Source organism: Flavobacterium sp. P1_E4, from assembly GCF_056405915.1.
This window is the reverse complement of sequence record NZ_JBFUBE010000009.1, coordinates 1-115343: the sequence shown is the minus strand read 5'-3', so window position 1 is coordinate 115343 and position 115343 is coordinate 1. Positions and strand designations below refer to the sequence as shown.

99 protein-coding genes and 1 tRNA gene (1 of these 100 running past the window's edge) are annotated in these 115343 nt (G+C 34.8%); 37 read left to right on the top strand and 63 right to left on the bottom strand.

Features of this window, described 5'->3' with window-relative positions:
- The 14 genes from nuoL to aspS form a co-directional block, all read right to left on the bottom strand.
- Positions 1-13 carry the start of an NADH-quinone oxidoreductase subunit L gene (nuoL, locus tag AC1DY0_RS10850; RefSeq protein ID WP_477188615.1) on the bottom strand. The gene continues 1871 nt to the left of window position 1, outside the view, so 13 of the gene's 1884 nt are visible here — the first part of the coding sequence; its start codon is at positions 11-13; its stop codon lies off the left edge, out of view.
- Positions 14-19: 6 nt separating this feature from the next.
- Complete coding sequence (gene nuoK / locus AC1DY0_RS10845; RefSeq protein WP_077377981.1) at positions 20-340, bottom strand: NADH-quinone oxidoreductase subunit NuoK; 321 nt, start codon at positions 338-340, stop codon at positions 20-22.
- On the bottom strand, positions 340-849 hold the full coding sequence (locus AC1DY0_RS10840; RefSeq protein ID WP_116796387.1) for an NADH-quinone oxidoreductase subunit J family protein: 510 nt from the start codon (positions 847-849) through the stop codon (positions 340-342). Before AC1DY0_RS10840 ends, nuoK begins: the two co-directional genes overlap by 1 nt.
- Complete coding sequence (locus tag AC1DY0_RS10835) at positions 849-1394, bottom strand: NuoI/complex I 23 kDa subunit family protein (RefSeq protein ID WP_116796386.1); 546 nt, start codon at positions 1392-1394, stop codon at positions 849-851. The genes AC1DY0_RS10840 and AC1DY0_RS10835 overlap by 1 nt, the downstream gene beginning before the upstream one ends.
- A gap of 124 nt (positions 1395-1518) precedes the next feature.
- On the bottom strand, positions 1519-2571 hold the full coding sequence (gene nuoH, locus AC1DY0_RS10830; protein ID WP_477188614.1) for an NADH-quinone oxidoreductase subunit NuoH: 1053 nt from the start codon (positions 2569-2571) through the stop codon (positions 1519-1521).
- A 3-nt stretch (positions 2572-2574) separates the two neighbouring features.
- Positions 2575-3606, bottom strand: coding sequence for an NADH-quinone oxidoreductase subunit G (locus tag AC1DY0_RS10825; protein ID WP_477188613.1), 1032 nt, complete (start codon positions 3604-3606; stop codon positions 2575-2577).
- A 17-nt stretch (positions 3607-3623) separates the two neighbouring features.
- Positions 3624-4991, bottom strand: coding sequence for an NADH-quinone oxidoreductase subunit NuoF (gene nuoF, locus AC1DY0_RS10820; RefSeq protein WP_477188612.1), 1368 nt, complete (start codon positions 4989-4991; stop codon positions 3624-3626).
- A gap of 1 nt (position 4992) precedes the next feature.
- Positions 4993-5523 carry a complex I 24 kDa subunit family protein gene (locus tag AC1DY0_RS10815; RefSeq protein ID WP_477188611.1) on the bottom strand — a complete coding sequence of 177 codons (531 nt, stop codon included), beginning with the start codon at positions 5521-5523 and terminating at the stop codon, positions 4993-4995.
- Positions 5524-5526: 3 nt separating this feature from the next.
- Positions 5527-6765 (bottom strand): NADH-quinone oxidoreductase subunit D, encoded by a 1239-nt coding sequence (locus AC1DY0_RS10810; RefSeq protein ID WP_477188610.1) that lies wholly within the window; start codon positions 6763-6765, stop codon positions 5527-5529.
- A gap of 23 nt (positions 6766-6788) precedes the next feature.
- On the bottom strand, positions 6789-7322 hold the full coding sequence (locus tag AC1DY0_RS10805; RefSeq protein WP_477188609.1) for an NADH-quinone oxidoreductase subunit C: 534 nt from the start codon (positions 7320-7322) through the stop codon (positions 6789-6791).
- 5 nt (positions 7323-7327) lie between these two features.
- A complete protein-coding gene (locus tag AC1DY0_RS10800) occupies positions 7328-7876 on the bottom strand; it encodes an NADH-quinone oxidoreductase subunit B (RefSeq protein ID WP_116796379.1) in 549 nt (182 codons plus the stop codon).
- Between the two features lie 78 nt (positions 7877-7954).
- Positions 7955-8320, bottom strand: coding sequence for an NADH-quinone oxidoreductase subunit A (locus AC1DY0_RS10795; RefSeq protein WP_077378008.1), 366 nt, complete (start codon positions 8318-8320; stop codon positions 7955-7957).
- 234 nt (positions 8321-8554) lie between these two features.
- The gene (locus tag AC1DY0_RS10790) at positions 8555-8749 is read right to left on the bottom strand and encodes a cold-shock protein (RefSeq protein ID WP_077378011.1); all 195 of its coding nucleotides are present in this window, start codon (positions 8747-8749) and stop codon (positions 8555-8557) included.
- 109 nt (positions 8750-8858) lie between these two features.
- A complete protein-coding gene (aspS, locus tag AC1DY0_RS10785; protein WP_477188608.1) occupies positions 8859-10613 on the bottom strand; it encodes an aspartate--tRNA ligase in 1755 nt (584 codons plus the stop codon).
- A gap of 468 nt (positions 10614-11081) precedes the next feature.
- Here aspS and AC1DY0_RS10780 point away from each other — a divergent pair, with 468 nt between their 5' ends.
- Both AC1DY0_RS10780 and AC1DY0_RS10775 read left to right on the top strand, forming a co-directional pair.
- Positions 11082-11444 carry a toxin-antitoxin system YwqK family antitoxin gene (locus AC1DY0_RS10780; RefSeq protein ID WP_477188607.1) on the top strand — a complete coding sequence of 121 codons (363 nt, stop codon included), beginning with the start codon at positions 11082-11084 and terminating at the stop codon, positions 11442-11444.
- 425 nt (positions 11445-11869) lie between these two features.
- Entirely contained in the window at positions 11870-12142 is a 273-nt protein-coding gene (locus AC1DY0_RS10775; RefSeq protein WP_477188606.1) for a DUF4242 domain-containing protein, read from the top strand.
- A 183-nt stretch (positions 12143-12325) separates the two neighbouring features.
- On the opposite strand, the gene AC1DY0_RS10770 is transcribed toward AC1DY0_RS10775, so the two are convergent.
- The 11 genes from AC1DY0_RS10770 to AC1DY0_RS10720 form a co-directional block, all read right to left on the bottom strand.
- Complete coding sequence (locus AC1DY0_RS10770; RefSeq protein ID WP_477188605.1) at positions 12326-13564, bottom strand: TMEM143 family protein; 1239 nt, start codon at positions 13562-13564, stop codon at positions 12326-12328.
- A gap of 73 nt (positions 13565-13637) precedes the next feature.
- A complete protein-coding gene (locus tag AC1DY0_RS10765; RefSeq protein WP_477188604.1) occupies positions 13638-13799 on the bottom strand; it encodes a hypothetical protein in 162 nt (53 codons plus the stop codon).
- Between the two features lie 632 nt (positions 13800-14431).
- A complete protein-coding gene (locus AC1DY0_RS10760; RefSeq protein ID WP_477188603.1) occupies positions 14432-14737 on the bottom strand; it encodes a type II toxin-antitoxin system RelE/ParE family toxin in 306 nt (101 codons plus the stop codon).
- Positions 14738-14983, bottom strand: coding sequence for a type II toxin-antitoxin system ParD family antitoxin (locus tag AC1DY0_RS10755; protein ID WP_116796371.1), 246 nt, complete (start codon positions 14981-14983; stop codon positions 14738-14740).
- 159 nt (positions 14984-15142) lie between these two features.
- Positions 15143-18607, bottom strand: coding sequence for an efflux RND transporter permease subunit (locus AC1DY0_RS10750; protein WP_477188602.1), 3465 nt, complete (start codon positions 18605-18607; stop codon positions 15143-15145).
- A gap of 4 nt (positions 18608-18611) precedes the next feature.
- Positions 18612-19754, bottom strand: coding sequence for an efflux RND transporter periplasmic adaptor subunit (locus AC1DY0_RS10745; RefSeq protein ID WP_477188601.1), 1143 nt, complete (start codon positions 19752-19754; stop codon positions 18612-18614).
- 23 nt (positions 19755-19777) lie between these two features.
- Entirely contained in the window at positions 19778-21115 is a 1338-nt protein-coding gene (locus tag AC1DY0_RS10740; protein WP_477188600.1) for a TolC family protein, read from the bottom strand.
- Positions 21115-21711: a TetR/AcrR family transcriptional regulator gene (locus AC1DY0_RS10735; protein WP_477188599.1), complete on the bottom strand. Its 597-nt coding sequence runs from the start codon at positions 21709-21711 to the stop codon at positions 21115-21117. Before AC1DY0_RS10735 ends, AC1DY0_RS10740 begins: the two co-directional genes overlap by 1 nt.
- A gap of 85 nt (positions 21712-21796) precedes the next feature.
- A complete protein-coding gene (locus AC1DY0_RS10730) occupies positions 21797-22306 on the bottom strand; it encodes a YceI family protein (RefSeq protein WP_477188598.1) in 510 nt (169 codons plus the stop codon).
- A gap of 333 nt (positions 22307-22639) precedes the next feature.
- Positions 22640-23203, bottom strand: a complete 564-nt coding sequence (locus AC1DY0_RS10725; protein ID WP_173505503.1) for an RNA polymerase sigma factor — start codon at positions 23201-23203, stop codon at positions 22640-22642.
- Positions 23196-23591 (bottom strand): hypothetical protein, encoded by a 396-nt coding sequence (locus AC1DY0_RS10720; RefSeq protein ID WP_477188597.1) that lies wholly within the window; start codon positions 23589-23591, stop codon positions 23196-23198. Before AC1DY0_RS10720 ends, AC1DY0_RS10725 begins: the two co-directional genes overlap by 8 nt.
- A gap of 442 nt (positions 23592-24033) precedes the next feature.
- On the opposite strand from AC1DY0_RS10720, the gene AC1DY0_RS10715 reads away from it, so the two are divergent.
- From AC1DY0_RS10715 to AC1DY0_RS10700, 4 genes are all read left to right on the top strand, one after another.
- The gene (locus AC1DY0_RS10715) at positions 24034-24585 is read left to right on the top strand and encodes a dihydrofolate reductase family protein (protein ID WP_477188596.1); all 552 of its coding nucleotides are present in this window, start codon (positions 24034-24036) and stop codon (positions 24583-24585) included.
- Positions 24586-24742: 157 nt separating this feature from the next.
- Entirely contained in the window at positions 24743-25339 is a 597-nt protein-coding gene (locus AC1DY0_RS10710) for a dihydrofolate reductase family protein (protein ID WP_477188595.1), read from the top strand.
- Positions 25340-25449: 110 nt separating this feature from the next.
- Positions 25450-25875, top strand: a complete 426-nt coding sequence (locus AC1DY0_RS10705) for a VOC family protein (RefSeq protein WP_477188594.1) — start codon at positions 25450-25452, stop codon at positions 25873-25875.
- Between the two features lie 63 nt (positions 25876-25938).
- The gene (locus tag AC1DY0_RS10700; RefSeq protein ID WP_477188593.1) at positions 25939-26892 is read left to right on the top strand and encodes a CorA family divalent cation transporter; all 954 of its coding nucleotides are present in this window, start codon (positions 25939-25941) and stop codon (positions 26890-26892) included.
- Positions 26893-27208: 316 nt separating this feature from the next.
- Here AC1DY0_RS10700 and AC1DY0_RS10695 read toward each other — a convergent pair whose 3' ends face one another.
- Positions 27209-28579, bottom strand: a complete 1371-nt coding sequence (locus AC1DY0_RS10695) for an RCC1 domain-containing protein (protein WP_477188592.1) — start codon at positions 28577-28579, stop codon at positions 27209-27211.
- A gap of 722 nt (positions 28580-29301) precedes the next feature.
- Here AC1DY0_RS10695 and AC1DY0_RS10690 point away from each other — a divergent pair.
- On the top strand, positions 29302-30606 hold the full coding sequence (locus AC1DY0_RS10690; RefSeq protein ID WP_477188591.1) for an IPT/TIG domain-containing protein: 1305 nt from the start codon (positions 29302-29304) through the stop codon (positions 30604-30606).
- Positions 30607-30742: 136 nt separating this feature from the next.
- Here AC1DY0_RS10690 and AC1DY0_RS10685 read toward each other — a convergent pair whose 3' ends face one another.
- From AC1DY0_RS10685 to AC1DY0_RS10665, 5 genes are all read right to left on the bottom strand, one after another.
- A complete protein-coding gene (locus tag AC1DY0_RS10685; protein WP_477188590.1) occupies positions 30743-33919 on the bottom strand; it encodes an efflux RND transporter permease subunit in 3177 nt (1058 codons plus the stop codon).
- A gap of 71 nt (positions 33920-33990) precedes the next feature.
- Complete coding sequence (locus tag AC1DY0_RS10680; protein ID WP_477188589.1) at positions 33991-35055, bottom strand: efflux RND transporter periplasmic adaptor subunit; 1065 nt, start codon at positions 35053-35055, stop codon at positions 33991-33993.
- Positions 35056-35061: 6 nt separating this feature from the next.
- Positions 35062-36414 (bottom strand): TolC family protein, encoded by a 1353-nt coding sequence (locus AC1DY0_RS10675; RefSeq protein ID WP_477188588.1) that lies wholly within the window; start codon positions 36412-36414, stop codon positions 35062-35064.
- On the bottom strand, positions 36411-37010 hold the full coding sequence (locus AC1DY0_RS10670) for a TetR/AcrR family transcriptional regulator (protein ID WP_477188587.1): 600 nt from the start codon (positions 37008-37010) through the stop codon (positions 36411-36413). Before AC1DY0_RS10670 ends, AC1DY0_RS10675 begins: the two co-directional genes overlap by 4 nt.
- 95 nt (positions 37011-37105) lie before the next feature.
- Complete coding sequence (locus AC1DY0_RS10665; protein ID WP_477188586.1) at positions 37106-37627, bottom strand: YceI family protein; 522 nt, start codon at positions 37625-37627, stop codon at positions 37106-37108.
- A 290-nt stretch (positions 37628-37917) separates the two neighbouring features.
- Between AC1DY0_RS10665 and AC1DY0_RS10660 the strand changes: the two genes are divergently transcribed.
- Entirely contained in the window at positions 37918-38892 is a 975-nt protein-coding gene (locus AC1DY0_RS10660; RefSeq protein ID WP_477188585.1) for a polyprenyl synthetase family protein, read from the top strand.
- Positions 38893-38995: 103 nt separating this feature from the next.
- Positions 38996-39349 (top strand): hypothetical protein, encoded by a 354-nt coding sequence (locus AC1DY0_RS10655; RefSeq protein ID WP_477188584.1) that lies wholly within the window; start codon positions 38996-38998, stop codon positions 39347-39349.
- 178 nt (positions 39350-39527) lie between these two features.
- Here AC1DY0_RS10655 and AC1DY0_RS10650 read toward each other — a convergent pair whose 3' ends face one another.
- On the bottom strand, positions 39528-40079 hold the full coding sequence (locus tag AC1DY0_RS10650) for a hypothetical protein (RefSeq protein WP_477188583.1): 552 nt from the start codon (positions 40077-40079) through the stop codon (positions 39528-39530).
- A 119-nt stretch (positions 40080-40198) separates the two neighbouring features.
- Here AC1DY0_RS10650 and AC1DY0_RS10645 point away from each other — a divergent pair, with 119 nt between their 5' ends.
- Both AC1DY0_RS10645 and odhB read left to right on the top strand, forming a co-directional pair.
- On the top strand, positions 40199-42970 hold the full coding sequence (locus AC1DY0_RS10645) for a 2-oxoglutarate dehydrogenase E1 component (RefSeq protein WP_477188582.1): 2772 nt from the start codon (positions 40199-40201) through the stop codon (positions 42968-42970).
- An 87-nt stretch (positions 42971-43057) separates the two neighbouring features.
- Positions 43058-44284: a 2-oxoglutarate dehydrogenase complex dihydrolipoyllysine-residue succinyltransferase gene (gene odhB / locus AC1DY0_RS10640; RefSeq protein ID WP_477188581.1), complete on the top strand. Its 1227-nt coding sequence runs from the start codon at positions 43058-43060 to the stop codon at positions 44282-44284.
- Between the two features lie 75 nt (positions 44285-44359).
- Here odhB and AC1DY0_RS10635 read toward each other — a convergent pair whose 3' ends face one another.
- Both AC1DY0_RS10635 and AC1DY0_RS10630 read right to left on the bottom strand, forming a co-directional pair.
- Complete coding sequence (locus AC1DY0_RS10635; RefSeq protein ID WP_477188580.1) at positions 44360-47245, bottom strand: T9SS type A sorting domain-containing protein; 2886 nt, start codon at positions 47243-47245, stop codon at positions 44360-44362.
- 51 nt (positions 47246-47296) lie between these two features.
- Positions 47297-47734, bottom strand: a complete 438-nt coding sequence (locus tag AC1DY0_RS10630; protein WP_477188579.1) for a retropepsin-like aspartic protease — start codon at positions 47732-47734, stop codon at positions 47297-47299.
- Between the two features lie 150 nt (positions 47735-47884).
- Between AC1DY0_RS10630 and AC1DY0_RS10625 the strand changes: the two genes are divergently transcribed.
- The 4 genes from AC1DY0_RS10625 (at position 47885) to AC1DY0_RS10610 (ending at position 51029) form a co-directional block, all read left to right on the top strand.
- The gene (locus AC1DY0_RS10625; protein WP_477188578.1) at positions 47885-48664 is read left to right on the top strand and encodes a TatD family hydrolase; all 780 of its coding nucleotides are present in this window, start codon (positions 47885-47887) and stop codon (positions 48662-48664) included.
- Positions 48665-48727: 63 nt separating this feature from the next.
- Positions 48728-49864 carry a 1-acyl-sn-glycerol-3-phosphate acyltransferase gene (locus AC1DY0_RS10620; protein WP_477188577.1) on the top strand — a complete coding sequence of 379 codons (1137 nt, stop codon included), beginning with the start codon at positions 48728-48730 and terminating at the stop codon, positions 49862-49864.
- Positions 49854-50882, top strand: coding sequence for an asparaginase (locus tag AC1DY0_RS10615; RefSeq protein WP_477188576.1), 1029 nt, complete (start codon positions 49854-49856; stop codon positions 50880-50882). Before AC1DY0_RS10620 ends, AC1DY0_RS10615 begins: the two co-directional genes overlap by 11 nt.
- A gap of 60 nt (positions 50883-50942) precedes the next feature.
- A tRNA-Ser gene (locus AC1DY0_RS10610) sits at positions 50943-51029 on the top strand.
- A 62-nt stretch (positions 51030-51091) separates the two neighbouring features.
- On the opposite strand, the gene AC1DY0_RS10605 is transcribed toward AC1DY0_RS10610, so the two are convergent.
- The 3 genes from AC1DY0_RS10605 to gnd are packed head-to-tail and all read right to left on the bottom strand — an operon-like array spanning position 51092 to position 54782.
- Entirely contained in the window at positions 51092-52510 is a 1419-nt protein-coding gene (locus AC1DY0_RS10605; protein ID WP_477188575.1) for a gluconokinase, read from the bottom strand.
- A 3-nt stretch (positions 52511-52513) separates the two neighbouring features.
- Positions 52514-53836: a gluconate:H+ symporter gene (locus AC1DY0_RS10600; RefSeq protein WP_477188574.1), complete on the bottom strand. Its 1323-nt coding sequence runs from the start codon at positions 53834-53836 to the stop codon at positions 52514-52516.
- A gap of 46 nt (positions 53837-53882) precedes the next feature.
- Positions 53883-54782 (bottom strand): phosphogluconate dehydrogenase (NAD(+)-dependent, decarboxylating), encoded by a 900-nt coding sequence (gnd, locus tag AC1DY0_RS10595; RefSeq protein ID WP_477188573.1) that lies wholly within the window; start codon positions 54780-54782, stop codon positions 53883-53885.
- A 264-nt stretch (positions 54783-55046) separates the two neighbouring features.
- On the opposite strand from gnd, the gene AC1DY0_RS10590 reads away from it, so the two are divergent.
- Positions 55047-55754 (top strand): porin family protein, encoded by a 708-nt coding sequence (locus AC1DY0_RS10590; RefSeq protein WP_477188572.1) that lies wholly within the window; start codon positions 55047-55049, stop codon positions 55752-55754.
- Here AC1DY0_RS10590 and AC1DY0_RS10585 read toward each other — a convergent pair.
- From AC1DY0_RS10585 to AC1DY0_RS10570, 4 genes are all read right to left on the bottom strand, one after another.
- Positions 55749-56354, bottom strand: coding sequence for a hypothetical protein (locus AC1DY0_RS10585; protein ID WP_477188571.1), 606 nt, complete (start codon positions 56352-56354; stop codon positions 55749-55751). The two genes, AC1DY0_RS10590 and AC1DY0_RS10585, sit on opposite strands and share 6 nt — an antisense overlap.
- 44 nt (positions 56355-56398) lie before the next feature.
- Positions 56399-57865 (bottom strand): RNA polymerase factor sigma-54, encoded by a 1467-nt coding sequence (rpoN, locus tag AC1DY0_RS10580; protein ID WP_477188570.1) that lies wholly within the window; start codon positions 57863-57865, stop codon positions 56399-56401.
- 69 nt (positions 57866-57934) lie between these two features.
- Positions 57935-59368, bottom strand: coding sequence for an asparagine--tRNA ligase (gene asnS / locus AC1DY0_RS10575; protein ID WP_477188569.1), 1434 nt, complete (start codon positions 59366-59368; stop codon positions 57935-57937).
- A 309-nt stretch (positions 59369-59677) separates the two neighbouring features.
- The gene (locus AC1DY0_RS10570) at positions 59678-62098 is read right to left on the bottom strand and encodes an efflux RND transporter permease subunit (RefSeq protein WP_477188568.1); all 2421 of its coding nucleotides are present in this window, start codon (positions 62096-62098) and stop codon (positions 59678-59680) included.
- Between the two features lie 198 nt (positions 62099-62296).
- Between AC1DY0_RS10570 and AC1DY0_RS10565 the strand changes: the two genes are divergently transcribed.
- The 5 genes from AC1DY0_RS10565 (at position 62297) to AC1DY0_RS10545 (ending at position 68782) form a co-directional block, all read left to right on the top strand.
- A complete protein-coding gene (locus tag AC1DY0_RS10565; RefSeq protein ID WP_477188567.1) occupies positions 62297-64567 on the top strand; it encodes a cation:proton antiporter in 2271 nt (756 codons plus the stop codon).
- Positions 64568-64569: 2 nt separating this feature from the next.
- Positions 64570-64899, top strand: coding sequence for a DMT family transporter (locus AC1DY0_RS10560; protein WP_477188566.1), 330 nt, complete (start codon positions 64570-64572; stop codon positions 64897-64899).
- A gap of 41 nt (positions 64900-64940) precedes the next feature.
- A complete protein-coding gene (locus AC1DY0_RS10555) occupies positions 64941-65705 on the top strand; it encodes a sensor histidine kinase (protein WP_477188565.1) in 765 nt (254 codons plus the stop codon).
- Positions 65674-66393 carry a LytR/AlgR family response regulator transcription factor gene (locus tag AC1DY0_RS10550; RefSeq protein ID WP_477188564.1) on the top strand — a complete coding sequence of 240 codons (720 nt, stop codon included), beginning with the start codon at positions 65674-65676 and terminating at the stop codon, positions 66391-66393. The genes AC1DY0_RS10555 and AC1DY0_RS10550 overlap by 32 nt, the downstream gene beginning before the upstream one ends.
- A gap of 118 nt (positions 66394-66511) precedes the next feature.
- Positions 66512-68782 carry a cation:proton antiporter gene (locus AC1DY0_RS10545; RefSeq protein ID WP_477188563.1) on the top strand — a complete coding sequence of 757 codons (2271 nt, stop codon included), beginning with the start codon at positions 66512-66514 and terminating at the stop codon, positions 68780-68782.
- A gap of 53 nt (positions 68783-68835) precedes the next feature.
- Here the strand turns inward: AC1DY0_RS10545 and AC1DY0_RS10540 are convergent, their stop codons facing one another.
- The 6 genes from AC1DY0_RS10540 to AC1DY0_RS10515 form a co-directional block, all read right to left on the bottom strand.
- Complete coding sequence (locus AC1DY0_RS10540; RefSeq protein WP_477188562.1) at positions 68836-69282, bottom strand: response regulator; 447 nt, start codon at positions 69280-69282, stop codon at positions 68836-68838.
- A 24-nt stretch (positions 69283-69306) separates the two neighbouring features.
- Positions 69307-74058: a PAS domain S-box protein gene (locus tag AC1DY0_RS10535; RefSeq protein ID WP_477188561.1), complete on the bottom strand. Its 4752-nt coding sequence runs from the start codon at positions 74056-74058 to the stop codon at positions 69307-69309.
- A gap of 338 nt (positions 74059-74396) precedes the next feature.
- Positions 74397-76895, bottom strand: coding sequence for a DUF5686 family protein (locus tag AC1DY0_RS10530; protein WP_477188560.1), 2499 nt, complete (start codon positions 76893-76895; stop codon positions 74397-74399).
- Positions 76896-77012: 117 nt separating this feature from the next.
- A complete protein-coding gene (gene frr, locus AC1DY0_RS10525; protein WP_477188559.1) occupies positions 77013-77576 on the bottom strand; it encodes a ribosome recycling factor in 564 nt (187 codons plus the stop codon).
- Positions 77577-77673: 97 nt separating this feature from the next.
- Positions 77674-78381, bottom strand: a complete 708-nt coding sequence (gene pyrH, locus AC1DY0_RS10520) for a UMP kinase (protein WP_477188558.1) — start codon at positions 78379-78381, stop codon at positions 77674-77676.
- 190 nt (positions 78382-78571) lie between these two features.
- Complete coding sequence (locus AC1DY0_RS10515; RefSeq protein ID WP_477188557.1) at positions 78572-79360, bottom strand: patatin-like phospholipase family protein; 789 nt, start codon at positions 79358-79360, stop codon at positions 78572-78574.
- A gap of 174 nt (positions 79361-79534) precedes the next feature.
- Here AC1DY0_RS10515 and AC1DY0_RS10510 point away from each other — a divergent pair, with 174 nt between their 5' ends.
- Positions 79535-80152, top strand: a complete 618-nt coding sequence (locus AC1DY0_RS10510) for a thioredoxin family protein (protein ID WP_477188556.1) — start codon at positions 79535-79537, stop codon at positions 80150-80152.
- 348 nt (positions 80153-80500) lie between these two features.
- On the opposite strand, the gene truB is transcribed toward AC1DY0_RS10510, so the two are convergent.
- From truB to modA, 8 genes are all read right to left on the bottom strand, one after another.
- Positions 80501-81199: a tRNA pseudouridine(55) synthase TruB gene (gene truB / locus AC1DY0_RS10505; protein ID WP_477188555.1), complete on the bottom strand. Its 699-nt coding sequence runs from the start codon at positions 81197-81199 to the stop codon at positions 80501-80503.
- Entirely contained in the window at positions 81199-81996 is a 798-nt protein-coding gene (locus AC1DY0_RS10500; RefSeq protein WP_477188554.1) for an undecaprenyl-diphosphate phosphatase, read from the bottom strand. The genes truB and AC1DY0_RS10500 overlap by 1 nt, the downstream gene beginning before the upstream one ends.
- 78 nt (positions 81997-82074) lie before the next feature.
- Positions 82075-82314: a DUF3098 domain-containing protein gene (locus tag AC1DY0_RS10495; protein ID WP_477188553.1), complete on the bottom strand. Its 240-nt coding sequence runs from the start codon at positions 82312-82314 to the stop codon at positions 82075-82077.
- Positions 82315-82390: 76 nt separating this feature from the next.
- The gene (locus tag AC1DY0_RS10490) at positions 82391-83266 is read right to left on the bottom strand and encodes a cell division protein FtsX (RefSeq protein ID WP_477188552.1); all 876 of its coding nucleotides are present in this window, start codon (positions 83264-83266) and stop codon (positions 82391-82393) included.
- 353 nt (positions 83267-83619) lie between these two features.
- Entirely contained in the window at positions 83620-84495 is an 876-nt protein-coding gene (locus tag AC1DY0_RS10485; protein ID WP_477188551.1) for a sulfate/molybdate ABC transporter ATP-binding protein, read from the bottom strand.
- A gap of 164 nt (positions 84496-84659) precedes the next feature.
- Positions 84660-85334, bottom strand: coding sequence for a molybdate ABC transporter permease subunit (gene modB / locus AC1DY0_RS10480; protein ID WP_477188550.1), 675 nt, complete (start codon positions 85332-85334; stop codon positions 84660-84662).
- The gene (locus AC1DY0_RS10475) at positions 85327-85731 is read right to left on the bottom strand and encodes a TOBE domain-containing protein (RefSeq protein ID WP_477188549.1); all 405 of its coding nucleotides are present in this window, start codon (positions 85729-85731) and stop codon (positions 85327-85329) included. The genes modB and AC1DY0_RS10475 overlap by 8 nt, the downstream gene beginning before the upstream one ends.
- Positions 85732-86065: 334 nt before the next feature.
- Positions 86066-86833 carry a molybdate ABC transporter substrate-binding protein gene (modA, locus tag AC1DY0_RS10470; RefSeq protein WP_477188548.1) on the bottom strand — a complete coding sequence of 256 codons (768 nt, stop codon included), beginning with the start codon at positions 86831-86833 and terminating at the stop codon, positions 86066-86068.
- A gap of 870 nt (positions 86834-87703) precedes the next feature.
- Here modA and leuS point away from each other — a divergent pair.
- The 3 genes from leuS (at position 87704) to AC1DY0_RS10455 (ending at position 92149) form a co-directional block, all read left to right on the top strand.
- Positions 87704-91039: a leucine--tRNA ligase gene (gene leuS / locus AC1DY0_RS10465; protein ID WP_477188547.1), complete on the top strand. Its 3336-nt coding sequence runs from the start codon at positions 87704-87706 to the stop codon at positions 91037-91039.
- Between the two features lie 152 nt (positions 91040-91191).
- Positions 91192-91377, top strand: a complete 186-nt coding sequence (locus AC1DY0_RS10460; protein WP_477188546.1) for a hypothetical protein — start codon at positions 91192-91194, stop codon at positions 91375-91377.
- Positions 91378-91468: 91 nt separating this feature from the next.
- Positions 91469-92149: a zinc metallopeptidase gene (locus tag AC1DY0_RS10455; protein WP_326401513.1), complete on the top strand. Its 681-nt coding sequence runs from the start codon at positions 91469-91471 to the stop codon at positions 92147-92149.
- 75 nt (positions 92150-92224) lie between these two features.
- Here AC1DY0_RS10455 and AC1DY0_RS10450 read toward each other — a convergent pair whose 3' ends face one another.
- The 3 genes from AC1DY0_RS10450 to AC1DY0_RS10440 form a co-directional block, all read right to left on the bottom strand.
- Positions 92225-92581: a hypothetical protein gene (locus AC1DY0_RS10450; RefSeq protein WP_477188545.1), complete on the bottom strand. Its 357-nt coding sequence runs from the start codon at positions 92579-92581 to the stop codon at positions 92225-92227.
- Positions 92582-92780: 199 nt separating this feature from the next.
- A complete protein-coding gene (locus AC1DY0_RS10445; protein WP_477188544.1) occupies positions 92781-93530 on the bottom strand; it encodes a uroporphyrinogen-III synthase in 750 nt (249 codons plus the stop codon).
- A 13-nt stretch (positions 93531-93543) separates the two neighbouring features.
- Entirely contained in the window at positions 93544-94215 is a 672-nt protein-coding gene (locus AC1DY0_RS10440) for a DUF4271 domain-containing protein (protein ID WP_477188543.1), read from the bottom strand.
- Between the two features lie 101 nt (positions 94216-94316).
- Here AC1DY0_RS10440 and AC1DY0_RS10435 point away from each other — a divergent pair, with 101 nt between their 5' ends.
- The 3 genes from AC1DY0_RS10435 to AC1DY0_RS10425 all read left to right on the top strand — a co-directional run bounded on the left by AC1DY0_RS10435 (position 94317) and on the right by AC1DY0_RS10425 (position 96991).
- Positions 94317-95042: a polyprenol monophosphomannose synthase gene (locus AC1DY0_RS10435; protein WP_477188542.1), complete on the top strand. Its 726-nt coding sequence runs from the start codon at positions 94317-94319 to the stop codon at positions 95040-95042.
- Positions 95043-95054: 12 nt separating this feature from the next.
- A complete protein-coding gene (locus AC1DY0_RS10430; protein WP_477188541.1) occupies positions 95055-96395 on the top strand; it encodes a dihydroorotase in 1341 nt (446 codons plus the stop codon).
- A gap of 101 nt (positions 96396-96496) precedes the next feature.
- Positions 96497-96991: a DUF4296 domain-containing protein gene (locus AC1DY0_RS10425; protein WP_477188540.1), complete on the top strand. Its 495-nt coding sequence runs from the start codon at positions 96497-96499 to the stop codon at positions 96989-96991.
- A 6-nt stretch (positions 96992-96997) separates the two neighbouring features.
- Here the strand turns inward: AC1DY0_RS10425 and AC1DY0_RS10420 are convergent, their stop codons facing one another.
- The gene (locus AC1DY0_RS10420; RefSeq protein ID WP_477188539.1) at positions 96998-97987 is read right to left on the bottom strand and encodes an NAD-dependent epimerase/dehydratase family protein; all 990 of its coding nucleotides are present in this window, start codon (positions 97985-97987) and stop codon (positions 96998-97000) included.
- Between the two features lie 139 nt (positions 97988-98126).
- On the opposite strand from AC1DY0_RS10420, the gene tyrS reads away from it, so the two are divergent.
- Positions 98127-99425, top strand: coding sequence for a tyrosine--tRNA ligase (gene tyrS, locus AC1DY0_RS10415; protein WP_477188538.1), 1299 nt, complete (start codon positions 98127-98129; stop codon positions 99423-99425).
- A gap of 82 nt (positions 99426-99507) precedes the next feature.
- Here tyrS and AC1DY0_RS10410 read toward each other — a convergent pair whose 3' ends face one another.
- The 4 genes from AC1DY0_RS10410 to AC1DY0_RS10395 form a co-directional block, all read right to left on the bottom strand.
- Positions 99508-100509 carry a LuxE/PaaK family acyltransferase gene (locus AC1DY0_RS10410; RefSeq protein WP_477188537.1) on the bottom strand — a complete coding sequence of 334 codons (1002 nt, stop codon included), beginning with the start codon at positions 100507-100509 and terminating at the stop codon, positions 99508-99510.
- 112 nt (positions 100510-100621) lie between these two features.
- Positions 100622-100960: a T9SS type A sorting domain-containing protein gene (locus tag AC1DY0_RS10405; protein ID WP_477188536.1), complete on the bottom strand. Its 339-nt coding sequence runs from the start codon at positions 100958-100960 to the stop codon at positions 100622-100624.
- A 96-nt stretch (positions 100961-101056) separates the two neighbouring features.
- Positions 101057-102475: a hypothetical protein gene (locus AC1DY0_RS10400; RefSeq protein ID WP_477188535.1), complete on the bottom strand. Its 1419-nt coding sequence runs from the start codon at positions 102473-102475 to the stop codon at positions 101057-101059.
- A 190-nt stretch (positions 102476-102665) separates the two neighbouring features.
- Positions 102666-105458, bottom strand: coding sequence for a TonB-dependent receptor (locus tag AC1DY0_RS10395; RefSeq protein WP_477188534.1), 2793 nt, complete (start codon positions 105456-105458; stop codon positions 102666-102668).
- Positions 105459-105696: 238 nt separating this feature from the next.
- Here AC1DY0_RS10395 and AC1DY0_RS10390 point away from each other — a divergent pair, with 238 nt between their 5' ends.
- The 8 genes from AC1DY0_RS10390 (at position 105697) to phoU (ending at position 113777) form a co-directional block, all read left to right on the top strand.
- A complete protein-coding gene (locus AC1DY0_RS10390; RefSeq protein ID WP_477188533.1) occupies positions 105697-106380 on the top strand; it encodes a response regulator transcription factor in 684 nt (227 codons plus the stop codon).
- A gap of 68 nt (positions 106381-106448) precedes the next feature.
- Positions 106449-107540 carry a sensor histidine kinase gene (locus AC1DY0_RS10385; RefSeq protein ID WP_477188532.1) on the top strand — a complete coding sequence of 364 codons (1092 nt, stop codon included), beginning with the start codon at positions 106449-106451 and terminating at the stop codon, positions 107538-107540.
- Positions 107541-107739: 199 nt separating this feature from the next.
- Entirely contained in the window at positions 107740-109056 is a 1317-nt protein-coding gene (locus AC1DY0_RS10380) for a porin (protein ID WP_477188531.1), read from the top strand.
- 30 nt (positions 109057-109086) lie between these two features.
- On the top strand, positions 109087-109920 hold the full coding sequence (locus AC1DY0_RS10375) for a PstS family phosphate ABC transporter substrate-binding protein (RefSeq protein WP_477188530.1): 834 nt from the start codon (positions 109087-109089) through the stop codon (positions 109918-109920).
- An 80-nt stretch (positions 109921-110000) separates the two neighbouring features.
- Complete coding sequence (gene pstC, locus AC1DY0_RS10370; protein WP_477188529.1) at positions 110001-111242, top strand: phosphate ABC transporter permease subunit PstC; 1242 nt, start codon at positions 110001-110003, stop codon at positions 111240-111242.
- 2 nt (positions 111243-111244) lie between these two features.
- Positions 111245-112189 carry a phosphate ABC transporter permease PstA gene (pstA, locus tag AC1DY0_RS10365; protein ID WP_477188528.1) on the top strand — a complete coding sequence of 315 codons (945 nt, stop codon included), beginning with the start codon at positions 111245-111247 and terminating at the stop codon, positions 112187-112189.
- Between the two features lie 49 nt (positions 112190-112238).
- The gene (gene pstB / locus AC1DY0_RS10360) at positions 112239-112997 is read left to right on the top strand and encodes a phosphate ABC transporter ATP-binding protein PstB (protein ID WP_477188527.1); all 759 of its coding nucleotides are present in this window, start codon (positions 112239-112241) and stop codon (positions 112995-112997) included.
- 99 nt (positions 112998-113096) lie between these two features.
- A complete protein-coding gene (gene phoU, locus AC1DY0_RS10355; RefSeq protein WP_477188526.1) occupies positions 113097-113777 on the top strand; it encodes a phosphate signaling complex protein PhoU in 681 nt (226 codons plus the stop codon).
- Positions 113778-115343: the final 1566 nt, after the last annotated feature.

Below are 115343 nucleotides of genomic sequence, written 5' to 3'. Positions count from 1 at the left end.
AATTGGTATCCATTGCCATTTATCCTTTTAAGTTTTTTAAATTATCGATGCTAATTGATCCAATATTTCTAAATATCGAAACTAATATGGCCAGTCCTACTGCAACTTCCGCCGCTGCTACCGCCATGGAGAAAAATACGAATACTTGTCCTTGTGCGTCTTGGTGATAAGTGGAGAAAGCTACAAACAATAAGTTAACAGCATTCAACATGATTTCAATAGACATAAACACAATGATTGCATTTCGTCTGTATAAAACCCCAAAAATTCCAATACAAAATAGTGTTACACACAGGAAGATATAGTTCTCTATACCAATTTGAGTTAAAATATTGTTCATTATTTTTCTAATTTTTCTTTTTTAGACAATAATACAGATCCAATCATAGCCACCAATAACAAGATTGAAGCAAATTCAAAAGGCACCATGTATTCATTCAATAATGCTTTTCCAAGAACTTTTATCGATTGGTAATCCTCGCCCGTATAATCATATTCCACAATAGGTTTGGAGTTAATGAAGATTTTTATCAAAACCAAACAAACCAAACAAAAGGAAACAATAGCACCTAACCTCGTAAATCTCGGTTTGTGTACTTCATCTGCTTCATTAAGATTCATCAACATTATGGTAAATAGTAATAAAATCATAATCGCTCCAGAATAGACAATAATGTGTACAATGGCCAAAAACTGAGCGTTCAATAATAAATAATGTCCTGCTATAGAGAAAAAACAAATCACTAAGTAAATAGCACTGTGTATTGGATTTCTACTAAAAATAGTTAAAAATGCTGTTAGCAATGTGATTGCAGACAATACGCAAAATAGAATAAGTACTGTTGACATTAGTTAGCGTTTTTAAGTTGAGTATTTTTCATAGCCATTTCTAGTGGCATAACCAGTTTGTCTTTTCCAAAAATGAAAGATTCCCTGTCATAACTAGCAGGAACCAATTCTTTGGAGATAGTCAAGTAAATAGCATCTTTTGGACAAGCTTCTTCACAAAGTCCACAAAAAATACATCTCAACATATTGATTTCATATATCTCGGCATATTTTTCTTCTCTGTACAAATGCATTTCATTCGCCTTGCGCTCTCCTGCTTTCATTGTAATGGCTTCAGCAGGGCAAGACAAAGCGCATAATCCGCACGCAGTACAGTTTTCTCTGCCTTGCTCATCGCGTTTCAACATATGCTGTCCACGATATACAGGACTCATCTCACGAACTTGTTCAGGATATTGAATCGTTGCTTTTTTTCTGAATAAATGCTTCAGCGTAATGATCAAACCTTTTACAATCGCAACCAGATACATGCGTTCCAAAAAAGTCATCTCCTTGTTGGAGACCATTTTTTTTCTTCCTGATAAGGATATAGTTTCTATTGACATTTTATATTTTTTATTTGTAGCTAATCCTGCTATCCGTTGCAATCTTTTATGTTTTAAAGAAAAACATAAAAGGATTTCCACTTCTATCAGGGCTAGTCCCCGTTAACATCGTGTTTTGGTTCTATTAAAATCCGAAATAAACAGCTATTTCACTTCTCAAAAGCACAACTCCAGTAATCATAATATTGACAATCGCAAGCGGAATCAAAATTCTCCATCCCAAATGCATTAATTGGTCATATCTAAATCTTGGGATAGTCCAACGAACCCACATGATAAAGAAAATAAAACCACATAATTTTATGAAAAGCGCAGCCATTCCTAATACGTTGGCAATGTTTACTCCCCAGTTTTCCAATACCCATCCCATTCCAGGATAATTGTACCCACCAAAAAATAAAACAGCCAAAATTGTTGAAGAAATAAACATATTTGCATATTCAGCAAACAGATAGAATCCCATTTTCATAGAGGAATATTCAGTATGATATCCACCGATTAATTCCGATTCACATTCCGCCAAATCAAAAGGTGTTCTGTTCAATTCAGCAAAAGAACAAATCAGGAAAATCAAAAAAGTTAGTGGCTGATATAGCACATTCCAATGCCATTCCGATTGCTGTAATGAAATTTCTCTTAAGCTTAAAGTTCCTGTCATCATAATCAAAGCGATTATAGACAATCCCATCGCTACTTCATAAGAAACCATTTGCGAAGCAGCTCTAATAGCACTCATCAAAGAGAATTTGTTGTTAGATGCCCATCCACCAATCATGATGCCATAAACGCCCAATGAAACAACACCAAAAACATACAATATGGCAACGTTTACATCAGTTGCCTGCAATAAAATATCTCTTCCAAACAAGTGTAATCTGTCTCCCCATGGAATAACGGCACTTGTCATCAAGGCTGTAGCCATCGCGATACCAGGTCCTACAAAAAATAAAAATTTATTAGGTGTGTTTGGTTCAAATTCTTCTTTCGAGAATAATTTTAAACCATCAGCAAGAGGTTGAAATAAACCTAATGGACCTGCTCTGTTTGGTCCAATTCTGTCCTGTAGCCAAGCGGCAACTTTACGTTCTGCCCAAGTGGAGTACATGGCCATTAACATAGTAAGTGCAAAAACCACTACTATGACAACACTTTTTTCTATAATAAATGTACTTTCCATTTCTTAAGATTTTTGAGTGTTAGTGTCCAATGGATTTGAAGCCATGCTTATTTTTATTCTGTCTTGGTCTCTACCCAAAAGAATGTTTTTCTCAGTAGCAATTTCTACTTTTTCTAATTTTTGAGTGTAGTTATTTTGATTGATAACTGAATCTTTTTCAAATTCACGTGGTCCTTCAATTACCCAGTCAGAAACTTCTTTTTTATCAAAACGACAAGTGTTACAAATGAATTCTTCTACTTCGTGGAATTCATCTTTACGACCTGTAACACGTTGAATTTCGTTACCAAACATCCAAACCGTTGTTTTACCGCAACATCCTGGAGTCGTACATTCTCTGTGTGCGTTGTAAGGCTTGTTAAACCAAACTCTTGATTTGAATCTAAAAGTTTTATCAGTCAAAGCACCTACCGGACATACATCAATCATATTTCCAGAAAACTCATTAGTTATGGCTTTAGAAATACAAGTCGAAATATTAGCATGATCACCACGATCCATTACTCCATGAACACGATCGTCTGTCAATTGATCAGCTACTTGGACACATCTTTGACATAAAATACAACGATTCATATGTAATTGAATGTTCGGACCGATATCTTCTGGTTCAAATGTTCTTTTTTCTTCAATAAAACGAGATGCTGATTTTCCGTGTTCGAAGCTTAAGTTTTGCAAATCACATTCTCCAGCTTGATCACAAATTGGGCAATCTAATGGGTGATTAATTAACAAAAATTCTGTTACGGCTTTTCTGGCTTCTTCTACTCTTGGAGATGCTTTACTGGCGATTTCCATTCCGTCTTGACAGCCTGTTACGCAAGATGCCATTAATTTTGGCATAGGTCTTGGGTCAGCGTCACTACCTTTGGTTACATCCACTAAGCAACAACGGCATTTCCCACCGCTCCCTTTTAGTTTAGAATAATAGCACATCGCTGGCGGAACAACTTCTCCACCAATCATACGCGCAGCCTGCAAGATCGTTGTTCCTGCTTCTACTTCAATTTCTTGACCGTCTATGGTTACTTTCATTGTCTGAAATTCTTTCTTTATACTATTACTTTAGAAACTAGGTGCTTCACTTTTTCAAAAGGTTCTGCAACAAAATGGTCTCTGTTTTTTATTTTTTCTGGGAAACGAATATGGTATTCAAACTCATCTCTAAAGTGACGAATCGCTGCTGCTACTGGCCAAGCTGCTGCATCACCAAGAGGACAAATTGTGTTTCCTTCTATTTTGCTTTGAATACTCAATAACAAGTCGATATCTTCTTCGCGTCCGTGTCCGTTTTCGATTCTATGCAATACTTTTTCCATCCAACCTGTACCTTCTCTACATGGAGTACATTGTCCACAACTTTCATGGTGATAAAAACGGGAGAAATTCCAAGTATTACGAACTATACAAGAGGTGTCGTTGTAAACGATAAATCCTCCTGAACCCAACATTGATCCAGTGGCAAAACCACCGTCACTTAAGGATTCGTATGACATCAAACGATCTTCTCCTGCTGCAGTTTTATAAATTAAATTTGCCGGTAAAACAGGAACAGAACTTCCTCCAGGCACAAAAGCTTTTAGTGGACGGTCAGAACTCATTCCTCCAAGGTATTCATCAGAGTTCATGAATTCATAAACACTTAATCCCAATTCAATTTCATAAACACCAGGATTTTTAATGTGTCCTGAAGCAGAAATTAATTTGGTTCCTGTAGATCTACCGATACCGATTTTTGCATAATCAGCCCCCGAATTGTTTACAATCCACGGAACAGCTGCGATAGTTTCTACGTTATTTACTACGGTTGGATTTGCCCAAAGCCCAGAAACGGCAGGGAATGGTGGCTTAATACGAGGATTTCCTCTTTTTCCTTCCAATGATTCAATTAAAGCAGTTTCCTCACCACAGATGTAAGCTCCGGCACCACAATGAACATGTAATTCTAAATCATATCCAGAACCCAATATGTTTTTTCCTAAAAAGCCAGCTGCTTTTGCTTCAGCAATCGCTCTTTCCAATATTTTGAAAACCCACATATATTCTCCACGAATGTAGATATATGAAAGGTTGGCACCCAAAGCATAACTGGAAGTAATCATTCCCTCAATCAATAAGTGAGGAATAAATTCCATCAAATAACGATCTTTGAATGTTCCTGGCTCAGACTCATCGGCATTGCAAACCAAATGTCTTGGTTTTCCTGATTTTTTATCAATAAAACTCCATTTCATTCCGGCAGGGAAACCAGCACCACCACGACCACGTAATCCAGAAGTTTTTACTTCTTCTACAACTTCGTCAGGGGTTAAGGTTTTTAAAGCTTTTTCTACCGAAGCATAACCACCATTTTGACGGTAAACTTCATAGGTTTTAATCCCAGGAATATTGATTTTATCTAATAATATTTTTTGTGACATCTTATTTATCGTGTAATATTATTTTATCGTCTTTACAATCGGCAATTAGCTGGTCGATTTTTTCTTTGTTCAAATGTTCTTTGTAAAAATCTCCCAATTGCATCATCGGAGCATAACCACAAGCACCTAAACATTCAACTCCTCTTACTTCAAAAAGACCGTCAGCTGTAGGTTCTCCCACTTGAACGCCTAATTTTTCACAGGTATAATCCATTAAATCCTCAACACCGTTTAAACAACATGGTGAAGTTTGGCAAAACTCAAACATGTATTTGCCAATTGGTCTTTGATTATACATGGTGTAAAAAGTAACGACTTCATACACTTCTATAGGTTTGATTTGTAGAATTTCGGCAACTTTATCTTGTAATTCAATACTCAACCAATTGTCGTGAGCATCTTGAACTTCATGTAAAACGGGAAGTAAAGCTGATTTTCTTTTATCTTCAGGATAATGACTGATTAATTCATTGATGCGGGACATCAATGCTTCGGTCATGTTTATTTCTTGTTTGTAATGTGTGTGTACCATAATTTATGCGTCTAATTCTCCAGCAATAACATTTAAACTTGATAAAATAACAATGGCATCAGATAACATTGAACCTTTAATCATGTCTGGATAGGCTTGATAATAAATAAAACAAGGTCTTCTGAAGTGTAATCTATAAGGAGTTCTGCTTCCGTCTGTAACCAAATAAAATCCAATTTCTCCATTTCCACCTTCAACCGGATGGTAAATTTCAGCAACTGGAACAGGAACTTCACCCATCACAATTTTGAAATGGTATATCAAAGATTCCATATTGGTGTAAACATCTTCTTTTGGAGGAAGATAATATTCAGGAACATCAGCGTGGTATTCATTTCCTTCCGGCATTTTATCCAATGCTTGACGGATAATGCTTAAACTTTCCCAAACTTCAGCATTTCGAACGCAAAAACGGTCATAAGTATCTCCCGATTTTCCTACTGGAACGATGAAATCAAAATCTTCGTATGAACTGTATGGTTGTGCGACACGAACATCGTAATCAATTCCTGCAGCACGTAAATTTGGACCTGTAAAACCGTAAGCCATTGCTTTTTCTGCAGTTATGGCACCTACATTTACGGTACGGTCAATAAATATTCTATTTCTTTCGAACAAGTTTTCAAATTCTTTCCATGCAACTGGAAAATCTCTTAGGAAATCGTCTAGTTTTCTAAACGCTTCTGGTGACCAGTCTCTTTCGAAACCACCGATTCTTCCCATATTGGTTGTAAGACGCGCTCCACAAATTTCTTCGTAGATTTCGTATACTTTTTCTCTAAATTGGAATACATAAAGGAAACCAGTGTAAGCTCCAGTGTCAACTCCAAGAATTGAATTACAGATCAAGTGGTCTGTAATACGAGCCAACTCCATTACAATAACTCTTAGATAATCAACTCTTTTTGGAACTTTGATGTCCAGAAGTTTTTCAAGGGTCATCCACCATCCCATATTGTTGATAGGTGATGAACAATAGTTCATTCTGTCAGTAAGTGGGGTGATTTGGTAAAAAGGACGATTTTCGGCAATTTTTTCAAAAGCTCTGTGGATGTAACCAATGGTTGGTTCTGCATCAAGAATTTTTTCACCATCCATCAACAAGATATTTTGAAAAATACCGTGCGTAGCAGGATGTGTAGGACCTAAATTCAGAATAGAAAGCTCGCTTCCGTCTTCATTGTGTCTCTCTTGAATTATTTTAGCATAGCGATGCTCTGGTGGTAATAATAGTTCTGACATTTATCTAATGTGAAAAATTATATTTATTTTTTTAGCTCTTGGTTGATTGTTGTTCTTCCAAAATACCTGTCATCTTTATCTGTTCTTCCGCTGTCTTCCATTGGAAATTCTTTACGCATAGGGAAAGAAATCATCTCGTCCATATTTAAAATACGTTTTAATTGTGGATGCCCGATGAAATTGATTCCGAAGAAATCATAAGTTTCTCTTTCCATCCAATTGGCACACAAAAAGATATTTGAAATACTTTTAATTTCTGGATTTGTACCGTTTATGAATGCTTTAATTCGGATGCGTTTGTTTTCGTACCAATTATGCAAATGATAAACTACAGCGAACTGTTTGTTTTCTTCATTTTCAGGGTAATGTACTGCACATAAATCAGTCAAAAAGTGAAAACGTAAAGTAGGATCATTTTTTAAATAAAGAACTACAGCAGTAATAATGTCTGAATCCGCTTCAAATGCAAAAATGTCTCTATCTTGATTGAATCCTAAAACCTTTGAACCAAAAGTTTCTATTAATTTATCTTGAATTTCTGTTGTTTCTAAAGCCATTTTACTTATTGAATGTTATAAGATGCCAATAATTCTTGGTACTCTGGTGAACTTCTTCTCCTTACAGATTCGCTTTTTACTAAGTCTTGTAACCTCATAACCCCATCTACAATTTGTTCTGGGCGAGGAGGGCAACCAGGAACGTACACGTCTACAGGAATTACCTTGTCAATTCCTTGTAATACAGAATAAGTATCGAAAATTCCTCCTGAACAAGCACAAGCTCCAACAGCAATAACCCATCTAGGTTCTGCCATTTGCTCGTACACTTGACGTAAAATCGGAGCCATTTTTTTTGAAATTGTTCCCATTACCAATAGCATGTCGGCCTGACGAGGAGAAAAACTCACTCTTTCAGAACCAAAACGGGCCAAATCATAATGTGAAGCCATTGTTGCCATAAATTCGATTCCGCAACAAGAGGTTGCAAAAGGTAAAGGCCAAAGCGAATTGGCGCGAGCTAATCCTACGACGTCATTCAGTTTTGTAGCAAAGAATCCTTCACCAACAACACCTTCCGGAGGGGCTACCATATTTATTTTTGAATCGCTCATTTTAATTTTTTTTATTTTGAATGTTGAATTTTAAATATTCCAATTAATTTATATTCCAACATTTATAATTTAAAATTTTTATTCCCACTCTAAAGCTTTCTTCTTGATGATATAGAAAAAACCAACCAAAAGAAGCATCATAAAGATAATCATTTTTATCATTCCTTCAATACCTAACTCTTTGAAGTTCACTGCCCAAGGATATAGAAATATTACCTCGACATCAAAAAGAACAAACAAAATAGCAACTAAGAAATATTTTACTGAAAACGGAATTCTTGCATTTCCTACAGATTCAATACCGCATTCGAAGTTTTTGTCTTTATTTTCCGATGATCTTTTTGGTCCAAGCTTGCCTGAAATTATGATGATAGCTATGACAAATCCTACAGCTAAAACAAGCTGCATAAAGACTGGAATATAGTTTAATTGTTCAGATTGCATAATTGTCAATTTTTGCTTTAAATTAAGCCACAAAGATAGCTTTAGTGTATTTAAAACACAAGTTTTGCAACGAATTTAGTGAGGACATTAACTTAATATAATCCTAATTTTTAATGATTATAAATAAAGGTAATAACTGCTGTTTTTTGGGATAGGCACAAAAAAAAACGTTCCGAAACTAATCGGAACGTTTTTTAGACGCTTTTTGCAAAAAATATCTAACTATTTTTATGCTTAAAGAACTGCAACTTTAGCAGCAACTTTACCTTTTCTTCCTTCTTCTTCTTCATAGCTTACTCTGTCACCTTCGCGTAATTCTTCCGCGTTGATTCCTGATGCATGAACAAAAATGTCTTTTCCTGTTTCTTCGTCTGTAATGAATCCGTAACCTTTAGATTCATTGAAAAATTTAACTGTACCTGTACGCATTGTAATAGTAATAATAATTTATAATGAGGCAAATGTAATCTTTAATCTAATACGAAAATCATTCTCACAATATTTTTTTTCTAAAATTATTGATATTCAACCTTTTCACCTAATTTGTTAAATTTAATTTAATATGTAATTCCTTTAATTGTGATTCGTCAATAACAGACGGAGCGTCAATCATTACGTCTCTTCCAGAGTTGTTTTTTGGGAATGCAATAAAATCACGAATAGTCTCTTGTCCCCCTAAAATAGCGACTAGACGATCTAATCCAAAAGCTAATCCACCGTGAGGAGGTGCTCCAAACTGGAAAGCATCCATTAGGAAGCCAAATTGTGCTTTTGCTTCTTCTTCTGTAAAGCCTAAATATTTAAACATTAATTGTTGTGTCGCCTTGTCGTGAATACGAATTGAACCTCCACCAATTTCATTTCCGTTCAAAACCATATCGTAGGCATTGGCACGAACTTTTCCAGGGTCGGTTTCCAATAAGTGCATGTCTTCTGGTTTTGGGGAAGTAAATGGATGGTGCATTGCGTGGTAACGTCCGCTTTCTTCATCAAATTCCAATAATGGGAAATCTACAACCCAAAGAGGTGCAAACTCTGCTGGATTTCTTAATCCCAAGCGAGTTGCTAATTCCATTCTTAAAGCAGAAAGTTGTCCTCTTGTTTTATCGGCTGGTCCAGAAAGAACAAAAATCATATCTCCAGGTTTTGCTCCTGTAGTTTTTGCCCAATTGGTCAAGTCTTCTTGATCATAGAATTTATCTACAGAAGATTTAAAAGTTCCATCATCGTTACATTTTGCATATACCATTCCGCTGGCGCCTACTTGTGGACGTTTTACCCAGTCAATCAAGGCGTCAATTTCTTTACGAGTATAATTTCCGGCTCCAGGAACGGCGATTCCCACAACCAATTCGGCTGCGTTGAAAACTGGGAAATCTTTATGTTGTGCAAATTCGTTCAATTCACCAAATTCCATTCCGAAACGAATGTCCGGTTTGTCATTTCCGTATGTTTTCATAGCATACTCGTAGGTTATTCTAGGGAATTTATCTACTTCGATGCCTTTTATCTCTTTTAGTAGATGACGTGTCAAACCTTCAAATACATTCAAAATATCTTCTTGCTCCACAAAAGCCATTTCGCAATCGATTTGTGTAAACTCTGGTTGTCTGTCTGCACGTAAATCCTCGTCACGGAAACATTTTACGATTTGGAAATATTTGTCCATTCCACCTACCATCAATAATTGTTTGAAAGTTTGTGGAGATTGTGGCAACGCATAGAATTGTCCTTCATTCATACGGGATGGAACAACAAAATCTCTAGCTCCTTCTGGAGTGGATTTGATTAAGTAAGGAGTTTCCACTTCGCAGAAGTCTAGATCCGAAAGATATTTACGCACTTCCATTGCCACTTTGTGACGGAAAAGCAAACTGTTTTTTACCGGATTTCTTCGAATGTCCAAGTAACGGTATTTCATTCGGATGTCTTCACCACCATCAGTTTCATCTTCGATAGTAAACGGAGGAGTCAAAGCGGCATTTAATATGTTTAGTTCGGTTACTAAAATTTCAATTTCACCTGTAGGAATGTTTTTGTTTTTGGCTTCACGCTCAATAACTGTTCCTTTTACCTGAATCACATATTCGCGACCCAATGTTTTAGAAGCTTCAAAAACTTCTTTTATAGAACGACTTTCGTCAAAAATCAATTGTGTAATTCCATAACGGTCGCGTAAATCTACCCAATTCATAAATCCTTTATCTCTAGATTTTTGAACCCAACCGGCAAGTGTAACTTCTGTATTGATATGTGAGGCGTTTAATTCGCCACAATTATGACTTCTGTACATGATATAAATTTTAGTTTTGCTCTTTTTAGCGCGAGTGCAAATTTAGGATTAACTTATGAATTTTAGATTGTGAAAGTCGATTTTTTGCATTTTATCTTTTTTGGGGATAATCTCAAAAATGCAAAATGCCAACTTTTAGCCCCGATAGTAGTGAAAATCCTTATGTGCCGGTGTTCGGCACATAAGATTGTAACGGATAGCGGGACTGATGCTGACTGAAAAAGCCAAATATTTCTGCTCCAAATTAATAATCAAACTCCGATGGTTTTAAATTCGATGGTCGTATTATTTTTATCAAAATTCAATTTTTGGTTAAAATTGTTGCTTTTTGGAAAGAAATTTCCTTGTTTTTAGTTTCCAATGTTAAGCTTTCGTCTGTGTTACGAAATTGTTACCAAAATGTTTTTTTAATGTAAATTTTGTTTCTAATTTTGGTATATAAGATGTAAACAATTAAAAACTAACGATATGAAAAAGCTTGTAATTTTAGTAGCGGTATTATTCTCAGGGGTTATTTTTGCTCAAGATGCGAAACCCGTTTTGGAGCCATTCGGCAAAAAAATCAAAGCAACCTATTTTTATGAAAATGGGCAAGTGCAACAGGAAGGCTACTTTGAAAATGGTAAATTGGAAGGAATCTGGGTTGCCTATAATGAAGCCGGAGATAAAATTTCCTCAGGAGAATATGTTGCTGGCGTAAAAACAGGCAAATGGTTTTTCTGGTCTCAAATAGATGGAAAAAATAGTCTAAGCGAAGTAGATTTCTCCAATAACAAAGTTGAAAAAGTTAAAAATTGGAGACAAGATGCTTTTGCAACTTCAAACGAGTAGCAATACATAGTTAATTTAAGAAAAGGAGAAAGTCTTTATGGATTTTCTCCTTTTTTTATTGCTCTTTTGTGTGTTATAACTTTGTTAAGTTCGAACTCGTTTTATTGTATTTATTGTACCTTTATTATAGAAATTCAACATCTGGTTTAGAGTAAAATAGAGAATCAGTTAGTTTTAAATATCTATTTGTCAGAGCTCTAAATTATAAAGTTTGCGTTTGCCAAGAAATCGGCTTTTATGGGTTACTGTATTAGCCGATTTTGACTGTTCTAGTGCTTTTTAAAGTTTATTGAACCTGAAAAGCAATTGTTTGTATCGCCCCTTTCTGTATAAATCTCTTTATTCCTTTTACTTAATTTTCCAAAGCGGAATGAAAAAGAGATTTTCTTTAAATTATTTAATTCTAATTTTTTAATCTGATTAATATGCCAAAGTATGTTATTGAAAGGGAAATTCCAAACGCAGGGAATTTAACACCAGCACAATTAAAAGAGATATCAAATACATCTTGTGATGTCTTAAGAAAAATGGGGCCAGAAATACAGTGGAAACACAGTTACGTGACTGATAATAAAATTTATTGTGTTTACATTGCTCCAAACGCAGAAATGATTAAGGAACACGCCGATAAGGGTGGGTTTCCAGCCAATAAAATAAGTCTTGTTTCGGAAATTATCGACCCGGTTACTGCGGAGTAGCAAGTTATGGCTTATTTTGGAAAAGGAGAAATTCGTTCGATTTTCTCCTTTTTTTGTGTTTTTAACCAAGGTAATCCATAAGTAAAAAATCAACCGCAGATTCGCAGATTTTATAATTAGAAGTTCTGCTTTTAAAGAAAATAATCTGCGAATCTGCGGTAAAACAAACTCATCCGTTTGCCCTTAGTTTGTAATCAATTGATTGTACTCAAAAACCCCATCCCATATTTCGTCTATTCTAATAAGTGCCTTGTCTAGTGGAATAACTTTCCATTTGCCATTGGTTTCAGAACCAAGTCCTGTATTTTTTAATTTGAATAAAGCATCTTTCACATCAAAGTCAAGGTCTGTATTGTGTTTTGTTTTAAACCAAGATTCAATTTGGTGATCGAGTTCTTCTTCTGTTAAGGGAGTTTCGCTTCTGTTCAAAAAGGAATAGGCCAAGATAGTTTCCTTCAGTACTTCTTCTTCCGAAGAATTTAATAAAGAATAAAATGCACCGCTATTATTTCCTAGATTTTTGAAATAAAGACTATCCGAAAGCATTTTTGAATATTTTATCTTCTTGTTCACAAAGTTGTTGTATTGACGGAACAAGTACGCACCCAATATTCCAAGTGCAATCAAACCTTGGTTTAGCGACGTTTTGCTGTTTAGCAAATCTATCGTTTCCCCAGATTCAACGGCAGATTGCATTTTAATCAGTGCCGGAATTACTTTGGCACTCAATAACGAAATTCCACCCACAAGACCTGGAACCCATAACAATAGCTTGTCGGTTGTGGACATCATAGGTACTGCATTCGGGAATATCGTTTCAACATCGTTTTTGGGAACACGCTTGAAGATTTTTAATACGATAGCGCCAGGATCAATCGGCATTTTGTTCGAACGGCTTTTCTTTTCCTTATAGTAATCGGCCTCGTGGTAATTAAGGTAAATCATCACGCGATCATAGTATTCAATCTCTATTTCCTTCTTCCAAAAAAAGTATTTGGAGACCGTTTCTTTCGCTTTATGCTGGCCTCGTACATACAATCCGTATTCTTTATAATCGGCAATGTTAATGTCCAATTTCAAACCAATCAAATCCGAATCTTGGAAAGCCTTGTCCAAAGTTTCCTGATCCACACGGCTGTAATTGCCACGATCCAAAACTTTAAGCAGGGTTTCTTTGAAAAGTGAAAAATCACTTTTGCCAACAAATGCCTCGCGTTCTTTTGGATTTATGTCCGGATCAAACAAGGCGTAATTTTGTTTCAAATTACGGATTAGGTTAAAAGCTTCGTAATGGAAATAATGCTCAATGATATCAAACAGCTTTTTGAAATCCTCAGCCTGCTTTTCATCACCTTCGTATTCCGCCAGTTGTTCTTCGAGTAAGAATTCCTTATCAAATGGGATATAGTGTTCAAGTTTCATATTGAATTCAGGGCTTTAATGGGACTTTTTTAAGTCTGGCAAAGGTAAAACACAAAAGCCAAAGAATCAGTAACTATTGAGCCAATTCTAATTTAAAAAATATTGAATTGCCTCCAGCTTTAGCTGGAGGAATAAAATTGGAGACAGTATGAATTGGCTTTAGCCAAAACCGCCCCCTTTTGGCTAAAGCCATATTGATATTCATTCCTTTTCCTCCAGCTAAAGCTGGAGGCAATTCAAAGCTGTTTATGGATTGAATAGTTTTTTATTTTTCAATATCAATTCTTCCATAATTTCAATAATTATAATAAGAAGGAGCGAAACAATAGGCTTTATCGGGAGGCATCGTTCCTGCTGTCCGCTATATCTCGTCTCTTAGAAAAAAAGAGACGGGATGCCGCTTCCATCAGGGCTAAAGAGCTTGCAAAGGTGATTTTTTGGAAAAACTATGAGGATTGAAATCTGCGTCATCGGGGTTTTGGTAGCTTGTCTACCAAAACCAAAGGAGCACCTACCAAAACCATAGGCGCACCTATCTAAAACTATGGCTCGCATAAATAATTCAATATGCACGCCTATTAAAATCAAAGGGGATGCCTGCAAAATTGAGAGGCGCGCCTATCAAAATCAAAGGCGACACCTACAAAATCGATAGGCGCGCCTATTAAAAAGACAGGTGTGCCTATCAAAAATGAAGGTGACGCCTACAAAATCGAGAGGCACGCCTTAATATTATTATGACACCCGATTCTCAAGACACAGCGAAGGGACATAGGGAGACTTTTATCACGTTTATGATTTTTTGAGAGCTTAAAAAAAACGCAAAGTCAAGAGACTTTTCGGCGTGGGGTATTTATATATGAATCTTTAAAGTTGAATACTCAATTGGGTTTCAATATCCATTCTTTCATGTGAAATTCTGATGACCTCGATTTCATTAGATTCTATTTTCTTAAAAAAGACTAAATGAGATTTTACTTTTGAACATCTATAATTTTTTCTGACATTCCCAAAATCACGTGCCATTTCAAAATTGTCAACTATATATTCGATTTCGTCAAAAAGCAAATTATAGTAGCGGTCTGCTTGCTCAATAGACCAGTTTTCAGCGGTGTAAATCCAAATTTTGTTAATGTCGTCAAGTGCTTTCTCACTTATTATATATCTTGGCATCTATTTTCTGAAATTTGCTTTAAGTTGCTCAAGATTTTTTTTGCGGTCAAAATTTTTAATCTTAGCACTTTTTTCACCAATTTTAAGTTCGTTGATTAAAGATTTTGTCTTGTTCTCTTCTTGCTCAAAAACTCTCAAAGCAGTTCTTACAACCTCACTTACAGAACTATATTTTCCAGAGGAAATTTGCTCATTTATAAAATTTTCAAAATGATCGCCTAATAATATAGAAGTATTTCGTGCCATAATCTTTTTTATCAAAGATACCAAGTCTTGGTATTTTAGCAATGTGTTTTTACATTTTTTTTACATCATATCTTTCAAACATACTCATTCCATTCCTGCAAAAAAATAAAAACCACCCAAAATCAAATTTCAGGTGGTTTTTTATAAAGTTTTCAAAATCTATATTTCGATAGGTCCAGCTTTTCGTCTATCTCTCAACCAATATTTCATTCTTTTTACCAAATAGAACATTACGGGTACCATTACCAAGGTCAAAACAGTGGCATAAGTCAATCCAAAGATGATCGTCCAGGCCAAAGGTCCCCAGAAAATCACGTTGTCTCCTCCCATAAAGATGTGCGGATTCAAGTCGGTTATTAAGGAGAAGAAGTCAAAATTCAATCCAATAGCAAGAGGGATTAATCCCAATACTGCCGTCAAGGCGGTTAGCAATACAGGACGCAACCTTGATTTTCCAGACTCGATAATCACTTCCTTAATTTCTTCTATGGTCAGGTCGTCGTGGCTTGTCAAGTTTTTGTCGGCTACTTTTTTGTCCAATAATAAAACAAAGAAGTCCATTAATACGATTCCGTTCTTCACCACAATACCCGCCAGCGAAATGATTCCCATCATAGTCATCAGGATAACGAAATCCATATTCGCAATCACGTAACCATAAAATACCCCACTGAAACTCAGCAGTACCGTAAAGAGAATAACCATTGTTTTGGAAACCGAATTAAACTGTAATACGATGATGATGGTGATTCCGGACAGAGCCAAAAACAATGCATAGAATAAGAAGCTTTGGTTTTTGCCTTGCTCTTCCTGCACTCCCGAGAAGGAATAGGTAATTGTTTTTGGTAATTGGTATCCTTTTAAATCAGCAGCGATTTGTTTGGTAATTTCATCGGCATTGTAACCAGTCAAAACATTGGAATAAACCGTCATAATACGTTTTTGGTTTTTCCTTTTGATTTGGTTGTATGTGGTTGTTTTCTCTGTTTCAGAAACCGCAGAAATAGGCACTTGCATCATTTGTCCGTTGGTTTGGTTTCGGAACGTCAAGGACTGATTGAACAAGATGTTTTCGTTCTTGCGTTGGTCATCCTGCATACGCATAGTGATGTTGTAATCATCATCGCCTTCTTTGTAGGTAGAGATTTCCTGTCCATATACGGAACGACGCAAATTGAATCCCAATTGCCCTGTCGAAACCCCTAAACTTCCTGCGCTTACACGGTCTACTTTTACTTCAAGTTCCGGACTTTCTTTATTGACATCAATACTCAATCTTTCGATTCCGGGTATGTTTTTAGTATTGATAAAAGTGATCATCTTGTCAGCCTCTTTCAACATTTCATCATAATCAATTCCTGTCAGCTGAATACTGATTGGGTAACCGGCCGGTGGTCCATTGGCATCTTTTTCGACGGTTACGGTAGCTCCGGCAATTCCTTTTACTTTTCCTCTAATTTCTTCTAGGATATCGGCGGTATTGATTCCTCTTCTGAATTTGAACTCAGAGAAATTCACCGTCACTTTCCCTTTGAAAGGAGTTTCGGAAGCCGATCCAGCATCCACGTTTGGATTTCCAGCACCAACACCTACTTGGGACACGATTGATTCGGCCAAGTAGTTCTTGTTTGTTTTTGGATCTACATATTTGCTCAAAATAGAAATAACCTGTTTCTCCACAAATAGTGTAGCCTTATTGGTTTTCGTAATATCGGTTCCTTGCGGATATTCGATGTAGGCAATTACCTGATTCGGGATATTGTCCGGGAAGAACAATACTTTTCTTGGGAATATCCCCAAAAGGATGAAAGAGAAAAATAACATTCCGATAATTCCGACTAGGGCATACCAGGCTCTTCTTCTGGTTAGAATTTTGGCCAAAAAGGTTTTGTACTTGTCTTCCATTCTTGGAAAAAAACTGTGTTGGAAATCTTGCGTCCATTGGTACAGTCTCAATTTGTACAACCACATAAACACAAAAGACAGTATTGCCAAATGCCCAATGGCTCTTGCCAATTTAGAATCATAGATATTCCCCAGAAGAACAAAAATAACCGCTATAATCGTAAAAATGATCGAGTATATTTTTGCTGATTTTTTGGTCACATTTTTGTCTTCAATTTCCATCGATCCACCCGTCATAGCTGCATTGACAACCATCGCTACAAACAACGAAGCTGATAGTGTAACAGTTAATGTCATTGGGAAATACTTCATAAATTTACCCATTGTTCCTGGCCACAAGGCGAAAGGCAAGAATGCCATTAAGGTAGTTGCGGTCGAAGCGATAACAGGCCAAGCGATTTCACCAATACCTATTTTGGATGCCTGAACACGAGGCATTCCTTTTTTCATATTGGCAAATACGTTGTCCACTACCACGATACCGTCGTCCACCAACATTCCCAGTCCCATAACCAATCCGAAAAGTACCATAGTATTCAAGGTCAGCCCAAATGCCGAAAGAATACTAAACGCCATCAACATCGATAATGGAATGGCAGCTCCCACAAACAAAGAGTTTCTAAGCCCCATTGTAAACATCAATACGATCATTACCAACACAATCCCGAAGATGATGTGGTTAGATAATTCATCTACTTGATGTTCAACACGTGAAGATTGATCGTTTGTCAATTCAATTTTTAAGTTGGACGGCAAATACGATGCTTGTGCTTCTTTGATTTTTTCTTTTACCTGTTCAATAGCCGAGATCATATTTTGATTCGAACGTTTCTTCACGTTCAACATCACCACTTCTGATCCTTTCTCACGGGCATAAGTCGTTTTTTCTTTTTCTTTGAACTTAACAACTGCAATGTCTTTCAGGTAAACAGTTCCTCCATTGTGTTTTACAATGATGTTTTCCAGTTCTTTCGGGTCTTTGATTTCACCCACAATTCTGATGTTGTTTCTGGATCCTTGAGAAATTAAATTTCCTCCAGAAAGCGTCATATTTTCATATTTGACAGCATTTTGAATGTCGTCAAAAGAGACTTGGGCAGCCGTCATTTTGAAAATGTCAACGGCTATTTCAACTTCTTTATCATCAACACCCAGAATGTCTACTTTTTTCACCTCAGGAATTTCTTCAATATCGTCCTGAAGCAATTCTCCGTATTTTTTAAGTTGTTGAGTGGTGTAGTTCCCTTGTAAATTGATATTCAGAATTGGCACTTCCTCCGAAATGTTCAATTCAAATACACTTGGTTCTACTTTACTTCCATTGTCAAGATTAGGCCAGTCGGTATCTGCTTTTACAATATCTACTTTGTCTTTAATTTTTGTTTTGGCATCCAAGATGGTAACCTTATCTTCAAACTCGACGATAATCATTCCGTAATCCTGGAAAGAGCTAGAGGTAATTTTATCAACGCCGCTGATGTTCTTGATTTCCTTTTCAAGAGGTTTGATGATTAATTTCTCAACATCCTCAGCAGAGTTTCCTGGAAAAACAGAGGAGATGTAAACTTTATTTTCTATAATTTCCGGAAAATCCTCTCGAGGCATCGTAACATAGGCAATAACTCCCGTGATTACAATCAATAAAGTCAAGATATATACTGTAACGCGATTTTCGACAGCCCAACTTGATATTCCGAATTCTTTACTTTGGTGTGACATATTTTTAGAAGTTAAGTTTCATCCCATCAGAAATGGTGTTCATACCCTCAGTAACTATTATGGCGTCGGTATCTAAACCACTTAAAATTTCGGTTACATTGTCTGAGGATTGGCCAGTTTTAACAATCACTTTTTTGGCTATACCTGTTTTTCCGTTTGAGTTGGCTACCGTATAAACAAAACTGTTTTTCTTGCCGTCTTGCTGAATCACATTGGTTGGAACAACCACAGCATTGTTACTTACATAATCAATCACTTTCAGTTTAGCCACTTGGTTAGGGCGCAATAAATTCTCTGGATTAGGAACGCTAACTTCGATTCCGAAACTTCTGTTGTTCGGATTGATGAAGTTTCCAATTTGACGAACTTTTCCTTTATAGGTTTTGCCCAATGAAGATAAGTATACATCTACTTCAGTACCTATTTTTAGTTTTCCGATATACGTTTCCGGTATAGAAGTAGAAACATACATATTTCCTAGATTCACGATTCGCATTAATCCTTTTGGACTGGCTGAAACAACTTCTCCTTTTTCAACAAAAAGTTCATCAATAGTTCCTGAAAATGGTGCTTTGATTACGGTTTTTGCAATTTGGGCTTTGATTTGCGCTACTGATTTTTGCGCTGAAATCATTTGGGTTTGAGCCTGAAGATATTGAATTTCAGAACCAATTTTTTGACTCCATAGGTTTTTTTGACGCTCAAAAGTCGTTTTGGCAAGAGCATATTGATTTTCGGCACTAGCCAATTGTTGACTCATACCGCCATCATCGGTGCGTCCTAAAACTTGTCCTTTGGTAACTTTTTGTCCTGCTTTTACATTCAATTCCACTAAGTTTCCTGGAAATTCAGGTTGAATTAATACATTTTCATTGGTATTAATGTTTCCTTGTACTTCAAGATAATGGTTGAATAAAGTGTCTTTCAATTTTACGGCAGTAACCAACGCTTCCACTTCTTTGTTTACGTCCAAAGTAGCCAATGCTTCGTCTATTTGGGTAAGTTGGGATTGTAGCTCGGCTTTTTTTGCGGTTAATGCTTTTGCGTCTTTGGATGCAATAATACTCTCGACAGATTGGTTTTTCTCGGATGAGTTACAGGCAATCAATACAATTGAAAGGGTGATTAGGATTATTATCTTTTTCATATTTTTAGTTTTAATAGGAGTAGTTATTTAGTTGTGATTTTTTCTAAACTGGCTTTTTTGTTGATGATGTTAACCATCGTTTGCAGGTACTTTTGTTGAGCGCTGTACAACTGACGTTGTGCATCATTAAAATCAAAGCTGGTTGAGAGTCCTTCGGTAAATTTAATTTGTTGCTTTTTCTCAATTCTTTCTGCCAGATTCAAATTGCTTTTTGCTGTTTCATAATCGGCGATGCTGTATTCGTATTCGCTTTTTGCGGTAGCATATTGCAATTTTAATTTTTGTTCGGTTTCGCTCAAGACAGTTTTTGCTTGATCCAAGGCAATTTTTGCTTGTTGTGTTCTGGAACTTCTTGCCAAACTGCTGAAAATAGGAACATTCAAAGCAAGTCCTAAATTCGAATAGTTAAACCAGTTTTGGTGTTCGGTAAAAAATTGAAATTCATCTTTAAAAGCAGTGTATCCAAAATTAACATTAGCAGCCAAGGAGGGTAGGGCTTTACTTTTTTCCAGTTTGTATTCCAGTGTTCTTTGCTCTTCAAAATTGGTGGCTATTCTATAATCGATATTGTTGTTCACGTCAAATCCCGTATTTGAAAAGGAAAGATCCATATTTTGAATGGTCAAGACATCCAATTTGTCGGTCAAAGTGATTTGGTCATTAATGTCAATACCCAAATTAATTTTCAACATTTTGTAGGTGATGTCCAATAAACGCTTGTTGTAGTTTAAAGTGCTTTCCAATGAGGCCAATGTGATTTCCAGTTGCTCAACGCTTTCTTCTTCGATTAAACCGTTTTTGTAAATGGCTTTGGTATCGTTTAACGTTTTTTGTAGGGAAGCAATGTTTTTTTCTAGGATAATTATGTTTTCTTGGGCCAGTAACACGTTGCCATAAGAGTTGATCACCATTTCCTTGATGTCAATATTCGATCTTTTTTTGGCGTTTTCATAATAAGCCAAATAGGTTTTGGACGCTTGAAGTGCCACAATATAAGAGCCGTCAAAAATAAGCTGGCTTAAAGTGGAATGAGCCACCATATTGTATTTGGTTCCAAAAGCTACTTCTGCATAAGTTCCGGGTTCTCCGCCAAAGAATTCTGCCGGAACAACCGATTTTTGCAACACGAAATTATTGGTAAAATCAACACCGGCATTAATTTGTGGTAATCCCATTGCAGTAGTTTCCCATTTTTTTTCTTTGGCAGCTTCGATATCGCGACCAGAATTGATAGCCGAGTAATTATTTTCGAGCGCGTGGTCTATGGCTTGCTGTAATGTAAAGCTGTAACTCTTAGGCGAGTCCTGTGCATTGACGCTCAAAGCCAAAAAGGTAAGGGTTAGAATGAATATATTCTTCATTATATATTGGTTTTAAGTAATTGTTTTTCAAGCTCGACTATTCCTTCTGGCGTTGCCATTGCTCTGGTGTGGTATTCCAGTGCCTCTAGCTCCAGTTTAGTCGATTCTCTTTCGGAAATAGTGTTCTCCTTGATGCTAAAAATTAACGAGTAATAAAATTTTACGTAAACATCAATGTCCAAATCATTTCGGTATAAATCTTGTTGAATCCCTTTTTCTATATTTTGTTTGAAACACATATTACATTCGTCCAGTTCTCTGTTCATTACCTTTTGATAGATTTCGGGATAATGTTTTTTTAATTGATATAATGGAGAAGTATCTGTGGCTTGAAACATTTCTTTGAACATTTTTCGAATCTCAAAATTCTCTTCAATCGCATTGTAATCTTTGGCAACAATGGTATTTATAACTTCATGAACGGTCTTGTGAACCATTTCCGTGCTTTCTTCAATCAATATTTCTTTGTTGCAAAAATATTTATAAATCGTTTTTTTGGAAATGCACATTTCACCCGCGATATCATCCATAGTGACGCTTTTAAAACCAAGTTTTAAAAATAAATCACTTGCTTTGGATATGATTTTGTCTTTCATGTTTTGTCGTATGTGGTTGTTTATTAGTTGGTTATTGTAAAATTATAAAAGAAATGTATTTCGCCAAATGGGATTTCTATCGATTTTATTGATGAACGAATTCTAAATTGGCTATAAGTTTAATATCAGAACCAACTGCGTATCCTCCATTATTGAAATAGGTATTATAATTCAGGCCAAAATCCTTTCGGTTGATATTTCCCGTAATTTCAAATGATGCTTTTTGGACTCCATTGTAGTTGTTGTAACCAATGAATTCGGTGTCCAATTCCACTTCTTTTGTAATGTTTTTGATGGTCAAATGTCCTTTTAGGAAATTGATGTTTTTATTTATTTTTTGAAAAGAAGTCGATTTGAACTGAATAACTGGTGTTTCATTATAATCAAAAAAGTCTATTAATTTCAAATCTGAATTTTTGCTCTTGTCGTTCGCTTTCAATGAAAATTCAATAGAGGCATCTTCGACTTCGTTGTTTTGTATGGCAACGTGTCCTTTAAAATTATTTTTGGATCCAGACATGTAGTCAATCAATGAATGTCTCGTCTTTATCAATACGTCTGATTCGTTAGAATCAATTTCCCATTCGTTTTTCATGTTTTCTGATTTTTGTAATAATTTTGTAGTGCAAATATATATAAGGAAACTTTATAAACAAAATAAGTTTCCATGGTTTTGTTTAGATTGTATTGGAAATTAAGTGATTATGTTTTAGATATAGTCTGGTTAATATAACGTAGGGCTGTTATGCTCTATTTTATCATTTGTGTCTATACCTATAAGATTGAAGAAAAGCCTGAAGAAAAAAGAATAGAAAATTAACTAATTGAGCCCTATTAGAATTGTTGATCTCTATACGTTAAGTAAATTTTTCATGACTTTTCGGAACAGTAAAGTTTTCTCTATTTTTAAATGAATTAGTTGAAATAATCAGGAATAAATGATTTCTTCATACAACTCTGATAATCGCTTTCGCAAATGCAAAACAGCATACCGTTTTCGCGAAAGCAATGTGTTGACAGAGATACCAGTTTCTGTGGATATTTCTTTGAATGACAGACCGTCTAATTCCGTTTTTTCAAAGACTTCCCTTTGTTCCTGAGGCAATTCTGATAATGCGTCTTCTAGTTCAACCCACAACAAAGAGCGTAAGTACTCTGTTTCGGGAGATGGTGATGTTTGTTTACTGAATAGCATTTCGGAAATATCTTTCAGGACATCATCATAGTCATCGTTTTGGTACGAAGGTAATTCTTCTTCATGCTTCTTAATTTGTTTATTGATTATCATGTTGCGGGCTACCCGATACAACCAAGCTGCCACTTGCTCAATGGGATTCATCGCAGTATCCACTTTTGCCAGTTGGTAAAAAACGTCCTGCAAAATGTCTTCCGCGTCTTCCTTGTTTGAAACGCGTTTACGGATAAACGCGTTCAATCTAGGTTTATAGGTTGTTACCAGAGTTCCGACATCCTGCCGTTGGTTATTACTCATTATCTTTTTTGTCGAAATCAGTTCTTTCAAAATCAAAATCCCTATCATCAAAGAAATGTCTGCGACCAAATCTTCCTCCGCACATGTGCTCTTTACGTTTGTTTATGAATTCTTTACGTTCTTCGGGGGTCATACTCGTCCATTTTTCACGTAAACCTTTTCTATGATGCATTCCACCAAATCGGTGTCCTCCTGAGTGCCCGAAACCTCCGAACAAAAGACGTGAAAGCACAAGTAATCCCAATGCTTGCCAAAAACTGATAATTCCCAATCCGAATATGCTAGGAATAAGCGAATTCCACAACAGCATTACTGCAAAAGTAAATCCTACAGCTGCTCCGATGCCAAGCAATACCATTCCTGCTATTTTAAAACCTTTTCTTTTCATTTTATAATTTTTATTTGTTTTTAAATTCATTTCTAGAAGCCTTCTATTTATGTAGACAAATGAACAGGATAAATATTTTACAGAAATGCTATTTTTTTTTAATTTTTTTTGAAAGTACAAATAACATTGGATAAAATTACTGCAATGTGTCTGTTACAAAGGTTGTTCAAGAATGAAATTTTCTTTGACATGGAAATAATTTCAATTTCGTTGCGTATGTCCGATGGGATGGATAAAGTTTTGATTACTAGCGTACAAAATTTATTTGTGAATATTATTTATTAAATTTGAAAGGCAATACAGCTACCCTTTATCTCAGACCAAACTCCCCAGATTGAGGTCGATTAGAGTGATTTTGCAAGGCCTATAAATGAGTTAGTGGTCATTGTAAGATGTTCGCAAAACCAACAACGAATGATGAAATGATAATTAGAGACAAGATATGAGAAAGATAATTGCAGCAATCAATATGACACTTGATGGGGTTTTCGATCATACAGCAGGAATTCCCGATGAAGAAATTCATCAGCATTATACGGAACTATTAAGAGAAGGAGATGCAATTCTATACGGCAGAATAACCTATCAACTTATGCAATATTGGCAAACTTTGGTTAAAAATCCTTCAGGGGAAAAATCAATGGACGACTTTGCTATGGCTATTGACAAAATTTCAAAAATCGTCTTTTCACGTTCGCTGAAAAATACCGATTGGGACAGCGCTAAATTGTCAAATCAAACAATTGAAGAAGAAGTTTTAGAACTCAAACAACAATCGGGTGGAGCGATTTTAGTTGGCAGCCGGAGTTTAATCATACAGTTAATGAAACTTAATTTGATTGATGAATATCAATTTTGTGTTTATCCTGTTATAGCGGGAACAGGTTTGCCATTATTTGAAAATATAAACGAAAGGACTATTCTTAAACTCATAAAGACTAAAACTTTTGGTGGTGGTGCAGTAATCCTTTACTACGAACTGAAAAAAGAATAAAAAAAACGAATCGCTAACAGAGTTTTGGCGAAAAGGAGGATCAAGTACTACTATTAAAATAGGGTTAGGACAATAATAAATGTGCAGCTTTCATGATTGTCACATTCGCATACATTGACATTGTATTTACTTTTTTAAAACTCAAATTATAATAATCATGAGAAGAATAATTGTTTTGTCATTTATTTCATTAGATGGAGTAATGCAAGCCCCTGGCGGACCTGAGGAAGACCCATCAGAAGGTTTCAAGTATGGCGGTTGGAGCGCGCCTTTCGATGATGAGGTTGGTGGTGAGGCGGTGCAAGAAGAGCTGAAGCAACCTGCAGATTATCTTTTGGGCAGGAAAACATTTGATATTTGGGCCGCTTTCTGGCCTAATCACGCAGATATTTGGCCTGGTATCAATGAGGGCACAAAATACGTGATGTCCAATACCTTGAAAAAAACAGACTGGAAAAACACTGTATTTATAGAAAGTTTGGAAGATATAAAAAAGCTCAAAAATTCAGAGGGTTCAGATATTCAAGTTTGGGGCAGCAGTAAACTCGTTCAGCTGTTGCTTAAGAATGATTTTGTGGACGAACTCAGTCTCAAAATTCACCCATTGATTCTAGGTCAAGGGAAAAAGTTGTTTGACGACGGCTCGATTCCGGCAACCTATACTTTAACAAAGAGTTTGGTTACACCATCCGGAGTGATTATTGCCAAATACAAACGAGCAGGAGAAGTAGAGACAGGTACTATGGGAGCTTAGGAATCAGTAGGTTCTTGCTCAATGACATTAGGTTAAGGACTTCTTCTGAATTTGTGTTTTTTCACATCCTAAAAAAAATAACTAAAAAATAATTTTAAAAAATAGAAATTATGGCACTTATTAATCCTCACGTTAACTTCAACGGAAATGCCGAAGAAGCATTCAATTTTTATAAATCAGTATTTGGTGGAGAGTTCGAAAGAATTGTTCGTTTCAAAGATATATCAAACGCTGATTACCCGGTACCAGAAAATGAAGCCAATAAAATAATGCACATTGCTTTATCTATTGGTCAAAATTTTTTAATGGGCAATGATGTTCCGGAAATTATGGGTAAAGTAAATGAAAATGAAAACAGATCTAAAATATGTATTATGGCAGAAAGCCGTGAAGAAGCCGACAAGTTGTTTAACGGACTTTCAGCAGGCGGAAATATTGAAGTGCCTATTGAAGACAGTCCTTGGGGTTCTTATTTTGGGATGTTCAGGGACAAATACGGTATTGAATGGATGATAGATTTTGTTTACAAAACATAAGCACTGACATCGCACAAACTAATTAAATCCGTATTATCGGGACATTCTAAATAAAAGCAAATTATGATAGAAATTCTATTGAAGAACAAAGAAATTATCAAAGTAAATAGGCCTAGTGAAATTCTAGATCAGAATTTGGATTTTCATGTAATGCAATTCATCGATTACACAGATGAGGAAATAAACTGGGTTGAGGATAAGTTTGGAGTCGATTTTTCGGTAATGAAGCATTATGAGGATATCGAGATCAGTTCTCATTTTTTGTCAAATGATAATGAAGTGTCTTTTCATATTTCAATTCCTTACTACGACGAGGATAAAAAACTGATTGAATCACCTGTTTTCTTTATAATTTCTTCCAAAGGTCTTTTTTTCTTCTCCAACTCGGGAGTCGATCTTTTTTTCAATAAAACGTATTCATACAAATTTTCACAATTACAACAATCAATAGATACAAAGACTATTTTAAAATTTCAGATTGAATTCATTTCTGACTATTTTGCCGATATTACGGAGAGCGAAACCAAAAAAGTAAAGGCTCTCGCGAGTACCATCTTATTGGAAAAAAAATTCTCTGCAGAAGTTATGGATCTTATCACAAGATATAATTTCAACAACTTGCTCCTAAAAGAATGCTTACTTGAAACTACCCGAGTTTTCAACTTGTATAAGAAAAGTTCTTGGCAACAAAAAAATGATATAAAAGAAACCATTGAATCGGAACTGAATGACTTATCTGTAGTTTCGGATTACATCCAATTTAATTTTGACCGATTGGACGATCTAAAGGAAAATGTGTCGAATAAAATTGATTTGGAACAAAATCATATTTTCAAAATGCTTACCGTTGTTACGGTCTGTATCTCTCTGCCAACATTTATTGCGGGACTTTATGGGATGAACTTTGAAAATATGCCAGAACTTCAAGCGCCTTTGGGATATCCTTTGGCAATAATTGCAATGGTATTTGCGGCAGCCTTGCCTTATCTCTATTTTAAGAGAAAGAAATGGTTGTAAATCATTTTGAAAAGCTAATAAATAACACGAGTATTGATATTGTCAAACAAAATAGTCATTGTGTTAGCAAGAGTTATAATTACTGTCCCTTGAAAGCGTATTGTTATGAAAGAGCATTTTATTGTTTGAGAGGCACTTTTCATTGTTTGAACATGATCTGTCATTGTTTCTGCAAGGGACTCCATTGTTTTAATACGAACTGCCATTGCGACAATGGCAGTCCGTATTTATTTTAAATTTGAGGTGTCGAAACAAAATAATGTCTCATGATTCATAAAAAGGCAATTACATTTCACAACGACCTTAGCTAAGTTACTTATACTTTAATAAATTTTCTTTTGTAGAATCCTCCTTCAGCTTCAATTATAATAATATACATTCCTTGTTGAAATTTCCGGGCATTTATTTGATGAAAATTATCAGTTATCTCCAAAATTAATTTACCTGTAGAATCAATAATTTTTATATTATGAATAGGATTGTTTATATTGGTTTCAATGTTAATTGTTTCTTTTACAGGATTTGGAAAGATTGAAAAAGATTCATTCTCTGAAAAATCGGTAACTTTTAATGTCGAACAATTTACCATACTAGGATAATTGGTGTCAATTAAGGTTCCGTTTGCTAATGTTCCTGAAAGATTTGAGCCCCAATTCCATAAAGAACCATCACTTTTTATTGCCGCGCAAAAAACTCCTCCAGCAAAAATAGATTGCCAATCTTTATCAGTTCCAATTTGGATTGGATATAACTGATCTTGATTGGTTGAATTTCCCAATTCTCCTAATTCATTATATCCCCAACTCCAAATACTTCCATCTGATTTTATTGCTAAGGTATTAAGATCTCCACTTGCTAAAGCTTTCCAATTTGTTTCCAATCCAATCTGTATTGGTATATCACTATATATAGTGCTTCCGTTTCCAAATTGTCCATAATTATTATTTCCCCATGCCCACAATGTTCCATTGGTTTTTAATGCAATTGTTGTAGCAGTCTTTGCAGAAATAAAGTTCCAGTCGTTATCAATCCCAATTTGAATTAAAGTGTTTTTGTCAGGTAAATTCCAACCAATTCCTAGCTGACTACCATTATTGCTGCCACAAGACCATAAGGTTCCATTATTTTTTAAAGCAACTAAATAATCTGTTCCAGCCGATACAGATTTCCAATCCGTATCTGTCCCCACTTGCATTGGAAAGTTTCTGTCCGTATTTGTTCCATCACCTAATTGTCCGTTAGTATTCTTACCCCATGTCCATAGTGTACCATCAGTTTTTATTGCAATGGAAAATGTTCTGCCAGCAACTGCTAATTTCCAATTTTTATCATTACCTATTTGTGTTGGGGTATTTCTATTAATATTTGTACCATCTCCAATTTCTCCATGTCTATTGTACCCCCATCCCCATAATGTCCCATTCATTTTTATAGCCAATGTATGTACATTGCTTCCATTTGTGATAGTTTTCCAATCGGTATCAATACCAATTTGAACTAGTTGACTTTTATTAGTAAAGCTCCCATCACCCAGTTGTCCATATTGATTCCAACCGCAACCCCACAATGAGCTGTCTGTTTTTAAAGCAATTGTATGCGCTCCGCCTAGTGCTATATCTTGCCAGCATTGAGAATAAACTGAATTATTTAGTATTATGAATAGAAATAATAAAGATAATTTTTTCATGTTTTATTTAGTTTGATTTTTCAACATTGTCTACAAGTAGTACTTACTGCCTAAGTAATATATGGGCTTCCAAATATACTCGTTCTATTCCTACAAAAAAATAAGAAACCGACAAAAAATAAAATTTGCCCCGTTGCACAAAGCCCGAGCTTCACAAAGTCTCATGACTTTGCGGAGCGGGGGGTGTAGTTGTTGTGGATTATTATCGGGATCAGACTTCTATCAGCTCGTTTTTACCTAACAAAAAGGACAAAACCTTAGCTTTATACTACGCCAACGTGTCTTTATGCTAAGTCAGCGTGTCTTTATGCTAAGACAACGTAGGTTTAACCTAAGTCAACGTAGGTTAATACTAAGTCAGCGTAGGTTTAAGCTAAGCCAACGTAGGTTTATCCTAAGTTAACGTAGGTTTAAGCTAAGTCAGCTTAATAAAAATGAAAGTGAAGCTTGGTTCGAAGCTCATATTAGGGCATTATTTTTTCTTCGGATGCCCTATTTTGCTGGGCGAAGCATAAAAAGGGTTGAAATGAATAAAATTTATGCTTTGTAAGTTTGTGACTATTATTTTCTATATTTGGGAAAAGGTTCAACAGATATTCACAGAAATGATCGGCAGACTTTTATTTGGTTTACAATTGTCAAGAAACATCAAATAAAGCTAAAAGTTATGGGGCCTTGGGAAAAAAATAATTAGTTGAGTAAGAAATATAAAAAAAATGAAAATGAAAAAAAGAATTTTATTAGTAGCGACGTTGCAACTTTTTTTAACTTTGAATAGCTGTAGTTCAGATTCTGGAAATGATTTAGGGGCAACTCCAGAGCCACCAGTTCTAGTTATAAAAMCTGCAAAAGTAACATCGTATTCTAAAAATTCTGGAGAAACTGGAGAAACAGTTACCATATATGGTGAAAATTTTTCGGACAAAATAAGCGCTATAAAAATAACTTTTGATGGAGTTGCAGCAACAATTGTTTCAACTACCGCAGCAGAGATAACTTTTAAATTGCCAGCCACTGAAAAAGTATTGCCGAAAATGGTACTTACAGTAGATGGGAAAACAGTAAATAATGAAGTCAAAAATAATTACAGTGGAAATATAGGTATTCTTCCTGCCCGTTCTTTGACAGATTGGATAGCGCAGGAAAGAACTTTAGAAAGAGATGGATCAACAGACAATATTCAAATGATTAGTGATAAAATATTATATCTTGGGGGTGTTTCTAAGACCTTAGACGGAGGTATTACGTGGAGTAAATGGGCAAACGGCACAAGGTTTTATGCTACTACAAATGATGAAGGATGGAGTAGTTCATACGGGCTCCATAATCTTACTAAAATTACAGCTGGCGGGTATTTAGGTCAAGAGACATTTGCTAAAATAGAAAACACTACGGAAGATTATTATTGTATGTATGTAGATGCTAACATGAATGACGGAACAGTTGTTACACGAAACGGAAAGGTTTTTACAACTTCTAATGGGGTTGATTTTACAAAAGTTTATGAAATAGGAGATAATACGGCTGATCTTTTCCAATCAGCAGAAATTGATAACGATCATTTTTGGGCAATTGGCTATAAAACTATAAAGAATAATGAAGGCTTTACTGATAACCGACCTTTTATTTTATTCAAAAATAATAAAACAGATGGGTGGAAAGAGTATCCTTTTATTAATGAACCAGGGGGGTATTTTGCAAGAGAGATTTGCTTTGTAGATCTAGAAACAGGTTTTCTTTTAGTAAATCAATACTTCCAAACTTTATTAGATGTTAAGTTATTTAAAACAACCAATGGTGGAGATTCTTGGACGCCAATTTACAATGGAGAAAAGTTTACAAAATTTGCTTTTAAAGATGCCAATACCGGTTGGGCAATTTTAGAAAATAAAATTTATAAAACTACAAATGGCGGTACCGCTTGGACTTTAGACTATACCCATAACCAACCCATTAGGAATATTTCATATAAAAACAATGTTGTTTGGGCTTTTTCTACAGATAAAATACTCAAGCGTTATTTATAATTAAAAGAATTCAAAAACACTATCCTAATCTGTGTCATCTGTGGGTTTTATTGTGTAATTTGAGTTAAAAACACTTCATAAAAAAGGGCTTTCAAATATTTTGAAAGCCCTTTTTCAGTATTAATAAAAACCTATTTTAAACAGTATGTTTCGGATTGAAACCATCCTCGCTTAGTTCTTTGTGGTCATAATCGGCAACCATTTCGGCTTCATAATCCACTTTTTCTCCTTTAGATAATTTGGCTTTGATTTTCTCCATGATTTCATAAATAACAGGAACAATAATCAAGGTTAGGAATAACGATGAAATCAATCCACCAATAATTACCCAAGCCAAACCATTTTTCCATTCGGCACCAGCTCCAGAAGCCAATGCAATAGGGAACATACCGAAAACCATCGCAATTGTCGTCATCAAAATTGGACGAAGACGAGCGTGATTCGCTTGAATCAATGCCGTTCTGATGCTTTCGCCGGCAGCTCTTCGCTGGTTGGTGTAATCCACAAGCATAATCGCATTCTTACACACCAGACCTATCAACATAATGATACCCAAAATGGTAAATATATTCAATGTATTATTCGTTAACGCTAAAGCCAGCATCGCTCCAATAAACGAAAGCGGAATAGCAAACAATACCACAAACGGGTGCATAAAACTATCATACAAACCAACCATTACAAGGTAAACCAAGACAATAGCGGCCAATAAAGCGATTCCCAAAGTACCAAAACCTTCGCTTTGATTTTCTTGGTCTCCACCCCAAATGTAATTTACACCAACTGGTTTTTTAAGTTTGTCCAGTTTGGCTTGCCATTGTGTTACAATTGTTCCTGTTGGAACCCCAACGTTTTGACCTTGTACCGTTACCGAAGCCGATTTGTCACGACGTTCCAATTGGCTAGGTCCTGAACCTTCAGTAATAGCAGCAAATTGAGACAATTTGATTTGTTGACCCGCATTGTTGATGAAAATTAGATTACTTACGTCAGTAATATTTTTTCTGTCAAAAGCATTGTATTTAATGTTGATGTCATACTCGTATTCACCAGCTCTAAACTTTCCATCCGTGTTACCACTATAAGCAGTTTGCATAGTCATACCAACAGTTTGAAGTGTTAGTCCTAATGCAGCCATTTTATCACGGTCCACTTGTACATTGATTTCAGGATTTCCATCTTCAACGGTTAGTTTAATCTCGGTTGTTCCTGGAATGGTACGCAATTCAGCTTCGGCTAATTTGGCGAATGCCATAGCAGCTTCGGTAGAAGGTCCTGTTACAATCAGTCCAAGTTTTGCATTTTCGGCAGTACCTAAAATTCCAACTGGAACTGTTTTTACTTTGGCTCCAACCAATACTTTTTCCAATTTACGTTTGATTTTTGCAGCATATACCGATGCATCATCTGTACGTTCTGCTTGGTCAATCATTTTTACGTCAATCTCAGCTTTGTATGCAGTTGCTTGTGCGCCACCCATACCTTCACTGGTTTGTCCTACAGTCGTAATCTGGCTATGAACATACTCTTGATTTTTCAAAAAGGCTTCCGCTTTTTGAGTCATAAAGTTTGATTGTTCCAATGAAGCGTCTTTTGGCATTTCGATTTGAACCAAAAACTCCCCACTATCTGAAGAGGCAAAGAATTCTCCACCAATAAAACCACCACCCATTAATCCGATAGTCGAACCAAAGAACAAGACAAGTACAACAGCAATTGTTTTGAAATAATGATCCAAACACCATTTTAATAATTCGGTAACCCAGTTTGTAAAGCGAGTTAAATAGCTTTCGAATCCAAGAATAGTTTTCCCGAACAAGTTTTTCCCTTCAATGTGTTCCAATTTACCAAAACGAGAAGACAACCACGGAATAATTGTAAACGAAGCCAACAATGAAAACAATGTTGAAATAATTACGGTAACACAAAACTGCGTGATAATATTCGATACCAATCCAGAACTCATTGCAATTGGTAAAAACACCACCACAATTACCAATGTAATAGAAGTTACAGTTCCACCGATTTCGGCTGTTCCGTCAAAGGCGGCTCGAACTCGGCTTTTACCCATTTCCATATGCCTGTAGATATTTTCCAATACCACAATCGCATCATCGACGAGAATACCAACCACAAGTGAAAGCCCTAATAAACTCATCAAGTTCAACGTATATCCCATTAGGTAAATTCCAATGAAGGTTGCAATTAACGAAACAGGAATCGAAACCATTACAATCAATGAGTTTCTAATACTGTGCAAGAAGAACAACATTACAAAAGCAACCAATACTACCGCGATCATTAAATCGTGAATTACAGAATCTGCAGCTTCCAGGGTGTAAACCGTACTGTCTTTGGCTATTTCCAGTTTTAATTCGTTGGTTTTATAATCGCTTTCTAATTTACTAATGCTTTTGTGCAATAGTTCACTTACCGCTACGGCATTCGCATCTGATTGTTTAATTACCTGTAAAATAATCGCGCTTTTTTGATCGACACGAGAAATTTTCTCGGCAATTTTTTGCGCATCTTGTACATCGGCAATATCTCTCAAACGAATTTCAATTCCGCCTTTAGAAGAAACAACTAAGTTTCTTAGTTCTTCAACATTCTTGTATTTTCCAGCAAGACGGATTAATATTTTTTGATTACGGGTTTGGATGTTTCCAGTTGGGAAATCCAAGTTTGAAGTCAAAATAACTTGTTGTACTTGTGGAACCGAAAGTCCGTAACCTTGCATTTTTACTGCATCAAGATTCACTTGAATTTCTCTTTCCTGACCACCAATAATATTTACCTGTGCCACACCCGTTACACGAGATAATACGGGAGCAATTTTTTTATCAATCAAATCATAAAAAGCAGCTTCGTCCATTTTTCCGTTGGCACCAATAGTCATAATTGGTAAATCACTCAACGAGAATTTAGATAACGACGGTGTTTTGGCATCATCTGGTAAATCACTTATCAAAGCATTGATTTTTCGCTGTGCGTCATTCATCGAAACGTCAACTTTTGCTTGTGTTGTTAGTGTAACCGTAACTACAGACAAACTTTCGTATGATTTGGAATCAATTTTTTTGATGTTTTCCAAAGAGGCGATTCCGTCCTCAATTTTTTTGGTAACCGTGTTTTCAACCTCACTTGGAGAAGCTCCCGGATAAATGGTAGCAATGGTGATTACGTTTTGTTCGAATTTAGGAATCAATTCATAGCCCAATTGGCTATAGCTGAACAGTCCGCCAAGGGTAAGAATCGTAAACAATACAATTATTATCGACGGGCGTTTTATGGATATTTCTGCTAATTTCATGTTTTTGGCTTTAGGCTTTAGGCTTTAGGCAATAAGCTTAATGCTTATGGCGTATAGCTTAATGCTTTTGATTATTTAATAATTTCTACTGTATTACCGTCTTGCAAGTTAATTTGCCCTGTAACAATTACAGTTTCACCATCAGATAATCCGTCAACTATTTCTACTTGTTCTCCTATGATTCTTCCAGAAGTTACTTTTTTCAATTTAGCGATACCGTTTTCTACAACAAAAACTTCATTACTGCTTACACTTCCTACGAAAGCATTTCTAGGAACTACTTTTAATTGTAGTTTTTGTTTAGAACCAAAATTAGCAGTTCCATACATACCCGCTTTTAAGCTGTTATCAGCGTTGTTTGAGATTTCAAGTTCAACTGGAAAATTCAGGGTTTCATCTGCTTTTGCAGCAATAAAAGTAATTTTACCTGCAAATGTTTTATTAGGGAATACACTTGAAGTAACATTAATAGTGTTTCCTAATTTTAAACTGGCTACTTGACTTTCGTTTACGGTAACTTTTAATTTTAATTTAGAAACATTCACAATGTCAAACATTGCTGTAGCTGGCATTCCTGCTAAAATAGAACCTGGCTCAATGTATTTTTTATTGATGAATCCTTTAATTGGAGCTTTTACTTTGGTATCTCCAACATTGATGTTTGCTTGTTTCAAGTTGTTTGTAGCATTAGTCAAAGCCAATTTTGCCTGATCCAATTGTTGTTTGGTAACACCGCCTGAATTAAAAGCGTTTAGATAACGGTCATAATCCGATTTTGCATTGTCATAAGAAGCTTTTGCCGTTTGGGCATTTACATTTATAACGTCACTTCTAACGATTACCAATGTTTGTCCAACATTTACATAATCCCCTTCTTTTACCAAAACGCTAATTACTTTACCTGATTTTTCAGCAGAAAAAGTCAATTCTTGAATTGGTTCAAAATTTCCATTGGCTAAGAAATCCAATGAAACATCTTCTGTTTTTACCAGAGCTGTTTTTACAGATACAGCTGCATTTTTTTCGGCAACGATATCAGTTTTAGCTTTATTCTCTTTTTTGTTCTTATTTAAAGTAAAAGCAATAAGTCCTAATGCTCCTAGAATTACGATTATAGTTATTATATTCTTTTTCATCTTGTTTTAGTTTAATAGGGTTTTAAGTTCTCCTTTTGTTTTGATTAAAGTTATTTCTGCTATTTTGTAAGCTAATACTGCTCTGGTATAATTGTTCTGTGCTTCAAGCGATGCGTTTTCGGCATCCAATAAATCTGTTAATGAAGCTAATCCCTGTAGATAATTGTTTTTGGTATTTTTCAAAATCTCAGCGGCCAAACTCATATTTTCTTTTTGATTTGTAATGGTTATAATGTTGTTCTCGATTTGAGTTTTTGCATTTATGTATTCCAAATCAAGTGAAAGTTGCGTGTCTTTGATGTCTTCTTGTTGTATTCTGATGTCCACGTCAGCTTGTCTCACTTTTGCACGGGTTCCGAAACCAGTAAAAATTGGAACTTTTAAATTTAATCCAACAGAAGAGTAATCTGACCAATACACACCATCTGCAGGTTTTGCAAAAAGCGGTACTTCTGGACCTTGTCCTAAGTAGTTATAGCCAGCAACCAATGAAAGTGTTGGGTAATATCCAGCTTTTACTGCAGTCTTTTGGAATTCCAATAACTCTTCTTGTTTTTTCATAAGCAAAAATTCCGTTCTGTTTGCGGTATTTGGTGCTTCTGTCAAAACTTGTGGTGTTACTTCAAATTCGGTTCTTGGGATTTCAATTTTTGTTTCAATTGGCATTCCCATATAAAACTTCAAAGCATTTTCTTGTAACTGAACTTGATTTCTTACCTGCTCGCGGTCAGTATCGATATTCGACATTTTTACGATGATTCGATCCAAGTCAATTTTTTTGGCCAAACCATTATCAAATTGCCCTTTTACAATGTTGCGTACTTTTGTCGTATTAACATAATTGCTGTCCAATAAAGTTAATCTTTCACGTAGAACATAAACGGAATAGTAATTGTTTGCTACTCTTTCGATTATTTGCTCTTCTGTCAACTGATTGTTTATTTGGTAAAACTCACGCGTGGTTTGTGCTGCTCTTAAACCTGTAAAAACGGATTGGTCAAAAAGCGTTTGTGTTAATGAAACTCCAGCTCCCGAAGTCCATTTTTGCCCAAAAGCAACTTGGATCGATTGTCCAGGTTGTCCAAACATTGCTCCGTCAAGTACATTGGTCTGTAAAACGGGATTGTATATTAAGCTTCCGCTTGCAGAGATTTGTGGTAAAGCTCTAGAACGTATTTCTTCGATTTGGTAACCGTTATTTTCAATTTCTAATTTTGCTTTTTTAGCATCGGCTTTGTTCTCAAGTGCATAGCTAATTGCCGCTTTTAACGTAAGCGGATTTGTTGCTGTTGTGCTTACCCCTTGGGATTGTGCAGTGAGAGCAAAAGTCAAGAATGTTAATAAAAGTATTCTTTTCATGATAAGGTTGGATTTTGTAATTGTTTTTCTAGTTCTATAATTCCATTAGGCGTTGCCATTGCTCTAGTGTGATATTCTAATGCTTCTAATTCTAATTTCTGTGATTCTTTTTCAGAACTCGTCATTCCGTGGATGCTGAAAATAAGGTTGTAATAAAATTTAACATAGATGTCGATGTCTAAATGTTCTCGGTACAAACCCTGTTGAATCCCTTTTTCAATATTTTGTTTAAAGACCGTGTTGCATTCGTTTATTTCCCTAGACATTACTTTGTCATAGATTTCAGGGTAATGCTTTTTTAATTGATGAGCTGGTGAAGCTTCTCCAGATTTAAACATTTCTTTGAACATCTTTTTGATTTCAAAATTTTCTTTGATAGCATTATAATTTTTTGCTGCGATTGTATCGATGCTTTCATGAATTGTTTTGTGAACCATCTCAGTGCTTTCCGCGATCAGAATTTCTTTGTTGCAAAAAAATTTATAAATCGTTTTTTTTGAAATACACATTTCACAGGCAATATCATCCATAGTTACACTCTTAAAACCAAGTTTTAAGAAGAGTTCCGTTGCTTTTGAAATAATTTTTTCTTTCATTTTATGGGTAACTTGTTGTTATTGAATAATAAAGTAAAAGTTAGTTGTCAAATGAGTTTTAGTTTGTTGTTGTGCTTTATACGAACTGGTTATTCTTAATGTGAAAATTCTAAGTTGGCAATTAGCTTTATGTCTTTCCCTATCGGATGACCTCCATTTGACGAAAGGATATTGTAATTCAGTCCAAATTCTTTACGGTTGATGTTTCCAGTAATTTCAAAAGAAGCTTTTTGAACACCATTGTAATTATTGAATCCAACAAATTCAGTATCCAATTCAACAACTTTGGTTATGTTCTTGATAGTTAGAAAGCCTTTCAAGAAATTGATGTTTTTATTTATCTTCTGGAAAGAGGTCGATTTGAATTGTATCAATGGATTCTCTTCTTCGTCAAAAAGATCAATGAATTTTAAATCTTTATTTTTCTGTATCGAATTCGCTTCTTTGTCTTTTACATTCAATGAAAATTCAATCGAGGCATCTTCAACTTGGTCGTTTTCTATGGCAACATGTCCTTTGAAATTGTTTTTGTTTCCTGGCATATAGCCAATTAGAGAATGTCTAGATTTTATTAATACGTCTGATCCGTTTGAATCAATTGCCCATTCATTTTCCATGATCCTTATTTTTAGTAATGTTACTTCCTTGTGTTTTGTTTTTTGATGTTGTAAAATGCATTTAGGAAACTTTGAACACCATTAAAGTTTCTAATGTTTTTGCAAATGTAATAAGGAAACTTTAAATACCAATAAAGTTTCCAATGTTTTTTTTCGATGTATATCATAAGGAAAAACTATAGTTTCATTTTTACAATAATTTACAATCCAATAATTAATATTTGAATTGTATCTTTGGGCTTTAAAATCCAAGCMAAATCGACTCTGGAAAAGTAAACGAGACCTTATTTATGCACGCTATTTATCAGTATCAAGAATTTTTTATTACTTATTTAGAAAATCAAACGATTAATAAAGAACCCAATAATCTATACGGCCCCATAGATTATATTTTGGGTTTAGGTGGGAAAAGAATGCGGCCTGTATTGACTTTAATGGCTTCAGAAGTTTTTGATGCTGATTATAAAAAGGCGCTTCCAGCGGCGATGGCTGTTGAGGTTTTTCATAATTTTTCGCTGGTGCATGATGATATTATGGACGATGCGCCTTTAAGAAGAGGGGAGCAAACCGTTCATGAAAAATGGAATATTAACACCGGAATCTTGTCGGGTGATGCCATGCTTATTTTGGCATATCAATATTTTGAACAATATGAGCCAACTGTTTTTAGGGATTTGGCTAAGTTATTTAGCAAAACAGCTCTCGAAGTTTGTGAAGGCCAACAATGGGATGTTGATTTTGAAACCCGTAAGGATGTTAGTATTCCGGAATATCTGAAAATGATAGAATACAAAACGGCTGTTTTGGTAGCGGCTGCTATGAAAATGGGTGCTATTATTGCTAACACATCCGAAGAAAATGCCGATTTGATTTATGATTTTGGACTCAATTTAGGATTGGCTTTTCAACTACAGGATGATTATTTAGACGCTTTTGGTGATCCGGAAACTTTTGGAAAACAAGTAGGAGGGGACATTATTGAAAATAAAAAGACCTACTTATATTTGAAAGCATTAGAATTTTCGAGCACTGAAAAAGCTTCAGAATTAGAGAAACTATTTAGCTCGCAATTAGACGACAATACCAAGAAAATAGAAATTGCAAAAGCTATTTTTAATCAATCAGGCAGCTCAAAAGCTACACAAGAAGCGATAGAAATGTTTACATTCAAGGCATTTGAAACCTTAGATAAAATGGATATAGAACTTCCTAAAAAAGAAATGCTAAGAACATTTGGCGAAAACCTGATGGGAAGAAAAGTTTAGCAATATTAATATCAAAATTCAATTACAATTACAATATTAATTTTTTGAATTTTGCCATTGCCATTGAATTTTGCCATTGAAACTGAATTTTGAAATTGAAAATATGTTTGTAGCGCCAATAAATACCGATTTACTGCTCCAGGAAGCAACCAATGAAACACTTTATCTCAATTTGATTACTCAATTGAATAAGGATTTTAATTTGGCCAACGAAGCAATTGATTTTCCAAAAAGTATTACTCCAGATGAATTGAAAATTCAATTACACGAAAAAATATATAGACTCATTCAGTACAAATTTGCTGAGTACCTCAATTTGCTTTATATCATTGATGTTTCCGAAGACGAAATTAAAAAACTGGATGGTTCCGATTTAGTGATTCTTGCAGAACAAGTTGCTTTCTTAGTCTTAAAAAGAGAATGGCAAAAAGTGTGGTTCAGGAATAAATATAAATGATTTTAGAATGATGATTAACGATTTTTGATTGAGGATTGTAATCGTTTTAAAATATTATGGTTTTATTAAATTTTCTTTGTTGGTTGAATAAGCGATAAGTAGACTTGACCCTTTTTTTAATCTGAATTGCTTCGCCAGTTCGCTATCTCTTGGGTCTAAAATCGCTAATCAGAAATCTTTAAAAATAAGCTCTCACAAAAGGCATAAGCGCATCGCCATATACATTGTCATTTTCGTCATACAATACATTATAGGCAAGTCCCACGGTTACATTTCCTGTTCGATAACCCGCTCCAAGGAACAAAGCAGTATTCCAGAAATTATCGGTATAACCACTATAGCCATTATAGGCTTCGTAATGATTATTAACATAGGATTGATTTAAATTTATGGACAGCTGAATTTGTGGAATCGGATTAATGAAGGTGAGTATGCTGGCCCCGTAAATCCCTGAGTCGTAATAATTTTTTGAAGAAACATAGCTAGCTTGAAGACCTATACCAGTAGCAAGATAAGGGTTTATATTGTAAATTGCACTCGGGGCAACAGAGATTTCAGTGTATCCGCTGCCAAAACTTAATCCTAATCCGCCTCCAAATTGTACATTATTCCAAAACGGACTTCTCGATTGAGGAGTTTGCTGGTATTGAGCTATTACGTTTTCGTAAAAGAACAGGGTAAAAAAGATGAAAAGATACTTTGTTAGGGAAGAAAAGGTTGATTTTTTCATACTTCAGGCTTTTTTTAACAAATTTTTACGTAAAAGTACGTAAAAAAATAGATTTAAATAATTTGCTTTATTGTATTTTTGCCGAACTATTTAACAAAAGTATATTCAATAACAATATTATGGATAGGTTTTCATTTTTAAACGCAGCTCATACAGAATTTTTTGCTCAATTATACGATCAATATTTAGAAAATCCAGATAGCGTAGAACCAAGCTGGAGAAGTTTTTTCCAAGGTTTTGACTTTGGAATGACTACTTATAATGATGAAAATCCAGTTCAGCGAATTGTTGAGTATGTGGAGAGCAATACTGACTGCAGTTTGGTTTCGGATAAACTGCAAAAAGAATTCAATGTTTTAAAATTAATTGATGGATACCGCACACGTGGACATTTATTTACTAAAACAAATCCAGTTCGTGACCGTAGAACATATAGTCCGACTTTGGATATTGAAAACTTCGGATTAACAACTGCTGATCTTTCAACTGTTTTTGATGCAGCTAAGGTAATTGGTGTTCCTCCGTGTTCTTTGCAAGATATTGTAGCGCGCCTTGAAGCTATTTACTGTCAGTATATTGGGGTTGAATATATGTATATCAGGAATCCTGGTGTTGTAAAATGGATTCAAGACAAATTGGGCGTAAACAATAACCAGCCTAATTTCTCTGTTGAGGAAAAGAAAACAATCTTAAATAAATTAAATCAAGCAGTTTCTTTCGAGAACTTTTTGCATACCAAATATGTAGGGCAAAAACGTTTCTCATTAGAAGGAGGAGAATCTGTAATTCCAGCGCTTGATGCTTTGATTGAAAAAGCTGCGGAAAAAGGAGTAGAGCAGTTTGTGATGGGTATGGCTCACCGTGGACGTTTGAACGTTTTGGCTAACATTTTTGGAAAATCAACCCAAGATATCTTCGGTGAATTTGACGGAAAAGACTACGATCAGGAATACTTTGACGGAGATGTAAAATACCATTTAGGTCTTACTGCCGATAAAGTAACTAAATCGGGTAAAAAAATAAACATCAATTTGGCTCCAAATCCTTCGCATCTTGAAACAGTAGGTGCAGTAATCGAAGGAATTACAAGAGCAAAACAAGATAAGTATTTCGCAGATGATTTCTCTAAAGTCTTGCCTATTGCCGTTCACGGTGATGCTGCAATTGCAGGGCAGGGTATTTTGTATGAAATCATTCAAATGTCATTGCTAGACGGATACAAAACAGGCGGTACAATTCACATCGTAATCAATAACCAGGTTGGTTTTACCACTAATTACTTAGATGCTCGTTCTTCTACTTATTGTACAGATGTTGCCAAAGTAACACTTTCGCCAGTATTACACGTAAATGCAGATGATGCAGAGGCTGTTGTACATGCTATGTCTTTTGCGTTGGATTACAGAATGGAGTATGGACGTGACGTCTTTATCGATTTATTAGGATACAGAAAATACGGTCATAACGAAGGTGATGAACCTCGTTTTACACAACCTGTTTTATATAAAATCATTGCAAAACATCAAAATCCTAGAGATATTTATGCTGAAAAACTTTTGTCAGAAAGAGTTATTGATGCTAATTATGTAAATACAATTGAGAAAGAATACAAAAAAGATCTTGAAGAAAATTTAGAAGCCTCCCGCAAAAAAGGTCTGACAATCATTACTCCGTTTATGCAGAATGAATGGAAAGGATTCAACCAGGTTTCTGATGATGTGATGCTTCAAAAAGTAGATACCTCTTTTGCGAAAAAATCATTAGATTCTATTATCAAAACAGTATCGACTTTACCATCTGATAAAAAATTCATTAACAAAATAACCAAAATTGTTTCTGACAGAAAAGCAGGATATGATAATAATACAGTTGATTGGGGAACTGCCGAAACATTAGCTTACGGTTCTCTTTTGAGTGAAGGATTTGATGTTAGAATTTCAGGCCAGGACGTAGAGCGTGGTACATTCTCTCACCGGCATGCTGTAGTTAAAGTAGAAGATTCTGAAGAAGAAGTAATTTTATTGAACGCTATCGAAAACAAAAAAGGAAACTTTGGTATTTTCAATTCACATTTATCTGAGTATGGTGTTCTTGGCTTTGATTATGGTTATGCCTTAGCAAATCCAAATGCATTAACTATTTGGGAAGCACAATTTGGAGATTTCAGCAATGGAGCTCAAATTATGATTGACCAGTATATTTCTTGTGGTGAAGACAAATGGAACAATCAAAACGGTATTGTTTTATTATTGCCGCACGGATACGAAGGACAGGGAGCAGAGCATTCTTCTGCAAGAATGGAGCGTTACTTACAGCTTTGCGCCAGACATAATATGTATGTTGCCGACTGTACAACGCCAGCCAACTTCTTCCACTTGTTGAGAAGGCAAATGAAAACGACTTTCCGTAAGCCTTTAGTGGTATTCTCTCCAAAGAGTTTGTTGCGTGATCCAAGATGTGTTTCTACTGTAGAAGAATTAGCAAAAGGAAGTTTCCAGGAAACTATCGATGACGAAACAGTAAACAAAAAAGACATAAAAACATTGGTTTTCTGTACAGGTAAATTCTATTATGATATTGTTGCCGAAAGAGGAAACAATGGAAGAAATGATGTAGCGGTTGTTCGTATCGAGCAGTTATTCCCTTTCCCAGCTGAACAGATCAAAGCGATTATTGCTAAATATCCAAACGCTGACGATTATGTTTGGGCACAGGAAGAGCCTAAAAACATGGGAGCTTACAGCTTTATGCTGATGAATTTCGACTTTATCAAATGGAGATTGGCTTCATTAAAAGCGTATGCAGCACCAGCATCAGGAAGTTATACAAGAGCAAAACGTCGTCATGCAGATGCTATCAGGATGGTATTCGACAAAAATTTATTTAGATAATTAAGAATTGTTTCAAGTTTAAAGTTTCAGGTTTGTAAATGAACGACATGAAACTTTAAACAATTTAAACTTTAAACAAAGAATAAGATGATTTTAGAAATGAAAGTTCCATCACCAGGGGAATCAATCAAAGAAGTTGAAATTGCAACTTGGTTAGTAAAGGATGGAGATTATGTAGAAAAAGACCAAGCTATTGCTGAGGTTGATTCGGACAAAGCAACTCTTGAATTACCAGCAGAAGTAAGTGGAATTATCACGCTAAAAGCGGAAGAAGGAGATACTGTTGCTGTTGGAGCAGTAGTTTGTCTTATAGATACAGATGGGGCAAAACCATCTGGTTCAGCACCAGTTGCTGAAGTTGCTAAAACGGTAGAAGCTCCAAAAGCTGAAGTAAAAGTTGAGGCGCCAAAAGCGGCTCCTGTTGCTGCTTCTTATGCTGCAGGGACTCCGTCTCCAGCTGCTAAAAAAATATTGGAAGAGAAAAACATAGCTCCAGCTACTGTTACAGGAACTGGAAAAGCTGGAAGAATCACAAAGGATGATGCAGTAAATGCTGTGCCTTCTATGGGAACTCCAACTGGTGGTTCTCGTGGTACTGAAAGAACGAAATTATCTATGTTGCGTCGTAAAGTAGCTGAAAGATTGGTTGCTGCCAAAAACGAAACAGCAATGTTGACGACTTTCAACGAAGTAAACATGACGCCAATCAACTTGATTCGTAACGAATACAAAGATGCGTTCAAGGCAAAACATGGCGGACTTGGTTTAGGATATATGTCATTCTTTACTAAAGCTGTTACAAGAGCATTAGAATTGTATCCAGACGTAAACTCTATGATGGATGGTGATCATAAAATTGCTTTTGATTTTGCAGATATCTCTATTGCAGTTTCTGGACCAAAAGGATTAATGGTTCCTGTAGTTCGTAACGCTGAAAACTTGACTTTCCGTGGAGTTGAAGCTGAAATCAAAAGATTGGCTTTAAGAGCTCGTGATGGACAAATCACAGTTGATGATATGACTGGAGGAACGTTCACGATTACTAATGGTGGTGTTTTTGGAAGTATGTTATCTACGCCAATTATCAATCCTCCTCAATCTGGAATCCTTGGAATGCACAACATTATCGAGCGTCCAATTGCCGTAAACGGGAAAGTGGAAATTCACCCAATGATGTATGTGGCTCTTTCTTATGACCACAGAATTATCGACGGTCGTGAGTCTGTTGGTTTCTTGGTTGCTGTAAAAGAAGCTTTAGAAAACCCATTAGAATTGTTGATGGGTGGTAATGCTAAAAAAGCATTGGAATTGTAATTTAACAAATTCATAAAATAAAAAAAATCCGTCTCGTTCAAACGAGGCGGATTTTTTTGTTAATGGAATTTGAGATTAATCTTTTATCAGCTTCACTGTTTTTTCTGCTCCTTCAGATTTTATTTTTAGAAAATAAACACCTTTTGAGAAATTGGATAAGTCAATTTCGGAACGAAGACCGTTTATTTTTTTAGTCAGAAGTGTTTCTCCTTTAATGGAGATAAAGGTAACTTCATCGATATTCGAAGTATTCGAAATTGTCAAAACGTTTTTCACTGGATTTGGATAATAAGAGAAATTTTTGATAGTCAAATCGTCTGTGCCTAATGTGTTTGATTTTACAGTTACAGCCATTCTTTCTGTACTTTCAATTCCGTTTATGGTTTGGGAGGCATAATAGGTAGTTCCATCTACAATAACTGTTGTTAATGGCAAAGGAACTTCGCTTGTTTTACTCGTTTTTCCAGCCAAAGGGTCCTGATTGATGTACCATTTGATATTTTGACCATCAATGATAAGATCGGCTAGAGTTTGTCCAGGCTTAAATTCCAGAGTCAATTTGATTTGACCATTTATTAAAGGAGCCGGAGGATCAACTAAGGCATTCATCGTGATATAACATCCATTCACATCTGAAGTATTAACGATATAAGATCCCGGAGTTAATCCTGAGAAAATATTGTTCGTTGAAAATATATCTAAATTAGGTGATATTGCATATCTGTAATTACCAGCTCCGCCTGATGCATTGATAGTAATAGTTTGATTTTTTACCGTTGTGACAGTCATTAATGCAGTAGCTGGTTCTGAAATAATAACTTGAGTTGTTGTGAGGCACCCATTAGTGCTCTCCACAGTTATATTATGTGTACCAGCGTACAAATTAGTAAAAATCATACTGCTGTTGCCATTTATATATGGCCCGTTGTCTAGAGAATAAGTATATGGAGCGAGTCCACCTGTTACATTAGCTGTTATTGAGCCTGTATTGTCTCCTTTGCAAAGTACACTTGAATTAACCGTTGCTGAAACGGCAGGAGCATTCACAGGAGTTATTACTGCAACCATTGAAGTTGTATTGTTGTTAGTATCACGAACGTTTATGTTATAAATTCCAGATGTCAAACCAGTAAAAACATTTGAAGAAGTATAATTAATCCCATTGTCCAACGAATATTGATATGGGTCTATGCCTCCTGTAGCTTGAATAGTTATTATTCCAGTAGAATTATTACATGTTACTGGTGTAACATCAATGCTAACTACAAGTGAATTAGGGTTGTTAGCTGTAATAGTATTCGTTTGAAAGTAGATGCATCCGTTTGCATCTTTCACATAGACATCGTATGATCCTGCTTTTAAGCCTGTAAAAATTGTAGAATTTTGAAATGAAATAGGTGGTGTTCCGTTATTATATGTTATTGCATAAGTATAAGGAGCAACTCCTCCCGTAGCATTAAGTGTTATAGTTCCATCATCATCAGCACTTGTTGTTGAGTTTGTAGTGCTTACGGTCATTGATAAAATAGTAGGTTCTACAATGGCTGCAACCATAGTATATAGACATCCAATAGCATCTTTTACGCTTACATTATAATATCCGGCAGATAGATTATTAAAAAGATTACTTGAAACATAACCATTTCCTATTGAATATGTATAAGGCTCTGTTCCTCCAGTTGCTGTTAAAGTTATTTTTCCATCTTTGCTTTGTGAGCAGTATGGGTTCGTGGTCGTAAAAGTCGCAGACAAAGAAGAAGAAGGTGTAATAACAACAGATAAAGGAGCTAAACAGCCATTAGCGTCTTTAACAAATAAAGAATGATCCCCAGCAGTTAAACCAGTAGCAGTATTTACAGATGTAAAAGTGTTAGAGCCATCAAAAGAATAGAGGTAAGGTGTTTTTCCTGCAGTTGCACTAATAGTCACGGTGTCACTTTCTCCACAATTGGTAGCTTTAGTGATCACTGCGATTGCAGTTACAGATGTTGGTGGTGCTAATGTAATTGTGTTTGTTTGATTTATGGTATTAAGAGCATCTTTTACAGTGGTAGTATATGTTCCAGCAGTTAGATTGTTAAAAGTGTTATTCATTTGGTATGTTGCTCCTCCATTTATTGAATACATATATGGAGCTTTTCCACCAGTGCTAGTGATCATTACTGAGCCATTACTATCGCAATCTATTTCTTTGGTAATAGTTGCCACAGAAGTTAAAGCAGGTAAGATCGTTGCAGATAACATTGCTGTACAACCTTGGTAATCTTTTACTATAAAAGTATTGTCTCCTGGAGTTAAATTTGGAAAAATATTACTAGCTTGATAATTAATGCCGTCTAGGGAGTATTGATAAGGTATAGTTCCTCCAGTTGTAGTAATAATTGCCGTTTGAACATCAATCAATGCAGTTGTGTTTAAAGCCGTTGGTGTCGATATTGTATAGTTAATTGTACTTGCACAACCAGTAATAATATCTAAGACTTGTATAGTGTAAATTTCAGCGGGTAAATTATCGTAGTAATTGTTACTTGTATAAGCACTATTGTTTATTGAGTAAAGATATTGACGATTTTCGTCAGAGACATTAATTGTTAACGAAGTAGAGTCTCCTTTACATAGAATTGGTTTATTGGAAGCCGATACATTAATAGAGGGGAATACAGTGAGATCAAAATAATTCGTTGTTATATTTCCGTTATTATTAATTCTTCCATAAATTTTTGTTGTACCCGGAGCGCCAATATAATTGGTTGGGTTTACAATTACATTAGTATTATTTAATGCATCATCCAGGCTTAAATGATAACTTATAGTGGTTTCAGCAGGATTAAAATTGCCAATGAAATCTGCATTTAGCGAAGTCAGATTTAAAGGCTCGCCCGCGCAAATTGAAACATCGGTGACTTGAGCATGAAAAACAGTAGTAAGTAAGAATAGAAAACAAAGTAGAGTTTTTTTCATAGTAATAGATTTGTTAAAACTTGATCAGCAAATATAACTAAAAAAGTTTTCTTACTTTAAATAAAGACAATGATTGTAATAATCGATTATTCCTTTGCCTTTCATCAAAACATCTGCACCAATAATGCCATGTACAGGTTTTACTTTATAATGGGATAAGGCTTCATTGACATGTGATAAGTCGAAAATAACGAGATCTAGTTTGTTGTTTTTCCATTTGCCCAATTTTAGCTTGTTATCGGAGGATATTTGTGTTAACATGCCTGTTGCTCCTGCACCCGAAGCTTTGGTTTTGGAATTTTTGGCTTCCAATGCAAAATGCTCGATGCTTTCAAATCCCACACAGCTGTTGGAAGCGCCTGTATCCAGTATGAAATTTCCTTTTACGCCATTGATTTTTGCTTTAATCAAAAGGTGTTGTGTCTTGGTGACTTTAAATTTTATTTTTTTGTAATCTACCTTCTTTAACTTTTCGTGTAAATTCTTCATATTGGAAATGAATTGTTTGTAAAGTAAAAATAGTGTTATACTGGCTATGTTTCATTATTTGTTCCCTAAAAAATCAAATGGCTCTTTATGAAACTCCTTTTTTTGGAAAGCCCGCTTTTTAGAGTAATTTTGCAGCATTAAATTTTACACTTGGAAACAAAGGCAATACTTACCGATACCCATACCCATTTATATTCAGAAGAATTTGATTTGGACAGAAGCGAAATGATGCAACGAGCCATTGATAATGGTGTTACACGTTTTTTTGTTCCAGCGATAGATTCTACTTATACTCAGAGTATGTATGATTTGGAACGAGATTACCCTAATAATGTATTCTTGATGATGGGTTTGCATCCTACTTATGTTAAGGATAATTATCTAGAGGAATTAAGTCAGGTTGAAGCCGAATTGACTAAAAGAAAGTTTGTTGCAATTGGTGAAATAGGGATTGATTTATATTGGGATAAAACGCATTTGCCCGAACAACAAATCGCTTTTAGAAAACAAATTCAGCTGGCAAAACAATATAAACTTCCCATAGTGATTCATTGTCGTGAGGCTTTTGATGAAATATTCGAAATTTTGGAAGAGGAAAAATCACCTGAATTGTTTGGAATTTTTCATTGTTTCTCTGGAACTTATGAGCAGGCTTTACAAGCGATATCCTATAATATGAAATTGGGAATAGGTGGGGTTGTTACTTTTAAAAATGGAAAAATAGATCAATTTTTGAATAAAATCGATTTAAAACATATTGTTTTGGAAACAGATTCTCCTTATTTGGCTCCAATTCCTTATCGTGGCAAACGCAACGAAAGCAGCTATTTAATAAATGTTGTCGATAAATTAGCTCAAATATATGGCCTTTCGGCAAATGAGATAGCAGCCGTAACAACCGATAATTCTGCAGAAATATTCGGTATTTAATATCGATTTTCTGTAACTTTAATATTTTTTTTGTTCTTTTGTCCAACTAAATTGAAAACCAAAATGAATAAATTTGATGCGATTAGGTCTTTTTATGATTCCGAAATAAACGAAGGAATAATAAAAGTTATTGATCATCCGATGATGAAAGCTTTGATGAACTTTTGTTTTCCTGGAACAGAAGATGAAATTTGGAAAGAACAGCTTCGCAAAACTCATTCTATTCGTGATTTTCAATGCAACTTTATTTATTATGGAGTGCAACAGGTGTTGGAGAAAAGCTCGGAGGGTTTAACCACATCTGGTTTTGAAAAGTTAGAAAAAAACACTGCTTATCTTTTTATTTCAAATCATAGAGATATCGTTCTAGATACGACTTTGCTGAATTCTTCTTTGTTTGAGCATGGTTTGGATATGACTTCATCGGCTATTGGTGATAATTTGGTTAAAAAATCTTTTTTAAAAACATTAGCAAAACTAAACAGAAATTTTTTGGTTCAGCGTGGATTATCACCAAGAGAATTGCTGGTGAGTTCCAAATTGCTTTCTGAATATATGGCTCAGTTGTTGTTGCATGAAAATCGTTCGGTTTGGATTGCACAACGTGAGGGAAGAACCAAAGACGGAAATGACGAGACCAATCCTGGGGTTTTGAAAATGATTGCCATGGGATCTGATGAACCTAACATAATGGACTACTTTAAGAAAATTAAGATTGTTCCGGTTTCCATTTCATACGAATATGATCCAACAGATGCTTTAAAAATGCCACAGTTATTGGCTGAAGCAAATAATGAAATTTACAAGAAAGAAAAAAACGAAGATTTCAAGACTTTGTTAAGTGGAATCATTGGGCAAAAGAAAAGAATACATATACACGTAGGTGATGTTCTCGATACTGAGATAGATGATATTATTAAAAACGTAGATACTACAAACAAACAAGTGCAAGCATTGGCACAAGTGATTGACGATTCCATTTTGGCTAATTACAAATTGTGGACTACCAATTTTATTGCTTATGATATTTTGAACTGTTCGAATAGATTTTCTCATTTATATACCGAAAATGAAAAATTGCTTTTTGAGCGACGTTTAGAGATGAGAATTGATCATGAACATCCAGTTGCCAAACAAGGGTTTTTGGATATGTACGCGAATCCAGTTGTCAATAAATTGAAATATGTCGATGAACTCTAAGTCTAAAATTCTTTTGATTTATACCGGTGGAACGATTGGTATGAGAAAGGATTTTGAAACGGGAGCACTTAAGGCTTTCAATTTTAGCAAACTCCTTCATAATATTCCCGAATTAAAATTACTGGATTGCGAGATAGATACTTTTTCATTTGAAAATCCTATTGATTCTTCGAATATGAACCCTGAGCATTGGGCCGAAATTGCTCGTACAATTGAGAATAATTATACCAATTTTGATGGTTTTGTGGTACTTCATGGGTCTGATACCATGTCGTATTCAGCTTCGGCATTGAGTTTTATGCTCGAAAATCTTTCGAAACCTATCATTTTTACAGGCTCTCAATTACCTATTGGGGATTTGAGAACCGATGCTAAAGAAAATTTAATTACGGCGATTCAAATTGCTTCTTTACAAGAAAATGGGAAACCGTTAATTAAAGAGGTTTGCCTCTATTTTGAATACAAATTATACCGTGGAAATAGAACGGTCAAAATAAATGCTGAACATTTCAGGGCATTTATTTCTCCTAATTATCCTTTTTTGGTGGAGTCCGGAGTGCATTTAAAAATAAATTCGGAATTGTTTTTACCTTCAAATGATGGAGCTTCTTTAAAAGTTCATACGCATTTGGACAATAATGTAGCAATCATCAAAATGTTTCCGGGAATAAGTGGAACAGTACTCTCTGCAATTTTAAATATTGAAAGTTTAAAAGGAATTGTACTCGAAACATACGGAGCTGGAAATGCACCCACTGAAGATTGGTTTTTGGCGCTTTTGCAAAATGCAATAAATAGAGGTTTACATATTGTTAATGTTACACAATGTTCGATAGGCAGTGTTAGCATGGGACATTATGAAACGAGTACCACAATGAAAAAACTGGGAATTATTTCAGGAAAAGATATTACAACTGAAGCTGCAATTACCAAATTAATGTATTTATTGGGACAAAATATACCTTCGTCAGACTTCAAAAATGTATTCGAAACGTCGTTAAGGGGAGAAATGCAATAATATTGATTTTTTTATTTCCGAAATTCATTTTTTTTAATGTTCTTTGCACACCAAAATAATAGAGAGGTGTCCGAGTGGTTGAAGGAGCTAGCCTGGAAAGCTAGTATATGGGTAACTGTATCGAGGGTTCGAATCCCTTCCTCTCTGCAAGAAAAAAAGCGTTGTGTCAAATTAGATACAACGCTTTTTTAGTTTATGATATTTTGACTCTATATGTCTTTTAACAAAGGATAAATCTTTTTGAATTTCTCAAAGGCTTTTTCATAAATCAATCTGTGATTTGGATTGGGGTAAAAAGTAACTTCTGTTTTATTTTCGAAAGAATATGTATTCCCAATAGCTTTAAAGCCAATTAAAACTGCTCCCCAAGCAGCTCCTTCAATGGTTTCGGAAACAACGACCTTCATCTGGAAAATGTCGGCTACCATTTGCAACCATAATTCACTTTTTCCAAAACCGCCACTAACCATCACAGTAGTTTCTTTTCTTATTTTGGGATCTGGAAGTAAAATTTCGACAACACTGAACAATCCAAAAAGAATACCTTCGAGAGTCGCTCTGATAAAATGGCTTTTATGATGGGTAATTTTGATGCCCAGCAAAGTTCCTTGTGCCTCTGCATCCCAAATTGGAGCTCTTTCTCCAAGTAAATAGGGAACAAAAAGCAAACCATCAGAACCCGCTGGAATTTCTTTTGCCTGTTCTAGAAGGGTTTCGTACGATTCATTTGTTTTTAAAAGAGATTCTTTTAACCATTGCAAAATGACAGCTCCATTATTAACGGCACCCAATTTTAAGTATTGATTGTCTATTAAATGATAACATTGTGTTCGCATTTCAGAATCAATGTAAGGTTCTTCTACGGGAATCCGAACAGCTCCACTAGTGCCTATGGATAATGCAATCCGATTTTTTTCCATTGAACCAGTTCCTAAATTAGCCAATGGACCATCACCGCCTCCAAGGATATACAAAAAGCCATCACTAATTCCTTTGGATTTGTGTGTTGATGGTACAATTTTCGAAAGTTGGTCTTCCTTTATATTTAAATAACTAAGAATAGTTTCATCCCATTGCAAAGTGTAGATGTTCATCATTCCAGTACCTGAAGCCATCGAGGTATCTGTAACATATTCTCCTGTGAGTTTATGCCAAATATATTCCTTGAGGCTGATAAATTTAAAAGCATTGTTGAATAAATCAGTTTGGTTTTCTTTAAACCAAGCCAATTTTGTCATCGGCGAAAAAGGGTGGATGGGAATACCTGTTTTTTGATAAAAAAGAGTCCTAAGTTCAGACTCCTTTAATGCCGTAGCAATTGAAGTAGATCTGTTGTCTGCCCAAAGTAAAGCATCGCTTATTGGGAAGCCCTCTTTGTTTATGATAAGAATGCTTTGCATTGCAGCACTAAAACTAATGAATTCGGGTTGTATGTTTTTTGTTATTTCCTTAATACAGTCTAAAACAGAATCTAAAATTTCATTTGGTTTTTGAGTGCTCCAATTTTCTTCTGGATGATACATTGGGTATTCTTTGGTGATTTGATGCAATACGTTTCCGTTTTCGTCAAAACAAATTGCTTTTGTAGCCGTTGTGCCAATGTCGATTCCTATGTATTCTTTTCCCATTTTTTAAGTAGTCACAAATTGATTTAGAATTAAAACACCAATCAATCCCATAATTCCTATGATTGTTTCCATTACAGTCCATGTTTTAAAAGTGTCTTTTAGGCTAATGCCAAAATATTCTTTGAACATCCAAAATCCTGTGTCATTGACATGGGAACACATCAAACTTCCGGCTCCAATAGAAAGTACCATCAATTCTGGACTGATGCCTGAACTAGCCACCAAAGGTTGAACTATTCCTGCAGCTGTTAGTCCTGCTACTGTAGCCGAGCCGATTGCTACTCGAATAATTGTGGCAATTAACCATCCTAAAACTAAAGGTGAAAGTGTAGATTTTTCGAAAAATACTGCTAAATCAGTTCCAATGCCACTATCAATAAGCACTTGTTTGAAAGCACCTCCAGATGCGATGATTAAAATAATCATAGTTACAGATGCAAGTGCAGCGCTTGATTTATCCATAATGTCCTGCATTTTTTGACCTCTCTTTATTCCCAAAAACACAAATGCAAACAGAACGGCAATTAATAGGGCTATTGTTGGGTTTCCTATATATCCAAGAAGGATACGGATAGAATTGGTTTCGGCTAATGTTAATTCGGTTATGGTTGCCAAAGCCATTAGTAATATCGGAATCAATGCGGAAATGATACTTATGGTAAAAGAAGGAAGTTCGGATTCTTGGAATGTTTTACTTTCGAATAAACCTTTAGGTGGATTGGCGTTAATTTTTTTAATAAATTCTGGAAATAAGATTCCGGCAATGAGTAAAGCAGGAATCGCTACCATCAATCCATAAAGTAAGGTTTTGCCAATATTGGCTTTAAAAATTACAGCAATGGCTGTTGGCCCAGGATGCGGAGGCAAAAAGCCATGAGTGATAGACAGTGCCGATGCCATAGCAATACCCAAATAGATAAGTGGTTGTTTAGTATTTGTACTGACAGCAAACACCATTGGAATCAAAATGATAAAACCAGCATTATAAAACATGGAAATACCAACAGCAAAACCGGTTATAGCCATCGCCCATTTAATGTGTTTTGCCCCAAATAATTTAGTCATTACGGAGCTTATCCGCTGTGCTGCTCCACTAGTTGATAATAAATTACCAAGAATTACTCCAAAGGCTAGAATTAAAATTAAAGAACCGAGTGTGCTGCCAATGCCTTGTTGCAATGAGTTTATGATTTCGGGGAAAGGCATTCCTTTTGTAATTCCAACAAAAAGAGCGGTAATGATTAGTGCAATAAAAGCGTTGAGTTTGATTACGGAAATTAGAACCAGTAATAATACAATGCTTATAATTAAAATCAATATTGACATGTATTTCTTTTTAGATTAAAATTCAAATGGAATGATTCGATACAATTTATTCGTTTTTCTCTACAGCATGACCGCCGAACTCATTACGAAGTGCTGCCACTACTTTTCCGGAAAAAGTATCCTGCATTTGAGAACGGTATCGCATCATTATCGAAAGAGCAATTACTGGAGTAGGTACGCCAAGGTCTAAAGCTGTTTCTAATGTCCATTTTCCTTCGCCAGAAGAATGCATAATACCTTTTATGCTATCTAGTTTTGGGTCTTTAGAAAAGGCATTTTCTGTAAGTTCCATAAGCCAACTACGAACGACAGAACCGTGATTGAAAAGTTTGGCCGTTTTTTCAAAATTAATGTCGTACTCAGAGTGCTCAAATACTTCAAACCCTTCAGCTATAGATTGCATCATGCCATATTCTATTCCGTTATGAACCATTTTTGTAAAATGGCCGCTGCCTGCCTCACCGGTATAAAGGCATCCATTTGCAACTGAAATGGCCTGAAAGACATTGGAAACGTATTCAAAAACAACTGCATCTCCACCAATCATAGTACAAGCGCCATTTAAAGCTCCCGAGGTACCACCCGAAGTACCACAATCCAGAAAGTCAAAACCAAGTTCTTTGAGTTGTGTATATCTTCTTTTTGAGTCTTTATAATTAGAGTTTCCTCCATCAATGATAATATCATTTTTATTTAAAAAAGGAAGGAGGGAAGTGATTACTTCATCGACAATTTTACCAGCGGGAACCATTAGCCAGATTACTTTTCGATTTCGTAGTTGCTGGCATAATTCTTCGACAGTAGTTGCTGTTTTTATTCCTTCTTTTGCGATATTCTTGACGAAAGTTGAATTCACATCATGGGCAATAACTTCATATTGATTTCGATTTAGATTTAAAGCTAAATTAAATCCCATTTTTCCGAGTCCTATAATTCCTATTTGCATTTTTATCTGTTTTTTAAAGTGCTGTGTATGTTTGTTTTGGATTGTTTATTTATGTAAATAGTAAAAATATGTGTTTTAATTAATTAAGTAATACTATTTTTAGATAATTTGAATGATTTTTATTCGATTATTTCCGTCTAAGTTTAATTTATATTTTAAAAGTGCTATCAAACTTCCAAAATCTTATATTTGTAACAACAATTGGTTAGCAATAGTTTTTAGCAAGCTTTAAATGCTATAACTCTCAATTTAACTCACAAAATAATGATGCGATTATTTCTTGGCTGTTTTCTTTTTTTATCATTTTTCAGAGGATATTCTCAAGAGAATACGTTTTCAATTGATACTTTGCACGTTAAGATTGATAGTCTTTATAGAGAGGATCAGTTTTATGCCGGACTTAACTACAATTCGATTTTAAAGAAACCTTCAGGGGTGTCACAACAAAAAATATCTTTTGGCTTTTCAGCAGGATTTCTTAGGGATATGCCAATAAACAAAAAGAGAACTTTTGCAATAGCACCAGGAATTGGTCTTTCGTTCAATAACTATCTTCAAAATATGTCTATTACAGGAACGAACCAAAATCCTGTTTATGGTGTAATACCATCTGCTGTAAATTACAACAAAAATAGGTTCGAACAATTCCGGGTTGAACTTCCAATTGAGTTTAGGTGGCGTAATTCAACTCCTGTGGAATTTCAGTTTTTTAGGATTTATGGAGGGGTTAAGGTCAGTTATTTACTGGCAGATAAATCAGTTTATGATGATGGTACGGATAAAATTGTTATTAAAAACAATAAAGATTTTGAAGATTTTATTTATGGAGTGTATCTTTCAGTGGGATACAGTGCTTTTAATCTGCAAGTATATTATAGCATAAACTCACTTTTTAAATCGTCTGCTCAGATCGATTCTGTACCCGTCACAATGAATGCGTTGAGTATTGGGGTTGTTTTTTACATTTTATAACCATAAAAAAAGAAACATCAACTGAGGAATGCTGCCCAACAGTAATCCTATAATCAATTCGTTTGGAGAGTGTGCTTGCATTACCAAACGTGAAGAAGCCACAAATCCATTCATCAGTAGCAGAAAAGGAACTATGTATATATTTCCCATTTGTAAATGAATATTCAAACCGAAAACAAAAACCGTTAAAGCCGAAATAGCGAGCATGTGCAAACTTGCTTTGGTTTTGGAATATAATAATCCAAGGGCAAATAAAGTACTAAATAAAGCACCTAGGAAGAAAAAATGCAATTCAGGGTAATATTCCAACGAGATTGTTTTTCTTAGCAATAAGATAATTATAAAGCTTTGAAAGATTAACGGAATTTTGCGTTGTTCCATATCGGCAATCATTATGGAATCTACTTTGCCTGTAAATCGTAATAAATAATACAGTGCCATCGGAGTCACGATGGTTATGATTGAAATTTGCAAAAAAAACGCGCTAATCTGTTCTGTTTTGTAATCTGCAATATGGAATAAAAAAAAGAAAAAACAAGCTTGTATCGGTGTGAAAAGCGGATGGAATATATAGGAGAATATGGGGAGAATCTTTTTCAATTTCAAAAAGAGATTTGAGGGGTGTTAAGGTTGAGAAATGCTGCTTATAATTTTTTTCTCATACGGGCAACAGGAATTTCCAGTTGTTCGCGGTATTTTGCAATCGTTCTTCTAGCGATTGGATATCCTTTTTCTTTTAGAATTTCAGCCAAAAGATCATCTGGAAGTGGATTTTTTTTGTCTTCTTCTTCAATGGTATTTTGCAGAATTCTTTTGATTTCAATTGTAGACACTTCTTCTCCCTGATCATTTTTCATCGCTTCCGAAAAGAATTCTTTTATCAGTTTTGTGCCATAAGGAGTTTCTACATATTTACTGTTCGCCACTCTGGAAACTGTTGATATGTCAAGTCCGACCATATCGGCAATGTCTTTTAGAATCATCGGTTTCAATCGCGTTTCGTCACCATCAAGCAAATAATCTTTTTGATAATGCATTATAGCATTCATCGTTACATACAAAGTGTCTTGGCGCTGTTTGATTGCGTCTATAAACCATTTGGCCGAATCCAGTTTTTGCTTGATAAATTGCACAGCATCTTTTTGTGAATGCGATTTGTCTTTTGATTCTTTATAGGTCTGCATCATTTCCTGGTAATCTTTGGAAACGTGTAGGGAAGGGGCGTTTCTGCCATTCAATGTAAGCTCTAAATCTCCATCAACAATTCGAATAGTGAAATCGGGAACTACGTTTTCGGTAATTTTATTGTTTCCTGAAAAAGATCCTCCAGGTTTTGGATTTAACCTTTCAATTTCATGGATGGCGTTTCTAAGTTGTTCATTGGAAATGCTGAATTTCTGAATCAATTTGTCGTAATGCTTTCTCACGAAAGAATCAAATTGTTGTTCGATAATAGCCGTGGCTAAATCAACTGATTCAGTTGGGGTTTTATGTTTTAATTGCAGTAACAGACATTCCTGTAAATCACGTGCTCCAACGCCTGTTGGTTCAAGTTCGTGAATGATATTCAATATGGCTTCAACTTGTTTTTCAGTTGTATAAAGTCCTTGGGTAAAGGCCATGTCGTCTACCAAGTCAGAGACGCTTCTTCGGATATATCCCATATCGTCAATACTTCCCACCAAAAATTCGGCAATATCACGTTCTTCATCATTAAGAATGAACGTGTTTAGTTGATTGATGAGGTCCTGATGAAAACTTATTGTTGCGGCAAATGGTGTTTCTTTGGTTTCATCGTCATCGCTGTAATTGTTGGCCTGTGTTTTGTAATCGGGAGTGTCGTCACTGTTTAGGTATTCGTCTATGTTGATGTCTTCGGCTTCGACTCTGTCTGCTTCCGAATCGTCGTAGTCGTCATATTCTTCGTTGTCGAACTCGTCTTTTTCATAAATGTCCTCCTCTTTTCCAGATTCTAGAGCAGGATTCTCATTCATTTCTTCCAACAATCTTTGTTCAAATGCTTGCGTAGGCAACTGAATTAACTTCATCAACTGGATTTGTTGTGGAGATAATTTCTGTGATATTTTTAAATTTAAAAATTGCTTTAACATTTGTATTGTTTAATCGTTAATTTGTTCAATCGGTTAACCAAATTAACGATTAACCGATTAAACTATTTTTTAAAATTCAGCATTCTGTGGTGTTCTTGGAAAAGGAATTACGTCACGTATGTTAGTCATTCCAGTTACAAAAAGCACCAATCTTTCGAATCCAAGTCCAAAACCAGAGTGAACCGCAGAACCAAATCTTCTGGTATCCAAGTACCACCATAATTCTTCTTCGTCAATTCCCAAGGCTTTCATTTTTTCAACCAAAACATCAAAACGCTCTTCTCTTTGAGAACCTCCCACGATTTCTCCAATTCCAGGGAAAAGGATATCCATCGCACGAACTGTTTTTCCGTCTTCGTTCAAACGCATGTAGAAAGCTTTGATATTTGCAGGGTAATCAAACAAGATTACCGGACATTTAAAGTGTTTCTCTACCAAATAACGCTCGTGTTCCGATTGTAAATCAGCTCCCCATTCGTTAATGATATATTGAAATTTTTTCTTTTTGTTTGGAGTGGAATCTCTTAGGATATCAACTGCTTCAGTGTAGGAAACACGTTTGAAATCGTTATTCATAACAAAACCCAATTTTTCCAACAAAGGCATTTCGCTTCTGTCAGCCTGTGGTTTTGATTTTTCTTCTTCGATCAAACGACCTTCCAGGAATTTCAAATCATCACCGCAATTGTCAACCGCATATTTCACTACATATTTAATAAAATCTTCGGCAAGATCCATATTGTCATTCAAGTCATTGAAAGCAACCTCTGGTTCAATCATCCAAAATTCAGCCAAATGGCGTGAAGTATTGGAATTTTCGGCTCTAAAAGTTGGTCCAAAAGTATAAATCTGTCCTAAAGCCATTGCGAAAGTTTCTCCTTCCAATTGCCCAGAAACCGTTAAGTTTGTATGTTTTCCGAAGAAATCTTTTTTATAATCAATATTTCCTTCTTCGGTTTTTGGTAAATTGTCTAAAGGCAAAGAAGTCACTTGGAACATTTCTCCAGCTCCTTCAGCATCAGCTCCCGTAATGATTGGTGTATTTACATAAACAAAACCTTTTTGTTGAAAGTAACTATGAACTGCATAAGACAAAACTGAACGAACACGCATAATTGCTCCAAAAGCATTCGTACGTACACGCAAATGCGCATTTTCACGCAAGAATTCCAATGAATGTTTCTTAGGTTGCATTGGGAATTTCTCAGCATCTGAGTCTCCAAGAATTTCAAGCTTGTTTACCTGAATCTCATATTTTTGTCCGGCACCTTTGCTTTCTACCAAACTTCCAGTTACCGAAACCGCTGCTCCAGTAGTAATTCTCTTCAAAGTTTCGTCCGGAGTATTCTCAAAATCGACAACACACTGTATATTATTGATGGTAGAGCCATCATTTAAAGCAATAAACTGATTATTTCTAAAAGTTCTAACCCAACCTTTTGCATTAATTTCCTGTAACGTCGTTGTACTGTTTAGTAAGTCTTTAACTTTCGTGTGTCTCATTTTCATTTTTCATTTTAGAGTTCATTTTTTAGATTAAAACAAAAACCGGTGTTTAAATCTATATGCAAATATAAATCATTTGTTTGTAATTGCCATTGTGAGATATAGTGTAATAAGGAGCAATTTCCTGCTATCCGCTATATCTTTTACTTTTTAAAGAAAAAAGTAAAAGGATGCCGCTGCTATCAGGGCTAGGCTTTTGATGTGATTTGGGAATTTGGAGAATTAAAGTTGGTTTAAAACAAAAAGCTACATCGTTTTTAGGGATGTAGCTTTGATAGTTTAATAATATCGCTTTATAGCTTGGGTTTACTTTGATTTTTTCTCAAAATTATCAATCTCTTCGTCCGTGAATTCCAGAACCTCAATTTTAGGTTCTATAAATTCCTGTTCGTTGGCAATTGTTTTGTTTAATGTCAACACCAATGCTGGAAGTAACATCAAATTGGACAACATCCCGAATAATAAAGTCAATGAAATCAATCCTCCAAGGGCAATAGTTCCCCCAAAGCTCGAAAGCATAAATACCGAAAATCCGAAGAACAAAACGATCGAAGTGTAAAACATACTCAGTCCCGATTCGTTGAAGGTTGCATAAACAGATTTCTTTATTTTCCAGTCGTTTTTCTTTAACTCTTCCCGATATTGGGCCAAGAACCGAACCGTGTCATCGACCGAAAGACCAAAGGCTATACCAAAAACCAAAATCGTTGAAGGTTTTAACGGAATGTCCAAAAAGCCCATAATTCCTGCTGTAAGCAACAAAGGCAAGAGGTTTGGGATTATCGAAACCAACACCATTTTGAAAGAGCGAAACATAAACGCAATCAAAAGCGCTGTCAAGAAAAATGCAAACACCAACGAAGAAAGCAAGTTATCGAGCAGGTATCCAGTTCCTTTCTGGAAAACCAAAGCTTTTCCCGTAATAATTACATTGTATCTGTCTGGCGGAAAAAGGATGTCAGCTTTTCTGCGAATTTCGGCTTCAATTATAGGGATTCTTCCTCCGCTTTCATCACGCATAAATGTGGTGATTCTGGCCACTTGTCCCGTATTGTCAACATAGCTTTTCATTAAATTCTCTTTGGAATTCTTAGTAGCATTTTTCGCATAGGATAAAATGAAAGCCTGTTCCTGTGAAGTGGGTAACTCATAATAATCAGGATTACCGTTGTAATAAGCCTGCTTGGAATATTTAACAAGATTGACAATGGAAATCGGTTTTGAAAGTTCCGGAATTTCCTCTATCGTCTTTTGGAGTTCATCCATTTTTTTTAAAGTAGATAATTTCATTACCCCTTTTTTGTGCTTGGTGTCAATCATTATTTCCAATGGCATCACACCGTCAAATTCTTTTTCAAAAAAAACAATGTCCTTGAAGAACTCTTCTTTCTTGGGCATGTCTTCAATTAAACTTCCGGAAATGCGTAATTTGTTGATTCCTACGATGCTGATTACCAAAAGGCTGACAGATACAGCATAAATGGAGAAACGATTATACTTTACATTTCTCAAGATCCAATCCATGAAATTTTTAATGGAATTTCTGTCCAAATGTTCTAAATGTCTTTCTATCGGGGCTGGAACATAGCTGTGCAAAATTGGAATAGCAATGATGCATAGTATGAATAGCATCAAAATGTTGATGGAGGTTACATTTCCGAACTCGATAAGCAGTTTGTTATTGGAAGTGATGAAAGTGAAAAATCCAATTGCGGTGGTTACATTGGTCATCAGCATCGCCATTCCCACCTTGGTAGTTACTCGTTGTATGGCTTTGGCTTTGTTTCCGTGAATTTTGAATTCCTGATGGTATTTGTTTGTCAAGAAGATGCAGTTTGGAATTCCGATAACAATCATTAACGTTGGCACCATGGCAGTCAATACCGTAATCTCATAATTCAATAATCCCAAAATTCCAAAAGACCACATTACACTAATGATTACAATCAAAAGAGATATCATCGTAGCTCTAAAACTTCTGAAAAAGTAAAAGAACAATAGGGAAGTGACAAATAATGCTGCACCAATGAAAAGACTAATTTCGTTAAGAATGGTCTGCGCATTCAGCGTTCTGATATAAGGCATTCCTGAAACACGAAGCTTGATGTTTGTTTCCTTTTCGAAGGATTTTATGGCAGGAATCAGCTTGTTGAGAACATAGTTTTTTCTCTCGGGAGTGTTTACAATTTTTTTGTCGAGATAAACTGCCGAGCGTATGCTTCCTGATTTTTTATTAAAAAGTAATCCTTCGTAAAAAGGGAGTTTATTAAAAAGTTCATGCTTAATTTTCAGTAAGTAGTCTTTGTCCAAAGTTTTGCTTTGGTCAATAAACGGAACCAGTTCGAATTTTTGCTCGACTTCGTTTTTTTGCAGTTTTTTTAAATCATTTAATGAAATAACCAAATCGACGTCTTTGTTTGATTTGATAGTCCCCATTAGTTTTACCCAAGAGGCATAAACTTTTGGAGTGAATATTGCATTGTTTTTTACGCCAATGACAATCAGGTTACCCTCTTCTCCAAACTTGTTTAAAAAAGCATTGTATTCAATATTGACAATGTTGTCGGCAGGTAAAAGATTGGCTTCGGTATGGGTAAAATGGATGTTTTTCCATTGCATTGCCAGAAGTATCGTAATTAACGCAATTAACGATAGCATTAGTGCTTTGTTTCTGATTACAACTCTGGCAATTAATTCCCAAAATCCTAGGCTAAACCATTTTTTCATCTTAAAATTTTTAAAGGTGCAAATTTAGTAAACCTTTAGAAATAAAGCCTTCCTTATTGATAAAGTTATTTTTTTCTTTTTTGAGTTCAGATTATTGGTAGAATTAAATTTTAGTTACTATTTTTCTATGTTTTATAATTAATAGGTTAGATTTTCTCATCTTTGTTTTATAAAATTAATTTGCGCATTGCTATTAGTATGAAAAAGTACAAGAATACATTATTTTATTTAGGAGTTACAGGAGGTTTTACCGCTTTAATGTATTGGATAATAAAAGAAGGCAAACATCTTGAAGGAAATAAAACGATCATTCATCCAACGGTAAGTGTAAGTTCCTGGGACGATTTTCTCACTTCAATGATTCATAACGTACAAGATCCTTTGGCTATTTTATTGGCGCAAATTATAATGATTATACTTGTGGCTCGCCTTTTTGGATGGTTTTTCAAAAAAATTGGGCAGCCTTCGGTTATTGGGGAAATTATTGCAGGAATTGCACTTGGACCATCTTTATTGGGCTTGTATTTTCCTGATTTTTTTCATGCACTTTTCCCGGCTAATTCCTTAGAGAACTTAAAGTTTTTGAGCCAGATTGGGTTGATACTTTTTATGTTCGTAATAGGTATGGAGCTCGATATTAAAGTGTTGAAAAACAGAGCTAAAGAAGCTATCGTGATCAGTCATGCAAGTATTGTAATTCCATTTGCATTGGGAATTGGATTGGCTTATTTCGTATATAATCGTTTTGCTCCAGAAGGAGTTAAGTTTCTTTCTTTCAGTTTGTTTATGGGGATTGCTATGAGTATCACTGCCTTTCCTGTTTTGGCACGAATTGTACAGGAAAGAGGTATGCATAAAACCAAATTGGGTGCTATTGCAATCACCTGTGCCGCCGCCGATGATATTACGGCTTGGTGTCTATTGGCAGTAGTAATTGCCATTGTAAAAGCCGGAACTTTCGAAAGTTCGATGTACATAATTTCATTGGCTGCGCTCTATGTTGTAGTGATGATTTATCTGGTAAAGCCTTTCTTGAAACGAATTGGAGATTTGTATGGGTCCAAAGACAGTTTGAGTAAACCGGTTGTAGCCATTTTCTTTTTGATATTGATTATTTCTTCTTATGCTACAGAACTAGTTGGGATTCATGCTTTGTTTGGTGCTTTTATGATGGGTGCAATTATGCCGGATGTCCCTAAGTTCAGAACTGTTTTTATTTCAAAAGTTGAAGATGTATCAGTAATATTGTTACTTCCTTTATTCTTTGTATTTACGGGATTGCGTACTGAAATAGGATTGCTTAATGAACCCTATTTATGGAAAGTTACTGGTTTTATAATTCTTGTTGCAGTAGTGGGTAAGTTTTTCGGAAGCGCTTTGGCAGCAAAATTCGTTGGGCAAAGCTGGAGAAACAGTCTGGTAATTGGAGCCTTGATGAATACCAGAGGACTGATGGAGTTAATCGTGTTGAATATTGGACTGGCTCTTGGGGTTCTAACGACCGAAGTTTTTACGATGATGGTAATCATGGCTTTGGTGACCACTTTTATGACAGGACCTGCTTTGGATTTAATCAATTATATTTTCAAAACCAGTGATATCATCGATCATGACGAAGAAGTAAATCACAGCAAATACAGAATTTTAATTTCTTTTGGAAATAATGAGAAAGGGAAATCCTTGTTGCGATTGGCTAATAGTTTAGTAAAGAAGCAAAAAGAAGCCTGTACAGTTACTGCATTGCATTTGTCCTTGAGTGATGAAATGCATAGTTTCAATATGGAAGACAAAGAGCGAAGCAGCTTTAATCCTATAATGAAAGAAGCGGTTATTTTGAAACAAGAAATCACCACAATTTTCAAAGCAACAATTGATATTGATACAGAAATAATTGATATTGCCAATCAAGGGGATTATGATTTGTTATTGGTTGGACTTGGGAAATCCATATTTGAAGGAACTTTACTTGGCAAAGTAATTGGATTTACCTCGAGAATTATAAATCCCGAAAGATTATTGGATAAGTTTACGGGTAAGGAAGGGCTGTTTGTGAATTCACCATTTGATGAAAGAACAAGACAAATTGTTCTGAAAGTCAAAATGCCGTTGGGAGTTTTGATTGACAAAGATTTAAAAGAAGTGAACCAGGTTTTTGTTCCTATTTACGGGTCTGAAGACTCTTTTTTGATTGACTATGCCCAAAAAATAATTTTTAACAATAATGCTACTGTTGCCTTTTTGGATATCAATGGTCATATGCAATCCAATTTTGTAATAGCAAGTGCACTCAGTTCCTTAAAACAAAAATTTCCAAATAATGTGATTTTGAATAACGAATCAATTTTGACAGATGATTTCTTAATCAAACAGGATTTAATGATCGTAAGTTTGGAAAGCTGGAAAGATTTATTGGATTCTCGCCCTGTTTGGTTAATTGGAGTGCCTTCGGTATTGATTATTAAACCGTAATTATGAATTGGATTTTACTCATTATAGCTGGTTTTTTTGAAGTGGGTTTTGCTACCTGTTTGGGCAAAGCCAAAGAAACTTCTGGAATGACATCTACTTTGTGGATGGTTGGTTTTTTTATAGCGCTTTCTATTAGCATGGCTTTATTATACAAAGCGACCCAAACCTTGCCAATTGGAACCGCTTATGCAGTTTGGACAGGAATTGGAGCAGTTGGAACTGTTTTGGTCGGTATTTTTATATTCAAAGAACCAGCAACTTTTTGGAGACTTTTCTTCTTATTTACTTTGATATCTTCTATAATTGGGTTGAAATTTGTATCGGCTCATTAAAAACAAATAGCCCTTTTTAATTATTTCAAATTAAAACTAAAATGGATAACGCACAAGAAAACAATAGCATTGTATATGTGTTGCTGGTAATTATTTTGGCATTTATCGTGGTGCTTTGTTATCTTGTTTACCGATTGGTTCAATCTGGCAAAGCCAAAAAGAGTGTCGAAGAGAAATTTGATTTGCTTGAAATGAAAGTAAATAATCTGCAGTTGGAAACATTAGAATCCAAACTCAATCCGCACCTTTTCAAAAATATTCTGAACTCGATTCAATCGCATGCATACCAAACGTATTTTGCGTTGGATAAACTAGCAAATGTTTTGGATTATATTTTGTACGAAAGCCAGAAAAAATTTGTTTCTCCAAAAGAAGAAATCCAGTTTGCTTTAAACCTGATTGAAATTAATAAAATTAAAGTGAGTCCGCTTTTTGAATTGAAAGTGAAGACTAAGATTAATGAAGGAGAAAAGCTGTATGAACAAAATCTTCTGGCACCACTGATTTCTATTGATTTAATTGAAAATGCCTTTAAACATGCAGATCTGCAAAGTGCTGATGCCTTTATTTCGATACTATTTGAATTTAAGGACAATTGCTTCTATTTGACGGTTTCCAATAAAATTTCTGAGAAAAAAGCATTGAAAAAAGAACGAAGTGGAATTGGTGCAACGACATTGGAACAACGATTGAAAATTATATACAAAAATCAGTTCAAATTGGATAAATTTGTCGAGAACGACATCTATATTGCGCATTTAAAAATTAATCTGCTTGAATACAAAAATCAAATGTTTACTGCTTGATGATGAATTGCCAGGTTTGACTTACCTGAAAATGCTTTGTGAACAAATTCCTGAATTAGAAGTCATAAAGGCGTTTAATGACCCTCAAAAGTTACTGGAGGAGGTTCCTAAGCTCGATTTCGATTTGTGTATTTCCGATATTGAAATGCCGGGAATCGATGGGCTGACTTTGGCTAATTCGCTTCAAAATAAATTAGTAATTTTTACCACTGCATACAAAAATTACGCTGCCGAAGCTTTTGATATTGATGCAGTAGATTACATCACCAAACCAGTTACGAAAGAACGATTGGAGAAAGCAGTTGCAAAGGCTCTGGAAAGATTTCATAAACAGGATGTTTCTAAGAAATTCATTCATTTGAATACAGATAAGGGAAAATCATTGCTGTATTTTGATCAGATTCAATATATCAAAACGGCATTGGGAGATAGTAGGGATAAGGAAGTCCATCTTGCAGATGGCAGTCTTTTAATACTTAAAAATATCAATTTTGGCTCATTATTAAATCAGCTACCCAATACTGATTTTTGCAGAGTGAATAAAAAAGAGATTATCGCAATATCGGCGGTTCAGTTTTTCAATCATAATGAAATTTCGCTTGCTCTTCATGGAAAAAATGGTAAATCAATCGTATTAGTTCTGAGTGATACTTATCGAAATGATTTTTTGATGAAAGTGAAAATCTAACTTATTACAAAGTTTTGTCCTCTTGTTACATTCCCCTAAAATTTGATTGGAAATCGTTTTATCCCTCAAAAATCAGTTCTCATATTTGCATGAAAATTAAATTAATTAAGATTGCCGTATGAAGAATATTAAAAAATCTTTTTTTTATCTGACGATTATAGGTGGGTTTTCGGGATTAATCTATTGGATTATTCTAAAAGGGAAAATGCTGGAATCTGGAAGAAATATTGTTTCTCATCATGTAGAACATGGGCATTGGAATGATTTTCTGACAGCGATGGCGCAAAATTTGGAACATCCTTTAGCCATTCTTCTGGCACAAATTATAACAATTATTTTGGTCGCTCGTTTTTTTGGTTGGGTCTGCAGAAAAATTGGACAGCCAACTGTAATAGGCGAAATGATTGCTGGTATTGTTTTGGGGCCCTCTTTAATCGGAATGTATTTTCCTGAATTTTCGGCGATGCTGTTTCCAAAAGATTCATTAGGTAACTTGCAGTTTTTGAGTCAAATAGGATTAATTCTTTTCATGTTTGTAATAGGGATGGAACTCGATTTGAAAGCGCTCAGAAACAAAGCGCATGATGCTGTAGTTATCAGTCATGCCAGTATCATAATTCCTTTTGCCTTGGGGTTAGGTTTAGCCTATTTTATCTATCATTCTTTTGCTCCTCAAGGGGTTGAGTTTATTTCTTTTGGATTGTTCCTGGGAATTGCTATGAGTATTACTGCATTTCCTGTTCTGGCTGGAATTGTTCGGGAACGTGGGATTCACAAAACGAAATTAGGAGCGATTGTTATTACCTGTGCAGCGGCCGATGATATTACTGCATGGTGTATTTTGGCAGCCGTAATTGCTATTGTAAAAGCGGGTTCATTTACCAGTTCGTTATATGTTATTGTATTGGCGGTATTTTATGTATTGCTGATGTTGAAAGTGGTTCGCCCTTTTCTAAAAAAGGTTGGTGATTTGAGTTCAACAAGAGAAAGTCTAAGCAAACCTGTTGTCGCTATTTTCTTTTTGACTTTATTGCTTTCCTCTTATGTCTCTGAATTGATAGGTATTCATGCTTTGTTTGGAGCCTTTTTGGCTGGCGCAATCATGCCGGAGAATAATAAATTTCGTTCTATTTTTATCGAAAAAATAGAAGACGTTTCAGTGGTTGTGTTGCTTCCTTTGTTCTTTGTATTTACTGGTTTAAGAACTCAAATTGGATTGATTGATGACCCGCATTTGTGGAAAATTACAGGAGTCATTATTTTGGTTGCTGTAGCGGGAAAGTTTTTTGGTAGTGCGCTTGCTGCAAAATTTGTCGGTCATACTTGGAAAGATAGTTTGTCTATTGGAACCTTGATGAATACGAGAGGTTTGATGGAATTGGTAGTACTGAACATTGGATATGATCTTGGAGTTTTGTCTACCCAAATTTTTACGATGATGGTGATTATGGCTTTGGTGACCACGTTTATGACGGGGCCGGCGTTGGATTTAATAAATTATGTTTTTAGAGACAAACCTACTATTGTCCCAGAAGAAATAAGTAACAAAAGCAAATACAAAATTCTTATTTCTTTTGCTTCACCAGACAAAGGAAAAACGTTGCTAAAAGTTGCCAACAGTTTGGTTAAGAAACAAGGCGGGAATACAATTGTAACGGCAATGCATTTATCATTAAGTTCAGAGTTGCATTCTTTTGACGTTAAAGATTATGAAAAGGAAACTTTTTTGCCTGTTCTTTCTGAATCAGAAAAGCTAAATCAAAAAATAGTCACTCTTTTTAAAGTGTCCAATGATATAGATTCTGAAATTGCCGAGACGGCTAATCACGGTGAATATGATTTATTGTTGGTTGGTTTGGGACAATCTATTTTTGAAGGAACGTTGTTGGGGAAAGTGCTCGGCTTTACAACTCGAATTATTAATCCAGACCGTTTGATCGATAAAATTACGGGGAAAGAGGGCCTATTCGAAAATTCTCCTTTTGATGAAAGTACAAGACAAATTATTGCCAATAGCAAAATGGCAGTTGGAATTCTTGTCGATAAAGAGTTGGAAGAAATAAATCGTGTGTTTATGCCAATTTTCAGTAAAGAAGATGGGTTTTTAATGGAGTTTGCACAAAAGTTGATACACAATAATGGTTCTCAAATTACTGTTTTGGATACAGACGGGCAAGTAAGAAACAGTAGAGAAATTCAAGAAAATGTTCGCTCGATTGAACAAATTGCTCCCAATCATATCATGATGATGCAAGAAAGAACAATCAAGAAAGAATTTTTGGAACAACAAGATTTAATGATTATTAGTCTAGAAAGTTGGAAAAAACTAATTGATTCCCATAGTACTTGGCTCAATAATACGCCTTCGGTGCTAATTATTAAACCTTAAAATTAACCGCAAAACTCATAGAGTTTTGCGGTTAATAATTTAATAGCATTATTTTAGATAACTATTTCCTCAACTAGTTCTGGGAAATTAGTTGCTATAATTTGAAGTAGTGCTTCTTTGCTCATCGGCTTTTGTCTGAACTCTGAAATTTCTGGTATGGATTCGGCTTTGGCTTTGTCAGCAGGGTTGAAAGAACTACTGAGCATTACAATGACAATATTCTCTTTGTTTGCAATATTCAAATTTTGATAAGCTTCCATAAATTCCCATCCATCCATAACTGGCATATTAATATCTAATAATATCAATTGAGGTTGGGGATATTTGTTTTCTATAGATTCAAATTTACCTTGGTTACAAAGATAATCTAAAGCTTCCTTACCATTTAAAGCTACTTGAATATGTTCAATTATATTGGCTTTTTGTATGATTTTTTTGTTGATAAAGTTAGTGGCAATATCATCATCAACCAATAAGATACAGTTTAGTTTATTTTCCATTTTTTGTATTGTAATTTTTTTGATTTATATATATTGGTTTTGTTCTAAGGGAAAGGTCCATTTGAAGGTGCTTCCTTCATTAAATTTTGATTCGACCCAAATTTTTCCTCTATGATGTTCTATAATTTTTTTGCAATGAGATAATCCTATACCTGTTCCATGGTAGTCACTGCGATTATTTAAACGCTTAAAAATCACGAACACTTTATGCATATCTTGTTCTTCTATCCCAATTCCATTGTCTTCAATTGAAAATAGCCAGTTGTTTTCCTCTTTTACTGCCGCTATTTTTATTTTTGGCTGTCGGTCTTTTTTTTGAAATTTATTGGCGTTACTAATCATATTTTGAAATAATTGTCTCATTTCAGTAGTATTGCCTTCTATTACAGGCAGGTTCTCATATTCGATAATAGCATTGCTTTCCTTCAGGCTAACATCCATATCTGCAATGACATTAGCAACAATTTCATTACAGTTAATGCTGCTTGTTCTTCTTTCCTTTCCAATTCTGGAGTAGTCCAATAGCCCTTTTACTAATAATTGCATACGGGAGGTTGAGCTGTTAATGAATTGTAAATATTGTTTTTGGTCTTCATCCAAATTTTCACCTAATTCTTCTTTGAGCAATTGTATGAACTGAATTACAGTTATTAACGGCTCCTGTAAATCGTGTGATGCTATATAGGCAAATTGTTCCAATTCAATGTTTTGGAATTCGAGTTGTCGGTTTTTTGTCAGCATCTCCTTTTGATAGGCTATACGGTCATTAACATTTCTCATAGATTTTTCTATGAAGACTGGCTCACCATTTTCATCATATATTAAACGAGCATTTACAGAGAAAAATACAATGTTATCATTCCCATCTCTAAATCGGATATCACAATCCCTAACTTGTCCTTCCTCTTTCAGTTTTTTAAATAATGATTCCCTGTCTTGTTTGTTATAATAAAAATCAAAGACTGAGTTTTCCATTGCAAATGAGCAAGGTTTGTGAAAATGTTTTTCAAATGACGGACTCACATCAAGAATCGCCCCGTCCATAGTTGTTCTGAAATAGACGTCTTCAAAATTTTCATAGATGGATCGGAATTTTGCCTCGCTTATCTTTAGCTTTTGTTCCGCTTGAATACGGGCAGTAACATCTCGGAAAGATCCAATTAAGAATTCAGGTTCATTGTTTTCATCAAAAGCAATTTTACAGTTAATTGAAACATAGTGGGTTTTTGAATTCAACATAAATAGGACATCATAATTTTTTATTTCACCATTTTGCATTAGCTCTTTTAAAACTGCTTGTCTGTCTTCTGGATTATGACAGAATCCTATAATTGATTTTTCTATCAGTTCGTTAGGCATCATATCAAAATAAGCACATGATGGACTGATGTCTATTATTTTGTGATCTTTGGCTGAGGCTCTAAAAAATACGTCACGGACACTTTCGAAAATACCTCGATATTTTTTCTCATTTTCTTTGATTGCCTGATTTGCTACTTCTATTTTTAGCTCATTATTTTTTCGTTCACTAATATCTCTAATTGTGCCTTCAAGGTATAATGCATCGCCTTTGGAATCATATACAAAATGGCCATTAACGGACAAGTGTACAGGATTGTTGTCCTTGTCTTTGAAAATGGTCTCAAAATCATTAAGGTGTCCTTTTCCTTTAATGATTTCAACTGCTCTGATGCGGTCTTCCGGATGTAAATATAAATCAAGGGAATGTTTACCGATGATATCCTCCCTTTTGTATTTTAATATTTTTTCAACAGATGGGCTGACATTTTGAAAATATCCATCCAAAGTAGTACGGAAGTATACATCTTCAAAGGATTCAAATATGGCGCGAAATTCTTCTTCACTTTGTTTGATTTTTTCGGTTGCTTCCAGCAATTTGTTTTGATTAGTGATTCTATCGTTGATATTACGCATGGTACCTTCCACTAGGGTATGGTTGCCATTTTTGTCATTAATCAATTTTGAACTGACAGAGAAAAATACGGTTTCTCCAGTTGCTGTTAAGAATTGTACTTCTTGGTCGTTTATAGAATTGTCTTTAAGTATTAATGCTTTAAGCTCATCATATTTGGGAGGGACACAATAAAAACTTTGGACATTTTTGCCAATGAGATCTTCCCTTTTTGCCTGAAAGTCTTTTTCGACAGATGGACTTATATCTATTAGTGTACCATCGAGAGTATGCAGATAATATACATCCTGCATGTTTTCAAAAATGGAGCGGAATTTCTCTTCGCTTTCTTTGATTTTTTCTGAAGCTGCTACCAATTGTTGTTGATTGATGATTCTATCATTAATATTACGCATCGATCCCTCTATATGTGAAGGGACGTCATTTTGATCATAAATCATTTTGCAGTTGACTGAAAAATGCAATGGTTCTCCAGTTGCAGTTACAAATTGTACATGCTCGTCGTTTATATAACCGTCTTTGATAATTTTTTTTCTGAATTCACTCTGTTTTGAAGGGTCATAATAGAGGTCACCAGTATATTTACCAATCATTTCTTCTCTTGTGTACTTAAAATGTTTTTCGACAGATGGACTCACTTCAAATATTTCCCCGTCAAGGTTATGCATATAGTAAACATCCTGAGTGTTCTCAAATATGGTACGAAATTTTTCTTCGCTTATTTTTAGATTTTCCTCAGCTAATCTTCGCTCAGTAATGTCCCTTAATGAGCCTATTGCAAATTCTGGCTCTCCATTTGAATTAAAAATGATTTTTGCATTGATTGATACATAAAAAAGTTTTCCATTTATTGTAATCTCATTATTATGGTCAATAACTTTTTGTTCTGTTATTATTTTTTGAAACATCAATTGCATTTGATCCTTATCGGAATAAATAATTGACATGTTTTGACCCAGAAGTTCTTCTCTTGTTATTCCATTAAAAGTGCTGCAGGACGGACTGACATCCAATATCTCTCCTGTTATTATTGAAGTTTTGAAAAAGACGTCTTGTACATTATCAAATAAAACGCGATAGGTTTCTTCGCTTTTCAGAAGTTTATCTTCAGCTATTTTAGTTTCAATTGATTTAGAAATAATGTCAGCTAATGTTTCCAATAATTTTATTTCTTCATCTAAAAAAACATTTTCTTTTACCAGTTTTGCTGCATTAAAATAGCCTATTTCTATCCAACCGTATTCCTCTCCATTTACAGTAATCGTTTGATTGAGTTGCCAGTCATTTTTTTGATAATTATCTGAAATGAATTTTTTATCTCTTAATTGGATTCTGCAATTGGCAATTTCTGGGAATTGCAGCGCTTTTGGAATAATTTGAACGCAGGCTTCCAATTTTTCTGATTTAGAAAGTGTTTTGTTACTGATAATTTTTGAAATATCGAATAGGCAGCGCAGTTCTTTAATACGTTCATTAAGCGAAATGTTATTTTTTTCTAACTGTATTCCTTTTAATTTTAATTCAGTAATGTTAGTGACAATTGTGGTTACTCCAATAATTTTGCCTTCTTCATTTTTGATAGGAGATTTAGCAATGCTCCAGTATTTTCCAGTAGCGTCTTTTTCCTCTACAGAAAATGTATTACCTTTTAAAACCTTAAGAAATATGGAAAGGATTTCTTCTTTTCGGTTTTCGTTTGTAATTAAATCAATGTGAYTGTCSCCGATTTTTATATCGACTCCATRTTCATTTTTCATATACCTTTCATGGTTCGTATTGAAACTTAGATAGTTTAAGTCAATATCCATTGAGGAAATGCTGATTTCGTTTGGGCTTTCGATGGTTGCTTGTAATATGTTTGTCTCTAGATTGAGTGCTTGTTCACTAATTTTTAATTTGCGCTCCTCATCTTCTTTTTCTTCTAATATTGCCTTCAGAAATAGTACGGAGACCATATTTACAAATAGAAACAATTGCAACATTAAGAAGTCATTATTCCATCCGCTTAAAATAAAACCACCCATATGATGACCTGTGCAATATATGGCTATGATTGTTATGATTAAAGCCACTAGTGTAATCACTTTCATCCCAAATCGACAAGCTGCCCATATCAATAAAAAGAAGAGAATGGATTCGTTGTTGGCGTGTGATTCAAAAATATATAATGTTAGAAATAGGGTAGATATGATTAGGGTAATAACTTCTATTTTTTTTGTTGCTGTACATACAATGTTTTCTTTCGTATTATATAACCAAGAAAGTACGAATGGAGTGAATAAAATTGTGCCCAAAGCATTTCCTCTGAGCATGTTACTCCAAATAAGGATACAATTTTCAAAAGAAAAATAGGAAGTCATTGCAAGTGGAATAAAACCAACGCTAACACTTATGAAAGTTCCCAGTAAACCTGCAAAAGCAAAAAATATAACATTTTTTTCGCTGTCGAAAGGATACTTCGTTTTGCACCACAATTGGGTTAAATAAGAAACAAGAAACGTATTTAGACAGGCTATAATTGGTCTGATAAAACATAAAATCAGAGGTTTAACGAGTTCTTCAAATGTTGTTGCATCTTGGAAATCATTTTTATATAAACATATAGAAAATACTAAACAGCCTATTCCTACTCCAAGAATTGCTTTTCGTCCAAAAATTAAAGCTGCAGCTATTGCAAAACCTATTGCTGGGAAAAATGGGAGTATATTAATTTCAGTAACGAATATGAATAGGGATAATTTGGCAATTAAAAAATATAGTATTGCAGTACTGACAACAATTTTGGTTGTCGAATTTAGAAATGTTGGAATACTGTAATGTCCGATATTTGTATTTTCGCTCATTATTATCTATTTTGAAGACCCTTTTTATGAAATCTATTTGTTTTATTGATTTTGTATTTAATAAAAAAAAATATATTTTATAGGTAAAAGATTATATTTAAATTATAAACATGTATTTTGTCGATGTAATTTACTTTCTGGCGAAGCAAATTTGATGCCAAACTTTAGTTATTTGATGATTTTGACGTTTTGAGGCAAAAAAGCATGTGTTTTTTAACAATTATGTAGTCTTTTTTACAGATAATAAATTAATGATAGGTCGTGAGTGGTCGGTCCAAAAGAGATTTTGGAAATTGGGTTTCGACTTTGTTTATAAGGAATTAGATGAAGATTCTGAATTAAATCCCCAAGTCAAGAACAAAAGTTAGTTTTACAGCAACATTGTCTTTGATAGCACTAAGATGATTTGGGCCATAGCGGTAATAACCACCAAGTCCAAATCCGTTAAAGATTTTATTGAGTTCAATGCCAGATTCAAAAAATCCCTTGTTCAAGGTTTTAAAGTCAAGACCAATATGGTTTTCTGGATTTTTCATATTTCCCCAAGCCATTCGAGTTACAAAATCAAGAGAAGGCTTTAGTTTATCAAAAAAATAAATTCTGTTAAAACCATGTTTGAACTGAAAAGACATGTATTCACTTGAGAAAAATTCATTGAAATACATGGTTTCAAAACTGTTTCTACCTGCAAACGTAATTCTTTTAAAAATCGTTTCTTTGTTTAAATTATTCGGTGAGTTACTATATAATTGAGGAAGCGGGACATCACCAAAGGCTCGTCCAGCTTCAAATAATAAAAAAGTTCGCTGACCATTTAAATACTTGATTTGATAATCGGCTTTGAAGTCAATTTTGGTATAAGTAAAATCATTGTTCAAAACATCGGGAAGTGATTGAGTCAGCTGAAGAGTGAACTTTGGAAATCTTTTTTCGGTTTCAATTCTTCCTGTTGGAGTTTGCATATAATCACTGTAAGGACTCCATTTCAAAGAAATTGTTGCGGTAGTCATCGTATAAGTGTTATAGGACTTGCCGTTCAGGTTGTAAGTGTAATCGAACTGTGGGGTTACAAAAGTATTGGCAAGTGCAAAAACGCTTTCCACTTTTGGGATAATTTTGGATTCTAATGCAATTCGGTATTGCTCATATCTGTAAAAAGTGTTAAAATTGATAGAACGTGGATCATAGATTTTGAATGCTCTTTTTTCGACAACATAGTCAGTACTTGCAATGTCTCTAAGGTCATCAGTATAGCTTATTCCAACCCAAGTATTGGAGAATTTATCAACTCTGGCGCCTATTCCTAAATTATACTTGAAATTATAGTCCCTTAGACCATAAGCAGTGTAGCCTTCGATGCGGTATTTTTTGGAAAAAAAATCATTAGTTATGCCGCCAATTCCCAATCGCAAGCCTTCATAATTATTGTAGCTTAATATTTTTCGCAAATCAAAATCCCAAAGTTTAAAAGGGAGGTATCCAGTTAAGATTTTACGACCAAAATTCAGTCTGCTTTCAATTCTTTTTTTTATCGAAATACTGTCTAATGATAAATAGGTTTTCTCACTTCGGCTGTCCAAACTGTCTTTTCGATATTCGATCCAAAAGCTTTCGGGCTTGTTTATGGCATCCTCTTTAATCTCAACTTGAACTATTGGTTTTTTGATTGCTACTGGAGTGGAGTATTGAATGTCAAAATTTGTAGTTTGGGAGAGTAGATAAATATAATCGGATTCGACTCTTTTTCTTGGAGTTAAATCTTCTTTAATGTCACCGTCAAATTGAATCGTTCCACCCAGTATTTTTATATCATCATCATTGGTTCCTTTTACAATTTTGAATTTTGTTGCGATAGGGAACCATAAATATTTTTCTGGTATGAATTGAAATTCATGAATTCCAGTAATGTCCAATATTCCCTTGATGCGCATAATAGCTTTTGCAACTGCAAAATTAATTTCATCGATGTATAAAATACCCTCCAGACCGGCGGCTCTTTTTTCTTTTTTGTTTTTAAAGTAAACCATATAAGTGTTTCGACCATTTATGGCTACAGTATCCAGTAGTTTGTAGTTGTAATCGTTCAAGGCATCATTTGCAATTGGGCTTTTATATTTGGTTTCAAAAAGCTCATATTTTGAGTCGTATATGGAGTATGATTGAAGGTTAAAAGTAAGTATTTCGTAAACAGGCTTTTTGAATCCTGCCATTCTCGTTCCTAAAATAGTTTCTTTTAATCTTTTACCGTCGTATTGATATTTTGATACTTTCTCGGTTTGAAACAAATGCTGTTTCTTGATGAGTTGTTTGAATTTGTAATCAGTTGAATCTAATTTTTTTAGATAAGTTTCATACGAATTGGTTACAAACACGGAGTCTATAGTTCCATTAATGGAGTCTGGATTGGCAGTAACTATGAGTTTATTGTAGGATTTGAATTCAAAGCTTTTGAGTTTTTTCTGAGGATTGTTTTCTGCTTTGTTCTGAATGGCTTTTTTTATAATAGCCAATGCTGGATTTTCATTAGAAATCAAAACCTCTTTGAGCTGGTTTGCTTTTTCAATAAGGGCTATTTTATAAAAGATCTTATTGTTTTCTGTACTAATCGTGTTTTTTGAATAACCGATGTAAGAAACGGTTATAGTTGTTATTTTGTTTTTGGATGAAATGCTGAATTTTCCATCGACATCCGAAATAGTGTTGGAGCCGTCATTTGTAACGATAGAGGCAAATGCGAGTGTTTTTTGGGTTGAAGCGTCTTTGACAATTCCGTTTACTTGAAATTGCGCTTGAATTGAAAGCGTAAAAAGGAAGAACAATAGAAAAAAGTACTTCATAAAAACGATTTGTTGCAAAATGTGTTCAATTACATTTTGTTATGGCAAAAATAGCTATAAAAAAATCTGTCTTGTTCCTAAAAACGAGACAGATTTAATAATTGTTGAATCCAAAGATTAAACTTTCATGATTTCGGCTTCTTTTACCGCTAGAAGTTCATCAATTTTTTTGATAAATGAATTAGTTAAGTTTTGAACTTCTTCTTCTGCGCTTTTGCAAATGTCTTCTGAAGTTCCTTCTTTTTCTAATTTTTTGATATCTGTATTGGCATCTTTTCGAGCGTTTCTAACACCAATTTTGGCATCTTCAGCTTCAGACTTTGCTTGTTTGGCTAAGTCACGTCTGCGGTCTTCTGTAAGGGGTGGGACACTAATGATAATCATGTCTCCATTATTCATTGGGTTGAATCCAAGATTGGCAACCATAATTGCTTTTTCTATAGGATGCAACATGTTTTTTTCAAAAGGTTGAAGTGTGATGGTCCTAGCATCAGGTACACTAATTTTTGATACTTGAGACAGTGGAGATGCTGATCCATAATAATCAACAAAAACACTTCCCAACATAGCAGGTGATGCTTTTCCGGCACGAATATTTAAAAATGCTTTTTCTAAATGTTCAATAGAACCAGTCATCGATTCTTCTGTACTATCTAATATAAATTCAATTTCTTCAGTCATAATTTAGATTTTTAGATTTTTGGATTTTAGATTTTTGGATTTTTTTGACATTTTCTATTCTTATCTAATAATCCAACAATCTAATAATCCAGGATGTCTATATATTTACTACGGTTCCTATGTTTTGTCCTTCACAAATTTTCAATAGATTTCCTATTTTGTTCATGTCGAATACTACTATCGGTAATTTGTTTTCTTGGCTTAAAGTAAATGCAGTGGTATCCATTACATTTAATCCTTTTTTCAATACATCTTCAAAAGAGATGAAATCAAATTTTACTGCAGTAGCATTTTTCTCTGGATCACAGTCATAAACACCATCTACACGAGTTCCTTTTAAAATCACATCGGCATTGATTTCGATACCACGTAAAACGGCAGCTGTATCTGTTGTGAAATATGGATTTCCAGTTCCTGCTCCAAAAATAACGATTCTTCCTTTTTCCAAGTGACGATCTGCTCTTCTCTTGATATAAGGTTCTGCGATTGATTCCATTTTCAAGGCAGTTTGTAAACGGGTTTTCATGCCTTTGTCTTCAAGAGCGCCTTGTAATGCCATTCCATTGATAACTGTGGCCAACATTCCCATATAATCTCCTTGTACTCTGTCCATCCCAGAACTGGCTCCTGCAACACCTCTAAAAATGTTTCCTCCACCAATTACTATAGCGATTTCTACTCCTTTTTCATGAATTTGCTTAATTTCATCGGCATATTCGGCCAATCGTTTTGGGTCAATTCCGTATTGTAAATCACCCATTAAAGCTTCACCACTTAATTTCAGAAGGATTCTTTTGTATTTCATCAGTCAGTTTTTGTTTTTTAAGGTCTCCCTTCGTTTATCGAAAGTAAATTGCATCACTGATTGGGTTCAATGCTGTCAAATTTGTGCAAATATAGACATATTCTGTTTTTTTTGAAAATAGAGTTCCTTAAATATTTAAATTAAGTTTTTTAGGACTATTCAATAGCTTATAACCATTCATAATTTTTGATTATTCACTGAATTGCTTTAGTTTTTTATATGTTTTTTTCGCCGATTCATATCCAATATCAAAGATAGCTTCCATTTTGACTTTGCTTGTTTCGAAAGTGCTATAGAGTGATAGAGCTTCGGGCTCTATCAACCAGTCACAATGATCAAATTTGTGTATACTGGAATTGGCCGAGAATAAATCAAAAGCTCTAGCGGTTACCGATTTGATAGAGGTCAAATCTTTGGCTTCTATTTTTTGGATTGGACTAACATAAACGCCAATTAAAGTATCGCATTTATCTTTTAAAATATCTGTTGGAAAATGATTGAGAATGCCTCCGTCACTGTACAATTTACCGTTAAATTCATAAGGAGACATTACTCCCGGAAATGATGATGAGGCTAAGATTGCATCTATTGTTTTGGTTTCGGGACCAAATACTTTTGATTTTCCTTTAATCATATCTGTTGCGGTAATATGAACAGGAATTTTGAGCTCAGACAAAGTGGTGTCTTTGAATATTTCATAGAAATATTCTTTGAATGATTCCGAATCGATAAGACCCGCTTTGGAGAATGTAAAATGTTTCCAATGAAAAAAATAAATAGATTTAAAGAATTCCAAAATAGCCTCTGGTGATTTACCACTTCCATATAAAGCAGCAACAATTGAACCCGCACTTGAACCGGCAATTTGGGTAGGAACGATATTTTTTTCTTCCAAAAATTTTAAAACCCCAGCATGCGCGATACCTTTTGATCCACCGCCGGATAATATTAAACCGATTGATTTTGATTTGCTGTCCATTTTATAAAAATATGTATTTTGTTTGTTACAATGTGATTTTTATCACGTTTTTAAACAACTGATATTGTTAATTTTGTATCAAATAAACTTGTATGATGAAACTAGCATGTCGACATTGGGAGTATACACCAATGAAGATATGCTGTTTTATAACAAAAAGTAATAAATTTAGTTATGAAAAGTTCAGTAGCAAAGGCGTTGTTTAATAGTTACACTTATTTAGAATATAAAAAAATCGTATCCGATTTACTTTCAGAAGGAAAATCAACTGGGAATGAACAATCTGAAGATTTGTTGCAATACAGTACTTTAAACGAAATTCGTTTGAGACGTTTGGACAAAACGATTGTTGTTCCAGAGTTAATTAAAGATCAATTAAAGGAATTGGAGAAAGAGTACATTTGGTTGGTTATAGCTGAAGGTTGGTGTGGGGATGCTGCCCAGATTTTGCCAATATTAAATAAAATGGCTGCCGAATCTGATAATATTGATTTAAAAATTGTTTTCCGCGATTTGAATGATGATTTGATGAATCAATTTTTAACCAATGGTGGCAGAGCGATTCCGAAACTCCTTATTATTGATAAAGAATTAGGTAAAGTTTGCAAACATTGGGGACCAAGACCCAAAGGTGCTACCGATTTAATTAAAAACTATAAAGAACAATTTGGAATTATAGATGAAGAGGCGAAAACACAATTACAATTGTGGTATTTGCACGATAAAGGATTTTCTGTGCAAAATGAAGTTGTAGAGATGATGTATTCAATTAAAGAATATGCCTGTTTATAAGTAGAATATACCTGTTAATAACTACAGGGTATTTTTTTTTATTTTTTATTTTTTTATATCAAAAAAAATGTAAATTAGTGACTGCTAACCACATCTATTATTTTGATTTACTTTTTTTTATTGGTGTATTTAAATATTGTTCAACAATTAAAAAAAACATCATTATGAAAAATCTATTTGAAAAGGTTTACGATTATGTATCTCATTTTCTATTTGGAAATGAAAGTGCTACACATTATTAATTAATGACGTAAACAACTTAGAAAGAGAATGAGTTAACATTACTCCGATTTTAGTAAAAACACATCGCAAATTCAATTCTGTATCTGTCATGTGTTTTTTTTTTGATTATAATCGAGGGGTTAGAGTTTGTTCAAATAAAGTTACGTCAATAGCATCCTTCACATTGTAATCGCCAATTTTCGTGCGACGCAAAACCGTTAAATGCGATCCTGAATTCATTGCTTTTCCAAAATCATAAGCCAAGGAACGAATATAAGTTCCCTTGCTGCAAACTACCCTAAAATCAATTTCTGGAAGTGCAATTCTTGTGATTTCAAATTCGTGAATGGTGGTTTTTCTCGAAGCAATTTCTACCGTTTCACCAGCACGAGCATGTTCGTATAAACGTACACCATCTTTTTTTATGGCTGAAAAAATTGGTGGTTTTTGATCAATTTCTCCCAAAAACTGTTTTACGGTTTCGTGAATAAGGGCTTCGTTGATATGTTCTGTTGGGAAAGTTTGGTCGATTTCGGTTTCCAAATCATAGGATGGAGTTGTGGCTCCAATGTAGAATGTTCCAGTATATTCTTTGGGCTGACCTTGCAATTCGGTAATTCTTTTGGTAAATTTCCCTGTGCAAACCAATAATAATCCAGAAGCTAAAGGATCTAAAGTTCCTGCATGTCCAATTTTGAATTTTTTCGGTAATCCTGCTTTATTGATTAAGGCATACTTGAGCTTGTTTACCGCCTGGAAGGAAGTAAAATGCAAAGGCTTGTCAATTAAGAGAACTTGGCCGTTTAAAAAGTCTTCGGTTGTCATTAAAGTACTGTCAAAGGATGAATGAAAAAGTGTATTGCCAATAATATGATTCCGGCAATAATTCGGTAGTAACCAAAAACCTTAAATCCGTTTTTAGTCAAAAATCCAATGAAGCTTTTAATCGCCAAAAGAGCAACAATAAAAGCAACCACATTACCTATAACTAAGAAATTGATTTGATCATCAGACAATACAAATCCATCTTTATAATAATCGTAACATTTTTTTACCGTCGCACCTAGCATCGTTGGCACCGCAAGGAAAAATGAAAATTCTGCAGCAGATGTGCGAGATAGTTTCTGAGACATTCCCCCAACAATTGTCGCGCCACTTCTGGAAACTCCAGGAATCATGGCAAGACATTGGAATAATCCTATTTTTAAGGCTTGGAGATAAGTGATTTCTTGAGTCGTTTCGGAAGCTGTGGCACTGTTGAACCATTCATCTACTTTTAATAAAATGATTCCGCCTATCAATAGCGAAACAGCAACAGTTACTGGGTTTTCCAGCAAAGCATCAATTTTTTTACTGAAAAGCAATCCAAAAACAACAGCTGGTATAAATGCAACCAATAATTTGAAGTAAAAATCAAAAGATTGGAAAAAACGCTTGAAATACAAAACAACCACTGATAAAATGGCACCTAATTGAATTACAATGGTAAAAAGTTTGGTGAAATCATCATGGGCAATTCCAAAAAAAGAGGAGGCGATAATCATATGCCCTGTAGAAGAAATAGGTAAAAATTCAGTAATTCCTTCAATAATGGCAAGGATGATAGCTTGTAATGTATTCATTTTTGTAAAAGTTTTCAGTTTTCAGTTTCCAGTTTTCAGACTGTTACTAATTGAACACTGAATACTGACGACCGTTTACTATTTTTTAGGGTTTTTAAGAATGGCATAAATGGTAATTCCAAATCCAATTAATACTGTAGTTGGAGCCAAACGAATTCTTCGGAAATCAAAAACAGAATCATTAAAAACATTTGGGTCATCACTTCCTCCACCAGACATTAATAAAAAGCCCAATGCGATTACTCCAATTCCAATCAATAGAATTTTATAGTTTATTTTTTCAAAAAGGAATTCGTGTTTGTGTTCTTCGTTTTTCATTTCTATATTATTTTTTTAATGCTTAGCGAGCTCTTCTTTAGACTCGGTTCTGCAATCTTAAATCTGCATTCTAAAATTAATAAAGATCGTCTGTTCTTAAATTCAAGAAACGCTGTGTTGCAAAATAAGTACTCAGCCAAGTGATTAAAATTCCAAGTCCAAATACGGCAATCAATACAAGGCCTATCAATAACTTGTCATCTAAGATTCCAAGGTCTGGAAAACTGTTTTCCAGATAAACCAGAACACCTATTAAGGCAAGAATAGCAAGTCCAGCGCCAATCATTCCTAGTTTTATGCTACGCATTACAAATGGCTTTCTGATGAAGGCTTTGGTTGCACCCACCATTTGCATTGTTTTGATGATAAATCGGTTGGAATATATGGATAGTCGCAATGAACTGTTGATTAAAAGTACGGCGATAAAAGTCAAGAATGCACTGATAATCAAAATCCACATACTCACTTTTTTGATGTTGTCGTTTACTAAGTTCACCAATTGTTTGTCGTAAACAATATCCGAAACCATGGCATTTTTGCGTAAACGAGATTCGATTTTTGCGATGCTGTCTCTTTCGACATAATCCGCTTTTAAGTGAATGTCATATGAATTTTGCAAAGGATTTTCCCCCAAGAAGGTTACGAAATCTTCGCCAATAATATCAGTATGTTCTTTTGCTGCCTGCTCTTTGGAAACATATACAAAAGTTTTAGAAAACTTCGTGGTCTTTAGTTCCTGTCCAAAGGCCTTAAGAATTGTGTCATTGGCTTCATTTTTGAAAAAAACAGTCATTACTATTTTTTCTCTGAAATCATCTGCCAGTTTTTTGGAATTGATGATAAAAAATCCCAGTATTCCTAATAGGAACAATACTAAGAATATACTTAGCACTACTGAAAAATAAGAGGAAATTAACCTGCGCTTTTGAAACTTTTCAAAGGATGAACTCATAGTATGTCTAAATTATGGGGTAAAAATAATAAACATATTCTTTAATTTGAAGTTAATAAGTCCCAAAGTTTTAACTTTCGTGCAAATAACTCTCATTAGACGTTCAATAGGGGAGGACTCTTTGTCTTTATGGCATTCCACAGTTCATATCATCCGAGTTTAATTATTGATTTGGAGCAGAAAGATTTGGCATTTTTGTAAATATGGTTTCCCGCTATTCGTTTCAATTCCCGATAAATAAAAACTACGGCAAAAAAGCCTTGTTTTTCTAAATCGGGAGATTTCCACTGCTATCGGGGCTAAGGGGAGATATTTTGCTTTTTTAGGATCATCCAAAAAATGAGAATTGGAATTCACGAGATAACCTGAATGATTGGATTAAACGCTTTAGAAGCTACCAATACTTTTTGGCCAACTCTAAAGTTTTGTATTTCGTCTTCGGTGGCTATTACTTTTACGATGTTGTTTCCGGAAAGTACTTGAACAACATAAATAATATCGCTTTTGGTGATGGTAATTATTTCTCCCGTCAACTTGAATTTGCTGCTTATTTTTTCTTCCGAAAATACATTTCCCGGAGTTCCTTCTTTAATGATTTTTCCATTATCCAGAATAATGACTTTATCCGAAAGTTTGAATATTTCTGGAATGCTGTGGCTTATCATCAAAGTCGTTAATTGATATTTTTGATGAATTTTTAAGATATAATCTTGAAGTTTGAATCGCATTTCATCATCAAGTGCCGAAAGCGGCTCGTCGAGCAAAAGGATTTTTGGTTTGCGGACAATCGCCCTTGCCAAAGCCACGCGCTGTTTTTGCCCACCCGATAAATTTTGTGGTTTGCTGTTTTGTAAAGACTGCAATTCCATTAGTTCGATCAACTCGGAAACGATTTTGCTATTGTCATTTTTTTGCAATGCAAATTCCAAATTTTCTTTTACAGTCAAATTAGGAAACAATGCATAATCCTGAAAAACAAAACCGACGGAACGTTTTTGGATAGACAAATGAATTTTGTTTTTAGAGTTATCCCAAACGTCATTTGCTACTTCAATATTTGTTTTGTCGGCTTGGGTAAGTCCAGCCAATATTCTGAGTAATGTTGTTTTTCCCGCACCCGAATTTCCATAAATAGCCAAGAATTGTCCTTTCTCGATGGTAAAAGAAACATCCAAAGGCAATTCTCCTTCTGCCGTTTGCAACATTTTATAGGCATTAAACTGTATCATTATTGAGGAACTGTGTTTATTATTACTTTCTATTGATAAATGGTGAGTTGTATTTGCTGTTGGTAATCCTGCAAGGTTTTTTCGAACCTTGTAGGTATATTCTAGGGCTGCTAATACCTACAAGGTTAAAAAAAAACCTTGCAGGAAAATCAAAAAGTGTATCATCAATAAAGAGTTGTTTTTCTAGACTTGTTATTAATTAAATGAACGGCCAGCAAAATAGAAAAGGAAAACACAAACAATATTCCTGCATAAACATTGGCATTATCGTAATTCATCGATTCGACTTCTTCGTAGATTGCAATGGAAACTACCTTGGTTTCTTTTGGAATACTTCCCCCAACCATTAGGACAACACCAAATTCTCCAACCGTATGTGCAAAGGTCATTATGATCCCGGTGAGCAAGGATGGACGGATGTTGGGGAGAATGATTTTTAGGATGGTTGAGAACCTTGATTTTCCCAAAGTAAAAGAAGCTTCCTGTAAAGATGCAGGCAGATTTTTTAAGCCTGATAAAATAGGGTTCACCATAAACGGCAAACTGTATAAAACGGATGCTACAATCAATCCTTGAAAAGTGAAAACCAATCGCAAGTCAAAATAGTCGGATAAAAATTTGCCGAAAGTATTTTCTGGACTGAAAGCAACCAAAAGATAAAATCCCAAAACTGACGGAGGCAATACCAAAGGCAAGCTGATGATGGCTTCGATTATCGCTTTGAATCGGAAACGGCTATACGCTAGCCAATAACAAAGTGGAATTGCCAAAAGCAAGAGAATAAGCGTTGTGATAAACGCCAATTTTGCCGTGAGCCATAATGGGTCAAAATCAATCATTGGGAGATAAACTTATTTCGTTCGTTTTTACTAATGCGATTACTGTGTCGTTTTTTTCTAGTTGCAATTGCTCGCAAGCATTTGTCGTTATTATGGATTCTATAATTGTTTCGTCAAAATTTAGGTTGATTTGACTGAGCAGAACTCCTTTTTTGATGGATTCAATGGTGCATTGCAATCGGTTTTGAATGCTGATGTTTGGATTGGAATCTTTGGAAATAATAACTTCGGTTTCCTTAAAAATGATTTTTACAGAATGGCCTATTTCTAGATAAGAGGCCGTTTCGGGCGTGTCAAGAACAATTGAAGTGAAAATTGTGTCATTGGATTTGACTTTCACCAATGAAATTCCTTCGTGCGATTGAATTGCTGTTATGTTTCCGTTTAGCGTGTTCATTATTGTTGGGTATACATCTATTTAGCGTTCAGCTTGTGAAAATATTTTAGCCACAAATTACACAAATTTTCGCAAATTACTTTGGAGCGAATAAATAATGGCAGAGGCTTTACCGCAGATTCGCAGATTTTAATAAAAATTTCATCTGTAAATTAACCGCTTTCAGCGGAATTAGCGCGAATTAATTTTCCTAAAATTATTAAATTCAGTTTTCAGGAAGTAATCTGCGAATCTGTGGTTGTTTTTTAGTCAGGTGTTTGTCTGTAAATAAGTGCTGTTAGCTTGCAGACTTTCAATCGGCTAAAACAAAACGAAGATTTTTAGTCAACGGTATTTATTTAGTTGAATATCCGTAATATTTTAAGATAGCCGCCGCTTTTTTGGATGAAATGAAATTGTAAAATTTAGCAGCGTTTGAATTTCCTTGTGCGTGCTTCAAAATTACACAACCTTGTTGCAAAGGGGCGTGACTTTTTTCGGGGATGATGTAATATTTGCCGTTTTCTTTCAGCATGTTTGGAGTAAGAACGAGTGACAAAGCCACAATTCCGATATCGGCGGCTCCGGTTGTGGTAAATTGAGCGGCTTGGGTGATATTTTCGCCAAAAACCAATTTGCTTTTTACCTTATCATAGACTTTGTAGAACTTCAAACTTTCTACGGCTTTTTCGCCATAAGGTGCGGTTGTTGGATTGGCAATTGCAATTTTGACGATATTGGCATTTAACAGCGTGCTCATCTTTTTGATGTTGGGATCTGTTTTTTTGCTCCAAAGGGCCAATTTTCCTGTCGCGTACATTTTGACTTCTGATGCCGTTAGGCTTTTTTTCTTGAGTTCGTTGGGATAATCCATATCGGCGGAAAAGAATAAGTCGAAAGGAGCGCCATTGGAAATCTGCTCAAATAATTTCCCCGATGCGCCATAGGTAACTTGTGCGTCAATATTTGTGTTTTGAATTTTAAAGACCGTGGTTATCGAATCCAAGGCGACTTTTAGATTGGCGGCCGCAACAATGGTGATTTTTTGTTGGGCTTCGGCAACGCTAAATGACAATAGCATTATCAGGACTGTTGTATTGAAGAATAATTTTTTAATGTTCATTGTTGGTCGATTTCTATTTTGGTTTCTAATAGGTTAGATACACAAATGTAAGTATTCTTATTTTAGGGTAAATACATGAGTTTAAAAAACACATCATGCGCTTGCTTTGGGGAAAATAGGGAAGGAAAAAATAGTAATGGTAAATCAAAGCCGTTCAAAATCCATGATTTTAGGTGGTTAATGTTAATAAAATTAGCCTTTATCACTAAATATATTGGTGTTAAAGGCTAATTAGCTTAGTGATGAAGCATAGCTTAATCAATGATAAAGGATAAGTCAGTTGGTGATAAAGGCTAATAAAGTTGGTGTTAAAGCATAACTTAATTAGTGATAAAGGCTAATAGAGTTATGCTTAAAGCTTAACTTAGTTTTGTATAAAGCATAAGTAAATAAGCATGAAGGTTAACTTGCTTTAGTGTAATGCTTGATTTGTGCAGAAAGGCGATCTGTTTTTTTGATTTGTTTTTAATTGGAGCATGATTATTGGAGCCTCCAACGGTTGAAACCGTCGGCTATGGAATTGCAGTAAATATTTTGAGCTTCCATTATGCTATAGCCAACGGTTTCAACCGTTGGGGCAGTGTGATTAATTTAGATAATTTCAAAAAAGCACATTATTTCCTCTTTAGCCCCGATAGCAGTGGAAATCCTTGTGGCCCGGGGTTCGGGCCATAAGATTGTAATGGATAGCGGGACTGATGCCTCCTATAAATGCCAAATCTTTCTGCTCCAAAATCAATTAATTGAACACCTTTTTTAAATAAAAAATAGCTTTGGTAACAAGCGACAATAAACGTAAATTTGCCACTCAATTTTTTGTAACCCTATCAGGGTTCAAAACCCTGATAGGGTTAATTATAGATAAAAGAAATGAAATACAATCCGAACGAAATAGAAGCCAAATGGCAAAAATACTGGGCAGAGCATAAAACTTTTGCGGCCAAAAACGATTCAGACAAACCAAAACATTATGTGTTGGATATGTTTCCTTATCCGTCTGGAGCGGGATTGCACGTGGGGCATCCGCTGGGGTACATCGCATCGGATGTGTATTCGAGATACAAAAGGCACCAAGGTTTTAACGTACTGCACCCAATGGGATACGACAGTTTTGGTTTGCCTGCGGAGCAATATGCAATTCAGACTGGGCAACGTCCTGAGGACACGACTTCGGTAAATATTGATGGTGGCGTTGACAAAGAAGGAAAAGTGATTGCGGGGTACAGAAAGCAGTTGGATAAAATAGGATTTTCATTTGATTGGGATCGAGAAGTGCGTACTTCGAATCCCGATTATTACAAGCATACACAATGGATTTTTATCCAATTGTTTAATTCTTGGTACAATAAAAATACAGACAAGGCTGAGGATGTTGCGACTTTAGTTGCGATTTTTTCTGCGGAAGGAAATGCGAATGTAAATGCGGTTTGTGACGATAATATTGAATTGTTTTCGGCAGATGAATGGAACGCTTTCGCAAAAGAACAACAGGAGAAAATCTTGCTACAATACCGATTGACATATTTGGCAGAGACCGAAGTGAATTGGTGTCCTGGATTGGGAACGGTTTTGGCGAATGACGAAATCGTGAACGGTGTTTCGGAGCGTGGCGGTTATCCTGTGATTCGTAAAAAAATGACCCAATGGAGCATGCGAATTTCGGCTTATGCGGAACGTTTGTTACAAGGTTTGAATGATATTGACTGGAGCGAAAGTATTAAGGAAAGCCAAAGAAACTGGATTGGGAAATCTGTGGGTGCGATGGTTTCGTTTGCTGTAAAACCTCACCCCCAGCCCCTCTCCAGAGGAGAGGGGAGCCAAGGCGTTGAGAAGGGGTATATGACAGCTAACGCTGCAATTGCTTCCCAATTAGTTGGTAATGCTAGGGAAAATCGCAAGAACCCAACTGAGGCTGAGGATGTGCTTTGGCAAGAAGTTAGGAATTCGAATCTTGGATTTAAGATAAGAAGGCAACATTATATTGGAAATTTTATTGTTGATTTTGTTTGTTTGGACAAAAAGTTAATTATTGAGGTTGACGGTGGATATCATAATGCTAAGGAACAAATAGAGTTAGATGAACTAAGAACTTTAGAGTTAGAGCAAAAACATCTTTATAGAGTAATTCGTTTTACTAATGAAGAAGTTTTAAATGATATTAAATCTGTTTTAGAAAAAATTAAGGAAGAATTAAGCTTGCGAAATTCTACTAGTACGAACGTGGAGCTCGCTCCCCTCTCCTCTGGAGAGGGGTCGGGGGTGAGGTTTATAGATGTTTTCACTACAAGACCTGACACCATTTTCGGAGTTACATTCATGACTCTAGCACCAGAACACGAATTGGTGGCACAAATCACGACTGCTGAACAAAAAGCGGAAGTTGAAGCCTATATAGAAAAAACGGCCAAGCGTTCTGAAAGAGAACGTATGGCGGATGTGAAAACGATTTCGGGTGTATTTACTGGAGCTTTTGCTGAGCATCCTTTTACCAAAGAACCGATTCCGGTTTGGATAGGGGATTATGTTTTGGCTGGATATGGAACAGGCGCTGTAATGGCGGTTCCTTGCGGTGATGAAAGAGATTATGCTTTTGCGAATTTCTTTAAAGGGCAAAAAGGAATGCAGGAAATCAAAAACATTTTTGCGAATGTGGATATTTCTAAAGAAGCTTTTGGTTCTAAAGACAATGTGGAGATTGCTAATTCGGATTTCCTAAACGGACTGAATTACAAAGAAGCGACCAAAAAGATTATTGAAGAGTTAGAAAAAATAGGACAAGGAAAAGGGAAAATCAATTACCGTTTGCGTGATGCGGTTTTCTCCCGTCAAAGATATTGGGGAGAGCCTTTCCCTGTGTATTATGTGAATGGCTTGCCGCAGATGATTGATGCGCAACATTTGCCTATCATCTTGCCAGAAGTGGAGAAATACTTACCAACCGAAGACGGATTGCCTCCATTAGGAAATGCAACAGTTTGGGCTTGGGATAGTATCCAGAATGCAGTTGTCAGTACGCAGTTAATAGATAACGTAAAAATATTTCCTTTAGAATTGAACACAATGCCGGGTTGGGCAGGAAGTTCTTGGTATTGGATGCGTTACATGGATGCAAAAAATGAAGGAGAATTTGCTAGCAAAGAAGCATTGGCATATTGGGAAAGTGTGGATTTATACATTGGCGGAAGCGAACACGCTACAGGTCACTTATTGTATTCCCGTTTTTGGAATAAATTCTTAAAAGACAAAGGTTTTGCACCAACCGAAGAACCATTCAAGAAGCTGATTAATCAGGGGATGATTTTGGGGATGAGTGCGTTTGTATATAGATTGGAAGGGACAAATACTTTTGTTTCTAAAAATAAAATTAACGGACAAACTGTTCAGCCGATTCATACTGATGTTTCATTTGTAAATGCTTCGGAAGAATTGGATATTGAGAAATTCAAGCAGTTTAGAGAAGATTATAAAGATGCCGAATTCATTTGCGAAGAAAATGGTAAATACATAGTAGGTCGTGAGATCGAAAAGATGTCAAAATCCAAATACAATGTAGTAACTCCGGATGATATTTGTAATGAATATGGAGCCGATACTTTGCGTTTGTATGAAATGTTCTTGGGGCCTTTGGAACAAGCTAAACCTTGGAACACAGCAGGAATTTCGGGAGTTTTTGGTTTCTTGAAAAAACTATGTCGTTTGTATTTTGATGAACATACGATGATTGTTACTAATGATACACCAACAAAAGATAACCTAAAATCATTGCACAAAACTATCAAGAAAGTGGCGGAAGATATCGAGAATTTCTCTTTCAATACTTCGGTTTCTCAGTTTATGATTTGTGTGAATGAATTGTCAGCGCAAAATTGTCACTCTCGAGCGATTTTGGAGCCATTGGCAATTGTGATTTCGCCTTATGCACCACACATCGCTGAAGAATTGTGGTCGTTGCTAGGGAATTCAGGTTCTATTGCAATGGTAACTTTCCCGGTATTTGAACCGGCTCATTTGGTGGAAAGTGATAAAGAATATCCTGTTTCTTTCAATGGAAAAATGCGTTTCACTATCAATTTGCCTTTGGATTTAACCAAAGAACAAATCGAGGAAGTCGTTATGAAAGACGAAAGAACCATCAAACAACTGGATGGTAAAACACCTAACAAGGTGATTATTGTTCCGGGGAAAATTATCAATTTGGTGGGGTAAAAAAAGAGTCCAATATCAATTTCAATGGCAATATCAATGTCAATGAAAAAAATAAATTTTAAAAATCCCAAATTCCAATTTTACGATTGGGGTTTGGGATTTTTTTGTGTAACATTTTTCAAGTTTCTATAACCAATATAAAAAACATAAAAATGAAAAAACACGAAATTCACATTTTGAAAAAGAAGGCTGGTTTTTCCGGTATGAAAGAAGAATTATCAAAAGAGGTAGAGATTTTCTTGAATACTAAATCTTCTGAAGGGTATGAGGTTGTAAATGTTTCTTTTACATATTATGAAGGTGCAGAATTGATAGCTTTTATTACAATCTGCAAATAATTGGTAAAATGCCAAAATGACACAATTATAATTTGGTTCAGAATTTGATGTTTAATTATAGATTTTAAACACAAAATTAAAAAACAAAAATATGGGAATGAGTTATTTGATTCTTGCCGGTGGTATTATGCTGGCAAGTTGGTTAGTGAGTTCTACACTAAAGAGTAAATTTGAGTTTTATTCTAAAATACGTTTGCAAAACGGTATGTCCGGTGCCGAAATCGCCGAGAAAATGCTTGCCGACCACGGTATTCGTGACGTGCGCGTAATTTCGACTCCTGGACAATTGACAGACCATTACAATCCGGTGGACAAAACAGTCAATTTGAGCGAGGCTGTATATAATCAAAGAAACGCAGCTGCAGCTGCAGTTGCAGCACATGAATGCGGTCACGCTGTGCAGCACGCCACGGCTTATAGCATGTTGACTTTACGTTCTCAGTTGGTGCCTATTGTAAATGTAGCTTCGACTTATATGCAGTGGATTTTATTGGCGGGAATCTTGATGTTGCGTACTTTTCCGCAATTGCTATTGGTAGGGATTGTCATTTTTGCAGCGACTACCTTGTTTTCAATTGTTACTTTGCCAGTGGAATATGATGCGAGTAACAGGGCTTTGGCTTGGCTGGAGAATAAAAATATGTTAACGCGAGAAGAACATGCAGGAGCAAAAGATTCCTTGAAATGGGCAGCTAGGACGTATGTGGTTGCTGCATTGGGATCAATCGCTACTTTACTGTATTACATTTCGATTTTTAATAATAGAAGGTAATTTCATAGTTATCTAAAAAATATAATCCGCCTCAATTTAGTATTGAGGCGGATTTTTTTATACAAGTAATTAGTCTTATTCAGTCATGCCTTGTTCTTGCCATTTTACAAAAAGTGCAACTTGGTCAGTAGTTAATGCTGGCTTTTTGTTTACTGGAGGCATAAATTTACGATTGTCCTGCGGTAGTTGAATGCGTTCCAGTATAGCGCCGATATTTTCTTTTACGTGATCGTAGTTCTCTAGGGGTTCTTTTCTTCCTTGAGGCGGAATATGGCAAGGAGTGCAGCTATTTGCAATTATAGGTTCGATGTCTGTTTTGTAACTAATTTTTTTCTCTACTTTGGTGTATTCTGCCCCTTTTTTTGTGGAGTTGCAGTTCATTAAAACAAGAGAGAAAGGAAGAATGAGAAGGGTAAGTTTGAGTTTTTTCATAGAGTGGTTGTTTGATAATTTTCAATCTGGTTAGTTCTTTGACTATTTCCGTGGCATAAGGTTTAATTTTAAGTCAAAGAATGATTTTGGTTGTGAGTTTAAAACAAAAATAGTAGAAATGATATAAAATAAAAATTCCAAATTCCAACAGTTTAAAGTTGGGATTTGGAATTTTAAATATTTAGAATCTTGTATGTGTCTATTTTCCTTTATTGGCTTCAATAATGTATTTTTCCAAAGCCATTGTCATAGATGGGGTTCCAGGAGTTGGAGCCATAATGTCTATTCGCAATCCGTGATCTAAAGCTTCTTTTTGAGTGGTGCTTCCAAAAACGGCTATTCGAGTATTGTTTTGTTCAAAATCGGGAAAGTTTTTATATAATGATTTAATTCCAGTTGGGCTAAAGAAAGCCAATACATCGTAATAAACATCGGCCAAATCAGACAAGTCGCTCATAACAGTTTTGTAGAAAGTGGCTGGAGTCCAGTCTACTTTCAAAGCGTTTAATGTTACAGGAATGTCGGCGTTTAATTGGTCTGATGCCGGAAGCAAGAATTTTTCGTCTTTGTATTTTTTAATTAAAGGCGACAAATCAGCAAAATCTTTAGGACCTACATAGATTTTACGTTTTCTGTATACTACGTATTTTTGTAGGTAGAATGCGATTGCCTCAGATTGACAAAAGTATTTTAATCCTTCAGGGACTTTATAACGCATCTCATCTGCAACTCTAAAAAAATGATCCACACCATTTTTGCTTGTTAATATAATAGCAGTGTAGTTATTAAGATCGATTTTCTGAAGTCTAATCTCTTTTGCGCTTACCCCTTCTACATGAATAAAAGGTCTGAAATCAATTTTTACTTTATGCTTTTGTTGCAGCTCAAAGTATGGAGAATTTTCCACTTTAGGTTCTGGTTGTGAYACCAAAATTGTTTTCACTTTCATATTTAAATAATTTCTAAACGCTACCTTTTGTAAACCAATAATACATAAAATAATAGGGTGCTATTTCAAGAGTGCAAAGATATAAAATAAAATAAAACAACTTACTGAAAATTTCTTTTCTGTAATTTTTTATGGAGTACACATATAGTAAAACGTTCATAACTACGATACTATATAGAATCAGTAATGGGATATTTTTTAAGATGGATTCATAATAGAATAAAATGATGTCAATTGGCAGTAGTAATAAGCCTACATAAGTTCGATATGTAACTTTCTGTAAATTAAACTGTTCGACAAGTTCTTCTATTTTGAATGTGGTTGCAATGATTTTTTCGATTAAAAACTTCGATAAGATGAAGTAAATGACAAAAGTGAATATTTGGATGAATAAGATCCAATCTGTTTTTGAACCATAACCAAAATTGTTTAGTAAAATTTGGATAAAAAACGAAAAGGAAATAATTTGAACAACGAATAAGGAAATGGAAAACATTCCCATAAGGTGACTACTGTCTCTGTAAATCCGAACGTATTTGTCTGAAAACATCAATTTTGTGAAATCTTCAAAGCGGTTTTCATAGACGGATTTGGTTAGAGCAATGATGCCGAAAGCCATGATAAAAACCAGTGTTACCCAGTCGTTAGTGTCAGTTATTCTAGGATGAAGTACGTGTTCAGTCATAATTAGAGCAAAATTAGTGATTTTTATAACATTATTTATTATAATTTTATAATAATCAAATGGCATAAAAACGTTACTTTTGCACGGAAATTACGCGAAACATGAACAATTGCATTGTTATAATTCCCACCTATAACGAAATTGAAAACATAGAAAGCATTATTAGAGCAGTGCTCTCTCAACACAAACCTTTCCATGTCTTAATTATTGATGATAACTCTCCGGATCATACTGCGGATAAAGTGGTTATGCTTCAGTCAGAGTACAATGGTAGATTATTTTTGGAAAAAAGAACTAAGAAATCAGGATTGGGGACCGCTTATGTGCATGGTTTTAAATGGGCATTGCAAAAAAACTATGATTTTATTTTTGAAATGGATGCAGATTTTTCACACAATCCGAATGATTTGGAGAAATTGTATGATGCGTGTCATTTTGGTGATGCTGATTTGGCTATTGGATCTCGCTATGTAACTGGAGTAAATGTTGTAAATTGGCCTTTAAGTCGTGTTTTAATGTCGTATTTTGCATCGGTTTATGTTCGTATGATTACCGGAATGAAAATACACGATGCTACTGCTGGATTTGTTTGTTACAAAAGATCAGTACTCGAAGCTATAAAATTGGATAAAATTAGATTTGTTGGGTATGCTTTTCAGATTGAAATGAAATACCGAACATATTGTAAAAAATTCGCTATTTCGGAAGTGCCTATTATTTTTACCGATAGAACCAAAGGGCAGTCTAAAATGAGCAATTCCATTATTGTTGAAGCCGTATTCGGAGTTATTATGTTACGTTTAAAAAAGTTAGTTAACAGTTTGTAAAAAGAAGATACTATGAATAGATATTTGATTAAAAATGCTAAAATAGTAAATGAAGGAGTTATTTTTGAAGGGGATGTGCTGGTAGAGAATGACCTTATTGTAGAGGTTTCTGATAACATTAGTCTGAAATCTTCAGATTGTATGATTATTGATGCGGAAGGGAATTACCTTTTGCCAGGAGTTATCGATGATCAAGTACATTTTAGAGAGCCGGGTCTTACTCGTAAAGGAGATATTGAATCGGAATCTAGAGCTGCGGTTGCAGGAGGAATTACATCTTACATTGAGCAGCCAAATACTGTACCTAATGCAGTTACCCAGGAAATTCTAGAAGAAAAATACAAAATTGCAGCCGAAAAATCTTTTGCCAATTATTCTTTTATGATGGGCGCAACCAATGACAATCTTGAGGAAGTGTTGAAGACAAACCCAAAGAATGTTGCTGGGATCAAAATATTTTTAGGCTCTTCCACAGGAAATATGTTGGTTGACAATGAAGCAGTTTTGGAAAAAATATTTGCTTGTACCTCAATGCTGATTGCAGTTCATTGTGAAGATGAAATGACAATTAAGAACAATCTTGAAAAATATCAAGAAGAATTTGGAGAAGATGTGCCAGTAACTGCGCATCATCTTATCCGTAGTGAAGAAGCTTGTTATATTTCTTCATCAAAAGCAGTTGCTTTGGCGAAAAAAACCGGAGCAAGATTGCATGTTTTTCATCTTTCGACTGCCAAAGAAATGGAATTGTTTAGCAATAAAATTCCACTTGAAGATAAAAAGATTACTGCTGAAGTTTGTGTACACCATTTGTGGTTTACCAATGATGACTATGCAACAAAAGGAAATCTGATTAAATGGAACCCTGCCGTAAAAACAGCTAACGATAGAAAAGTATTGTGGGAAGCGCTAAATGATGGGCGTATTGATGTTATTGCTACGGATCACGCACCACATACATTGGACGAGAAAAAACAAAAATACCTACAAGCTCCTTCTGGTGGTCCATTAGTTCAACATGCTCTTGTGGCTATGTTTGAAGCGCATCATCAAGGAAAAATAAGCGTGGAAAAAATTGTCGAAAAAATGTGCCACAATCCAGCCAAGATTTTCAAAATTGAAAAAAGAGGTTTTATTAAAGAGGGTTATTTTGCCGATTTAGTTATAATCAATGCAGGATTGCCATGGAGTGTAAAGAAAGAAAATATACTTTCGAAATGCGGTTGGTCTCCTTTTGAAGGTTTTACTTTTAAATCTAGAATTACTCATACTTTTGTAAATGGTAAATTGGTTTATTCTGGTTTTAAAGTAAAAGATATCCGTGCCGGCCAAAGAATGTTGTTCGACAGATAAAAATTCATTTGATGAAATGAGCATGGCAGAAAATTGGTCGCAAATACCAATGAAGATATGCGAATTACATATGACCGATAAAAATCAATAAGTATCTCCATATGAAAAAAATAGTTTCTCTTTTTGCTTTAGTTGCCTTGGTTTTGAGTTGCAATAAGGATTTGGTTGAAAAACCGAATAATCTTATTGACAAAAAAGTGATGGGAGATATTTATTATGATATGTCAATTTTGGAAGCTTTAAAATATCAAAATCCCAATTCTTTGTATAAGAACGGGATCAATCCAAAGACTTATATTTATAAAAAATATAAAATTGACAGCCTTCAGTTTGCAAAAAGCAATGCTTATTATGCCGCTGATTATAGAGAATACAAAAAAATGTACGATGACCTTAATGATCGTTTAAAAAAGGAATCAACGGCAGTAAATTTGATAATCAAAAAAGAGGCAAAAAAAGTAGCTGCTCTAAAAAAAGCAAAAGCCAAAAAAGTACAGGATTCTATAAAAAAGGACAAAAAAATCAAGGATTTGAAGATCAAAAAAGAAAAGGATTCAATTGCTCAAAAGAAGCAAGAAATAAAAGCTAAAAAATAGAAGCAGTTACAGATTTGTAATCTCCTTTATATAATTATGAACGTCTTGAAATGTAATATTCAAGGCGTTTTTTATTTTTTCATTGGAATATAAATCGGTTGTGTAAGAAGACCTTGCAGAGGCTTTGCTTAGTTGTCTCTTTAGACCAAAAACATTGGAAGCAACCCAATCCAGTTTTGATAAAACATTCATCATAAATGGAGTTGCATGATATTTAGGTCTTTTAACTTTTAAGGCGTCAGCAATGGAATACAGGAAGTCCTGAAAAACAATATTCTGGCTTATTAACGTAAAACGTTCACCGTGAATGGGGCTTTTCATCAGTTGATGCATTATAGATACAACATCCGAAACTGCAACAAAACCAGTTAATCCTTTGGTGTAAAAGGCAAGTCCGTTTTTTACTTTTGTGAAAAGTTCACCACTTCCTTGGTTCCAAAATCCGGGGCCAATAATGACGCCAGGATTTACAATCACTACTTGAAGTCCTTCTTGTAGGCCTCGCCATATTTCCATTTCGGCGCCATATTTTGAAATCGCGTAATCGCTATGCGGTTTTTCAGGATTCCATTCGGTTTCTTCTGTAATAATGGATTCGTGTTCTGGCAAATCGCCAAGAGCTGCGATGGAGCTTACGTGACAAAGTTTAGTGACATTATTTGCCAAACAAAAATTGACAATGTTTGATGTTCCTTCAATATTGGTTTTTCGAACAAGATCTTCCTCTTTTGGATCAAAGGAAATCATCGCTGCACAATGGTATACTTGATCTATTCCCTGAAATGCGTTCTCTAATGTAGGAATGTCTAGAATGTCGCCTTGAATCCATTGGATAGAATCATAAAGGCTATTTTTTTGGTACAATGAAAAAAGAGCTTTTGTTTTCTGGGTATTGTCTAGATTTCTATAGATGGCACGGACATTTTCTCCCTTTTCTAATAGGTGAATTAAAAGATGTGCGCCTACTAAGCCTGTTCCTCCTGTGACTAATACCATATTTACAAATATATTATTTAATGTTGATTCGTTAAATCGTTTAAGTGTTTATTTGGTGATTTTTTTTCGATTAACCGATTAAACAAATAAGCAAATCAACATTAAATTTTATCTTTGCTCAAAATTGATTATTTATTAGATGAAAAATATTATTTCCGAATTACAATGGCGTGGTTTAGTACACGATATCATGCCAGGAACTGAAGAGCAACTTTTAAAAGAAATGACAACTACCTATATTGGATTTGATCCCACATCAGATTCATTGCATATTGGTAGTTTGGTGCCAATTATTTTATTGGTTCACCTTAAGAATTTTGGTCATAAACCAATTGCTTTGGTAGGTGGTGCGACTGGAATGATTGGAGATCCTTCCGGAAAATCAGATGAGAGAAATTTATTGGATGAAGCGACTTTAAATCATAATGTTGAAGGCATAAAAGGAGTATTGTCTCGTTTTTTAGATTTTAATGATACTGCTGCAAATGCTCCAGTTTTGGTAAATAACTACGATTGGATGAAAGGTTTGTCATTCATTAATTTTGCTCGTGATGTCGGTAAACGTATTACGGTAAATTATATGATGGCCAAAGATTCTGTGAAGAAAAGACTGTCTGGCGAAGGAGAAGGAATGTCATTTACTGAGTTTACTTATCAATTGATTCAAGGGTACGATTTTTATCATTTGCATAAAGAATACAATTGCTTGTTGCAAATGGGAGGTTCGGATCAATGGGGAAATATCACGACAGGAACTGAATTGGTTAGAAGAATGAACGTTGGTGAAGAGGCCAAAGCTTTTGCAATGACTTGTCCGTTAATTACTAAAGCGGATGGTTCTAAATTTGGAAAATCCGAAGGTGGAAACGTGTGGTTAACTGCTGATAAAACTTCGGTTTATAAATTTTACCAATTCTGGTTGAATACTACCGATGTGGATGCAGAGAAATATATCAAGATTTTTACGTTCCTAGGAAAAGAAGAAATCGATGCTTTAATCGAAGAGCATAAAGTAGCTCCACATTTAAGAGTGTTGCAAAAGAAATTAGCTGAAGAGTTAACTGTTTTTGTACACTCAAAAGAAGAGTTGGAAAAAGCAATTAAGGCTTCGAATATTCTTTTTGGAAATGCTACTGCTGATGATTTGAAGCAATTAGATGAAACTACTTTTTTAGAAGTTTTTGACGGTGTTCCTCAAGCTGAGATTTCAAAAAGCGATGTAGAAGCAGGATTGGATATTGTTCAAGTTCTGAATGAAAAAACAGGGTTCTTTAAATCGAATGGTGAGGCCAGACGAGCTTTGATTGCCAATTCTATTTCTGTTAATAAAGAAAAAGTGAACGAAACATTTGTGCTTTCTTCAAAAGATTTGATTAACAATCAGTTTGTACTTTTGCAAAGCGGTAAGAAAAATTATTTTGTAATTAGGGTTGTTTAAAAGTTTAACTGTTTAATCGGTTAATCGTTTATGCGGAATGTATAGCCGATTTAACGATTCAACAAATAACCGATTCAACAATCTAAACAACCATCAAATTACAACCTCGAATATCTGAATTATCAAAACGTCCCAATACTTCGAAAGTAGTGTTGGGATATTTTTTGCCCAAATCTTGCGTGGCTATGAATGAACAAGAGTTGATGTTGGCTAGGTCGATAACGTTGATTCCGCCCGTTTTCCCGTCGTTAATATATGTCAAGGCATCTTCGGTGTCGCGAATGTGTATTTGCATCCAGGAAGGGCATTCAAATACGCCATTTCCTAACGAATAAGCTTGTGATAGTAATTCGGTCATTCCATACTCAGAATGGATAGCAGAAACACTAAAACCGGTGCAAAGTTGTTCGTGCAATTCTTCTCGAATCATTTCTTTGCGTTTGCCTTTCATACCGCCCGTTTCCATAATAATGGTGTGCTGCAGTTGGAAGGTGTGTTTCTCGATTAAATCCAATAAAGCGTAGGTAACTCCAATCAGAATGACATTTTGCCCTGCGTGGTCTAAATCAACCAATTTTTGGATTAGTTCCTCATGGTTGTGTAGGTAAAAGCCACTTTCGCTGTTGTTGGTCAATTGTATTAAATCTTCAACCATATAAATCAATGAGGATCCTTCTCTTTCAAGATAGGAGGGAAGTAAGGCTAAGACAACATAATCTTCAATATTTCCATAAAATTGAGAAAAGCCTTTGCGATAGCTTTCTTCATAAATGGAAACATCGGTAACTAGATGTCTGCTAGTGATGGTTCCGGTTGTTCCACTGCTGGTAAAAGTTGCCTGAATTGGATTGTTGTTTGAGACAACATTATGGCTTTTGAAAAACTGAATAGGTAAAAAAGGAATTTGATGAAGCGATTTTACTTTTTGTGGATTTGTTTTTAGTAAATCACAAAATTCTTGGTAGACCAAATTGTTTTCATATTGAAATCGGAATACTTTTAAAGCTATTTTTTCAAATTGCTTCTGACTCGAAATGGTAAATATGTCGCTGGCTGTAATCAAGTTCTTTTTTTTTGAGGACAAAGGTATTATTATTTTGGAACCTTTTTTGGGTTTTTGATGTTTATGGCTTTGAAAAGTTCCAAAAAAAAAGTTCCAATGAAAATTGGAACTTTTATGATTATTTTAATAAAAATTATCTGATTATTAGTTTTCTACTACTAGTTGCATTTTCTTCAATGATTTTAATGATATAAATACCAGGAGAAAGATTAGAAACGTTTAGTTCTTTGGTACTAATATTAGTTTGCAATACTTTTTTGCCTAATACGTCGAAAATGATAATCTCTTTTTCTAAGTCGTTTTTTGAAGTAATGTAAACTTTACCATTAGTCACAGGGTTCGGGTACAAATTTAACCCTTCAATTGAAGCGTTATCTTGTACTTTTGGCGGTTGCTTACTATCTTGAGCAGCAGCTGTAATAGTAAAGAAAATAGCCAATAAAAGAGTAATATAAAAGTAGTTTTTTTTCATTAGCATTTTAAGTTGATAGTAAATATAACAATAATTTTTTATAAAAAAAAATACCTCTCAAGAAATGAGAGGTATTTTAACTAATTCAAAATTTTATTATTTTATCAAAGTATTTCCGTCTACAGTTGACCAAGCACCGTTTGTCAATGAAGCCCCTGTTGCAGTAGTACTTGTTACAAATTGTCCAGCAGGAAAATTAACAACAAGTGGTGTGCCAGAAACAGTTGCTCCTAAAATGTTTATTCCAGTGTTTGTAATAGTAACATTGGTCATTTTAATTTTAGATGTATTTACTTGATCTGTATTTGTAGCTGCATCTTGAATTTTACAAGCTGCTCCAGTATAGGTAGTAGTTCCTTCAGTATAGTTTGCATATCCATCAATGATGATGTTGCTATAATCTCCATTAGCTTCTTTTTTGAATTGGAAAGCATCAATTTGAATATCACCAGCAGTTTCTGGAGTAGTACCAGCAGCTCTTTTTAAAGTAATGTTTGTGATTTTTGGCCAGAATGCATTGTCGTTGTTTGAACATTCAATTTCCATACCGAAGTTTCCTTTTCCAGTTTGGTAAGCGTACCAGTTGCTATTTGCTTGACCTTGCCATCCATCTTGCCAGTCGAAAGCATCGTCAGTATTACCATAAGAAATTGCATTAGTCATACTTACAGTTCCTCCAAAAAATTCATATCCGTCATCAGCTCCTTTATAAGAAACTAAGTGATCCAAAGTTGTTCCTGAACCTACTGAGTAAAAAGTAAAACCGTTGTTTTCTTTTGATCCATCAGCCAATTTTGCACCGGCATATTCTACTCTAGCATATACTAATGATCCACCATTGTGAGTAGCATTTGTTCCTCCGTAAGGTAATGCATTTCCATCTTCAGAAGTTGAAGTTGTTACGCCACCAACAGCTTTGATAGGAGCATCACCATACATGATGATTCCTCCCCAAGAACCAGGAGTTTTAGAAGCTTCAGTAAATACTACTGGTTTGTCAGCGGTTCCTTTGATGATTAGTTTACCACCTTTCAAAACCACTAAGGCATTGTCACCTGTAGTTTTGTTACAAGTAATTGTAGAACCTGCTTCAAAAGTTACTGTTACACCTGTGCTTATTTTTACGATACCTTTCAAAGTGTAATTTCCATAAGCATAAGTTTTGTCAGCTGCAAAAGTCCCTGTTATTTCTCCTGTTGCTACTGGAACTGCAGTTACTGTTACTGTTTTTGTTACTGATGCCGCTGCTCCAGAAACTGTATAAGTAATTACAGATGTACCTACAGATACAGCTGTAATTACACCTGTATTAGCTTCAACTGTTGCTACCGATGGAGTAGCACTTGTAAAAGTACCTCCTGTAGTAGTACTTGAAAAAGTAGTAGTTGTTCCTACAACGATACTTTCTGTTCCTGTTAAAGGAGCTACTGTTAAAGGAGCTGGATCATCATTGTTACTACATGATGTGATAAATAAGCCTAAAGACATTGCTAAAGCTAAAAATTTTGTTTTCATAGTTTGAGTGTTATTTTTCATAATTTGATATGTCAAAAGTACTTTGTGAGTTCCGAATAGATGTTACCGAATAATTACAAAAAAGTTATCAAAATAGGTCTTAATTGTGATGTTAACGTTAAGAGATTCTGTTGTTTATAAATGACAAAGCCCCTAATGAATTAGAGGCTTTGTTTGAGCGGGATTGATTTTAGAATGTGTATCCTAAACTCATTGAGAATTCTATACCTTTCTTGTAGTTACGGATGGTTGCTTCATCTATCAAAGGAGCATCACCATCATTTCCTTGTTCGAATTTTATATTTGGATTTAAGATGTTTTGAGCCGAGAATTTTAAATCTATGTTTTTAGACACTTTACTTCCCCAAACAAAATCCAATTGATTAACTGGTAATTCATATATGTGGTCTAAACCTCCTGTACCAATTGCGTAAATTCTTTTTCCAAATACAGAGTATACTAAAGATAGCGTGTTGCTCCATTCTGAGCTAAAATTGAATTGGTATTTTAAATCAGAATTAATTAAATATTTTGAAGCTCCTTGTAGCTCTCTTTTTTGATGTGTTTCAATAGAGGTAGTAACATTTCCTTCTGAATCTGTGAAAGTAGGTTTTACATCTACTTGAGTGTGCATTAATGAAGTATTGAATCCCCAAGAGAAATCGGCTAAGTTTTCATTTATTCTTCCTAAATCATACAAGAAATCAAATTCAGCTCCAAATAGTACTGCTTGATCCGAATTTAAATAGGTCGTAATTGTCGTATTGGCTGCATTGGCAATGAAAGTACGTTCTATTGGATCCAAAATTTTCTTTCCAAATAAGCCTACAGAAAAAAGTTCTTTTGCAGAAGGGAATATTTCGTATTTCAAATCTACATTATAGTTTTCGCTATTTAATAGATAAGGATTTCCTTTTGTAGAAGTTCCATCGGCGTTGATGTATTCTATTGGGTAGGCTTCCATTATAATAGGCAAAGTATATGTTTTTGTGGCAGAAAAACGCATATTTGAAGTGTCTGTAACTTCATATTTTACATTCAATGAAGGTAAAAAGTATAAATTATCATATGATAATTTTATAAATGGATCATCGAAAGATCCTAGAGCTCTGTATTGAGTTTCTCTTAAAGTGCTTTCTACACGCAAACCTCCGTTAACTTCCCATTTATTGTCAAAATTGTACAATAGATTTGCATAACCAGCATTCGATGATTGAAATAATTTGGCTTGCCAAGTAGCATTAGAACTTTCTCTAAAAGCAAAAGTATTATTAGCTAAATAGCTGTTTAATTGGCTGTCGATAGTGTTAATAGGGCCTGTAAATGTTGGTCCAGTGGTAGGGATTACAAATCGATAAGAAGATTCCATGTTTGAGGCATAACCATTGTAACCTACAGAGAACTTTTTGTTTTTTTCTTCTTTTCCAAATTTATAATTGTACTCTGCTAACCCTGAATAATAATAATCACTGGTGATGTCTAGATATTGGCGAATAAAATTGTTTCCTGCAATTGAGGTAGTGATATCAGTATCTCCTGATTTTGGTCCAGAGAAAAATTTACGGTCTGGTTGTGAAAATTTTGTCAAAGCATAGGAAATTCCAGCTTTTATATTTTGATCGTTATTGTCAGTTAGAGCATATTCCCCTAATAATTGATTGTTCAGATATGCTGTTTCGTCCAATTGATTCGTTCTTATTAAAACATCATTGTTTGATGTACTAGTATTTGGAACACCAAATTGATCTTGTATTAAACTTTTAGTTGTCTTAATGTAGGTAGTGTTGTAAGACAGTTTTAGTTTTTTTGTATTGTAATTTAAACCAATCAATCCTGTAAAAGAAGTTTCATATGTGTAATCAGTAGTTATAAAATTACTGTTGTAAACATAACCCGATGGATTGTTATTGAAGTTTCTTTGTACTCCGTTTGTGATTTTATAATCATTATCGAATGAAAGAGACAATAGATATGAAAAGCTTTTTTCGTTTTCGAAATCAAATTTTTCTGAATTCAAGAAACCGATACTTGTGTTTAATGGACTTTTAGTATCAGCGACATTGAAACCACTGTCTTTGTATGCACTCAATGATTGCTCCGGCGTCATGGTTACAGATGCTGGTGAACTTCCTAAAGCTGAAGGAAGTTTTCTGTATTTTCCAGTTAATCCAAAAAAGCCTTCTGGAGAATCGGCGTTTTCAGCAATTAAAAAATCAGAAAAACTATTATTTGTGGTATAACCAATTCCGATGCTAAATTTAGTAATGCTTTTTGATGGTCTTGTTGTTTGGATATTAAAAGTACCTCCGGCAAAATCGCCGTAAATATTAGTATTAAACGTTTTGTACACGTCAATTACACCAACAATGTCTGTTGGGAATAAATCCAAAGCAATGTATTTGTTGTATGGATTGTTTGAAGGTACAGCCAAATCATTAATCAATAAATTATTGTAACGGTCTTCCAGTCCACGAACGAATAAACCTCTTGAGCCTACTTTTGTGATTCCGGTTATTTTGGTTAAACCTTCCTCGACATCGCTAACTCCTTTTCTGGACATTTCTTGTGCGCCTATACTTTGCTTGATGACAACTGCATTTTTTTGTTCCAATAATAATGCTGTTTCTTTTTCACGTCCGCCACTTGATTTGACAACAACGTCTTTTAGTTTATAACCACCAGAACCCAAAGAACTATTTGCAGTTACAGTTTCGTTGGCTACTACAGTTACGGGAACCTCAGTAGTTTCATAACCTACAAAACTAAATTGGACAGTGTAATTTCCTGGAGCTAGAGTAATTGTATATTTTCCTTCTACGTCAGTGTTGGTGCCAATTTTTGTTCCTTTTATCAGCACATTGGCAAATGGTAAGGATTGATTATTGGAATCTTTGTCTAATAAAACACCAGTTATTGTTCCTTTGTTTTGTGAGAAACCAATAACACAAATAAACAGTGTAAAGAATAGAAATTTTAATTTCATTTTAAGTAGTATTTAATTTTCTGCAAATAAATGGCGGGATTCTAGTCTTTGTGTTAACATCAAGTTATGAATGGATATCATAATTATTATGAAATCGTTAACATATTAAATTAAGGTTAAGTCCGCTTTTTTCGTATTGATACTTACCGTTTATTATTACTTTTACATTGCAATAAAAAGTCATTGTGTTTAATTAAGAGATGAATACAATAGAAAGCTTAATTTTTTGCTATTAAATATGAAGAAAAGAAACACCAAGATTCTTCTGGTTGATGATGAACCAGATATTTTAGAAATTGTAGGCTATAACCTAGCTCAAGAAGGATATCAGATTGTTACGGCTGTCAATGGTAAAGATGCTATTGAAAAAGCAAAAAAAGAACTTCCAAGCCTTATCATAATGGATGTTATGATGCCCGAAATGGACGGAATGGAAGCTTGTGAACATATTAGAAGAATACCTGAGTTGAATAATGTTATCATAACGTTTTTGACAGCAAGAAGTGAAGATTATTCTCAAGTGGCTGGATTTGATGCCGGTGCCGATGATTATATTACCAAACCAATAAAACCAAAATTATTGGTTAGTAAAGTGAAAGCATTGTTGCGAAGATTAAAAGAACAAGATCAAAACAGTGAAACTCTCAATGTGGGCGGAATCGAAATAAACCGTGAAGAGTATAAAATTGTAAAGGATAATCTAGAAATTGCCTTGCCAAGAAAAGAATTCGAGTTGTTTTATTTATTGGCTTCAAAACCCGGAAAAGTTTTCAAACGAGAAGAAATACTGGATAAGGTTTGGGGAAATGATGTAGTTGTAGGTGGTAGAACAATTGATGTCCACATTAGAAAACTTCGTGAAAAGATAGGAGATGATCTTTTTAAGACCATAAAAGGAGTAGGGTATAAATTTGAAGTTTAAATAAATGGTACTTTTGATAGATTTTAAAAGTCTTTTCAAATAACCATAATGCGTGTACTAAATCAATAATGAAAATCAATTTCAAAAAAAGTTACAAGTTTGCTATAAAATCAGCTTTGTATATCAGTCTATTTGTGTCAGGATTTTGCATGATTCTATCTGTAATACTGTTCAAATCTTCTTTTGTAAATATGTTAATGTTTGGTTTTATAAGCCTATTTTTTGTTTATGTCTTTTCATTTTTTGTTTTGCAATACCGAGTGGAACGATTTATATATAGAAGAGTAAAGAAAATTTACGATGATGTATCGCTATTGGAATCTAGTACTTTTATCAATCAACCGATTACCACAGATATGGAAACGTTGACACGAGAAGTAAAGAAGTTTGCAACTGATAAAAAGTTGGAAATTGAAATGCTTCAAATACGTGAAGAATATAGAAGAGAGTTTCTAGGTAATGTTTCCCATGAACTCAAGACCCCATTATTTACGGTTCAAGGTTATTTGTCAACTCTTATTGATGGCGCTATGGATGATAAATCCATTAGAAAGAAATACTTGAAGCGAGCAGAAAAAGGAGTAGAGCGATTGATTTATATCGTGGAAGATTTGGATATGATTACCAAATTGGAATCGGGGGATTTGAATCTTGATTTTACAAAATTTGATATTGTAAAGCTGATTAAAAATGTTTTCGATTTGTTGGAAATGAAAGCCGAAAAAAAGAATATCACTTTGGCATTCGAAAATGATAATGTTCTCCCCATTTTTGTAAATGGGGACAAAGACAAAATTCAGCAAGTTGTCGAGAACTTACTTGTGAACTCTATAAAATATGGAAAAGAAGGTGGTTTGACCGAAATTTCTATTGTGAATTTGACCAATAAAAAAGTATTGGTTCGAGTTACCGATAACGGTGAAGGTATAGAAATACAAAATATACCTAGACTTTTTGAGCGATTTTATAGAGTGGACAAAAGTGGTTCTCGTACCGAAGGAGGTTCAGGTTTAGGGCTTTCCATTGTGAAACACATTATTGAAGCTCATAAAGAAAAAATTTATGTCGAAAGTGAGTTTGGAATTGGCTCTGAGTTTTCTTTTACACTCGAAAAGACATACATAACTGATCAATTTGGCTTAAAAAAGAAATTAAATTAAACATTTGGTAACTTTAAAAAATTTCTCATAAGTGCCTTATTGTCAACTATATTTGTGTTTAAGGCAAGAAAATTACACTTAAATTTTTCTAAGAAAAAACCGATTAACATTAAATTATCATCTAAATAACATTGTGTTAACTTTAACTTAACATTGCGGTATCACCTTTGCGGCAAATTAACATTCATATTAAAAGAAAATGAAAAAAGTTATAGTTGCAATAATGATATCAATTTGTGGTATAGTTAATGCTCAGGAAGTTGAAAATGATACAATTAAGAAAGTTAACCTAGATTCATTGGCAGCAACTGTCAATCAGCATTCAGAGAAGTTAGCTGGTTATGAAGAAAAGTTTTCTGGTTTGGAATCAATTGTTAATGAGTTGAACAAGATTAAAGTTTCAGGTTATATTCAGGCTCAATATGAAGCTTATGATACCTGGTCATCAGACGGGACTATACACGGAGTTCCTGTAAGCGGTACTACTTCATATGAAGATAATTCATTTTACATTAGAAGAGCAAGGATTAAATTTACTTATAAGCCTATCGACGGTGTAAATTTTGTTTTGCAGCCTAACTTTGAAGTACATCAAGTTACTTTGAAAGATGCTTATGTACAGTTGAATGACCGTTGGCTTAACACTTTCTCTTTATGGGTTGGTCAGTTTAACAGACCTACTTATGAAATAGAATATTCTTCAGCATCAAGAGAATTTGCAGAAAGGACTTTGATGACAAGAACACTTTATCCAACAGAAAGGGATCAGGGAGTTAAATTGGAGGCTGATTTTGTTACTCAATACAACTTCCCTTTAAAATTACAATTCGCTATACTTAACGGAAACTTTGGAGAAGGACCGTTGGCAAGTCAAGCAAAAGATGTTGACAATGCAAAAGATTTCATGGCTAGAGGTGTTTACTCTTTGAAAATGATGAACAACTCATTGGGAATAGATTTTGGAGGGCATACTTATCTGGGAAAAACTACCGTAATTGCTCAAACAACTCCTCCTACAGTATTTTCAGATGTGAACAATAATCCATTTACTCCTAAAGTAGGTGATAAATTTAATAAAGAATTATTTGGTGCTGAGGCGCAAGTTTATTATGACTTCCTTGGGGGAATGTCTTTAAAAGGCGAATATATCAGAGGAACTTATTCAGGAACAACAAATACTGCTCAAGTTAATTCATTATTTAACGCTAATAAAGTAAGAAACGTAGAAGGTTATTACATTTCATTTGTTAAAAATGTTGGTAAAGTAAATATAGCTTCTATTAGATATGATGTTTTTGATCCTAATACTAAAATGTCTGGAGATGCAGTTACAAATGCTGGTGATTTGAGATACAATACTTGGACATATGCATGGCAATATTTCTTCAATGACAATATTAAAATAATGGCTTGTTACTTAATGCCAATAAATGAAAAATCTCAAAATGCCGGTGCAGATTTTAAAAATGACAAACACGATAATACATTCACTCTTAGAGTACAAGCTAGATTCTAAATTTAAAACGCGATTTAAATAAATTAAAATATGAAAACTACTAAATTAAAAACTGCAGGGATTTTATTAGTCATAATGACAATAGGATTTTCTTTTACAATGGTAAATAAAGTTACTATTAAAGGTTCTGATACAATGGTTATTTTGTCCCAAAAATGGGCGGAAGTGTATATGAAAAAAAATCCGGGAGCATCTATTCAGGTTACTGGAGGAGGATCTGGAGTAGGACTGGCGGCATTAATAAACGGTTCTACGGATATAGCCAATTCAAGTCGTCCGATCAAACCTTCTGAGGTAGAAAAATTGAAAGCAAGATATAATACACTTGGAGTTGAGATTCCTTGTGCCAAAGACGGTTTGTCTGTTTATTTGAATAAAGCTAATCCAGTTAGTGCTCTTACTTTGAAACAAATTGGACAAATTTTTGCTGGAAAAATTATGAACTGGAAAGAAGTTGGTGGTCCAGATGCTCCAATTAAATTATACGGAAGAGAAAGCAGCTCAGGAACTTTTGGATTCTTTAAAGACAATGTTGTAAAAACTGATTTTTCTCCATCTTGTCAAACATTGCCAGGAACTGCTGCAATCGTAAATGCTGTTAAAAAAGATAAATTCTCTATTGGTTACGGTGGTGCAGCTTATGCTGAGGGAGTAAAAGATTGCGGTGTTAAAAAAGATGACAAAAGCCCTGCAATTTTGCCTACTGCGGCAACAATTAAAAATCATACCTATCCTATCACAAGATATTTGTATATGTATTTAAAATCAAGGCCAACTGGTGAGACTAAAGCTTTTATTGATTGGATTTTAAGTTCCGAAGGTCAGGCTATTATTGCTGAAGTAGGTTATTATCCTTTAAAGTAATTTGAAGTAAAATATCCCTCATTTTAAATCAAAGTGAGGGATATTTATGTTTATTCTATACGAATTCCTAAATAAATAAAATGGATTCCCAAATACCAATCAAACAAACTTTTACCAAGGAAAGTTTAAAGAAGCAATTCAGGCTTTCTGAGTTTCTGGCCGAAAAAATTATTTCGTCGATTGCTTTTCTATCAATAGCAATTATTTTTCTGATTTTCATTTTTGTATTCAAAGAATCATTGCCGTTATTTAGTTTAGGAAGTGATGCTAAAGCAAAAATAGAAGCTCAAGCAACAGCTGCAAATAAACCTGAATCTTACGATACATCTTCAGAAGAGTTGAAGCCTGAAGCATATGGAACAGAAACCGCAGAAGATTTAAAACCGGAATCTTACGGTACCGAAGCAACAGAAGAATTAAAACCAGAAACGTATGGTTCTGAGCCTGTAACGCAAGATGATTTAAAACCGGAAAGCTACGGAGACACTCCAAAAGAAGACTTAAGTGTTGCGCCGGCAGATGAAATGATGAATGCAGAATCCCAAAATCAAGAGGGATCGGATAAAACCTGGAGTACTTTTTTCAGTACTGAGTGGGTACCCGTTTCCGATAATCCTAGATTTGGATTAATTGGTTTGTTAATAGGAACTTTGAAAGTGACTATTATTGCTATGCTAATTGCTGGTCCACTGGCAGTATTGGCGGCTTTATTTACCTCTTGTTTTGCTTCCAAAAGAGTAAAAGAAATCATAAAACCTATTATCGAAATGCTAGCTGCTTTTCCATCAGTGGTTATTGGTTTTTTTGCATTGATGGTATTGGCAAGTTTTTTTCAGAATGTGTTTGGATATGATTCCAGATTAAATGCTTTCATCGGTGGGGTGGCAATGGCTTTGGCCGCTATTCCAATTATTTATACAATTTCAGAAGATGCATTGGCGTCGGTTCCAAAAACTTATACCGAAGCGAGTCTGGCATTGGGTGCCAGTAAGTGGCAAACTGCTTTTTTTGTGGTTTTACCAGCAGCAACGCCAGGTATTTTTGCAGCATTATTGCTAGGAGTTGGAAGGGTTTTTGGTGAAACAATGATTGCGTTGATGGCAACCGGAAATGCAGCTTTACTTTCTGCTAATCCTTTTGAAAGTGTACGTACGTTTGCTGCGACAATTGGTTCTGAAATGGCCGAAACTGTATTTGGAGAGACTCATTACAGTGTTTTGTTCTTTATTGGATCATTACTTTTCATTTTTTCTTTTGCCTTAAATGCGGTGGCTGAGTTTTATGTAAAAGGTAAATTATTGAAAAAATTCCAAGGAAAATAATTATGGAAAAAGTTATAAATGAATCAGAAAATCACTTTTTTTCCAGTAAAAAAAGTACTTCGGAAATAAAAGGAAAGATTTTCGTTGGTATTACTCAATTGGCCGTAATCCTTATTATTGCTATTCTTTTTATCATTTTGGGAATCATCGTTTATGAAGGAAGAACCAAATTCTCTTGGGAATTTATATCTACTTTCCCAACAAATGGTATGACTGAAGGTGGGATTTTCCCAGCCTTGATTGGTACTTTTATTTTAGTGATTGTTATGTCTATAGCGGCGGTTCCTTTTGGGACAATTACAGCACTTTACTTAACGGAATATGCCAGTGAAAATTCCAAATTTGCGGCAGCTGTACGATTCTCAGTTCGTACCTTGGCGGTAGTACCATCAATTATATTTGGTCTTTTTGGTCTTGGATTTTTTATCCAATTCTTGGGAGCTGGTGCAGATACTGTTTTTAATGATGGTCAATTGCGATGGGGACAACCCAATATTCTTTGGGCGAGTTTAACGATGTCTTTATTGACTTTGCCTGTTATCATTGTTTCTGTTGAAGAATCCTTGAAAACAATTCCTCGTGAATTAAGAGAAGCTAGTTTGGCTCTTGGTGCAACCAAATGGCAGACTATCCGAAAAGTGGTGCTTCCAGAATCAGTGTCTGGGATTATGACAGGAACTATTCTTGCGGTGAGTAGAGGAGCCGGTGAGGTTGCTCCAATATTATTCACGGGTGCTGCCTATTATTTGGCAACACTGCCAGGTTCTTTGAGCGACCAGTTTATGAATTTGGGTTACCATGTTTATATTATGTCGACTCAATCTTCGGATGTGGAGAAAACGATGCCAATACAGTTTGCCACAACTTTAGTGTTGTTGATTTTGACACTGTCACTAAACGTTGTTGCCGTAATTATTAGATCAAGAATTAGAAGAAGAGCAAAATAAGACTTAGTTCAACTAAATAGAGTTTTCTTTTAGATATAAAAAATATACAATGAAAGACATAAAAATAAAAGTTAATGATTTATCATTATACTATGGTGAAAAAAAGGCATTGAATGAAATCACAATGGATATTCCAGCTAACAAAGTGACTGCCTTGATTGGGCCTTCAGGTTGTGGGAAATCTACTTTTTTGAGATGTATCAACAGAATGAATGACTTGATTCCAAGTGTTTCCATTACAGGACAAATGCTGGTGGAAGATGTTGATATCTATGATAAAAATGTCGATGTAGTTAATATCCGCAAAAAGATTGGGATGGTTTTCCAAAAGTCAAATCCTTTTCCTAAATCTATTTATGAAAATATTGCTTACGGACCTCGTATTAACGGGATAAACAATAAAGCAGAATTGGATGAGATTGTCGAAAAGTCACTGCGTCAAGCGGCGATTTGGGATGAGTTGAAAGATCGTTTGGAAGATTCAGCATTAGGACTTTCTGGTGGGCAACAACAACGTTTGTGTATCGGAAGAACATTGGCGGTAAGCCCAGATATTATTTTGATGGATGAACCTGCAAGTGCCTTGGATCCTATTTCTACTTCAAAAATTGAAGAGTTGATACATGAGTTAAAAGAACAATACACGATCATTATCGTGACTCATAATATGCAACAAGCGGCAAGAACGAGTGATCACACAGCCTTCTTTTACATGGGGAATTTAATAGAAATGGGAAAAACAAATTCTATTTTTACTAAACCAGTGCAAAAACAAACAGAAGATTATATAACAGGAAGATTTGGTTAATGGTTTTAAGTATATTAGTTTTGGTATGATAGTTGATTCTAAACTATCGAATCTTTAGACTATTAAATATAAAACTTCTACAATTTTAAATAAAATAAAATGGCAACACATTTCGAAATGGAACTAGATAATTTAAAAAGTATTATTAAAAAAATCGGAAAATTGGCTGAAGGCCAAGTGAGCGAGGCAGTCAAAATACTTTTACAAGAACCGGAAGCCGCTGAAGGAAAAATTATAAAAAAAACCGAAAATAAAATTGATAAATTAGATGTCAAAATAGATGAGATTTGTCAAAGCATTTTTGCTTTGAAACAGCCTGTTGCTTCTGATTTGCGTTTTATTATGTCGGCAATGCAAATCAGTAATGAGATTGAGCGAATAGGTGATTTGTCTATTAGCATCATGAAAAAATCCAAAAACATAAAGGAAAAACACGATTTGATTGTAAAGTTCGATATTGGTGATATTTGCAGGCAAGTTGAATTAATTACGATTAAAACCAATAAGTGTTTTGAGGAACAAAATGGTAAAGCTACTGGGGAAATATTTGTTTTAAACAAAGATATCAGAAACAGTTGTGAAGATGCCATTCATGATATTATCAATGAAATGAAGGTGAATTCCAAAGCTGTTGTTTCAGGAACAAATTTGGTGATTGTTTTAAAACATTTGGAACGCATATCTGAGCATTGTACGAATATCGCAGAGTATGTTTATTTTACGGTCAATGCTAAAATTATTAAACATGATAAATTTGATGATTTAAGATCTGAAGAATAGTTTTCTTTTAGAATTAGAAACATATAAATTGTAAAAAGTCGGAACATTTGTTTGTTCCGACTTTTTTTATTTTTAGGCTATTGGAAGTATACAGTAACTCGTTCGAAGATTGTAGCAGGCGTTCAGAAGTATGTTTCAGGGAGATGGAAGATCTCAGCAGGCACACGGAAGCTCGCATCAGGGCATTGTTTTTTCTTCGAATGTCTAATTTTACTGAGCGGAGCATAACAACAGTTGCAAGAAGTGAAAATTATACTTTTTAGCTTTGTAGGTATTATTTTCTATATTTGAAATAAAATAAAAGAAACAAACTTTCACCAATCTACCCAATTAAGGATGTATATACGAAGGTTTATATCGCATATATACTAGTTACTGGAGACTTGTGCCGAAATTACGCAGATAAAAATAATTAGAAAATAAGCATTCGTTCCGTAAGAAGTTTAAAAGCAGAAGCGTGAAAATTGGAACTTGCCAGCAGAAACTTGAAAAGTTGAAACCTGAAAATCCGAAGCGTTAAAATTGGAATTTGCCAACAGAAACTTGAAAAGTTGAAACTTGAAAAGTTGAAACTTGAAAATTGGAATCTGCCAACAGAAACCTGAAAAGCAGAAACGTGAAAATTGAGATTTGCCAGCAGAAGCTTGAAATTCTTTGCGCAGAATTTATAAATAGAAAGTAAATAATTGAAAATAATACGTTGAAAATTCCGAACCGAAAATCAGAAACGTGAAAGTTGGGTTTTGCCAATAGAAACGTGAAAATTTGCGGTTTAATCGTAATTTCGACAAAAACAAGCCTCCAGTAACACACGCTACAAGCAATTTGGGTATTAGGCTTAATGGAAAAATTAGTTTGTATTTGGAAGATTTGGCAAATCCGAAAGTTAAGGCTAATTTAATCCCAAACTGCTTGTAGCGCGAGAACGTTAGGCTCGATTGCTCCGTTAACGAGACGCAACCGATTTTAATCAGGCATTTAAGCGAAGAAAAGGATTTAATGAAGTAGAAATCAAGCCGACCGAAATCGGAGCCGTAAAACGAAGTTTAATTGTTGCGGACAAACAAACGTGAACCGCTTTTCTGAAAACCGAAAGCGGAATTTTTTTGTCGATTTTTTCGAGGTTTATTTTAAGATTTTCAAGCTTTCTTTGAAAGATGGAACTAATTGAAACGGAATTCGAAAGGCGGAGAATCTTTCGCAATTGGAATCGATAATTGAAATCGAAATTCGTTCGTGCTCAGCGTGCGTGTCGCAACCCAGCCTAACAGCTACTACAACGGATTTGGGCATTAGGCTTAATGGGAAATTGGTTTTGTATTAGGGATGATTTGGCAAATCCGAAAATAGGGCTTAATTTAGTCCCAAACCCGCTGTAGTACCAAGACGTCAGGCTGTGAAAAAACCTCTTTTTTTTCTCAAAATCTTCAAATTTTACAATCCTACAATTCAAATAAAGCCTTCTGAGAAGGCTCTTTTTTTAAGCTACTAATTTTATCGGATAAAAAATGTGCCTTGCATTTAGCTTTAAATAGATCACTTTTATTAAAAACAAGACTTTTGCCT

Coding starts and splice junctions, on each gene's coding strand:
- AC1DY0_RS10390 (WP_477188533.1), top strand. CDS start 105,697: ATGAAGAAAAGAAACACCAAGATTCTTCTGGTTGATGATGAACCAGAT.
- AC1DY0_RS10460 (WP_477188546.1), top strand. CDS start 91,192: ATGAAAAAACACGAAATTCACATTTTGAAAAAGAAGGCTGGTTTTTCC.
- AC1DY0_RS10475 (WP_477188549.1), bottom strand. CDS start 85,731: ATGAACACGCTAAACGGAAACATAACAGCAATTCAATCGCACGAAGGA.
- AC1DY0_RS10375 (WP_477188530.1), top strand. CDS start 109,087: ATGAAAACTACTAAATTAAAAACTGCAGGGATTTTATTAGTCATAATG.
- AC1DY0_RS10380 (WP_477188531.1), top strand. CDS start 107,740: ATGAAAAAAGTTATAGTTGCAATAATGATATCAATTTGTGGTATAGTT.
- AC1DY0_RS10810 (WP_477188610.1), bottom strand. CDS start 6,765: ATGTCAGAACTATTATTACCACCAGAGCATCGCTATGCTAAAATAATT.
- AC1DY0_RS10565 (WP_477188567.1), top strand. CDS start 62,297: ATGAAAAAGTACAAGAATACATTATTTTATTTAGGAGTTACAGGAGGT.
- AC1DY0_RS10530 (WP_477188560.1), bottom strand. CDS start 76,895: ATGAAGTACTTTTTTCTATTGTTCTTCCTTTTTACGCTTTCAATTCAA.
- AC1DY0_RS10540 (WP_477188562.1), bottom strand. CDS start 69,282: ATGGAAAATAAACTAAACTGTATCTTATTGGTTGATGATGATATTGCC.
- AC1DY0_RS10490 (WP_477188552.1), bottom strand. CDS start 83,266: ATGAGTTCATCCTTTGAAAAGTTTCAAAAGCGCAGGTTAATTTCCTCT.
- AC1DY0_RS10600 (WP_477188574.1), bottom strand. CDS start 53,836: ATGTCAATATTGATTTTAATTATAAGCATTGTATTATTACTGGTTCTA.
- AC1DY0_RS10795 (WP_077378008.1), bottom strand. CDS start 8,320: ATGCAATCTGAACAATTAAACTATATTCCAGTCTTTATGCAGCTTGTT.
- AC1DY0_RS10790 (WP_077378011.1), bottom strand. CDS start 8,749: ATGCGTACAGGTACAGTTAAATTTTTCAATGAATCTAAAGGTTACGGA.
- AC1DY0_RS10825 (WP_477188613.1), bottom strand. CDS start 3,606: ATGAAAGTAACCATAGACGGTCAAGAAATTGAAGTAGAAGCAGGAACA.
- AC1DY0_RS10655 (WP_477188584.1), top strand. CDS start 38,996: ATGTTTGTAGCGCCAATAAATACCGATTTACTGCTCCAGGAAGCAACC.
- odhB (WP_477188581.1), top strand. CDS start 43,058: ATGATTTTAGAAATGAAAGTTCCATCACCAGGGGAATCAATCAAAGAA.
- pyrH (WP_477188558.1), bottom strand. CDS start 78,381: ATGAAATACAAAAGAATCCTTCTGAAATTAAGTGGTGAAGCTTTAATG.
- frr (WP_477188559.1), bottom strand. CDS start 77,576: ATGACTGAAGAAATTGAATTTATATTAGATAGTACAGAAGAATCGATG.
- AC1DY0_RS10620 (WP_477188577.1), top strand. CDS start 48,728: ATGAATAAATTTGATGCGATTAGGTCTTTTTATGATTCCGAAATAAAC.
- AC1DY0_RS10680 (WP_477188589.1), bottom strand. CDS start 35,055: ATGAAAAAGAATATAATAACTATAATCGTAATTCTAGGAGCATTAGGA.
- AC1DY0_RS10630 (WP_477188579.1), bottom strand. CDS start 47,734: ATGAAGAATTTACACGAAAAGTTAAAGAAGGTAGATTACAAAAAAATA.
- leuS (WP_477188547.1), top strand. CDS start 87,704: ATGAAATACAATCCGAACGAAATAGAAGCCAAATGGCAAAAATACTGG.
- rpoN (WP_477188570.1), bottom strand. CDS start 57,865: ATGTTAAAGCAATTTTTAAATTTAAAAATATCACAGAAATTATCTCCA.
- AC1DY0_RS10775 (WP_477188606.1), top strand. CDS start 11,870: ATGCCAAAGTATGTTATTGAAAGGGAAATTCCAAACGCAGGGAATTTA.
- AC1DY0_RS10715 (WP_477188596.1), top strand. CDS start 24,034: ATGAGAAAGATAATTGCAGCAATCAATATGACACTTGATGGGGTTTTC.
- AC1DY0_RS10560 (WP_477188566.1), top strand. CDS start 64,570: ATGAATTGGATTTTACTCATTATAGCTGGTTTTTTTGAAGTGGGTTTT.
- AC1DY0_RS10400 (WP_477188535.1), bottom strand. CDS start 102,475: ATGAAAACAAAATTTTTAGCTTTAGCAATGTCTTTAGGCTTATTTATC.
- AC1DY0_RS10570 (WP_477188568.1), bottom strand. CDS start 62,098: ATGAAAAAATGGTTTAGCCTAGGATTTTGGGAATTAATTGCCAGAGTT.
- pstA (WP_477188528.1), top strand. CDS start 111,245: ATGGAAAAAGTTATAAATGAATCAGAAAATCACTTTTTTTCCAGTAAA.
- AC1DY0_RS10745 (WP_477188601.1), bottom strand. CDS start 19,754: ATGAAAAAGATAATAATCCTAATCACCCTTTCAATTGTATTGATTGCC.
- nuoK (WP_077377981.1), bottom strand. CDS start 340: ATGAACAATATTTTAACTCAAATTGGTATAGAGAACTATATCTTCCTG.
- AC1DY0_RS10670 (WP_477188587.1), bottom strand. CDS start 37,010: ATGAAAGAAAAAATTATTTCAAAAGCAACGGAACTCTTCTTAAAACTT.
- AC1DY0_RS10700 (WP_477188593.1), top strand. CDS start 25,939: ATGATAGAAATTCTATTGAAGAACAAAGAAATTATCAAAGTAAATAGG.
- AC1DY0_RS10760 (WP_477188603.1), bottom strand. CDS start 14,737: ATGCCAAGATATATAATAAGTGAGAAAGCACTTGACGACATTAACAAA.
- AC1DY0_RS10645 (WP_477188582.1), top strand. CDS start 40,199: ATGGATAGGTTTTCATTTTTAAACGCAGCTCATACAGAATTTTTTGCT.
- phoU (WP_477188526.1), top strand. CDS start 113,097: ATGGCAACACATTTCGAAATGGAACTAGATAATTTAAAAAGTATTATT.
- truB (WP_477188555.1), bottom strand. CDS start 81,199: ATGACAACCGAAGACTTTTTAAACGGCCAAGTTCTCTTAATTGACAAG.
- AC1DY0_RS10635 (WP_477188580.1), bottom strand. CDS start 47,245: ATGAAAAAAACTCTACTTTGTTTTCTATTCTTACTTACTACTGTTTTT.
- AC1DY0_RS10450 (WP_477188545.1), bottom strand. CDS start 92,581: ATGAAAAAACTCAAACTTACCCTTCTCATTCTTCCTTTCTCTCTTGTT.
- AC1DY0_RS10395 (WP_477188534.1), bottom strand. CDS start 105,458: ATGAAATTAAAATTTCTATTCTTTACACTGTTTATTTGTGTTATTGGT.
- AC1DY0_RS10685 (WP_477188590.1), bottom strand. CDS start 33,919: ATGAAATTAGCAGAAATATCCATAAAACGCCCGTCGATAATAATTGTA.
- asnS (WP_477188569.1), bottom strand. CDS start 59,368: ATGAGACACACGAAAGTTAAAGACTTACTAAACAGTACAACGACGTTA.
- AC1DY0_RS10815 (WP_477188611.1), bottom strand. CDS start 5,523: ATGGTACACACACATTACAAACAAGAAATAAACATGACCGAAGCATTG.
- AC1DY0_RS10780 (WP_477188607.1), top strand. CDS start 11,082: ATGAAAAAGCTTGTAATTTTAGTAGCGGTATTATTCTCAGGGGTTATT.
- AC1DY0_RS10425 (WP_477188540.1), top strand. CDS start 96,497: ATGAAAAAAATAGTTTCTCTTTTTGCTTTAGTTGCCTTGGTTTTGAGT.
- AC1DY0_RS10740 (WP_477188600.1), bottom strand. CDS start 21,115: ATGAAGAATATATTCATTCTAACCCTTACCTTTTTGGCTTTGAGCGTC.
- AC1DY0_RS10675 (WP_477188588.1), bottom strand. CDS start 36,414: ATGAAAAGAATACTTTTATTAACATTCTTGACTTTTGCTCTCACTGCA.
- AC1DY0_RS10755 (WP_116796371.1), bottom strand. CDS start 14,983: ATGGCACGAAATACTTCTATATTATTAGGCGATCATTTTGAAAATTTT.
- AC1DY0_RS10435 (WP_477188542.1), top strand. CDS start 94,317: ATGAACAATTGCATTGTTATAATTCCCACCTATAACGAAATTGAAAAC.
- AC1DY0_RS10545 (WP_477188563.1), top strand. CDS start 66,512: ATGAAGAATATTAAAAAATCTTTTTTTTATCTGACGATTATAGGTGGG.
- AC1DY0_RS10605 (WP_477188575.1), bottom strand. CDS start 52,510: ATGGGAAAAGAATACATAGGAATCGACATTGGCACAACGGCTACAAAA.
- AC1DY0_RS10485 (WP_477188551.1), bottom strand. CDS start 84,495: ATGATACAGTTTAATGCCTATAAAATGTTGCAAACGGCAGAAGGAGAA.
- tyrS (WP_477188538.1), top strand. CDS start 98,127: ATGAAAAATATTATTTCCGAATTACAATGGCGTGGTTTAGTACACGAT.
- aspS (WP_477188608.1), bottom strand. CDS start 10,613: ATGTACAGAAGTCATAATTGTGGCGAATTAAACGCCTCACATATCAAT.
- AC1DY0_RS10720 (WP_477188597.1), bottom strand. CDS start 23,591: ATGAAAAGAAAAGGTTTTAAAATAGCAGGAATGGTATTGCTTGGCATC.
- AC1DY0_RS10705 (WP_477188594.1), top strand. CDS start 25,450: ATGGCACTTATTAATCCTCACGTTAACTTCAACGGAAATGCCGAAGAA.
- modB (WP_477188550.1), bottom strand. CDS start 85,334: ATGATTGATTTTGACCCATTATGGCTCACGGCAAAATTGGCGTTTATC.
- pstB (WP_477188527.1), top strand. CDS start 112,239: ATGAAAGACATAAAAATAAAAGTTAATGATTTATCATTATACTATGGT.
- AC1DY0_RS10650 (WP_477188583.1), bottom strand. CDS start 40,079: ATGAAAAAATCAACCTTTTCTTCCCTAACAAAGTATCTTTTCATCTTT.
- AC1DY0_RS10455 (WP_326401513.1), top strand. CDS start 91,469: ATGGGAATGAGTTATTTGATTCTTGCCGGTGGTATTATGCTGGCAAGT.
- nuoF (WP_477188612.1), bottom strand. CDS start 4,991: ATGTCACAAAAAATATTATTAGATAAAATCAATATTCCTGGGATTAAA.
- AC1DY0_RS10710 (WP_477188595.1), top strand. CDS start 24,743: ATGAGAAGAATAATTGTTTTGTCATTTATTTCATTAGATGGAGTAATG.
- AC1DY0_RS10590 (WP_477188572.1), top strand. CDS start 55,047: ATGATGCGATTATTTCTTGGCTGTTTTCTTTTTTTATCATTTTTCAGA.
- AC1DY0_RS10515 (WP_477188557.1), bottom strand. CDS start 79,360: ATGGACAGCAAATCAAAATCAATCGGTTTAATATTATCCGGCGGTGGA.
- AC1DY0_RS10665 (WP_477188586.1), bottom strand. CDS start 37,627: ATGGAAAATGAATGGGCAATTGATTCAAACGGATCAGACGTATTAATA.
- AC1DY0_RS10440 (WP_477188543.1), bottom strand. CDS start 94,215: ATGACTGAACACGTACTTCATCCTAGAATAACTGACACTAACGACTGG.
- AC1DY0_RS10405 (WP_477188536.1), bottom strand. CDS start 100,960: ATGAAAAAAAACTACTTTTATATTACTCTTTTATTGGCTATTTTCTTT.
- AC1DY0_RS10730 (WP_477188598.1), bottom strand. CDS start 22,306: ATGAAAAACGAATGGGAAATTGATTCTAACGAATCAGACGTATTGATA.
- AC1DY0_RS10495 (WP_477188553.1), bottom strand. CDS start 82,314: ATGAAAAACGAAGAACACAAACACGAATTCCTTTTTGAAAAAATAAAC.
- AC1DY0_RS10420 (WP_477188539.1), bottom strand. CDS start 97,987: ATGGTATTAGTCACAGGAGGAACAGGCTTAGTAGGCGCACATCTTTTA.
- AC1DY0_RS10660 (WP_477188585.1), top strand. CDS start 37,918: ATGCACGCTATTTATCAGTATCAAGAATTTTTTATTACTTATTTAGAA.
- AC1DY0_RS10800 (WP_116796379.1), bottom strand. CDS start 7,876: ATGAGCGATTCAAAAATAAATATGGTAGCCCCTCCGGAAGGTGTTGTT.
- AC1DY0_RS10750 (WP_477188602.1), bottom strand. CDS start 18,607: ATGTCACACCAAAGTAAAGAATTCGGAATATCAAGTTGGGCTGTCGAA.
- AC1DY0_RS10385 (WP_477188532.1), top strand. CDS start 106,449: ATGAAAATCAATTTCAAAAAAAGTTACAAGTTTGCTATAAAATCAGCT.
- AC1DY0_RS10840 (WP_116796387.1), bottom strand. CDS start 849: ATGTCAACAGTACTTATTCTATTTTGCGTATTGTCTGCAATCACATTG.
- nuoH (WP_477188614.1), bottom strand. CDS start 2,571: ATGGAAAGTACATTTATTATAGAAAAAAGTGTTGTCATAGTAGTGGTT.
- AC1DY0_RS10835 (WP_116796386.1), bottom strand. CDS start 1,394: ATGTCAATAGAAACTATATCCTTATCAGGAAGAAAAAAAATGGTCTCC.
- modA (WP_477188548.1), bottom strand. CDS start 86,833: ATGAACATTAAAAAATTATTCTTCAATACAACAGTCCTGATAATGCTA.
- AC1DY0_RS10615 (WP_477188576.1), top strand. CDS start 49,854: ATGAACTCTAAGTCTAAAATTCTTTTGATTTATACCGGTGGAACGATT.
- AC1DY0_RS10510 (WP_477188556.1), top strand. CDS start 79,535: ATGAAAAGTTCAGTAGCAAAGGCGTTGTTTAATAGTTACACTTATTTA.
- AC1DY0_RS10430 (WP_477188541.1), top strand. CDS start 95,055: ATGAATAGATATTTGATTAAAAATGCTAAAATAGTAAATGAAGGAGTT.
- pstC (WP_477188529.1), top strand. CDS start 110,001: ATGGATTCCCAAATACCAATCAAACAAACTTTTACCAAGGAAAGTTTA.
- gnd (WP_477188573.1), bottom strand. CDS start 54,782: ATGCAAATAGGAATTATAGGACTCGGAAAAATGGGATTTAATTTAGCT.
- AC1DY0_RS10725 (WP_173505503.1), bottom strand. CDS start 23,203: ATGAGTAATAACCAACGGCAGGATGTCGGAACTCTGGTAACAACCTAT.
- AC1DY0_RS10695 (WP_477188592.1), bottom strand. CDS start 28,579: ATGAAAAAATTATCTTTATTATTTCTATTCATAATACTAAATAATTCA.
- AC1DY0_RS10500 (WP_477188554.1), bottom strand. CDS start 81,996: ATGAATACATTACAAGCTATCATCCTTGCCATTATTGAAGGAATTACT.
- AC1DY0_RS10770 (WP_477188605.1), bottom strand. CDS start 13,564: ATGAAACTTGAACACTATATCCCATTTGATAAGGAATTCTTACTCGAA.
- AC1DY0_RS10735 (WP_477188599.1), bottom strand. CDS start 21,711: ATGAAAGACAAAATCATATCCAAAGCAAGTGATTTATTTTTAAAACTT.
- AC1DY0_RS10805 (WP_477188609.1), bottom strand. CDS start 7,322: ATGGCTTTAGAAACAACAGAAATTCAAGATAAATTAATAGAAACTTTT.
- AC1DY0_RS10555 (WP_477188565.1), top strand. CDS start 64,941: ATGGATAACGCACAAGAAAACAATAGCATTGTATATGTGTTGCTGGTA.